The 103,669-nt window shown below is 57.2% G+C and carries 108 protein-coding genes and 2 tRNA genes; 57 read left to right on the top strand and 53 right to left on the bottom strand.

All coding sequences use genetic code 11. The annotated features are described in order from the left end of the window. The first annotated feature begins 48 nt into the window (after window positions 1–48). The 4 genes from KO498_RS04255 (at window position 49) to KO498_RS04240 (ending at window position 2,713) form a co-directional block, all read left to right on the top strand. Window positions 49–705 (top strand): CatB-related O-acetyltransferase, encoded by a 657-nt coding sequence (locus tag KO498_RS04255; RefSeq protein ID WP_215958632.1) that lies wholly within the window; start codon window positions 49–51, stop codon window positions 703–705. A 66-nt stretch (window positions 706–771) separates the two neighbouring features. Continuing rightward, window positions 772–1,845, top strand: a complete 1,074-nt coding sequence (locus KO498_RS04250; RefSeq protein ID WP_215958631.1) for a GSCFA domain-containing protein — start codon at window positions 772–774, stop codon at window positions 1,843–1,845. Window positions 1,846–1,990: 145 nt separating this feature from the next. Next, on the top strand, window positions 1,991–2,566 hold the full coding sequence (locus tag KO498_RS04245) for a hypothetical protein (protein ID WP_215958630.1): 576 nt from the start codon (window positions 1,991–1,993) through the stop codon (window positions 2,564–2,566). A 71-nt stretch (window positions 2,567–2,637) separates the two neighbouring features. After that, a tRNA-Trp gene (locus KO498_RS04240) sits at window positions 2,638–2,713 on the top strand. A 16-nt stretch (window positions 2,714–2,729) separates the two neighbouring features. Here the strand turns inward: KO498_RS04240 and KO498_RS04235 are convergent. From KO498_RS04235 to KO498_RS04215, 5 genes are all read right to left on the bottom strand, one after another. Continuing rightward, entirely contained in the window at window positions 2,730–3,527 is a 798-nt protein-coding gene (locus KO498_RS04235; protein WP_215958629.1) for a dimethylarginine dimethylaminohydrolase family protein, read from the bottom strand. Window positions 3,528–3,535: 8 nt separating this feature from the next. Further along, complete coding sequence (locus KO498_RS04230; protein ID WP_215958628.1) at window positions 3,536–4,231, bottom strand: ABC transporter permease; 696 nt, start codon at window positions 4,229–4,231, stop codon at window positions 3,536–3,538. A gap of 3 nt (window positions 4,232–4,234) precedes the next feature. Further along, on the bottom strand, window positions 4,235–4,948 hold the full coding sequence (locus tag KO498_RS04225) for an ABC transporter permease (protein ID WP_252731271.1): 714 nt from the start codon (window positions 4,946–4,948) through the stop codon (window positions 4,235–4,237). A gap of 167 nt (window positions 4,949–5,115) precedes the next feature. Next, entirely contained in the window at window positions 5,116–5,865 is a 750-nt protein-coding gene (locus KO498_RS04220; protein WP_215958626.1) for a transporter substrate-binding domain-containing protein, read from the bottom strand. A 25-nt stretch (window positions 5,866–5,890) separates the two neighbouring features. Then, the gene (locus KO498_RS04215) at window positions 5,891–6,679 is read right to left on the bottom strand and encodes an ABC transporter ATP-binding protein (protein WP_215958625.1); all 789 of its coding nucleotides are present in this window, start codon (window positions 6,677–6,679) and stop codon (window positions 5,891–5,893) included. A 263-nt stretch (window positions 6,680–6,942) separates the two neighbouring features. Here KO498_RS04215 and KO498_RS04210 point away from each other — a divergent pair, with 263 nt between their 5' ends. The 4 genes from KO498_RS04210 to modC are packed head-to-tail and all read left to right on the top strand — an operon-like array spanning window position 6,943 to window position 10,892. Then, window positions 6,943–8,313: an aspartate aminotransferase family protein gene (locus KO498_RS04210; RefSeq protein WP_215958624.1), complete on the top strand. Its 1,371-nt coding sequence runs from the start codon at window positions 6,943–6,945 to the stop codon at window positions 8,311–8,313. Window positions 8,314–8,368: 55 nt separating this feature from the next. Then, entirely contained in the window at window positions 8,369–9,127 is a 759-nt protein-coding gene (gene modA / locus KO498_RS04205) for a molybdate ABC transporter substrate-binding protein (RefSeq protein ID WP_215958623.1), read from the top strand. Then, a complete protein-coding gene (modB, locus tag KO498_RS04200; protein ID WP_215958622.1) occupies window positions 9,124–9,816 on the top strand; it encodes a molybdate ABC transporter permease subunit in 693 nt (230 codons plus the stop codon). Before modA ends, modB begins: the two co-directional genes overlap by 4 nt. Continuing rightward, on the top strand, window positions 9,813–10,892 hold the full coding sequence (gene modC, locus KO498_RS04195; RefSeq protein WP_215958621.1) for a molybdenum ABC transporter ATP-binding protein: 1,080 nt from the start codon (window positions 9,813–9,815) through the stop codon (window positions 10,890–10,892). Before modB ends, modC begins: the two co-directional genes overlap by 4 nt. 130 nt (window positions 10,893–11,022) lie before the next feature. Here the strand turns inward: modC and KO498_RS04190 are convergent, their stop codons facing one another. Both KO498_RS04190 and KO498_RS04185 read right to left on the bottom strand, forming a co-directional pair. Continuing rightward, window positions 11,023–11,475, bottom strand: coding sequence for a GNAT family N-acetyltransferase (locus KO498_RS04190; protein WP_215958620.1), 453 nt, complete (start codon window positions 11,473–11,475; stop codon window positions 11,023–11,025). 12 nt (window positions 11,476–11,487) lie between these two features. Then, a complete protein-coding gene (locus KO498_RS04185) occupies window positions 11,488–12,660 on the bottom strand; it encodes a hypothetical protein (protein ID WP_215958619.1) in 1,173 nt (390 codons plus the stop codon). A gap of 121 nt (window positions 12,661–12,781) precedes the next feature. Here KO498_RS04185 and argS point away from each other — a divergent pair, with 121 nt between their 5' ends. Further along, on the top strand, window positions 12,782–14,527 hold the full coding sequence (argS, locus tag KO498_RS04180; RefSeq protein ID WP_215958618.1) for an arginine--tRNA ligase: 1,746 nt from the start codon (window positions 12,782–12,784) through the stop codon (window positions 14,525–14,527). 15 nt (window positions 14,528–14,542) lie between these two features. Beyond that, window positions 14,543–15,208, top strand: coding sequence for an HAD-IA family hydrolase (locus tag KO498_RS04175; RefSeq protein ID WP_215958617.1), 666 nt, complete (start codon window positions 14,543–14,545; stop codon window positions 15,206–15,208). Window positions 15,209–15,258: 50 nt separating this feature from the next. On the opposite strand, the gene trxB is transcribed toward KO498_RS04175, so the two are convergent. Beyond that, a complete protein-coding gene (trxB, locus tag KO498_RS04170) occupies window positions 15,259–16,200 on the bottom strand; it encodes a thioredoxin-disulfide reductase (RefSeq protein ID WP_215958616.1) in 942 nt (313 codons plus the stop codon). Between the two features lie 173 nt (window positions 16,201–16,373). Here trxB and KO498_RS04165 point away from each other — a divergent pair, with 173 nt between their 5' ends. After that, window positions 16,374–16,874, top strand: a complete 501-nt coding sequence (locus KO498_RS04165) for an Lrp/AsnC family transcriptional regulator (RefSeq protein WP_215958615.1) — start codon at window positions 16,374–16,376, stop codon at window positions 16,872–16,874. 262 nt (window positions 16,875–17,136) lie between these two features. Here the strand turns inward: KO498_RS04165 and truA are convergent, their stop codons facing one another. Next, window positions 17,137–17,904 (bottom strand): tRNA pseudouridine(38-40) synthase TruA, encoded by a 768-nt coding sequence (gene truA, locus KO498_RS04160; protein WP_215958614.1) that lies wholly within the window; start codon window positions 17,902–17,904, stop codon window positions 17,137–17,139. A 126-nt stretch (window positions 17,905–18,030) separates the two neighbouring features. Between truA and KO498_RS04155 the strand changes: the two genes are divergently transcribed. The 4 genes from KO498_RS04155 (at window position 18,031) to KO498_RS04140 (ending at window position 23,730) form a co-directional block, all read left to right on the top strand. Further along, window positions 18,031–19,440, top strand: a complete 1,410-nt coding sequence (locus tag KO498_RS04155) for a YcjX family protein (protein WP_215958613.1) — start codon at window positions 18,031–18,033, stop codon at window positions 19,438–19,440. After that, window positions 19,437–19,874 (top strand): GNAT family N-acetyltransferase, encoded by a 438-nt coding sequence (locus KO498_RS04150; protein ID WP_215958612.1) that lies wholly within the window; start codon window positions 19,437–19,439, stop codon window positions 19,872–19,874. Before KO498_RS04155 ends, KO498_RS04150 begins: the two co-directional genes overlap by 4 nt. A gap of 3 nt (window positions 19,875–19,877) precedes the next feature. Then, window positions 19,878–20,885 carry a YcjF family protein gene (locus KO498_RS04145; protein ID WP_215958611.1) on the top strand — a complete coding sequence of 336 codons (1,008 nt, stop codon included), beginning with the start codon at window positions 19,878–19,880 and terminating at the stop codon, window positions 20,883–20,885. 70 nt (window positions 20,886–20,955) lie between these two features. After that, the gene (locus tag KO498_RS04140; RefSeq protein WP_215958610.1) at window positions 20,956–23,730 is read left to right on the top strand and encodes a DUF2339 domain-containing protein; all 2,775 of its coding nucleotides are present in this window, start codon (window positions 20,956–20,958) and stop codon (window positions 23,728–23,730) included. On the opposite strand, the gene KO498_RS04135 is transcribed toward KO498_RS04140, so the two are convergent. After that, window positions 23,722–24,126 carry a group III truncated hemoglobin gene (locus KO498_RS04135; RefSeq protein ID WP_215958609.1) on the bottom strand — a complete coding sequence of 135 codons (405 nt, stop codon included), beginning with the start codon at window positions 24,124–24,126 and terminating at the stop codon, window positions 23,722–23,724. The two genes, KO498_RS04140 and KO498_RS04135, sit on opposite strands and share 9 nt — an antisense overlap. A gap of 226 nt (window positions 24,127–24,352) precedes the next feature. On the opposite strand from KO498_RS04135, the gene ileS reads away from it, so the two are divergent. The 5 genes from ileS to KO498_RS04110 all read left to right on the top strand — a co-directional run bounded on the left by ileS (window position 24,353) and on the right by KO498_RS04110 (window position 29,694). Further along, window positions 24,353–27,265 carry an isoleucine--tRNA ligase gene (gene ileS, locus KO498_RS04130; protein ID WP_215958608.1) on the top strand — a complete coding sequence of 971 codons (2,913 nt, stop codon included), beginning with the start codon at window positions 24,353–24,355 and terminating at the stop codon, window positions 27,263–27,265. Window positions 27,266–27,290: 25 nt separating this feature from the next. Continuing rightward, complete coding sequence (locus KO498_RS04125; RefSeq protein WP_215958607.1) at window positions 27,291–28,127, top strand: DMT family transporter; 837 nt, start codon at window positions 27,291–27,293, stop codon at window positions 28,125–28,127. A gap of 8 nt (window positions 28,128–28,135) precedes the next feature. Next, window positions 28,136–28,579 (top strand): methylated-DNA--[protein]-cysteine S-methyltransferase, encoded by a 444-nt coding sequence (locus KO498_RS04120; RefSeq protein ID WP_252731253.1) that lies wholly within the window; start codon window positions 28,136–28,138, stop codon window positions 28,577–28,579. A gap of 27 nt (window positions 28,580–28,606) precedes the next feature. After that, window positions 28,607–29,053 carry a DUF2946 family protein gene (locus KO498_RS04115; protein WP_215958605.1) on the top strand — a complete coding sequence of 149 codons (447 nt, stop codon included), beginning with the start codon at window positions 28,607–28,609 and terminating at the stop codon, window positions 29,051–29,053. A 113-nt stretch (window positions 29,054–29,166) separates the two neighbouring features. Then, on the top strand, window positions 29,167–29,694 hold the full coding sequence (locus tag KO498_RS04110) for a YcnI family copper-binding membrane protein (protein WP_215958604.1): 528 nt from the start codon (window positions 29,167–29,169) through the stop codon (window positions 29,692–29,694). A gap of 78 nt (window positions 29,695–29,772) precedes the next feature. Here KO498_RS04110 and KO498_RS04105 read toward each other — a convergent pair whose 3' ends face one another. The 4 genes from KO498_RS04105 to fsa are packed head-to-tail and all read right to left on the bottom strand — an operon-like array spanning window position 29,773 to window position 32,788. Then, window positions 29,773–30,468: a CDP-alcohol phosphatidyltransferase family protein gene (locus tag KO498_RS04105; RefSeq protein ID WP_215958603.1), complete on the bottom strand. Its 696-nt coding sequence runs from the start codon at window positions 30,466–30,468 to the stop codon at window positions 29,773–29,775. Further along, complete coding sequence (locus tag KO498_RS04100; protein ID WP_215958602.1) at window positions 30,468–31,397, bottom strand: tyrosine recombinase XerC; 930 nt, start codon at window positions 31,395–31,397, stop codon at window positions 30,468–30,470. Before KO498_RS04100 ends, KO498_RS04105 begins: the two co-directional genes overlap by 1 nt. Further along, window positions 31,394–32,098, bottom strand: coding sequence for a DUF484 family protein (locus KO498_RS04095; RefSeq protein WP_215958601.1), 705 nt, complete (start codon window positions 32,096–32,098; stop codon window positions 31,394–31,396). The genes KO498_RS04100 and KO498_RS04095 overlap by 4 nt, the downstream gene beginning before the upstream one ends. Before the next feature lie 36 nt (window positions 32,099–32,134). Beyond that, the gene (gene fsa / locus KO498_RS04090; RefSeq protein WP_215958600.1) at window positions 32,135–32,788 is read right to left on the bottom strand and encodes a fructose-6-phosphate aldolase; all 654 of its coding nucleotides are present in this window, start codon (window positions 32,786–32,788) and stop codon (window positions 32,135–32,137) included. Between the two features lie 86 nt (window positions 32,789–32,874). On the opposite strand from fsa, the gene KO498_RS04085 reads away from it, so the two are divergent. Next, complete coding sequence (locus KO498_RS04085) at window positions 32,875–35,070, top strand: primosomal protein N' (RefSeq protein ID WP_215958599.1); 2,196 nt, start codon at window positions 32,875–32,877, stop codon at window positions 35,068–35,070. Between the two features lies 1 nt (window position 35,071). On the opposite strand, the gene KO498_RS04080 is transcribed toward KO498_RS04085, so the two are convergent. Continuing rightward, on the bottom strand, window positions 35,072–36,142 hold the full coding sequence (locus KO498_RS04080; RefSeq protein WP_215958598.1) for a YeeE/YedE family protein: 1,071 nt from the start codon (window positions 36,140–36,142) through the stop codon (window positions 35,072–35,074). Window positions 36,143–36,255: 113 nt separating this feature from the next. On the opposite strand from KO498_RS04080, the gene KO498_RS04075 reads away from it, so the two are divergent. From KO498_RS04075 to KO498_RS04065, 3 genes are all read left to right on the top strand, one after another. After that, entirely contained in the window at window positions 36,256–37,488 is a 1,233-nt protein-coding gene (locus KO498_RS04075; RefSeq protein WP_215958597.1) for an MFS transporter, read from the top strand. Window positions 37,489–37,515: 27 nt separating this feature from the next. Continuing rightward, entirely contained in the window at window positions 37,516–38,382 is an 867-nt protein-coding gene (locus tag KO498_RS04070) for a 50S ribosomal protein L11 methyltransferase (protein WP_215958596.1), read from the top strand. A gap of 108 nt (window positions 38,383–38,490) precedes the next feature. Next, complete coding sequence (locus tag KO498_RS04065) at window positions 38,491–38,835, top strand: hypothetical protein (protein WP_215958595.1); 345 nt, start codon at window positions 38,491–38,493, stop codon at window positions 38,833–38,835. Window positions 38,836–38,915: 80 nt separating this feature from the next. Here KO498_RS04065 and KO498_RS04060 read toward each other — a convergent pair whose 3' ends face one another. Continuing rightward, window positions 38,916–39,125 carry a DUF1127 domain-containing protein gene (locus KO498_RS04060; protein ID WP_215958594.1) on the bottom strand — a complete coding sequence of 70 codons (210 nt, stop codon included), beginning with the start codon at window positions 39,123–39,125 and terminating at the stop codon, window positions 38,916–38,918. 319 nt (window positions 39,126–39,444) lie between these two features. Here KO498_RS04060 and ruvC point away from each other — a divergent pair, with 319 nt between their 5' ends. From ruvC to KO498_RS03990, 14 genes are all read left to right on the top strand, one after another. Continuing rightward, window positions 39,445–39,942, top strand: a complete 498-nt coding sequence (gene ruvC, locus KO498_RS04055) for a crossover junction endodeoxyribonuclease RuvC (RefSeq protein ID WP_215958593.1) — start codon at window positions 39,445–39,447, stop codon at window positions 39,940–39,942. 3 nt (window positions 39,943–39,945) lie between these two features. After that, window positions 39,946–40,599: a Holliday junction branch migration protein RuvA gene (gene ruvA, locus KO498_RS04050; protein ID WP_215958592.1), complete on the top strand. Its 654-nt coding sequence runs from the start codon at window positions 39,946–39,948 to the stop codon at window positions 40,597–40,599. A gap of 4 nt (window positions 40,600–40,603) precedes the next feature. Further along, entirely contained in the window at window positions 40,604–41,623 is a 1,020-nt protein-coding gene (gene ruvB, locus KO498_RS04045) for a Holliday junction branch migration DNA helicase RuvB (protein WP_215958591.1), read from the top strand. Between the two features lie 25 nt (window positions 41,624–41,648). Then, window positions 41,649–42,299: a DUF2927 domain-containing protein gene (locus tag KO498_RS04040; RefSeq protein ID WP_215958590.1), complete on the top strand. Its 651-nt coding sequence runs from the start codon at window positions 41,649–41,651 to the stop codon at window positions 42,297–42,299. Window positions 42,300–42,310: 11 nt separating this feature from the next. After that, window positions 42,311–42,700, top strand: coding sequence for a tol-pal system-associated acyl-CoA thioesterase (ybgC, locus tag KO498_RS04035; RefSeq protein ID WP_215958589.1), 390 nt, complete (start codon window positions 42,311–42,313; stop codon window positions 42,698–42,700). Between the two features lie 96 nt (window positions 42,701–42,796). Continuing rightward, entirely contained in the window at window positions 42,797–43,492 is a 696-nt protein-coding gene (tolQ, locus tag KO498_RS04030) for a protein TolQ (protein WP_215958588.1), read from the top strand. A 1-nt stretch (window position 43,493) separates the two neighbouring features. Further along, window positions 43,494–43,967 (top strand): protein TolR, encoded by a 474-nt coding sequence (tolR, locus tag KO498_RS04025; RefSeq protein WP_215958587.1) that lies wholly within the window; start codon window positions 43,494–43,496, stop codon window positions 43,965–43,967. Window positions 43,968–43,979: 12 nt separating this feature from the next. Beyond that, entirely contained in the window at window positions 43,980–45,065 is a 1,086-nt protein-coding gene (locus KO498_RS04020; RefSeq protein WP_215958586.1) for an energy transducer TonB, read from the top strand. Window positions 45,066–45,068: 3 nt separating this feature from the next. Further along, window positions 45,069–46,391, top strand: a complete 1,323-nt coding sequence (gene tolB, locus KO498_RS04015) for a Tol-Pal system beta propeller repeat protein TolB (protein ID WP_436835922.1) — start codon at window positions 45,069–45,071, stop codon at window positions 46,389–46,391. Between the two features lie 86 nt (window positions 46,392–46,477). Further along, window positions 46,478–46,993: a peptidoglycan-associated lipoprotein Pal gene (pal, locus tag KO498_RS04010; protein WP_215958585.1), complete on the top strand. Its 516-nt coding sequence runs from the start codon at window positions 46,478–46,480 to the stop codon at window positions 46,991–46,993. A 13-nt stretch (window positions 46,994–47,006) separates the two neighbouring features. After that, a complete protein-coding gene (ybgF, locus tag KO498_RS04005) occupies window positions 47,007–47,840 on the top strand; it encodes a tol-pal system protein YbgF (RefSeq protein ID WP_215958584.1) in 834 nt (277 codons plus the stop codon). A gap of 26 nt (window positions 47,841–47,866) precedes the next feature. Beyond that, complete coding sequence (gene tilS, locus KO498_RS04000) at window positions 47,867–49,045, top strand: tRNA lysidine(34) synthetase TilS (protein WP_215958583.1); 1,179 nt, start codon at window positions 47,867–47,869, stop codon at window positions 49,043–49,045. Window positions 49,046–49,173: 128 nt separating this feature from the next. Then, window positions 49,174–51,102 (top strand): ATP-dependent zinc metalloprotease FtsH, encoded by a 1,929-nt coding sequence (gene ftsH, locus KO498_RS03995; RefSeq protein ID WP_215958582.1) that lies wholly within the window; start codon window positions 49,174–49,176, stop codon window positions 51,100–51,102. Then, the gene (locus KO498_RS03990; protein ID WP_215958581.1) at window positions 51,099–51,881 is read left to right on the top strand and encodes a methyltransferase domain-containing protein; all 783 of its coding nucleotides are present in this window, start codon (window positions 51,099–51,101) and stop codon (window positions 51,879–51,881) included. The genes ftsH and KO498_RS03990 overlap by 4 nt, the downstream gene beginning before the upstream one ends. On the opposite strand, the gene KO498_RS03985 is transcribed toward KO498_RS03990, so the two are convergent. From KO498_RS03985 to gloB, 3 genes are all read right to left on the bottom strand, one after another. Continuing rightward, window positions 51,878–52,837 carry a M23 family metallopeptidase gene (locus KO498_RS03985; protein WP_215958580.1) on the bottom strand — a complete coding sequence of 320 codons (960 nt, stop codon included), beginning with the start codon at window positions 52,835–52,837 and terminating at the stop codon, window positions 51,878–51,880. The two genes, KO498_RS03990 and KO498_RS03985, sit on opposite strands and share 4 nt — an antisense overlap. Next, window positions 52,837–55,164: an ATP-dependent Clp protease ATP-binding subunit ClpA gene (gene clpA / locus KO498_RS03980; RefSeq protein WP_215958579.1), complete on the bottom strand. Its 2,328-nt coding sequence runs from the start codon at window positions 55,162–55,164 to the stop codon at window positions 52,837–52,839. Before clpA ends, KO498_RS03985 begins: the two co-directional genes overlap by 1 nt. A gap of 155 nt (window positions 55,165–55,319) precedes the next feature. Beyond that, window positions 55,320–56,084: a hydroxyacylglutathione hydrolase gene (gene gloB / locus KO498_RS03975; protein ID WP_215958578.1), complete on the bottom strand. Its 765-nt coding sequence runs from the start codon at window positions 56,082–56,084 to the stop codon at window positions 55,320–55,322. A gap of 62 nt (window positions 56,085–56,146) precedes the next feature. On the opposite strand from gloB, the gene KO498_RS03970 reads away from it, so the two are divergent. The 7 genes from KO498_RS03970 to KO498_RS03940 all read left to right on the top strand — a co-directional run bounded on the left by KO498_RS03970 (window position 56,147) and on the right by KO498_RS03940 (window position 62,511). After that, window positions 56,147–56,887, top strand: a complete 741-nt coding sequence (locus KO498_RS03970; protein ID WP_215958577.1) for a class I SAM-dependent methyltransferase — start codon at window positions 56,147–56,149, stop codon at window positions 56,885–56,887. A 304-nt stretch (window positions 56,888–57,191) separates the two neighbouring features. After that, entirely contained in the window at window positions 57,192–57,752 is a 561-nt protein-coding gene (locus tag KO498_RS03965; RefSeq protein WP_215958576.1) for a F0F1 ATP synthase subunit delta, read from the top strand. Then, complete coding sequence (atpA, locus tag KO498_RS03960) at window positions 57,753–59,291, top strand: F0F1 ATP synthase subunit alpha (RefSeq protein ID WP_215958575.1); 1,539 nt, start codon at window positions 57,753–57,755, stop codon at window positions 59,289–59,291. It abuts the gene before it with no gap. 13 nt (window positions 59,292–59,304) lie between these two features. Then, window positions 59,305–60,183 (top strand): F0F1 ATP synthase subunit gamma, encoded by an 879-nt coding sequence (locus KO498_RS03955; RefSeq protein WP_215958574.1) that lies wholly within the window; start codon window positions 59,305–59,307, stop codon window positions 60,181–60,183. Window positions 60,184–60,205: 22 nt separating this feature from the next. After that, window positions 60,206–61,630 carry a F0F1 ATP synthase subunit beta gene (atpD, locus tag KO498_RS03950; RefSeq protein ID WP_215958573.1) on the top strand — a complete coding sequence of 475 codons (1,425 nt, stop codon included), beginning with the start codon at window positions 60,206–60,208 and terminating at the stop codon, window positions 61,628–61,630. Between the two features lie 13 nt (window positions 61,631–61,643). Next, window positions 61,644–62,039, top strand: coding sequence for a F0F1 ATP synthase subunit epsilon (locus KO498_RS03945; protein ID WP_215958572.1), 396 nt, complete (start codon window positions 61,644–61,646; stop codon window positions 62,037–62,039). Between the two features lie 124 nt (window positions 62,040–62,163). Continuing rightward, window positions 62,164–62,511 (top strand): H-type lectin domain-containing protein, encoded by a 348-nt coding sequence (locus tag KO498_RS03940; protein WP_215958571.1) that lies wholly within the window; start codon window positions 62,164–62,166, stop codon window positions 62,509–62,511. A 5-nt stretch (window positions 62,512–62,516) separates the two neighbouring features. Here KO498_RS03940 and KO498_RS03935 read toward each other — a convergent pair whose 3' ends face one another. Then, a complete protein-coding gene (locus KO498_RS03935; protein ID WP_215958570.1) occupies window positions 62,517–63,530 on the bottom strand; it encodes a ribose-phosphate pyrophosphokinase in 1,014 nt (337 codons plus the stop codon). A gap of 116 nt (window positions 63,531–63,646) precedes the next feature. Between KO498_RS03935 and KO498_RS03930 the strand changes: the two genes are divergently transcribed. Further along, the gene (locus KO498_RS03930) at window positions 63,647–64,246 is read left to right on the top strand and encodes a 2-hydroxychromene-2-carboxylate isomerase (protein WP_215958569.1); all 600 of its coding nucleotides are present in this window, start codon (window positions 63,647–63,649) and stop codon (window positions 64,244–64,246) included. Window position 64,247: 1 nt separating this feature from the next. Next, a complete protein-coding gene (locus KO498_RS03925) occupies window positions 64,248–65,060 on the top strand; it encodes an alpha/beta fold hydrolase (protein ID WP_215958568.1) in 813 nt (270 codons plus the stop codon). Window positions 65,061–65,181: 121 nt separating this feature from the next. Here the strand turns inward: KO498_RS03925 and KO498_RS03920 are convergent, their stop codons facing one another. The 8 genes from KO498_RS03920 to KO498_RS03885 form a co-directional block, all read right to left on the bottom strand. Continuing rightward, a complete protein-coding gene (locus tag KO498_RS03920) occupies window positions 65,182–66,228 on the bottom strand; it encodes a threonine aldolase family protein (RefSeq protein ID WP_215958567.1) in 1,047 nt (348 codons plus the stop codon). Continuing rightward, a complete protein-coding gene (locus tag KO498_RS03915) occupies window positions 66,228–66,698 on the bottom strand; it encodes a YcgN family cysteine cluster protein (protein ID WP_215958566.1) in 471 nt (156 codons plus the stop codon). Before KO498_RS03915 ends, KO498_RS03920 begins: the two co-directional genes overlap by 1 nt. Beyond that, the gene (locus tag KO498_RS03910; RefSeq protein WP_215958565.1) at window positions 66,695–67,633 is read right to left on the bottom strand and encodes a bifunctional riboflavin kinase/FAD synthetase; all 939 of its coding nucleotides are present in this window, start codon (window positions 67,631–67,633) and stop codon (window positions 66,695–66,697) included. Before KO498_RS03910 ends, KO498_RS03915 begins: the two co-directional genes overlap by 4 nt. A 45-nt stretch (window positions 67,634–67,678) precedes the next feature. Further along, entirely contained in the window at window positions 67,679–68,122 is a 444-nt protein-coding gene (locus KO498_RS03905) for a MaoC family dehydratase (protein ID WP_215958564.1), read from the bottom strand. A 101-nt stretch (window positions 68,123–68,223) separates the two neighbouring features. Then, window positions 68,224–69,099 (bottom strand): HAD family hydrolase, encoded by an 876-nt coding sequence (locus KO498_RS03900; RefSeq protein WP_215958563.1) that lies wholly within the window; start codon window positions 69,097–69,099, stop codon window positions 68,224–68,226. Between the two features lie 110 nt (window positions 69,100–69,209). After that, a complete protein-coding gene (locus KO498_RS03895) occupies window positions 69,210–69,905 on the bottom strand; it encodes an SGNH/GDSL hydrolase family protein (protein WP_215958562.1) in 696 nt (231 codons plus the stop codon). Between the two features lie 74 nt (window positions 69,906–69,979). Beyond that, window positions 69,980–70,654 carry a hypothetical protein gene (locus KO498_RS03890; protein ID WP_215958561.1) on the bottom strand — a complete coding sequence of 225 codons (675 nt, stop codon included), beginning with the start codon at window positions 70,652–70,654 and terminating at the stop codon, window positions 69,980–69,982. Between the two features lie 92 nt (window positions 70,655–70,746). Then, the gene (locus KO498_RS03885; protein ID WP_215958560.1) at window positions 70,747–71,667 is read right to left on the bottom strand and encodes a manganese-dependent inorganic pyrophosphatase; all 921 of its coding nucleotides are present in this window, start codon (window positions 71,665–71,667) and stop codon (window positions 70,747–70,749) included. A gap of 93 nt (window positions 71,668–71,760) precedes the next feature. On the opposite strand from KO498_RS03885, the gene KO498_RS03880 reads away from it, so the two are divergent. Continuing rightward, window positions 71,761–72,417, top strand: coding sequence for a DUF2161 domain-containing phosphodiesterase (locus KO498_RS03880; RefSeq protein ID WP_215958559.1), 657 nt, complete (start codon window positions 71,761–71,763; stop codon window positions 72,415–72,417). 64 nt (window positions 72,418–72,481) lie between these two features. Further along, the gene (locus tag KO498_RS03875; RefSeq protein ID WP_215958558.1) at window positions 72,482–72,670 is read left to right on the top strand and encodes a hypothetical protein; all 189 of its coding nucleotides are present in this window, start codon (window positions 72,482–72,484) and stop codon (window positions 72,668–72,670) included. A 120-nt stretch (window positions 72,671–72,790) separates the two neighbouring features. Here KO498_RS03875 and KO498_RS03870 read toward each other — a convergent pair whose 3' ends face one another. From KO498_RS03870 to KO498_RS03860, 3 genes are all read right to left on the bottom strand, one after another. Further along, window positions 72,791–73,369 (bottom strand): DUF2585 family protein, encoded by a 579-nt coding sequence (locus KO498_RS03870; protein WP_215958557.1) that lies wholly within the window; start codon window positions 73,367–73,369, stop codon window positions 72,791–72,793. A gap of 111 nt (window positions 73,370–73,480) precedes the next feature. Continuing rightward, window positions 73,481–74,374, bottom strand: a complete 894-nt coding sequence (locus KO498_RS03865) for an alpha/beta fold hydrolase (protein ID WP_215958556.1) — start codon at window positions 74,372–74,374, stop codon at window positions 73,481–73,483. A gap of 9 nt (window positions 74,375–74,383) precedes the next feature. Beyond that, window positions 74,384–75,379, bottom strand: coding sequence for a TraB/GumN family protein (locus KO498_RS03860; RefSeq protein WP_215958555.1), 996 nt, complete (start codon window positions 75,377–75,379; stop codon window positions 74,384–74,386). 200 nt (window positions 75,380–75,579) lie between these two features. Between KO498_RS03860 and KO498_RS03855 the strand changes: the two genes are divergently transcribed. The 4 genes from KO498_RS03855 to KO498_RS03840 all read left to right on the top strand — a co-directional run bounded on the left by KO498_RS03855 (window position 75,580) and on the right by KO498_RS03840 (window position 79,075). Then, entirely contained in the window at window positions 75,580–75,867 is a 288-nt protein-coding gene (locus KO498_RS03855) for a co-chaperone GroES (protein WP_215958554.1), read from the top strand. 37 nt (window positions 75,868–75,904) lie between these two features. Further along, a complete protein-coding gene (gene groL / locus KO498_RS03850) occupies window positions 75,905–77,557 on the top strand; it encodes a chaperonin GroEL (protein ID WP_215958553.1) in 1,653 nt (550 codons plus the stop codon). A gap of 193 nt (window positions 77,558–77,750) precedes the next feature. Beyond that, window positions 77,751–78,230, top strand: a complete 480-nt coding sequence (locus KO498_RS03845) for a GNAT family N-acetyltransferase (protein WP_215958552.1) — start codon at window positions 77,751–77,753, stop codon at window positions 78,228–78,230. 2 nt (window positions 78,231–78,232) lie between these two features. Then, window positions 78,233–79,075 (top strand): DMT family transporter, encoded by an 843-nt coding sequence (locus KO498_RS03840; RefSeq protein WP_354667615.1) that lies wholly within the window; start codon window positions 78,233–78,235, stop codon window positions 79,073–79,075. Here the strand turns inward: KO498_RS03840 and KO498_RS03835 are convergent. After that, the gene (locus tag KO498_RS03835; protein WP_215958551.1) at window positions 79,045–79,503 is read right to left on the bottom strand and encodes an NUDIX domain-containing protein; all 459 of its coding nucleotides are present in this window, start codon (window positions 79,501–79,503) and stop codon (window positions 79,045–79,047) included. The genes KO498_RS03840 and KO498_RS03835 overlap by 31 nt on opposite strands. A gap of 59 nt (window positions 79,504–79,562) precedes the next feature. Here KO498_RS03835 and KO498_RS03830 point away from each other — a divergent pair, with 59 nt between their 5' ends. Further along, window positions 79,563–80,318, top strand: coding sequence for an esterase/lipase family protein (locus KO498_RS03830; RefSeq protein ID WP_252731252.1), 756 nt, complete (start codon window positions 79,563–79,565; stop codon window positions 80,316–80,318). After that, window positions 80,311–81,465, top strand: a complete 1,155-nt coding sequence (locus tag KO498_RS03825; RefSeq protein ID WP_215958550.1) for an alpha-D-ribose 1-methylphosphonate 5-triphosphate diphosphatase — start codon at window positions 80,311–80,313, stop codon at window positions 81,463–81,465. The genes KO498_RS03830 and KO498_RS03825 overlap by 8 nt, the downstream gene beginning before the upstream one ends. Here KO498_RS03825 and hpaH read toward each other — a convergent pair. The 9 genes from hpaH to KO498_RS03780 form a co-directional block, all read right to left on the bottom strand. Continuing rightward, the gene (gene hpaH, locus KO498_RS03820) at window positions 81,446–82,240 is read right to left on the bottom strand and encodes a 2-oxo-hept-4-ene-1,7-dioate hydratase (protein WP_215958549.1); all 795 of its coding nucleotides are present in this window, start codon (window positions 82,238–82,240) and stop codon (window positions 81,446–81,448) included. The genes KO498_RS03825 and hpaH overlap by 20 nt on opposite strands. Next, a complete protein-coding gene (locus KO498_RS03815) occupies window positions 82,237–83,091 on the bottom strand; it encodes a fumarylacetoacetate hydrolase family protein (protein WP_215958548.1) in 855 nt (284 codons plus the stop codon). The genes hpaH and KO498_RS03815 overlap by 4 nt, the downstream gene beginning before the upstream one ends. Before the next feature lie 3 nt (window positions 83,092–83,094). After that, entirely contained in the window at window positions 83,095–83,409 is a 315-nt protein-coding gene (locus KO498_RS03810) for a cupin domain-containing protein (protein WP_215958547.1), read from the bottom strand. Window positions 83,410–83,457: 48 nt separating this feature from the next. Next, window positions 83,458–84,438, bottom strand: a complete 981-nt coding sequence (hpaD, locus tag KO498_RS03805; protein ID WP_215958546.1) for a 3,4-dihydroxyphenylacetate 2,3-dioxygenase — start codon at window positions 84,436–84,438, stop codon at window positions 83,458–83,460. An 18-nt stretch (window positions 84,439–84,456) separates the two neighbouring features. Continuing rightward, window positions 84,457–85,968, bottom strand: coding sequence for a 5-carboxymethyl-2-hydroxymuconate semialdehyde dehydrogenase (gene hpaE / locus KO498_RS03800; RefSeq protein ID WP_215958545.1), 1,512 nt, complete (start codon window positions 85,966–85,968; stop codon window positions 84,457–84,459). Between the two features lies 1 nt (window position 85,969). Further along, the gene (locus KO498_RS03795) at window positions 85,970–86,359 is read right to left on the bottom strand and encodes a 5-carboxymethyl-2-hydroxymuconate Delta-isomerase (RefSeq protein WP_215958544.1); all 390 of its coding nucleotides are present in this window, start codon (window positions 86,357–86,359) and stop codon (window positions 85,970–85,972) included. Window positions 86,360–86,424: 65 nt separating this feature from the next. Beyond that, a complete protein-coding gene (metG, locus tag KO498_RS03790; RefSeq protein ID WP_215958543.1) occupies window positions 86,425–88,128 on the bottom strand; it encodes a methionine--tRNA ligase in 1,704 nt (567 codons plus the stop codon). A gap of 195 nt (window positions 88,129–88,323) precedes the next feature. Then, on the bottom strand, window positions 88,324–89,547 hold the full coding sequence (locus KO498_RS03785; RefSeq protein ID WP_215958542.1) for an MFS transporter: 1,224 nt from the start codon (window positions 89,545–89,547) through the stop codon (window positions 88,324–88,326). Between the two features lie 64 nt (window positions 89,548–89,611). Continuing rightward, a complete protein-coding gene (locus KO498_RS03780; protein ID WP_215958541.1) occupies window positions 89,612–90,217 on the bottom strand; it encodes a flavin reductase family protein in 606 nt (201 codons plus the stop codon). Between the two features lie 77 nt (window positions 90,218–90,294). On the opposite strand from KO498_RS03780, the gene KO498_RS03775 reads away from it, so the two are divergent. Both KO498_RS03775 and KO498_RS03770 read left to right on the top strand, forming a co-directional pair. Further along, window positions 90,295–90,780 (top strand): GNAT family N-acetyltransferase, encoded by a 486-nt coding sequence (locus KO498_RS03775; RefSeq protein ID WP_215958540.1) that lies wholly within the window; start codon window positions 90,295–90,297, stop codon window positions 90,778–90,780. Window positions 90,781–90,811: 31 nt separating this feature from the next. Continuing rightward, a complete protein-coding gene (locus tag KO498_RS03770) occupies window positions 90,812–91,600 on the top strand; it encodes an EcsC family protein (protein ID WP_215958539.1) in 789 nt (262 codons plus the stop codon). Here KO498_RS03770 and ptsP read toward each other — a convergent pair. The 12 genes from ptsP to KO498_RS03710 all read right to left on the bottom strand — a co-directional run bounded on the left by ptsP (window position 91,597) and on the right by KO498_RS03710 (window position 103,515). Next, window positions 91,597–93,852: a phosphoenolpyruvate--protein phosphotransferase gene (ptsP, locus tag KO498_RS03765; RefSeq protein ID WP_215958538.1), complete on the bottom strand. Its 2,256-nt coding sequence runs from the start codon at window positions 93,850–93,852 to the stop codon at window positions 91,597–91,599. The two genes, KO498_RS03770 and ptsP, sit on opposite strands and share 4 nt — an antisense overlap. Before the next feature lie 165 nt (window positions 93,853–94,017). Then, the gene (locus tag KO498_RS03760) at window positions 94,018–95,256 is read right to left on the bottom strand and encodes an aspartate kinase (RefSeq protein WP_215958537.1); all 1,239 of its coding nucleotides are present in this window, start codon (window positions 95,254–95,256) and stop codon (window positions 94,018–94,020) included. A gap of 66 nt (window positions 95,257–95,322) precedes the next feature. Further along, window positions 95,323–95,964 (bottom strand): SDR family NAD(P)-dependent oxidoreductase, encoded by a 642-nt coding sequence (locus tag KO498_RS03755; RefSeq protein WP_215958536.1) that lies wholly within the window; start codon window positions 95,962–95,964, stop codon window positions 95,323–95,325. Beyond that, window positions 95,964–96,386, bottom strand: a complete 423-nt coding sequence (locus KO498_RS03750) for a DUF1178 family protein (protein ID WP_215958535.1) — start codon at window positions 96,384–96,386, stop codon at window positions 95,964–95,966. The genes KO498_RS03755 and KO498_RS03750 overlap by 1 nt, the downstream gene beginning before the upstream one ends. Continuing rightward, entirely contained in the window at window positions 96,383–96,859 is a 477-nt protein-coding gene (locus KO498_RS03745; protein WP_215958534.1) for an NUDIX hydrolase, read from the bottom strand. The genes KO498_RS03750 and KO498_RS03745 overlap by 4 nt, the downstream gene beginning before the upstream one ends. 56 nt (window positions 96,860–96,915) lie before the next feature. Beyond that, on the bottom strand, window positions 96,916–97,713 hold the full coding sequence (locus tag KO498_RS03740; RefSeq protein ID WP_215958533.1) for a phytanoyl-CoA dioxygenase family protein: 798 nt from the start codon (window positions 97,711–97,713) through the stop codon (window positions 96,916–96,918). A 37-nt stretch (window positions 97,714–97,750) separates the two neighbouring features. Further along, window positions 97,751–99,199 carry a protein adenylyltransferase SelO gene (locus KO498_RS03735; protein WP_215958532.1) on the bottom strand — a complete coding sequence of 483 codons (1,449 nt, stop codon included), beginning with the start codon at window positions 99,197–99,199 and terminating at the stop codon, window positions 97,751–97,753. Further along, complete coding sequence (gene msrA / locus KO498_RS03730) at window positions 99,199–99,705, bottom strand: peptide-methionine (S)-S-oxide reductase MsrA (RefSeq protein WP_215958531.1); 507 nt, start codon at window positions 99,703–99,705, stop codon at window positions 99,199–99,201. The genes KO498_RS03735 and msrA overlap by 1 nt, the downstream gene beginning before the upstream one ends. Further along, entirely contained in the window at window positions 99,702–100,148 is a 447-nt protein-coding gene (gene msrB, locus KO498_RS03725) for a peptide-methionine (R)-S-oxide reductase MsrB (protein ID WP_215958530.1), read from the bottom strand. The genes msrA and msrB overlap by 4 nt, the downstream gene beginning before the upstream one ends. A gap of 117 nt (window positions 100,149–100,265) precedes the next feature. Then, window positions 100,266–100,340: transfer RNA gene (locus tag KO498_RS03720), tRNA-Glu, on the bottom strand. A gap of 83 nt (window positions 100,341–100,423) precedes the next feature. After that, on the bottom strand, window positions 100,424–102,169 hold the full coding sequence (gene recJ, locus KO498_RS03715) for a single-stranded-DNA-specific exonuclease RecJ (protein ID WP_215958529.1): 1,746 nt from the start codon (window positions 102,167–102,169) through the stop codon (window positions 100,424–100,426). Between the two features lie 59 nt (window positions 102,170–102,228). Continuing rightward, window positions 102,229–103,515, bottom strand: coding sequence for a homoserine dehydrogenase (locus KO498_RS03710; protein ID WP_215958528.1), 1,287 nt, complete (start codon window positions 103,513–103,515; stop codon window positions 102,229–102,231). Window positions 103,516–103,669 lie beyond the last annotated feature (154 nt).

Here is a 103,669-nt window from a genome sequence, read left to right as displayed (position 1 = left end):
GCTTTGCGGTGGTGTAAGTTGGCGTGACGCTGGTGAAAGGCCAACAGTATGAGTTTTCCAAGCCCGAGAGAAAGACACCCCATTCGGCTGCCTGATGGATCACCGCACGAGGGCAGCGTGTTTTTGAGTGCTGCAATAGATCACCCACGCATTGACGTTGGCGAATATACTTACGCCAGCGCGCACAACCCTCCAAGCGATTGGGCCGCATCGCTTGCGCCATATCTCTACGACTTTTCGCCAGAACGACTGATCATCGGCAGATATTGCCAAATCGCCAGTGGAGTGCAGTTTATCACTGCAAGCGCAAACCATCGGTTCGACGGATTTTCGAGCTTTCCCTTTGCAGTGTTTGACGGGCCGCTTGAGGGCCGCGCGTCGATGCCCGAGGCCGGTGCCGACACGGTTATAGGCAATGACGTTTGGATCGGAACGGGGGCCATGATCATGCCAGGCGCGCAACTCGGTGACGGGGTGATCGTTGCTGCGGGTGCTGTCGTTGCAGGAAATGTACCAGCTTATACGATTGTCGCTGGGAACCCTGCGCGCCACATTCGCCAACGGTTTCAAGATGAGATCGTCAGTGCGCTTCTGAAGACCAAATGGTGGAACTGGCCAATCGAGCATGTGCTTGCGAATGAAGCGGCCATTTGCGGAGCTGATTTAAGTGCACTTGAGGCCGCGGCGGCCAGTTTGACACCATAGCTATTGTTGCTAGTTGACAGCTTTGTTACGGTTTTGGAAACAATGTTCTGAAAAGATACCTGTGGCATGAGCAACCCTTATGAAAACCTAGCCGAAAAAGCCTTTTGGCGCAGTGCGGTCGCTGACAAGGGCGCGCATGGGCTTGAACGACTTTGGTCTCCACGCTTCGAGGTTAAACCCGAGCATCGTATCGTGACATCGGGCAGCTGTTTTGCCCAACATTTTGGCAAAGCTTTGTCTGCGAGGGGGTATTGTTGGTTTGACGCCGAACCCGCACCGCCTTGGCTACGCGGCGAAGATGCCAGCGCGTTCAACTACGGTGTTTTCAGTGTGCGAACCGGTAATATCTATACGCCACGTATGTTGCTGCAATGGCTTAAGCAGGCCTTTGGTGATGCAAAAGCAGGTGAGCTCTGGGAACTAGACGGGCGTTGGTATGACCCTTTGCGGCCCGTGATCGAGCCTGAGGGGTTTACAAGCCGCGACGAACTGCTCGAAGCACGCCACGCGACACTCGTCGCGATGCGAAAAGCTGTTCGTGAAGGCGATGTCTATGTGTTCACGCTCGGGCTGACAGAATGTTGGCGAAACACCGAAAGCGGGTTGGAGTATGCTCTTTGTCCGGGCACTACGGCTGGCACGCAGTTTGACGCCAAGCTGCACCGTTTTCACAATACGCCTGTATCCGAGGCTGCGAGTGATCTTGAAGCCGCTATCGCTTTGTTGCGCCGCGAAAATCCGAGTTTGAAAGTGCTGCTCACAGTGTCGCCGGTTCCGCTTATCGCCAGCGCCTCGGGCGAACATGTTTTAACCGCAACCAGCTATTCCAAGTCAGTGTTGCGCGCGATTGCAGGCGAAGCCGCAGCGCGCCATGATAACGTCGACTATTTCCCTTCCTATGAAATCATCACGCATCCGGTGTTTCGGGGCATGTTCTATGCCAGCAATATGCGCAGTGTTGAGCCACAGGGTGTGCAGACGGTGATGTCACACTTTTTTGCCGAACAAGAGCGGGTTTTCGGGCCTCCAAGTTCGGTTCCGACGAAAAAGAAGAAGGCCAAAGGAAAGAAGCGAAAGTCTTCAGTGCGTTCAAGTGATGTTAAATGTGAGGAGGAACTTTTGAGTGCCTTTGAGAAGTAAGAGCCTGCTCATTTTCGGGGATAGCAACCTCGCGTCCGTGCAACATGCAACACGTCAGGGGTTACTCAACTTTAAGGCCGGTCAAATCGAGTTTTGGGGGGGTGCAGGGTCCGAGTTCCGCCACATCCATTTTGGCAAAGGAGGCATGCAACCGATCAAACCCTCGGCAGAGGAAATGGTGCTGCGTGTCAACGGAAACGGGCGCAAACGGATCGCGCCAAACGATTTTGATGTGTTTGTTTTTTATGGCGTCAGGCTTCGGCTGGCCGAGTTCTTTGCACCCTATCTAAGCCTGCTCGCGGATGAAGACTGCGCCGTGAGCGATGCTGTGTTACGTTGTGCTGCAGATACGTTCCTGAACGACAGACGCAGTGTGCGTATGGCTGTAAAATTCAAGAAGGCAGGGGCGGCGCGGATCGTGTTTGCCTATGCCGGATTTCCGGTTTGGGGCATCGTTGACCAAACCGAAGAGGGCCGCATTTTAAGCAACTACCCCATTGTCACGCAGGCAACCGAGAAAATGCGGCAGCGTATATGGAATGCGCTTATCGCGGCGTTTGAATCCCGAGGCTTGGAGTTGCTACACCAACCTGAAGACATGATAACCCAAGGCATGTTCACGAAAGGTGAATACGCGGTAGAGGGCGCTGTTGAGAAGCAAGACGCCAGCCACAAAGCGCCATCCTATGCGGCGAAGCTTCTAAACGGTTTGTCGCTCTGAGGGAATTCTCGCAATAAGATCAAAAACGCCTTGATTTCCGCCAGCACACATTCTATCCGGAAGCTCTCTGCAGGGGTGTAGCTCAGTTGGTAGAGCGACGGTCTCCAAAACCGTAGGTCTGGGGTTCGAGCCCCCACGCCCCTGCCATTTTCTCAAAATTGCGTTACGCCACTGGCGGTGAAAACCGCAGGCTCAGGCAAGACATGCCGCCATCAAGCTTGGCAGCCTCGGTGTTGCCCACGAGGCGCAGGTTATACCCAGCTTTGTCAAGCATCTCGGCGGTTTTCGGGAAGCCCGCAGGCATGATCACCAGCTCGTTAAAGCGGATCGCATTGGCGCAGGCCTCTTCTCCTTCGGCGGTGTGCAGGACTTTGTAGCCCTCGAAGCAGCCCGATACGCTCAAGCGCTCGGTCGAGAGGATGGTCTCTTCATCCAGCAAAGAACAGTCGGTTTTGAAATGCAGCACGCCTTCGGGCGTGTGGACTTCGCGGACAGTGTAGCCCCAGTCAGCCGTGGCACGGCGTAGGGCTTCGATGCCGCCTGTTGTTGTGCGCGCCGAGGTGCCGACCAGTATTTCACGCTCGGTTGTCAGAATGTCGCCTCCTTCGATAAAATCAGGCGCATCAATTGTGCGGATGTCGCTGTAGTAACTGGCAAGCGTCGGGGCCAGAACGGCAGCTTCTCCGAGTCTGGAGGGTGCTCCGGGCCGCATTACGACGGCGCCTTTGGGAAGACACAAGGCTGCGTCTTCAATGAATACACTGTCGGGGTAGGCTTCGTCTGCTTCGAGCAGCTCAACCTTAGCGCCTGTCGAGCGCAGAGCGGCCACATAGTCGGCATGGTGGGCCTCAAACAATGCAAGGTCGGGCGTTCCGATGTCGATCGCGCGCAGACCGTCGATGATGCTTTTGGAAGGGCGACGCGAGATCGCGTGGGTGAAAGTGTATGAGCGCGCTGACATAGATACCTCTAGCTGCGGGTTTGTTTTGGTATGCGGTTTTCAAGATAGCGGAAGCCGAGCACAAGGACGCCCGTGAGGCAGAGATAGATTGCTGCGACAAACAACAGCGGCTCGTAGATCTTGTAGGTTTCTTGCCGCACGATGGAGCCGATGCCGTAAACTTCAAACACTGTGATCGTTGCAGCCAAAGGTGTGGCTTTGAGTGTCAGGATGAACTCGCCTGTAAGTGTCGGAAAGGTGTTTTGCAAAGCTCTCGGCAGCCAGACGCGGCGCAACACTTGAAAGGGTGTCATGCCGACAGCGCGGGCGGCCTCAAGCTCGCCTTTGGGCACACCACGAAAGGCTCCGCGCATGATCTCGCCCTCGTAGCCCGCTACGCTGAGCGAGAAGGCCAGCACGGCATAGGGGAAGGCCTCGCGGAGGTAAGGCCAGAGGAAACTGTCACGGATGCCGGGCATCGACGGGAAGAGCGAGCCGACGCCGTAGTAGATCAGCCAGAGCTGGATGAGCAGGGGCGTGCCACGAATGACGGTGGTAAAGCCGCGGGCCAGCCATGCCAGTGGGCGTGGGCCAGTGACTTGGACAAGCCCGATAGGGATCGCGAGGGACATGCCGATCAGGATCGACCAGAATAGCAGCTGAATGGTCAGCCAAAGCCCTTCGCCAAAGCGCGGCAGATATTCGGGGAGCCAGGACCAATCCATGCGCTAACTCTGCTGCGGTTGGCCACGACGGAAGTGTCGCTCGACCAGTGAGAAAACGCCCGTCGAAACAAGCGAGAGCAATAGGTAAAGCGCACCGGCGGCACAGTAGAACAGGAAGTAGGACTTGGTTGCACCGGCCGCCTGCTTGGTTTCAAGCGCCAGTTCAGAAAAGCCGACAACAGCAAGCAGGGCTGTTTCCTTGGTGGCTATGAGCCAGAGGTTGGCAAGGCCGGGGATAGCGAAAGGCACCATTGCTGGCAGGATGATCCGCCAGTGAGCCTTGAAAGCACTCATACCGATGGCGCGAGCAGCTTCGATCTGCCCGAAAGGAACAGCCTGAAACGCGCCGCGCAGAACCTCGGTTGAATAGGCACCTTGCACAAAGCCGATGACATAGATGCCCGCCCAAAGCCCGCTGATGTCTATGCGCTCGAACCCCATCGAAGTGAGCGCAATGTTGAGCAGATCAGTGCCGAGATAGTAGAGCAACAGTATCAGCACCAGCTCGGGAACGGCGCGAATAACTGTGGTGTAAACCGCCAGTGTGCCCCGCAAAACAGGGCCGCCATAAATTTTACCAAATGCGCCGAACAGCCCGAGCGTTAGGCCCAAAGCGTATGCGCCAGCGGCGATTTGGAAGGTGCTCCAGAGCCCACGCAACAAGTTGCCGCCCCAGCCGGGGGGCGAAAGTGCGAGAGGTTCGAGCGCGTTTTCCATGGAATGCAGAGTAGTCTGGAATGTGCTCCAAAGCCCACGCAGCAAGTTGCCGCCCCAGCCGGGGGGCGATAGTGCGAGAAGGTCGAGCGCGTTTTCCATGAAACTAGGTGAAGTCCTATGAAGTCAAAGTTGCGCGCCGAAGAACACTCTCCGGCGCGCGAGAGGCCTTAGCCGCCGTAGATGTCGAAGTCGAAGTATTTCTTACCGATTTCGTCATAGGTGCCGTTCTCGCGGATCATTTTGATCGCTGCGTTGAACTTGGCTGTCAATTCGGCGTCGTCTTTGCGAAGACCTACACCAACGCCCGGGCCGAAGACTTCTTCGTCTGACAGCTCGGCTTTAACTTCAACACTGTCGTTTGACGCAAGATAGTCAGCGAAAGCGATTGAATCGCCAACAACGGCGTCAACGCGGCCTGCTGTCAGGTCGGCGTTGTGCTCGTCAAAGGTGCCGTAGGTTTTGACAGTTGCGTTAGGAAAATGCTTCTCTGCATAGTTCTGGTGGATGGTTGAGACCTGCACGCCGATGATCTTGCCATCGGTTTTCGTACCGTCGATCATCATGTCTTTCGGCGCTACGAGAACGGCTGGTGTGTTGTAGTATTTGTCGGAAAAGTTGATAGTCTTCATGCGCTCTTCTGTGATCGACATAGAGGCCACGATTGCGTCGATTTTGCCGCCCAAGAGTGCAGGAATGATGCCGTCCCACGCAACGTCAACAACAACGCATTCTTCTTCCATTGCGGCGCAAAGCGCGTTCTTGAGATCAACTTCGAAGCCTTCCCATTCGCCAGCTGCGTTCTTGGCTGTGAAGGGTGGGTAAGCTTCGGCTGCAAAGCCGATTTTGATTTCGGCTGTAGCGGCTGTAGCAGTGATTGCCAGAGCGGCAACTGTGCCAAGGATGTTTGTAAGTTTCATGGTATTCTCCCGGTTTAACAATTGTTTAGTGGTCTGTTTGAATGAACGCAGCGAAGCGTTCACTCGATGGGTTGTTGAAGACATCACCTGGCGCGCCACGCTCTTCGACGCGGCCTTCGTGCAGATAGACAACTTCAGACGACACGTCCCGCGCGAATTTCATTTCATGCGTGACGAGGATCATGGTGCGGCCTTCTTCGGCGAGGCCTCGAATAACTTTAAGCACTTCTCCGACAAGCTCGGGGTCAAGCGCTGATGTGGGTTCATCAAAAAGCATTACTTTGGGTTCCATCGCAACAGCGCGTGCGATAGCGGCGCGTTGCTGCTGCCCACCCGACAGGAACGCGGGATACTGGTCGCGTTTCTCATAGAGGCCGACACGTTGCAAAATGCTCTCGGCGCGTTCGCGGGCCTCGGCTTTGGGCACTCCAAGCACTTGTACCTGGCCCTCCATAACATTTTGTAAAACACTCATGTGCTGCCAGAGATTAAAGCTCTGAAACACCATGCCGAGTTGCGATCGCAGGCGGGTAACTTGCTTTTTGTCAGCGGCCATACGCTTGGCGCCACTGCCCTTAAACTTAAGTTCTTCACCGCTTAGACGGATGCTACCCGAGGTTGGCATTTCAAGCAGGTTGATGCAGCGCAAAAACGTGCTTTTGCCTGAGCCGGATGAGCCGATGATCGAGACTACGTCACCTTCGCGAGCGGTCATCGACACGCCTTTGAGGACTTCCAGTTCACCGAACGACTTGTGCAAATCCTGCACTTCTAGCGTTGCTGACGGGCCGTTTGAATGAGGTTTTTCAGTCATATTTCCGTATGCGGTTAGGGATGCAAGGGCCTCTGAATGCAAGAGAATCCTTACGGGGCAACAGTAGGAGCTTAGTGCGTAACCCTTGCTGCGCAACTGTTTTCCTAGAATTTTCGGATGACTATGGCGATACGGAGTTATGCGAGACGAGAAAAAACACTGGATTTATCAAGCGAATTTTGGGATGCAGTAACGACGAAATGCTAACCATCTGCACGCTGAGCTCCGGCATAAAGGTGAGATATAACCCATAGGAGCACTCCATGCTAAAGAATGATAAACTCGAAGAGTGGGACCGCGACAACTTTTTCCACTCGTCAACACACCTTGCCGATTTTGCCCGAGGAGACTTGCCGCAGCGTGTTATCACCGGCGCAAAAGGCTGCCATATTGAAGACCGCGACGGCAACCGACTGCTGGACGCCTTTGCCGGGCTATACTGTGTAAACGTTGGCTACGGTCGCAGCGAAATCGCCGAAGCGATTGCTGAACAGGCGCACGAACTGGCTTACTATCACTCCTATGTCGGGCACGGAACCGAGGCGAGCATTACGCTTGCCAAGATGATCCTTGATCGCGCGCCAGAGAACATGAGCAAGGTTTACTTTGGCCTTGGTGGCTCTGACGCAAACGAGACCAATGTCAAGTTACTCTGGTATTACAACAACATACTTGGCCGCCCTGAGAAGAAGAAGATTATCTCTCGCTGGCGCGGTTACCACGGCTCGGGGCTGATGACAGGCTCGCTGACGGGGCTTGAATTGTTTCACAAAAAGTTTGACTTGCCATTGACGCAAGTGCTGCACACCGACGCGCCGTATTATTTCCGCCGCGATGACCTGAACCAGTCAGAGGCCGAGTTTACGGCGCATTGCGTCGCAGAGCTTGAGGCGATGATCGCCCGTGAAGGCGCAGATACAATCGCGGCGTTCATTGGTGAACCCGTGCTTGGGACTGGCGGGATCGTGCCGCCCCCGGAGGGCTACTGGCCTGCAATTCAAGCGGTGTTGGACAAGCATGATATCCTGCTTGTTGCTGATGAGGTTGTTACTGGTTTTGGACGATTGGGCAGCATGTTCGGCTCAGATCACTATGGTATGAAGCCCGATTTGATCACCATCGCTAAGGGGCTTACATCGGCCTATGCACCGCTTTCTGGCTCGATTGTGAGCGAGAAAATGTGGAAGGTTCTGGAGCAAGGCACCGACGAGAACGGGCCCATTGGCCATGGTTGGACCTACTCTGCACATCCTATCGGAGCCGCTGCTGGTGTTGCCAACCTCAAGCTGCTTGATGAGTTGAAACTGATCAATAACGCTGGTGAAACAGGTGCTTACCTCAATGCAGCTATGCGCGATGCCCTAGGCGAACATGCCAATGTCGGTGATATTCGCGGAACGGGAATGCTCTGTGCCGTCGAGTTTGTGCAAGAGCGTGAGGGCCGCAAGTTCTTTGATGCAAGCGAGAAAACCGGCCCGACGATTGCTGCTGCTTTGCTTGAGCAGGGGGTGATAGGACGTGCGATGCCACAGGGGGATATCCTGGGCTTTGCTCCGCCGTTCTGCCTGACAAAAGCCGAGGCTGACGAGGTCGTTGGTAAGACGGCCAAAGCTGTAAAATCCGTTCTGGGCTAGAGCCTAGAACTCTGGCACATTGTGGCGAGTGATCTTGCGTCAGGGGGCGAGAGTAATGCGCCGAATTGGCCATGTGATAATAACGATGCTCTTGGCCTGCGCCCTGTTTTGGGGGGCAGGCTTGCGGGCTGAGCAGGTGACGGTTTTTGCTGCTGCGAGCCTTAAGACCGTGCTGGATACCTTGCGCGATGAGTTTGAAACTGGCACCGGACACAAGCTGCGTTTAGTCTATGCCGGATCGTCGGTTCTGGCCCGTCAGATCGGACAGGGTGCGCCGGCAGATGTGTTCATTTCGGCGAACACTGACTGGATGGATGTGCTTGAAAAGCAAGGCAACATTCGACTGAACAGCCGTGTTAACTTGCTCAGCAACAGGCTTGTTTTGATCGCGGCCGAAGACGGGCCTTTACTGCCGCCTGCCGCTTTGGTTGGCACGCAAGGTCGCATTGCGATGGGCTTGGTTGAGGCCGTGCCTGCGGGGATCTACGGCAAACAAACATTGCAGACTTTGGGCATTTGGAACGCTTTGAAGCCACGCGTTGTGCAGAGTGATAACGTCCGCGCGGCCCTTGCTTTGGTCGCTCGCAGGGAGGCTGATTTTGGCATCGTTTATCAGAGTGATGCGCGAGCAGAACCACGGGTATTTCAGCGATGGGAGTTTGCTCGAAGAGGTGAGCCTGCGATCATCTATCCGGCAAGCCTTATGCCTGACGCAAGCGCGGCGGCGGCTGAATATTTGGAGTTCTTGCAGAGCAGTGAAGCGAGAAAAACCTTTTCTGAACAGGGCTTTGAGACATTGGGGCTAGTGAAGTGAGCTGGCTTGGTCCTCAAGAGTGGCAGGCGGTTTTGCTGTCTCTCAAAGTCGCCTTCTGGGCCACCGCGCTAAGCTTGCCTGTCGCAATTTTTACGGCTTACGCATTGGCGCGTTGGGTGTTTTACGGGCGGCAAGCGCTTAACATTCTGGTCCATTTACCTTTGGTTATGCCGCCGGTTGTGACGGGGTATTTGTTGCTGGTTTTGTTTGGCACACAAGGGCCTTTGGGCGTTGCCTTGGAGGCCATCGGCCTGTCGATAGCGTTTCGCTGGACGGGGGCGGTTTTGGCTGCGGCGATCATGGCGTTTCCACTTATGGTTCGGGCAATCAGATTGTCGATCGAGGCGGTTGATCCGGCATTGGAGGAGGCGGCTGCGACGCTTGGTGCATCGAGAGTCTGGGCCTTTGCGACAGTCACTTTGCCACTCGCCTTGCCCGGAATTCTGGCCGGAGCGGTGCTTGGTTTTGCAAAGGCGATGGGGGAGTTCGGGGCGACGATTACATTTGTTTCCAACATCCCCGGTGAGACGCAGACTTTACCCTCGGCTGTCTATGCATTCCTGCAGGTTCCGGGCGGGGAAAGTTCGGCGTTAAGCCTGGTGTTAATCGCGGTTGTCGTCGCTACTGGTGCGCTTGTTGCATCGGAAATTTTGGCGCAAAGGATGAACCGAAAGGCCTCGGGAGAATGAACCTTTCAGTTAGTATAACTAAGCAATTTCAGGGGTTTACTCTGAACTCGACACTGGAACTTCCTGACGGGATTACTGTGCTGTTTGGCGCGTCCGGTTCGGGGAAATCAACGCTTTTGGGCGCGATTGCCGGGCTGGTGACACCAGATGCGGGGCGTATTCAGCTTGGCGAGCGAGTGGTTTTTGACAGCCAAGCCAAAGTTAATGTGCCAACACACAAGCGCGGGCTTGGGTATATGTTTCAAGATGCGCGTTTGTTTCCTCACTTGAGCGTTGAGAAGAACTTGAACTACGGATCTTACTTTGCGGTTAACAAGCCGAGCGAGGCCGAGAAACGGCAAGTGATCGAAATGCTGGGCATCGGGCATTTGCTGAAAAGGCGCCCTGTGAAGCTGTCAGGCGGAGAAAAGCAGCGCGTGGCGCTTGGGAGGGCGTTGTTGAGCAAGCCGGACATGCTGCTGGCGGACGAGCCTTTGGCGGCTTTGGACGCGGCACGCAAAGCGGAGTTGCTGCCGTATTTCGAACGGTTGCGTGACGAGAAAAGCCTTCCGGTTGTCTATGTGACGCATTCGGTTTCCGAGGCCGCGCGCCTTGCGAATACCGTTGTTTCTATGGGCGACGGGCGAATTTTGGGGCAGGGAAGCGCGGCGGAAGTGCTGGCGGATCCGGCATTGGTGCCTGACGGGGTGCGCGGGGTTGCGAGCCTGTTGCAAGCGGTTGTGAGCAAACATTCTGACGACGGGCTGAGCGAGCTGGATGCGGGTGGGCAAGTCTTGATCTTGCCGCAGGTGAACCAGCCAGTTGGCAGTCAGCTCAGGGTGCGGGTCGCGGCGCAGGATGTGATTCTTTCCAAGACGCGCCCTGAGGGGCTATCGGCGTTGAATATTGTTGAAAGTCAAGTTGTTAGCTTGCGTCAAGGTGGAGGCCCTGGCGCGATTGTGACGCTGGAAACCGCCGCCGGAGAGCTGCATGCGCGAATTACACGGCGGTCGCTGGAAAGGCTTGATTTGCAAGTCGGGCAGAGCTGTTTTGCCGTGATCAAAACCGTGTCGATCGCCCGCGAAGATATTGGTTAACAGGGCGATTTAGGCTTAACAGGGCGAGTCACAACCCGTGCATACCGCAGTGCATAATGCGTGCTGACAGTTTTGCGCGGCGGGTTAACAGAAATTAACTTAATGCGGCGTACGGTGCGGGCCCTGGCGCTCAGCCGATGGGCTTATTGTATTTGATGAAGGGTGTCAGGGTTGCGACGCGGTCGTAAAGTTTGCGAGCCGTTTCGTTAAAGTCCTGTGTCATCCAATAGACTGTTGTGATCTCGTCGGCGGCCGCTTGGGCATGCACGGCCTCAATGAGAGCGCGGCCTGCGCCTGTGCCGCGGGTTTCGGGCGCGACGTAGAGGTCTTGCAGGTAGCAGGTGTTTGCGGCTGTCCACATGTGACGATGATACAGAAAATGCGTGAGGCCAACGGGCACGCCGTCAAGCTCGGCGATGAGGCCTTGGAATTCGTTGTCTTCACCCGAGAGCAGGCGCGCGAAGCTGATGTCGTAGACCTCATCAGCGACGCTGGTTTCATAATAGTCGAGATAGGCGGTCCAGAGGTCGGCCCATGCCGCACGGTCAGAGGCTTTGACGGGGCGGATTGTGAGGTTGGTCATGTAGTAAGGTCCTTACGCGGTGTGCAGGCCCAAGAGCGCACGGCATTGGGTGAGTTGTGCACAGGCCAGATCAGAGGCGGCTCCGGCCGCGATGAGAGCAGCAGCGAGGCTGTCGGTATAGAGCAAGAGCGGCACGGCTGACTTGCTTGTGAGGCTGGCCTCAACGGCTGCGGAGTATCCTGCGAGCAGCGCCTCGGGCGCGGGGGCTTGCGGCAAGGCGAGTGCAGCAAGGTGATTGGCTTCGGCGGCTTGCAACTGCTCCAGCGCATTGGCGTCGCAAGAGATTTCAAGCGGGGTGCCGGAGGGATGCTGCAAGAACAGGCGGCGCAGGTTATGCGCGCCGTAGTAGGCGAGCAGCTCGGTTAGGGGCGGGGCGATGACGTGATCAAGCAAGCAGCTTTGCAGGGCAGACTTGTGCTCGCTCAGCAGAGATACACCAGCCGCGAGGCCGGGGCCGTAACTTCCGTAGTCTTTGCGAAAGACCACGAAGAGCAGTTCATAGTCACGCTCGATCTTGTGCTGATGATAGGCGAGGTCATAGGCGAAGTAGGTATAACGGCCCTCGGCTCCGGTGAGAGGGCGGTTGCGCAAGTCAGCCAAGGGCAGCGTGTTGAGGAACAAGCGTGCTTCGGGCCTTGCCGGAGCTTGAGCGAGCGGAGCCTCGTTGGCGTCAAGCAAAGCACCTGTTGCGGCGAAACTTTTCAGCAGCGTAGGCAGGCGGGCCTCTGCGGCGACTTCGGCATCGGTTATGAACGTGTCATGGCGGATGTTGAGCGCGGCGAGATCGGATATGATCGTGGCGAGGGCTGTGTCTGTGGCGGCTTTGCGGATGGCGGGGAGCCATGTGTTTTCATCGGCTTGCAGGAGGTGCCTATCAAGCGTCGGGCGCAGGGCCTCGGCGATGGCGGCGGTTTCGCTTTCCTCATGGCCCGAGAGAAAACCGGCCGGCTCGGTGAGGCAAGCAAAGACACCGCGCGCCAGTGCGTCGGCCTGTGGGCCTGCGTCGTTGACGTAGTATTCACGGGTCACGCTCCAGCCGCTGTGAGCCAGCAGGTTTGACAGCACATCGCCGGTGAAGGCGGCATAAGCATCTTCGGCACGCAACCGGCGGTTGGGGTAGGCCGAGACGAACTCGACGTTCGCAGAACGGCCTGCGCCATTGGTGATGTTGAGATCATCTGTCATGCTCTTGGCGATAGCAGATTATCGCGGCGCAAGGAAAGGCTTTGCTGTTTTCATTGCTGGCATTTCGGCCTATGAAAGCGCGACTTTTATACCAGATTTTAGGCCAAAGCGGGATGCACCCATGACAAGCACAGAAACGAACCCTGTGACCCAGACGTTGATTGACACATTGCAGGACAAGGTTTTGGCCGCGTTCGAAGCCGTGGGCTATGAGGCCAAGTTTGGCGGCGTGCGGGTGTCTGACCGCCCTGACATTGCGGATTTTCAGTGCAACGGTTTGATGGGTGTTGCCAAGTCGCGCAAGATGAACCCGATGGAAGCTGGCGGCGCGGTGCTTGAGGCGCTTGAGCTTGACGGGTTGTTTGAGGCCGAGGTTGTGAAACCGGGTTTCTTGAACTTTCGGGCGACTGATGCGGCGCTGGTTGGCTTGGTTGCGGCAAGTGTTGCTGACGCGCGTTCGCTGGCTGGCAAGGTTGATGCGCGCAAGATCATGGTTGATTACGGCGGGCCGAACCTTGCGAAAGAAATGCACGTGGGACACTTGCGTTCGGCGATTGTCGGGCATGGTTTGATCAACATGTTGAAGTTTGCAGGGCACGATGTTGTCAGCGATGTGCACCTTGGTGACTGGGGTTTGCAGCTTGGGCAACTCATCACCCAGATTGAAGAAATGCGGCCTGACCTGCTTGATGGTGGCGACGGCGACGAGCTGACAATGGAGAACCTGCAAGAGTGGTATCCGATTGCCTCGGGCCGCTCGAAAGAGGACGATGATTTCCGCGATCGTGCGCGAAATGCGACGCAGGCTTTGCAGGCCGGTGATGCGCGGTATTTGGCCCTTTGGGAGCGGATTGTTGCGGTGAGCAAGGCCAGCCTGCGCCGCGACTATGGGCGGCTTGGCTGTGAGTTCACGTATTTTTACGGCGAGAGTCGCTATCAGGATATGCTCGGGCCGATTGTCAGCAAGCTGGAAGACAGCGGCGAGGCGGAGCTTTCGGAAGGCGCGATTGTTGTGCACCTCAAGGAGGGCAAGAAACTGCCGCCTTTGATGCTGCGCAATTCCAAGGGCGGCTATGGCTACGGCGCGACAGATCTGGCGACGATCGTAGACCGTGTAGAAACCGATGATCCCGAGTTTATTCTCTATGTGGTGGATGCGCGCCAGAAGATGCACTTTCAGCAGGTGTTTTTAGCGGCTAAGCAGACGGGGCTGAACGGGCGCGCTGTGCTTGAGCATACAGCCTTTGGCACGGTGAACGGCACGGACGGCAAGCCATTCAAGACCCGCGAAGGCGGCGTGATGCGCCTGCATGATTTGATGGAAGAGATGCACGCGGCGGCGCGTATGCGGCTTGACGAGATGGACAAGATTGACGCTTCACTGCGTGAAGAAACTGCTGAGCAAATCGCCATTGCGGCGATCAAGTTCGGGGAGTTGTCACATGACCGAGAGAGCAACTATATCTTTGATATGGATCAGTTTTTGCAGTTTGAAGGCAAAACTGGGCCGTATATCCAGTACACTTGCGTGCGGATTGCGTCCTTGATGGACAACGCGAAGGCGGCTGGGCTTGAGGCGGGAGCATTTGATCAGGTGAGTGACAATGCGCGGGCGTTGGTGCTGGTGATGGATGAGTTTCCAGCCAAGCTTGAACGCTCTGTAGAGACGCGCAAGCCAAGCAATATGGCTCTACATGTCTACAACCTCGCCAATGCGACAAATTCGTTTTACCAGTCAAACCGCGTGTTGGCCGAGGGTATTGATCCGGCTGTCGCGGCCTCGCATTTGGGGCTTTTAGCGGCGGCTAAGGCGCAGCTTGAGTTGGGCTTGGGGCTGCTCGGGATTGAGGTTCCGGCGAAGATGTAGGCTGGAGGCTTGGCAATGCGACCGGAGCGACCGGTGCGACCGGTGATTTTTGATCTGGACGGCACACTTTTGGACACGGCACCCGAAATTGCAGCCGCGGTGAATGACGTGTTTGCTGCCGAGGGCCATGCGGTTTTTTCACTGGCCGAGGTCACGGGGTTTGTTGGGCTGGGGCTGGCACATTTGGTGCATCTGGCGTGTCAGGCGCGCGGTGTTGAGGCGGCAGGTGAGGCGGCGTTGGCTGAGCGGGTTTTGGCAGGTTACACGGCGTCAGGCGGCACATACTCTGTGATTTATCCGAATGTTATGAGTGCTTTGGACGTCTTGAAAGCAAAGGGACACCCCTTAGGTGTATGCACCAACAAGCCGTTAGGAGCAGCGCGCGAAAACCTGAAGCACTTTGGTTTGACGGGCTTTTTTGACCTTGTGATTGGCGGCGACAGTTTTGAGGAACGCAAGCCGCACCCGAAGATGCTGCTTGAGGCGGCAAAGCTTGGCGAGGGAGCGGTGTTTGTTGGTGACAGCGAGGTTGATGAAGAGACAGCGCGGCGGGCTGCTCTGCCGTTTTTGTTCTTCACCGAGGGCTATTGCAAACTGCCTGAGGGAGAGTTGACGTTTGCTGGCAAGTTTAGTGATTTTGCAGAGCTTCCGGCTTTGGTTGCGGCACTGGGCCAGCGATAAGCACGGCTCCTTTGGCGAGGTGTCCACGCCAAAGGAAAGCAGGTTTTTGGTTAGTCTTGCTCGGCCAGGAAGCGCTCGGCCTCCAACGCGGCCATGCAGCCCATGCCAGCCGATGTCACGGCTTGGCGGTATTTATGATCGGTCAGATCGCCTGCTGCGAAGACACCGGGGATGGATGTTTCGGTGCTGTCTGGCTTGGTGACAACATAGCCGCCCATGTGCGTTTCAAGCGTGTCTTTGACCAGCTCGTTTGCCGGAGCGTGGCCGATGGCGATGAAGATGCCCTTGGCGGGGATATCGGTAATCTCGCCGGTTTTGGTGTGTTTCACCTTAACGCCTTCAACGCCGAGGGGCATGTCAGTGCCGTAGATTTCATCAACTTCATGGAACCAGAGCGGCGTGATCTTGGGGTTCTTCTCAAGGCGGTCAATAAGGATTTTCTCGGCGCGCAGCTCGTCACGGCGGTGAACCAGCGTGACTTTGCTGGCGAAATTGGTGAGGAAGAGCGCTTCCTCGACGGCTGTGTTGCCTCCGCCAACAACAACGATCTCTTGGCCACGGTAAAAGAAGCCGTCGCATGTGGCGCATGCCGAGACACCGAAGCCTTTGAACTTCTCTTCGGTTTCAAGGCCAAGCCACTTGGCCCGCGCGCCTGTGGCGAGGATAACCGCGTCGCAAGTGTAGACTGTGCCACTGTCGCCTTGGGCTTTGAAGGGCCGCTCTGAAACGTCAAGACTGGTGATGATATCGCCAATGATCTCGGTGCCCATCGCTTTAGCGTGCTCTTCCATCTTGATCATCAGATCAGGGCCTTGCACCTCGGTAAAACCGGGGTAGTTCTCGACATCGGTCGTGGTTGTAAGCTGGCCACCTGGCTCAAGGCCTTGCACAAGCAGCGGCTCAAGCATGGCTCGGCTGGCGTAAACGGCAGCGGTATAGCCCGCAGGGCCGGAGCCGATGATCAGAACTTTTGTGTGACGTGTCTCAGCCATATTGGCCCCCATTATGCAGCAATGTTACTTCGTTTTGCGATATATCCTCGCGCGGGTAAGGATAAAACCCCAACACGACGATTTGATGAATGTTTAAATATGTTGCGCGCTCTTGTAATAATCTTGCGTCTGTTCCATAGCTCAGAGGAACTTATGCACTCTAGGAGCAGCAAATGCCCATCAACCGCCTCGATGAGATTGACCGCAAAATTCTGGCTGAACTTCAGGCAGACGGGCGGATGACCAATGTTGAGCTGGCAAAACGTGTTGGCATTTCAGCGCCGCCTTGCCTGCGTCGCGTGCGCACACTGGAAGAATCCGGTTTTATACGTGGCTATCATGCGGAAGTTGATCCGCGCGAACTTGGCTTTGAGGTGCAAGTCTTTGCGATGGTCGGCTTGGTTAGTCAGGCCGAAGTTGATTTGTCAGCCTTTGAAGCGCGGTGCAATGCGTGGCCATTGGTGCGTGAATGTCATATGCTCAATGGAGAAGTCGACTTTGTGCTCAAATGTGTGGCACCTGATTTGTCGACATTTCAAAGCTTTCTGACCGAACACCTGACATCAGCCGACAACGTGGCCAGTGTCAAAACGTCGTTGGTTATCCGCGGTGCCAAGGATGAGCCGGGTGTGCCTTTCGAAGTGCTTGAGGAGCGCCTTGCGCGCGATTCCTGAAAGGTAGCAACAGGGGCGCTCGCGCCCCTCTGCCTTCGGCATTCACCCCGAGGATATTTGGACCAAGAAAAGAGTTTCTTAACCACTTCATGCAAATCTACAGGAGCGGTACAGGCGGGGACGCCGATGACCGCCCAAGGAAAAGAATGTATTTCTTTTAGGGGTGTCTTTAAGGCGCCCCTTTTTCTTGGGGAAAGTATCCTGGGGGTTTGGGGGCTAGCCCCCAATTGGTCGGATTTGCGCAGCAAATTCGATTTTCGTTCTACGCAAACGGATCCTCAGGATATTCAACGCCAGCCAGATAGAGCCCGTCCGGAGAGCAAACAGGCCCACAAGCTGCGCGGCTTTGGGCTTCCAAGGCGGCCTTTACCTGCGCGGGCTCCCACGAGCGAGCTCCGACTCGCTCTAATGTTCCGACAATTGAACGCACTTGGTTATGCAGGAACGAACGAGCGCTGAGGTTGAAGTGATACTCGTGTCCGGCAGCGACTTCATGTTCACTGATCGTCAGTTCATCTAACGTTTTCATCGGGCTTTTGGCTTGGCAGATGGTTGAGCGGAAAGTTGTGAAATCATGGTGGCCAAGCAAATATTCAGCCCCCGCGCGCATTGCTTCGATGTCTATCGGGCTTTTCACGTGCCAAACCAGACCGACATCATGCGTAGGCGGTGCACGTCGTGCGAGCATACGAAAATGGTAGCGCCGGGAAAGCGCCGAAAAGCGCGCGTGCCAGTCGTCATCGACCCGCGCCGCGCCGACAATTGCTACCGGCAGTGGTTTGAGGTGAAAGTTGAGTGCTTCAGATAGGCGAAAGGGCGTCCATTCTGCATCCATGTCGCAATGACAGACTTGCGCCATGGCGTGCACGCCGGCATCTGTGCGGCCAGCGGCGGCAATATTGTGTTCACGTTTCTCAAGTTTGCCCAAGGCAGCTTCGATCGCGCCTTGCACAGAGGCGAGCCCTTGTTGCTTTTGCCAGCCAACAAAAGGCGCGCCGTGGTATTCAACTTTGAGAGCATATCTGGGCATGGGCGCTGCATAGCCTGCGCTCAGGGTTCAGGCAAGCGGGGAAACGGCCGAGAAGGTTCCCCACTGGCGGGCGCTGGCTTTGGTGACTATCTTAGGCACAACAATGCAAACATCGGGGGCAGCGGCTTGGTTATATCCGCCATCGCAGACAGTATCACACGGCAAGTCGAGAACGTCACAGACACGGTGTCAGAGGTGTTCTTTGAGCCCGTTATCAGACTTGGTGTCACCGGCCTTGCGCGGGCGGGCAAGACGGTGTTCATCACCTCGCTTGTCGCCAATCTGATGGACCGTGGCCGTATGCAGGGCCTTGCGGCGTCACCGCGCATCGAGGCGGCGTTTTTGCAGCCGCAGCCTGACGACACCGTGCCGCGCTTTGCCTTTGAGGAGCACCTTGCCGCGCTCACTGGCCCAACGCCGCACTGGCCCAATTCTACTCGTGCGATCAGCGAGTTGCGCTTGTCTTTGCGGGTGAAGCCGTCTGGCTTGCTCGCCGGTTTCCAAGGCGCGCGCACTGTGCATATCGACATTGTCGACTACCCCGGCGAGTGGCTGCTTGATTTGGGTCTGATGGACAAAAGCTATGCCGAGTGGTCGGCCGAGGTCTTCGAGCGCATCGCAGAGCGCGAAGAGGCCGCGGCATACCTTGAGCGCGCGGCAAACACCCAAGGTGCTGACAAGCTGAGTGAGCCGGTGGCGAAGGCCTTGGCGGACGCGTTTACCAACTACCTCACAAAGGCCCGTGATGCGGGCTATTACGACTGCTCACCCGGGCGTTTTTTGTTGCCTGGTGAGTTGGCCGGCTCGCCTGTGCTGACGTTTGCGCCGTTGCAGCCCGCCGAAGCTGCGGGCCGCCGTTCGCTTATTCGCGAGATGGAGCGCCGTTATGAGGCGTACAAATCACGGGTCGTGACGCCGTTCTTTCGGGATCACTTTTCCAAGATCGACAGGCAGGTTGTGTTGCTTGACGCGCTTGGCGCAATTCACAAAGGCCCTGCTGCGGTCGAGGATATGAGAAACGCGATGGGTGACATCCTGAGTGCTTTCAAGCCCGGCCAGAATGCGTTTTTGAGCAAACTGTTCCTCGGTAAACGCGTTGAAAAGATACTCTTTGCCGCAACCAAGGCAGACCATTTGCACCACACCGAGCACGCCAAACTCACAGCCATTGTCGAGGCTATGGTGCGAGGTGCGTCTGATAAGGCCGGATTCGCAGGGGCCGACACGCGAGCGCTGGCGCTGGCCAGTTTGCGCGCCACCGTCGAAGACACGTTGAGCCACGAAGGCAGTAAGTTGCCTTGCGTTAAGGGCAGCTTGCTGAGCACAGGAAAGCAGGCGGCGTTTTATGCGGGCGAGTTGCCGAGTGACCCTGCAAAGCTCTTGGTGCCAGCTCGTGAGCGCGCGCAGGTCTGGCTTGATGCCGACTATCAGACAATGGAGTTCGCGCCTGCGGTGCTTGATCTTAAGCCCGGTGACGGGCCGCCGCACATCAGGCTTGATCGTGCCGCCGAGTTCTTGCTGGGTGACAAGCTATGATGTTGCGTCAGGCCACGCCGCTTGATGCGGGCACTGTCGGGGGCATCTTGTCAGAGTTCACCGAAGCCACAGACTGGTTGCCCAAGCTGCACAGTCGGGCCGAAGACATTAGCCATGCAGACACAATGATCACTCGCGGTTGGGTGCAGGTCGCCGAGCTTCAGGGGGCTGTCTGCGGCTTCATCGCTCGCAACGGCCCCGAGATAAATGCGCTCTATGTTAACCAGAGCGCGCGGGGCAAGGGTGTCGGATATAGCTTGATCCGAAACGCGCAGGCCATGTGTGGGCGGCTTGAGCTCTGGACGTTTCAAGCGAACACAGCTGCTTTGGCGTTTTATCGGCGGCAAGGGTTTGTTTGCACCGAAAAATCGGACGGCACAACAACAGACGAAAAGCTGCCCGACGTGCGGCTTGTTTGGCAAAAGGAAGGCTAAAGCATGAGCAAGAAACCAGTTAGCAGAAAGCCTGTGCTGATCGAACTCGATGAAACCCCGCAACTGACTCCTGCGGAGGCTGCTCCTGTGCCCGAGCTTGCTGCCCCTCAAGGTGCGGCGATGCAGGCTGCGATCACGCTCGGTGCGCGCAAGCCTTCAAGGCTGATGCGCTGGTTCTTTTCACTGCTTGGCGCGCTGCTTGTGGCGGCTGTCTCTGTGGCTGCGTGGGACTTTGCCTTTGGCCTTATCGCCCGTGCGCCTGTGCTTGGTTACTTCGTTACGGCACTGATTGTGGCCTTGCTGTTGGTGCTCTTGTTTATGGCCCTGCGCGAGCTGGCGGCGTTTGCCCGTTTACGGCGGCTGGACGGAGTGAAGCTGGCGGCGGAACAAGCGCTGGCGACTGGCGAGTTACCGCAGGCTCTTGCCGCGATGCGGCAATTGACCAAGCTCTATGCCAGCCGCGACGAGATGACATGGGCGCTGGCGCGGTATGAAGAGCGCGCAGGAGAGGCTGTTGACGCAGATACTTTGCTGTCGCTGGGTGAGCGCGAGCTTATGGCGCCGCTAGACGCCTTGGCTGTGCAAAAGGTTGAAGCCGCCGCGCGGCAAGTTGCGACTGTTACGGCGATTGTGCCATTGGCCTTTGCCGATGTGATTGCCGCTCTGACGGCCAACACCCGAATGATCCGCGCCATCGCAGAGGTTTATGGCGGGCGGGCCGGTGCACTGGGAAACTGGCGGTTGGTCAAGGCGGTGATGACGCATCTTGTCGCCACGGGAGCCGTTGCTGTTGGTGACGACATGCTCGGAAGCCTTGCGGGCGGCGGCGTGCTTGGCAAACTTTCGCGCCGTTTTGGGGAAGGCGTTATCAACGGGGCGTTGACTGCGCGCGTCGGCGTTGCGGCTATCGAAGTGTGCCGCCCTATGGCGTTTTCCACCGAACCACGCCCGGCGGTCACGTCACTGGTTGGTCGCGCGCTCAAAGGCTTGTTCGGCTCCAAAAGCGGGTAAGGTATTGCTGACTTGTAGAGCGAAGCCACAAGCCATACGCTATCCCAAACGTATTTGAACGGATGATTTTATGGACGAGCTTGTTTTGATTGCAGTGCTTTTCGGGCTGCTGATTGTGATCGGCGTTCCTTACGCGCTGATTGCCATTGCCGGGTTGAAAGCCCGCCTCTCGAGGCTTGAAAAAGAACACTATGCGTTGAGTAAGCGCGTGAGGGAGGCCGCAACCGAACAGGCGCCGAAAGCCAAGGCTGCTAAGGCCAAACCGCCAACTGCCAAAGCCGCCTCCAAGCCGGAAATCCCGGCAGTTACTCCGCCGCCAAAGGCCCAAAAGGCCCCTAAAGCGCAGCCTATTGCCGCGAGCGCGCAAGATGCTGCTCCAAAGGCGAGCCGTGCGCCCGAACCCCCGGAAGCCTTTGTTTTGGGGGCCAGTCAGTTTGAACGTTTCGGCAAGTGGATGCGAGAAAACTGGGTGCTGGCGGTTGCAGCCGCATCACTGGCTTTGGCCGGTGTTTTCATGGTGCAATACGGCATCGAGCACGGTGTGCTCAGCCCGTTTTGGCGGGTCATGGCGGCGCTCGGGTTTGGTGCGGCTCTCATTGCCGCGGGCGAAGTGTTGCGCCGCCGTTTTGGTGACGAAACTGAAGGCTCAACGCGCTACCTACCGTCAACACTTTCTGGTGCGGGCATTGTCGTGCTGTTTGCGGGCGTGCTTTCGGCCAAGCTTCTTTATGGCCTTGTCGGCACCAATACGGCGCTTTTCGGGCTGGTGGTCGTTTCGGTTTTTGCCATGGTTCTGGGCTGGTTTTACGGGCCGCTTTTGGCTGCGATCGGCGTCATCGGAGCGATGGTTGCGCCCTTCACACTGAGCACGGGAGCGGGGGCTCCGAATGTGCTTTATTACTACTTCGCGCTGATCGCTGTCATGGCGCTTGGCATCGACACCATAAAGCGCTGGGCTTGGGTTTCGGTGTTGGGGCTTGTGCTTGGCTTTGCGGCAATTTGTCTGCTGTTCAGCGACGGGACGGGCACGTTGCATTTTCTTGGCTCGACTTTAGCTGTGGCGCTTGCTGCCGTGATCATTCCGCAACGTAGCTTGGTGCCAACTCAGGGCGGCGCGGCCGTCAGCGACTTTTTTCGCGGCACCTTCCCCGAGTTCCCAACCCGGCTTTCAGCGGGGGCTATGCTCTTTGCCAGTCTGGCCGCTTTGGCCGTCACGTTGGGGGCCAGTTCGACGGCGGAAGAGTGGCTCGGGTATGGCACATTGGTCTTTCTCTCTGCGGGAGCGATGCTGTGGATGGCACGGGCTCCGGCCCTGTTTGATCATGCCTTTCCGCCGCTTGTAGGCTTTGTTGTCGCGCTGCTGGTCTTGGGCCCGAAAGGCTGGCTTTCTGTAGAGCAGTTGAGGGTGCTGAGCGAGGCGCAGGTCGAAGCGGGGATGTCTCCGAGCGGCTTTGCTTACTGGGTGCTGCTTGGTTTCGCGGCATTGCTGTCACTGGTCGCGTTCTGGCGGATGCGCGCCGCGACATTTGAGGGCAACGCGCGCCCCTATGAGCCTCAGATTTGGGCCTTGGTAAGTGCGGTGACCGCACCACTGGCGTTTTTTATTCTTGAATTCACATGGCCGGCGCGTGACGTGATCGGCAACTACCCTTGGGCGCTCACGGCGATCGCTTTGGCGGCGTTTATGACCTTTTTAACAGAGCGCACTGTCGCCGCAGGCGGTGACAAAGCCAAGCAAAATGCGGGGCTGTTTGCCTTGGCTGCGATGACGCTGGTAGCGCTGGCGCTATTCATCATTCTGAGCAAAACCGCGCTCTCGCTGGCCTTGGCAGCTATGGTGCTGGGCATTGTTGTGCTGGGGCGACGCATCGAGCTTCCGGCGCTTGCATGGTTTGCGCAGTTGGGCCTTGCCGTGATCACGTATCGCCTGATCGCCGACCCCGGTATTTACTGGGCCATCGAACGGGCCTCTGTGCCGGAAGTTCTGCTCGCCTACGGTGGTGTGCTCCTCATTTTGGGTGCGGCTTATGCGTTGCTCAGCGGCGGCGAAAAGCTCTCGCTCAAGCTCGGTATCGAGGCGGCGGGTATGCTTGTTGCTCTGGCGGGTATCATCGCGTTGCTGTCGCATTGGCTTGATGACGATTTGTTCAGTCACTGGGGCATGGGCCTGCTGGCGACACTTTGGGGCGCGGCTTTGCTGGCGCAGTTGCACCGGATGCGTGGCACGACGTTGCGCTTGCACCGCATACTCAGGCTCGTCTTGATGGCATTGTTTGCCTTCATGGCAGGCCTTGCACTGATCGCACAGGCGACGATATTGAACCCGCTTTTCGGCTTTTTCAACGACAAGGTTATTGGCCCGCCTGTCCTTGACAGCCTATTGCTGGCCTATCTTCCGGTTGCGGCTATGTTTGCCTTTGCGGCATGGAAGTTTGCCAAGCCTGACGGTGTTATCAGCAAGGTGCTGGCCTCGCTGGCCTCGGTTTACGGGGCTGTCTATGTCGCGCTGGAAATCCGCCGGCTCTTTCGGGGCAACGACCTGAGCGTTGCAGGTGTGACCAACGGCGAGCTTTATGCTTACACCGTGGCGATGCTTGTCGGCGCAGGGCTTATGCTGATGCTGGCCTTCTCGCGCCGCTCGGTGATGCTACGCAAGATTGCTATGGGGCTTGTCGCGTTGACGATTGCCAAGGTGTTTCTGATCGACATGTCTGGGCTGACAGGCCTCACACGGGTGTTCTCGTTTATGGGGCTTGGGCTGGCTTTGCTTGGGCTTACCTGGGTGAACCGTTTGATGACGGAACAATGGGAGCGCGGCGCGCCTAAGGAGCTGCCTTCAGAATAGAGGGACAGCACCAGCGGGCCTGTCGCGGTCTGCGATCCCAAGGCGCAAGCCGCGCCCGATACGGTGTGCGAGGGCCGAAAAGCTCGCCGCCGCCGCTTCGGGCAACTCGCGGTTGAGCACCTCGTCAAACAGGGCGAGCCAGTGGTCAAAATGCTCGGCGTGCATCTCGGAGACTCCCATGTGAACCATCATCGGGTTTCCGTCATAGCCTTGTTCGTGCAAGATCGCTTTCTTCCAGAAGCTACCGATCTTGGCCTCATGACGCGGCCAGTCGCCAATGCGAGCCATGAAGATCGGGCCGAGCACAGGGTGCTTGCGGATGCGCATGTAAAACTGCGTCATCACCGCGTCGATCTGCTCGGAGGTGATGTCAAAGCGGGGTGGAATGTTTGTCATAATCCGCACATTGCGCCTTATGAGCGCCCTTAACAATAGTCAGATTGTCGCTATGGACGGCGGCGCGCGAGAGGCATATAACGCCCATATGACACGCATATTCGCGATCATTATTCGAATTATATGCCCGGCACTCTGAACAGACGAGCTGCCGGGAAAAAGCGCATGCGAACCTGCGCTGCACCGCTTCACCACATTCTAGAACCTGATCCGAAGGACGCCTCACATGTGCGCCGATACGCCTGAATACAAAGACACGTTGAACCTGCCAGTCACAGACTTCCCTATGCGGGCGGGGCTGCCCAAACGCGAGCCAGAGTGGCTTGAGCGCTGGGCGAAGCTTGATATCTACCACAGCCTGCGCAAGCAGGAGGGTCGCGAGCCGTTTATCCTGCATGACGGGCCGCCCTATGCGAACGGGCATTTGCACATTGGTCACGCGCTGAACAAGACGATCAAGGACATGATTGTGCGCTCGCACCAGATGATGGGCTATGATGCGCGCTATGTGCCGGGTTGGGACTGTCACGGGCTGCCGATCGAGTGGAAGATCGAGGAGCAATACCGCGAGAAGGGCCGCGACAAGGACGATGTTGATATCGTTGATTTCCGTCAGGAATGCCGCAAGTTTGCCGAGGGCTGGGTTGACGTGCAGCGCGACGAGTTCAAGCGGCTGGGCATCACGGGCAACTGGGAAGACCCCTACCTGACAATGAATTTTCATGCCGAGCGGGTGATCGCCGAAGAGTTCATGAAGTTCCTGATGAACGGCACTTTGTATCAGGGCAGCAAGCCTGTGATGTGGTCGCCTGTCGAGGAGACCGCTTTGGCTGAGGCCGAGGTTGAGTATCACGACAAGGAGAGCCACACCGTCTGGGTGAAGTTTGAAGTCGCTGAGGGTGATCTGTCCGGTGCAAAGGTTGTGATCTGGACAACAACACCTTGGACGTTGCCGTCAAACAAAGCCGTGGTTTATGGCGAGAGCATTGCCTACGGCTTGTATGAAGTCACTGCGACACCAGACGAGTGCTGGGCCGATGTGGGCGACAGGTATTTGCTGGCCGACAACTTGGCCGCTGACGTGTTCGCAAAGGCGCGCTTGGAAGAGGATCAGTGGAGCCGTGTGCGTGATGTAACCGCTGACGAGCTTGCCGGCATCAGCCTCAAGCACCCGCTGCACGGTGCTGAGGGCGGCAATGGCGAGTGGGATGATATCCGCGATTTCCGCGCTGCCGACTTTGTCACGGACACCGAGGGCACGGGCTTTGTGCACTGTGCGCCGAGCCACGGGATGGAAGAGTTCGAACTCTACCGCGACTTGGGCATGCTGGAGCAAGTGCTCACCTATAACGTCATGGATGACGGCACCTTCCGCGCTGATCTGCCGTTCTTTGGCGGCAAACGTATCCTGCGCGCCAAGGCCAAGAAGGGCGACTGGGAAGGTGATGCGAACGCGGCGATCATGGCCAAGCTGGTTGAGGTTGGCGGGCTGCTTGCGCGTGGGCGTATCAAGCACAGCTATCCGCATTCGTGGCGCTCTAAGGCTCCGATCATCTACCGCAACACGCCGCAGTGGTTTGCGAGTGTTGATCGCAAGGTTGGCGACGGGCAGGACGAGATGGGCGAGAGCATCCGCGAACGCGCGCTCAACTCTATCGACAAGCTGGTGAAGTGGACGCCGCAGACCGGGCGCAACCGCCTTTACAGCATGATCGAAGCGCGGCCCGACTGGGTGCTGTCGCGACAACGCGCTTGGGGCGTGCCGCTGACCTGCTTTACCCGCAAGGGCGTGTTGCCGACAGACGAGGGTTTCTTGCTGCGCGATGACGCGGTGAACGCCCGTATTGCGGCGGCCTTTGAAGAGGAAGGCGCTGACTGCTGGTATGCTAAGGGTGCCAAAGAGCGCTTCTTGGGCGACGATTACAAAGCCGACGAATGGGAGCAGGTGTTTGACGTTCTGGATGTGTGGTTTGACTCTGGCTCAACCCACGCTTTTGTTCTACGCGACCGTGAAGATGGCGCGCCAGACGGCATTGCCGATGTCTACATGGAAGGCACCGACCAGCACCGCGGTTGGTTCCATTCGTCGCTTTTGCAGGCCTGCGGAACTTTGGGCCGCGCGCCTTACAGAAACGTGGTTACGCACGGCTTTACGCTTGATGAGAAGGGCATGAAGATGTCCAAATCTATCGGTAACACCATCGTTCCCGAGACGGTTGTGAAGCAATACGGCGCTGACATTCTGCGGCTTTGGGTGGCGCAGACGGACTATACCGCTGATCAACGCATTGGGCCGGAAATTTTGAAAGGTGTGGCTGACAGCTACCGCCGTTTGCGCAACACCATGCGCTATATGCTTGGGGCGCTGTCGCACTTCAAGGAAGAGGAGCGGGTTGAGCCTGCTGATATGCCCGAGCTTGAGCGTTATGTGCTGCACCGGCTGGCAGAGCTTGATCACCAAGTGCGCAAGGGCTACCGCGCGTTTGACTTTCAGAGCGTCTTCTCGGCTGTGTTCAACTTCTGCACTGTCGAGCTTTCGGCGTTTTACTTCGATATCCGCAAAGATGCATTGTATTGCGACGGCGACAGCCTGCGCGCCCGTTCGGCCCGCACGGTGATGGACTTGTTGTTTGAGCGCATCACAACGTGGCTCGCGCCCGTGCTTGTCTTCACGATGGAAGATGTCTGGCTCTCGCGCTACCCGGGTGAGGACAACTCGGTGCACTTGCAAGACATGCCTGACACGCCTGCCGACTGGCTTGATGAGCCGCTAGCGGCGAAGTGGGCACATGTGCGCCGTGCGCGTCGTGTTGTGAACGCAGCACTTGAGGTGCAGCGCGCTGACAAGGTGATCGGGGCGAGTCTGGAGGCGGCGCCGATTGTTTATGTGCGCGATGCGGAGATGCTTGAGGCGCTCAAGACGGTGCCGTTTGAGGACATCTGCATCACCTCGGGGCTTGTGCTGACAGACAACCCGATCTCTGATCAGGCTTTCCGCATGCCGGAAGTCGAGAACGTCGGTGTCGAGTTCGAGATGGCCGTGGGCGAGAAGTGCATGCGCTGCTGGAAAATCCTGCCTGACGTTGGGACGCATAAGCACGCGGGAACATGTGCACGTTGTAACGAGGCGTTGGGGTGATCGCCAGCGCCAGGGGCGGCTCGGTATGAGCTTTACGGTCTTTCTGGCCGTCCTTGGCGCCGCGCTTTTGCATGCGAGTTGGAATGCGCTGATCAAGACTGGCGCTTCCAAGGTTGCGTCGATGTTTATCCTGACGCTTGTGCAAGGCTGCGCGGGGTTTTGCATTGCGATGATGCACCCGTGGCCCGAGACGCATGTCTGGCTATGGCTGGCGGCCTCTGGTGTGTTTCATGCGGGGTATAAGCTGTTCCTTGCCTTTGCCTATGAGCAAGGCGACTTGAGCCGCGTTTACCCGATTGCCCGCGGTGCCGCGCCGATGATGGTGACGCTTATCTCGGCGCTGTTGCTGGTTGATGTGATCAAGCCGGTCGAATATGCGGCGATTGCGCTGCTTGGCCTTGGTATTGCTCTCATGGCGCGCGGAGCCTTTGCCAGTGGTGAAAGCCGCAAGCTGGTGCCGTTTGCGCTTGGCTCGGCTTGCATGACGGCGGGATACTCGCTGGTTGACGGGCTTGGCGCACGCGAAGCGGGCAATGCGGCAATGTATGTCGGCTGGCTGTTTACGCTTGATGCACTGCTATTTTCGCCGCTGATTTTCGCGTTGCGGGGCAAGGCGGGTGTGGCGGCGAGCAAGCGCGACTGGGCGTTAGGCGCTGTGGCGGCTGCGGCGAGTTACGGCGCTTATGCGATCGCGGTTTGGGCGATGACAGTCGCGCCGATTGCGCTGGTCACAGCGTTGCGCGAAACCTCGATCTTGTTTGCAGTGCTGCTTGGCTGGCTGGTTTTCGGCGACCGGATGGACCGCTCCAAGGCACTGGCGGCTGTTTTGATTGTCGGCGGTGTGATACTCACACGGCTATGACGCTTGAGATGACACTCGACACGCCAACAGGGCGCTTTGCTATACGCGAAGAGGACGGCGCGATTGTGCGGGCGGAGTGGCGTGAGGGCGGCGTTGATACGAGCGACTTGCTTGAGGAAGCCGCGCAGCAGATCGCGGCTTACTACGCTGGCGAGCTGACGGAGTTTGACCTGCCCTTGCATGTGCGTGGCTCTGATTTCCAACGGGCTGTCTGCGATGTGATGTCAGCGATCCCGTTAGGCGAGACGCTGACTTACGGCGACATTTCCAAGAAGCTTGGCGTGCCTGCGCAGGCCGTAGGGCAGGCCTGCGGCGGCAACCCGATCCCTTTGATTATCCCTTGTCACAGAGTGCTCGGTGCGCAAGGGCTTGGCGGCTTTTCCGGCACAGGCGGCGTTGAAACCAAAGTCTGGCTGCTCAAACACGAAGGCGCTGGCGGGCTGTTGATTTAAGGCCGTCTGCGTCAATTTGACCATTGAATGAAAACATCGGATTTGCTTCTTTCCGGCTGGGGAGAGGGGAGTATGCAGCTTTTGGAAACGCTAAAACAGAACGCTCCTGTGAGATTGCTAAAGTGCGTTCTGCTTCTCGCTCTTATCATGGCTGGAGCCATTCCGGTTGGCTTTATGCGCATTGCTACCACTGATGGCATGAAGCTCGTGCTGTGCACCAGCGATGGCCCAACAGAAGTATGGATGACCGATGAAGGGGATGTGATTGATAGCCAGCCTGTCAAACACCAACCCGAAGACCAAAACGGCTGTGCCACTGTAGTGCTTTCGCTGGTGATGGTGCAGGCGTGGATTACTGCGGTTTCAAGCCCTGTCGAGTTTTCGGTGTTTCGCCTGGAACACAGTGACCAACGCGCAGCTTTAGTTGCTCTCAAATCGCCGCAGCAGCCGCGCGCGCCTCCAATAACGATCTAAGATCTTTCGGCAGTAAGGAAGCCTGAGCTTGGGGCGCCAGCGCTCAAAGCAGGCCTTGTGCTGCCATTTCACCGAATTCTGAACAAACAATCTTAGTCTATTGGAGACTTACCATGAAGATCATTCTGACCACAGTTGCAGCGCTGGCTGTGACGACATCATCCGCCTTTGCGCATGTGAACTTTGAAACCAGAGAAGCGAAACAAGGCTCAACTTACCTTGGCACGCTGGGTATAGGCCACGGATGCGAGGGCCAAGCCACCTTGAAAGTGCGGTTGCAGATACCTGAGGGGGTTATCGCGGTGAAGCCTGTGCCAAAAGCGGGTTGGAGCATCGAGATCATCAAAGGTGCGTATGAGAAGACCTACGATTACTACGGCACACCAATGAGTGAGGGGCCTAAAGAGCTGATCTGGACTGGCGCGTTAAGCGATGCGCATTTTGACCAGTTCTCGTTTCGCGGCAAGCTGACGGACACGCTGGAGGCGGGCAAAACTGTTTACTTCCCTGTGGTGCAAGAGTGTGCCGATGGTGCGCACAAATGGGTCGAGATTCCTGCTGAGGGGCAGGATCCGCACGATCTTGATGAGCCAGCTCCTGGTCTCATGATCACCGAGCCAAGCCATAGCCACGACCACTAGGACTTAAACTTTTTGCTCGCGCTTTCGTTGCAGAGCAGATTGGAGCCGCCCTATATCAGGGGCGGCTCTTTTTTTCTGTTACCCGTCAGCCCCGTAAAGCACCTGTTGGGCGGCACCGGCGATGAGCAGGTAGATCGAGGTGATCATCAACCCGAAAAAGACCAGCGGGGCAGGGACGAAGTTTTCCCATGCGGCGAAACCTGCGAAGACTGTCCAGACCAGTGCCATTGGCAGCGACACTGCGCGCCAGCGGTCGGTGCGGACCGGGTGAATGAACTTGATAGGCACGAACATCGTGACTGTGAGGATCGTGACCAGCAAAAGGCAAACATGCTTTGGCGGCGTAAGAGCGAACAACACAAGCACGACCATGTTCCAGCATCCGGGGAATCCGGAAAAGGAATTATCATTTGTTTTCATGCGTGTATCGGCGAAATACATGGCGGAACCAAAGGTGATTACAATGATCGCAACCCAGCCTGGCCAGCCGTCCATCAGCCCTGACGCATAGAGCGCATAGGCGGGGATGAAGACGTAAGTGAGGTAGTCGATGATCAGGTCAAGCAGCACACCGTCAAACTGCGGTGCGTTTTCCTTCACGTCGTAGTGCCGCGCGAGGGGGCCGTCGATGCCGTCAACTGCGAAGGCGACGATCAGCCAGACGAACATCATCGCCCAGTCTTTCTGGATCGCTTCTAACATGGCTAACATGGCGAAAACGGCGCCTGTTGCTGTTAGCAAATGGACGCCGAGGGCTTTGGATTGGGCTGTCATCAGGAATTGCTCGCAGATTTGGGGTGTGACTTTTCGTATACATCCAAAAGGTGCTGGGCATCAACGGCTGTGTAGGCTTGGGTTGTGGAGAGCGACGCATGCCCGAGTAGCTCTTGGATGGCGCGTAAGTCGCCCCCGGCTGTGAGCAGGTGCGTGGCAAAGGAGTGGCGCATGGCGTGGGGCGTGGCAGAGGCGGGCAGGCCAAGCTGCATGCGAGTGTTTTGCATGACTTTTTGCACAATGCGCGGGCTCAGAGCACCGCCGCGCACACCGCGAAACAGCGGGCCGCTTTCTCCAGTGAAGGGGCAAAGTTTGAGATAGGTCGTGACAGCATCGCGGGCGGCGTCGATCACGGGCACAATACGCTCTTTGCCGCCTTTACCTGTGATGCGCAGCACGTTTGGCAGAGGGGCCTGATCCATCGTCAGGCCTAGCGCTTCCGAAATCCGCAAGCCGCAACCATAGAGCAGGGTGATGACAGCCGTGTCGCGTGCGCCAACCCAAGGCGTGGCTGACTGCAACTCTACGGTTTGCAGCACATCGCGGGCCGCATCGGGCGCGAGGGGCCGCGGCAGCTTGGCTTGGAATTTCGGTGCTCGGGCATTGAGAATAGCGGTGGCTTCAAAACCTTCTCGCTCACCAAGCCAGCGAAAGAAGCTCTTTGTCGAGGAGAGTTTGCGCGCGATTGAACGCGAAGTGAGGTTGTCACTTCTCAGGCTGGCCATCCACGCGCGGATGTCTGATATTCTCAGCGCTTTCAGGGCATTAAGCCCCGCGTCGCCGCCAGTGTGATGGGCTATGAAGTTGAGAAAATCATGCACATCGCGGCTATAAGCCTCGATGGTATTGTCAGACGCACCTTTTAAGGCGCGATGCGTCTCAAGCCAGGTTTGAACAGCGTCCCGAAGGGCAGGAGAGACTGCACTCATGACAACCAGCGGCGCATCGCTCTTTCAAAAACGCCAGCAAAGAATGACAGCAAGTCTGTGCCCTGTTGCGGTGTGAACTGGTGCGGGTCTTCACCGCCCATGAGCAACATTCCGGGCAGACGGCCCTCGCCCAAGTCGAGTTTCAGGCAGGCTTCCGAGCGGATAAACCCAGCCGCGTCGCCGTATATTGGCGCCCCTTCTTCAAGTTGGCGCAGGGTGACTTGCCGCGCATCAAGCGTGGCGCCGGCATTGAGGTATTTCTCGATGAAGCCGGGCTCAACAACTGTCAGCACATCTCCTAGGCGCTGCACAGTGGCGTCGCTATTTCCTTGATCGGATTCGAGCACCAACTTTACGCAATCAACGCGCAGGATGTCGGCAACAGGGCCGTCGAGGTCTTTCAGGAAAGCCTCGAATTCAACCGGATCAAGCATGCGCAAGATAGCGCGGTGCACTTGGTTGGTGCCTGCCAGGTTTTCGTAAGCGGCGGCGATGACACTGCGATGCGTGTCCTCAAGCCGGTCAAGACGGGCCTCAAGACGCTCCATGGCGATGCCGCGCAGATCAACGATATTGCCGCCCATCGAGCGCTCGTTGGCGGCGATGAGGGCGTGCATAAGGTCTTGATCGTCAAGGATAACGTCAGGCTGCGTGATGATTTTTTCGCGCAGGTTGTCTTCGATACGTGGCTTGCTGCTCATGCGTGCCTCTTGTTCTTTTTGCTGCTTATAACATGCTTACAGAATTTTTTGACCAGTTTTTTCCCAGTCGGCCATAAACGCCGCTAGGCCGTTGTCAGTCAGCGGGTGGTTGGCCATCGCTTTGATCACTTTTGGCGGCGCTGTCATCACATCGGCCCCGATGCGTGCGCATTCGAGCACATGGTTTACGGTGCGGATCGACGCGGCCAGAATTTCGGTTTGGTAGCCGTAATTATCATAGACGGTGCGGATATCTTCAATGAGTTCCATGCCGTCGATGTTGATGTCATCAAGCCGTCCAATGAAGGGGCTGATAAATGTCGCACCCGCTTTGGCGGCGAGCAGGGCCTGGTTTGCCGAGAAACAAAGCGTCACGTTAACCATACGGCCTTCGTTTGTCAGCGTGTTACAGGCCTTGAGCCCATCCCATGTTAGGGGCACTTTGACAGCGATGTTTGGCGCGATCTCGGCGAGCTTGCGGCCTTCTGCAATCATCTCGTCGGCTTTAAGGGCCACAACCTCGGCGCTTACGGGGCCCTCTACCAGTTCAGCGATCTCCTTGGTGACTTCCAAGATGTCGCGCCCTGACTTCATGATCAGCGAGGGGTTTGTTGTGACGCCATCAACCATGCCCAAGTCATTGAGCTCGGCGATTTCGTCGATTTCGGCGGTGTCCACAAAAAATTTCATTTGTCTCGGCCTTCTTGGCTTGGGAATTGTTGCTGGAAGCTTTACCCCATAGAAAGACCTGCGCAAACCCCAAACCGGAGCAGCTAGTGCCGAGCGACGACTATTTCCATGAAGGCGAGCTTGTCAGCGTGCTTACAACCGAGCCGCTTGACCGGAGGCTTGACTATAAGGCACCCGAGGGCGGTGTGCATTTGGGCGCATATGTGCAGGTGCCGCTTGGGCCAAGGCAGGTTGTGGGTGTTGTCTGGGGCAGGGGGCGCGGCGGCTTTGACTTGAAGAAGGCGCGGGGGGTGCACCGTGTGCTCGATGTTGCACCGATGCGCGCTGAGATGCGGTCATTTTTGGAGAAATGTGCCGGATACACACTAACGCCCCTGTCGCAAATGCTGCGCTTGGCAACGCGAGCGCCGGGGCTGGCAAACCCGCCGTCGATGCAGAAAGTCTACCGTAGGGGGAGCAAAGAGCCGGAGCGGATGACCGACGCGCGCCGCCGTGTGCTGCAGGTGTTTGACGACTACGGCGGTTTGGCATTTACACAGCGTGAGTTGGCTGATCATGCGGGTGTAACGCCCTCGGTGATCAAAGGCATGGTCAAGCTCGGCGCGGTGTTTGAGGAAGACACCCCGCGCGACTTGCCCTTTCCGGCCTTGCAGCCAGACTATGGCCGCAAGGAGCTTACGGAGGCGCAGGAGGCGGCGAGTGCCGAGCTTTGCGAGCGGGTGAGGGCGGAAGTCTATTCAAGCACATTGCTTTGGGGCGTCACCGGTTCTGGCAAGACCGAGGTTTACCTTGAGGCCATCGCCGAGACCCTGCGCAAGGGGCGGCAGGCTTTGGTGCTTTTGCCGGAAATCGCGCTCAGTGCCGAGTTCATGAACCGCGTTGAGGCCCGCTTTGGAGCGCGTGCGGCCGAGTGGCACTCGGGCGTTACCATGACCGAGCGCCGCCGCACCTGGAAGATGGTCGGCGAGGGCGCAGCACAGCTGGTGATCGGCGCGCGCTCGGCGCTGTTTTTGCCGTTCCGCGACTTGGGGCTTGTCGTCGTCGATGAGGAACACGACAATTCTTACAAGCAGGAAGACGGGGTGCTTTACAACGCCCGCGACATGTCGGTTTTGCGCGCGTCGCTGTGCTCGGCGCAGGTTGTTCTGGCTTCGGCAACACCGAGCCTGGAGAGCTGGACGAACGCGCAGTCGGGCAAATATGATCTCGTCGAACTTGGCGCGCGCTACGGCGAGGCCGTGCTGCCGGAGTTGCGCGCTATTGATATGCGACAGGTAACCTTGCCCTCGAACCGTTGGATATCGCCGGTGCTGGAAACTGCAGTCAAAACCCGCATGGCGCGGGGCGAGCAGTCGCTCTTGTTTCTGAACCGCCGCGGCTATGCACCGGTCACGCTTTGCCGCAAATGTGGTGAGCAGATCGGTTGTGACCATTGTGATGCGCGGATGGTTGAACACCGGTTTCAAAAGCGTCTGATGTGTCACCAGTGCGGCGAAAGCAAACCTATCCCCGAGGTCTGCCCCTCTTGTGATGCAGAGGATAGCCTCGCTGTTGTCGGCCCCGGTGTCGAGCGCCTTGCAGAGGAAGCCGCCGAGCGCTTTGAGGGCGCGCGCATTGCCGTGCTTTCGTCTGATCTGTTTGGCTCGGCGAGGGCACTTAAACAACAGATCACCGACATTGCCGAAGGCAGCGCGGATATCATCATTGGCACGCAGCTCGTGGCCAAGGGGCACAACTTTCCCTTGCTCACACTGGTCGGGGTGATCGACGCTGACTTGGGCTTGCAAGGCTCGGACATGCGCGCCGCCGAGCGCAGCTTTCAGCAGATGCGGCAAGTTTCCGGCCGAGCCGGACGGGCAGAAAAGCGCGGCGTTGCCATGTTGCAGACCTATCAGCCCGAGCACCCAGTTCTGCGCGCGATCATGTCGGGTGAAGAGCGCCAGTTTTGGCGCGCGGAAGCTGACGAGCGCCGCCTGTCGGGCATGCCGCCTTTTGGCCGTCTCGCAGGCATTATCATCAGCGCCCCCGAAGCGCAGGACGCTTATGAGCTTGGTGAACACCTCGCCCGCAACGCACAAGCGCTTGAGGCCGTGGGCGCGCAAGTTTTCGGGCCCGCACCAGCACCCATCGCGCGTGTGCGTGGCCGGCACCGTGTGCGCTTGCTTGTCAAAGCTTCAAAGGACACGCCGTTGCAAGCTGCGCTGGGTCAATGGACCAAGGGCCTGAAATTGCCCAACCAACTGCGCCTTAGCATCGACATTGATCCACAGAATTTCTTCTAATCTATATGGCTTGTGCACTCGCTCCAGCATTGCGCTGATCGACCATATAGTCGGTCACAACCGCGCCGATCCACATGCAAAACAGCGCCAGCCACGCCGTGCCAGCAAAGATAGAGCCGCCGGTAACGCCTGCACCAATTGCACAGCCACCGGCCAGCATCGCGCCAAAGCCCATGAGCACTGCGCCTGTCATCGAGCGGCGCATGTTGCTTTCGTCGGTGAACCCCTGGAGCTTGAATTCGCCCGTCAAAATCGACGCACCGAACGCGCCGATAACGACGCCGGGCACGAGCCCGACATCAAATTCCAGCACGGCGTTTCTATCGAGGAAAAACATAAGTGTATGCGCCGACGGGCCAGAAAACGTCGCGCTTTCAATCTGGATCGGGTCAAACACGACCTGGCTCAGGCTAAACGTCAGAACCCAGCCTAGTGCCACAGAGAAGCCGACGCCGGATGCAAAGACGAGCCGCATAACCCCGATCTTTTCTTTGAAGGAAAAGTAGAGCGCCAGTGCGGCTATGGCGAGCCCGAGCAGCAACCCTGCGTAGTCCGGCAGGCCACTTGCGGCCAGCAAATCAAGGTTGCGGCCGCCCGATGTTACCCAAAGCATAGCTAAGTTGTCGCGCACAGGCGAAAGAACGCCCGAAAGTGACATTTGTGCGACCACGGCAAACACCAATCCGGACACGACCGACCTCAGGTTCCCCGTTGCCGCCAGCACCAGAAGCCGGCCCGAGCAGCCACGCGCCAACACCATACCGGCACCGAATATCAGCCCACCAATAACTGCACCGGACCAGCTTCCGGGCACTGCCATCATTCGGGCATCAGCGCTTTGAAACCAACCTAAAAGCTGAGCGCCTTGCACCCAGACAAGAGCTGTTGAGAATGTCAGAAGCCAAACGGCGACTTTGTCTTTCAGCATGCCGCGCGCAAACTCAACCGCAGCAGCGCGCAAGCAAAACCTGCTGCGTTGGGCCGCAACCCCGAAGACACATCCGGTTATGAGCCCGAACAGCGCGACAGTGGGCGCTTCGCCAATCCGTTCAATCAGTGCAACAATGTCCATGGTGTCCCTCGCTTTGGAACCTAGTATGCATGAAGTCGAATGTGTATGCTTTGACTTACATCAGATTGTAGAAACTTCTGGGCCTTGCCCCAAAAACGGAATATGCGATTTGCATGTCCCGAATTGTCCCCCTTTCCGATAGCGCAACGCTGCCTCTTTGGCGGCGTCCTGAAACGCTGTTGTTTGTCATGGCTTTCACAATGCCGATAGCCTTTGCCACTTGGAGCGCCCTGCTCAACAACTTTGTTATCGAGGTTGGAAAGTTTGACGGTTCTGACAACGGCTGGCTGCACACTGTGCGCGAGATTCCGGGGTTTCTGGCGGTGGGTGTGATCGCCTTGATCATCTTCATTCGCGAGCAAGTCTTGGGCCTTGTGGCTTTGGTTATGCTTGGGGTCGCGACGGCTGTGACGGCGTGGTTTCCTTCTTTCGCAGGTATTCTGACACTGACGATGCTGTCGTCGATCGGCTTTCACTATTACGAGACAGTCAACCAATCGCTACAGTTGCAGTGGTTGCCCAAAGAACGGGCGCCGAAAGTGCTGGGGTATCTTCTCGCTGTGGGCTCCGGTGCGACGCTGATTTGCTACCTTTTCATCGTTCTGCTCTGGGAGCCGCTGAACCTGACTTACAACATTGTTTATATGGTCGCCGGCGGCGTGACAGTTGCGCTCGCGCTGTTCTGTCTGTTTGCTTACCCGCAGTTTGAAGCGCCGCATCCGCAGGTCAAGAAGATGATCCTGCGCAAGCGCTACTGGCTCTATTATGCATTGCAATTCATGGCGGGTGCACGCCGGCAGATATTCATGGTGTTTGCCGGTTTTATGATGGTCGAGAAGTTCGGGTTTGATGTGCATGAGATCACTGCGCTTTACCTGATTAATCTGGTGATCAACATCGTCATTGCGCCTGTGTTCGGCCATGTTGTTCACCGCTTTGGTGAACGCAACACCCTGCTATTTGAATACTGCGGATTGGCATTTGTGTTTCTCGCTTACGGCGGCATTTACTGGTTCGGATGGGGGGTGATGCTGGCCGGGTTTCTCTATGTTGTCGACCATGTGTTTTTCGCTTTGGCTTTGGCGCTTAAGACCTATTTCCAAAAGATCGCCGACCCACAAGACATTGCACCGACAGCCGCTGTGGCCTTCACGATCAATCACATCGCGGCGGTATTTTTGCCGGCGGGTCTTGGCTACTTGTGGCTCATTTCGCCAGCGGCGGTTTTCGGCCTTGCGTCGATGATGGCGGTGGGTTCGTTTGCTTTGGCGTTGATGATCCCCCGGCACCCCATGCGCGGCAACGAAACAATCTTCAGTCAAGGCACCAGCCCGAGCACTGCCTAGTTACTTCTTCATAATCGGAAAACCCCAATGACGAGCTACTCAGCCTTCACAACTCTCACCACAAAAGCCAGCGCCGAGGCGCTTGGCGAAGCGCTCGAAAACATGTTGCCTGCGCCAACCGGCGTTGGCGTGTTCGAGATGGAAGACGGCTCGGGAATTTGGGAGGTTGCCGGATACTTCACAGAGGCACCTGATTTGGGCGGGCTGGCGTTGCTTGAAGCGATGCACGGCGCGAAGGCCTTCGTTGTTTCCGACATTCCGGAAACCGACTGGGTTGCGAAAGTTAAGCGGGATTTGGCCCCAGTCGAGGCGGGGCGGTTTTTTGTTTATGGCAGCCACGATGCCGACAAGCTGCCCACGGGCTCCGAGCCATTGCTGATTGAAGCGGCGATGGCCTTTGGCACAGGGCACCACGGCACCACGCTTGGGTGCTTGCGAGCACTTGATCACCTTGCCAATGAAGGGTTTGCAGCCAAAACAGTTGCAGACATCGGCTGTGGCACGGCGGTTCTGGCGATGGGGGCAGCGCGGCTTTGGGATGCGCGCATTCTGGCAAGTGACATTGACGAAGTGGCGGTTGATGTCGCGCTCGCCAATGCGAAAGCCAACGGGCTTGCGGGGCGCATCGAGTGTATTGAGGCGGCGGGATTTGATCACCCTGATCTGGCCTCGGCTGCACCGTTCGAGCTGATCTTTGCCAATATCCTCAAAGGGCCATTGCTGGCGCTGGCACCCGAAATTGCGGCGAATCTCACCAAGGGCGGCTATGCGATTCTGTCCGGAATTCTGAACGAACAGGCCGAGGAAGTTCTGGCTGTTTATGCACGAAATGGGATCAATGAAGTGCGGTCAGATGTGATTGGTGACTGGACGACGCTTCTACTGACAAATTAAGATCAGATTTATGCGATTTCTCGTCTAATTTAAGGCAGTTGCCCTAGTTTTGCCACATTTCAGCGGGAAACTCATTTGCAATCCGGTGGGGGCTCACTGGAGACTGCCATGTCCGGTAAAGTTGAAAAATTTGATAAACGTCTTGGGCGCGTATCCAAGAAACACCGCGCAATGAGTCGCGGGTATTCTTTCCGCGTCGAAAAAACAGGGCTTATTTCGGTTCGCCCGCGGCGCTCGGGGGTAGGGTTCCCCTTGGGAGCAATCGCGCTCATCCTTGGTGTCGGAATCCTGTTCAAGGGCGTGGTGTTTGCCAACTACGGCCCAGAAAAATACCACTCCAAAGTTGAACTGCTGCAATCCGGAACGGTTGTTGAAAAGGCTGGAGCCTGGCTTTTGCAACCCGGAAAACCAACCTATGTAGTTGCGTCAATGGTCGGCGGGTTTATCCGCTAGTTCTTTCTAGTTCCTTCAAAAAAAAGCCGCGCTCCTGACCGGATGCGCGGCTTTCGTCCGTTTGGACCTAAGCAGAAGCTTTAGATGTGCTGCTCTGCGATGCGTTCGATGTCACCACGGCAGAGGCCGATGTCTTCAAGCTCGCGATCAGAGAGCGTTGAAAGCGCATTGCGTGTAATACGTGCGTCGTTCCAAGCCGAAACCATAGCGATGATGGGTGCGAAGAACTGGCCGATACGGCCATTTGAAGCAATGACTTGCTCGGTGCGTGTGAATTCGATTGAGGCCATATCCGTATTCCTTTTTTGTTGCGTTATGGTCAGTGTTGTCTGAGCCGCATCTAGGCCTGAAGTTTGCATCTCACAAGACTGAAAACTGCATATGAGCCATGCAATTTTTACATGGGTCGGATAGGCGGGAAACCGCCTTAATTTTATGGCCTAAATGCGGCTTTTTGGGTGTCGCAAACAGACGATTTGCGCCGTTTGCAGAGCCCCCGTGCCGCAACCCAGCGACATTGTGGCGTTTTTGTGCTTTGACTGTTAATGCTTGGCAGATGTTCTTGTTTCGTGCTAGTGCTTCAAAAAAGCAACAGGGCAGTGAGTAGCAATGCGCATTTTAGGGATAGATCCCGGTTTGCGAAACATGGGTTGGGGTGTGATTCAGGCATCCGGCAGCAAGTTGAGCTTTGTTTCCAACGGAGTCGTGCATTCGGAAGGCACCGATCTGGCTGACAGGCTGTGTTCGCTGCATCGCCAGTTGACTGATATCTGCCGCGAGTTTGCGCCCGAGACTGCCGCTGTTGAGCAGACCTTTGTCAACAAGGACGGTGCGGGCACTCTGAAGCTCGGACAAGCCAGAGGCATTGCACTGCTGGTTCCCGCGCAGTTCGGGTTGCGTGTTGGCGAGTACGCACCCAACAAGGTTAAGAAAACGGTTGTTGGAGTGGGTCATGCAAGCAAAGAGCAAATAAAGCACATGGTGAAGATGCAACTGCCCGGCGCGGATGTCACGAGTGCCGATGCGGCCGACGCTTTGGCGATTGCGATTTGCCACGCGCACCACCACAAGTATAACCAGTTATTGCTGCAAAAGACAGGAAGCTAGCGAATGATCGGAAAGATAGCCGGGCGGATTGATTACCGATCTGATGACCATGTGCTGATTGATGTCAAAGGCGTGGGTTACCTTGTCTATTGTTCGGAGCGCACAATGCAAGCTTTGCCTCGTGCGGGCGAGGCTGTGGCGCTCTATACCGATTTGCTGGTGCGCGAAGACAATTTGCAGCTGTTTGGCTTTACCTCGCTGGTCGAGAAGGAATGGCACAGATTGCTGATGTCTGTGCAAGGCGTTGGCGCGAAGGCGTCACTGGCGATTTTGGGCACATTAGGAGCCGAGAACGTGAGCCGCGCGATTGCGCTGGGCGACTGGAACGCTGTGAAGGCTGCCAAGGGTATCGGCCCCAAAACGGCGCAACGGGTGGTGCTTGATCTGAAGGATAAAGCTCCTACGGTGATGGCGTTGGTTGGTGGCGAAGCTGCGGCGCCCGATGACGATAGCGTTTTGGAAGATATTACGCCTGTGCCGAGCAAGCCTGTTGCTGGCGGAGCTGCGCAATCTGAGGCACTCTCGGCGCTGACCAACCTTGGTTATGCCCCAGGCGAGGCGGCTGCGGCTGTGGCGCAGGCCCAGAACGAAGGCGCGGGCGATGACACTTCGGCCTTGATCAGGGCTGCGTTGAAGCTGATGGCGCCGAAAGGGTAACAGCATGAATGAACGTGAGCCGATGCTAAGCCCCGAGAGCCAACCAACTGATCTTGAGCGCGCTTTGCGGCCTCAGAGCCTAAATGAGTTTGTTGGCCAAGCCGAGGCGCGGGCAAACCTCAAGGTGTTCATCGAAAGCGCCAAGATGCGTAAAGACGCGATGGACCACACTTTGTTTCACGGGCCGCCCGGTTTGGGTAAAACCACACTGGCGCAGATTATCGCGAAAGAGCTTGGTGTCGGCTTTCGGATGACCAGCGGGCCGGTTCTGGCCAAGGCAGGCGACTTGGCGGCTATTCTGACCAACCTTGAAGCCCATGATGTGTTGTTTATTGATGAAATTCATCGGTTGAACCCTGTGGTCGAAGAAGTGCTTTACCCTGCATTGGAAGATTTCGAGCTTGATTTGGTGATCGGCGAGGGGCCAGCCGCGCGCACAGTGCGCATTGAGTTGCAGCCTTTTACACTTGTCGGTGCGACCACGCGGCTGGGCTTACTGACAACGCCGCTGCGCGACCGCTTTGGCATTCCGACACGCTTGCAGTTTTATTCGGTGGAAGAGCTTGAGACGATTGTCAGCGGCAATGCGCAAAAACTTGAGATCAAGGCTGACAAGGCCGGCGCGCAAGAGATTGCCAAGCGCTCGCGAGGGACGCCGCGGATTGCGGGGCGTTTGCTGCGACGGGTCGTTGATTTTGCGCTTGTGGAGGGCGACGGCGTTATCACACAGGAGCTTGCCGATAAGGCGTTGTTGCGCCTCGGCGTTGATGCGCTCGGCCTTGACGGGGCTGACAGGCGCTATCTTAACCTGATCGCTGAAAACTATGCCGGTGGGCCTGTCGGCATTGAAACCATCGCCGCTGCGCTGAGCGAAAGCCGCGACGCGCTGGAAGAAGTGATCGAGCCGTTTTTGCTGCAACGGGGCTTGCTGCAACGCACCCCGCGCGGGCGGATGCTGGCACATAAGGGCTGGGAGCACTTGGGGCTGACACCGCCGAAGTCGAGAAATGATCTTTTCGAGTAGGCGCTGAGCGGCTAGAAGCGCGGGCATGACAGATTTACTCAGACCTGACGATATCGAAACGCTGTTCACACGCGCTGAGGGTAACTTTTTGTTTGCCCGTTGGGGCAGGCCGATCGCTCCGATCGTGTTTGGTGTTGATGATGCGACGGTGAGCGTTGTCAAAGGCGCGCTTGAGGCGATGTCGGTGCTCACGCAGCATCCATTGGCCGAAACTGATGCCGAACTCGGCTCCAATCTCATGGTCTTCTTCTTTCGCGAGTGGGACGAACTGCTTGAGGTATCAGACCTTGATAAGTTGGTGCCAGACCTAAACGAGCTTGTCGGACGGCTCAAGGCGCAGGACGCGCAGCAATATCGTTTCTTTAGGTTTGACGAGGCCGGGGCAATCAAAGCTGCGTTCAGCTTTATCAGGGTGACAAAGGTTTTGGCAGAAATGCCTGCTGAAAGCCTTGCGCTGAGTGAGGTGGTGCAGACTTCGCTGCTGTGGTCACAGTCTGCCTTCGCGACGCGCTCCCCGCTGGCACGGCTGCCCAACGGAGCACATGTGTTGCGGCCTGACATCGCGGCAGTATTGAAAGCAGCATATGACAAAACGCTGCCAGACATCGACCAAGACAAAAGCTTTGCCTTGCGGCTTTGCGCGCGGGCTAGCATAGTTTTGGCTGACAACACTTAGAGGCCAAGCTGATGATCTACGAACTCCCGGTGCGTGTTTACTATGAAGACACTGACATGGCGGGCATCGTCTATTACGCCAACTATCTGCGCTACATCGAACGCGGGCGCTCGGAGTGGGTGCGCGAGATCGGACTTGACCAGAATGTGATGAAGGACCGTGATGGCATTGTTTTTGCCGTGCGCCGCGTTGAGGCGGATTATCTCGGATCAGGAAAGCTCGACGATGAATTGCTGGTGCAGACTGCTGTAAAATCGGTAACCGGTGTAAGAATGGTTATGGAGCAATGGGTTAAGCGCGGTGAAGACGTGTTGTTTCATGCGCTTGTCACCGTTGTTTGCATGAGTCTCGATGGCCAACCCACGCGACTTCCGGCGAATATTCGCCAGATGGTGCATTGAAACAGGCTTAACTGCGACTTGGGATAGCTTTCTGTAAAGGAATAGGCTAATTTGCTCTCAATAATGGCGAAAAGCCGTAACTTGAGAGCAGGCATAATGGAAGCAGAGACTCTGGCGATTGCGCAGGAGATTGATTTCTCCTTGTGGGCACTTTTTGCACGCGCAACCCTTACCGTAAAAATCGTAATGATCATGTTGATCGTGGCCTCCGGCTGGTCGTGGTCGATTATCATTCAGAAAATCATCAATTACCGCAAGGCGCAGTCTGAAGCTGAGACTTTTGATCACGCGTTCTGGTCAGGTGAGCCGCTTGATGCGCTTTATGACCAGATCGGGCCTGACCCAAGCGGCCAAAGCCAACGGATATTTGCCAGCGGTATGACAGAATGGCGACGCTCGCACCGGCAAGATGGCGGACTTATTGCAGGCGCGCATTCGCGGATTGATCGAACGATGGATGTCGCTATCGCTAAAGAGGCTGAGGGGCTGCAAAGAGGTTTGCAAGTGCTCGCGACTGTTGGTTCAACCGCGCCGTTTATCGGGCTGTTTGGAACCGTGATCGGCATCATGAATGCTTTCATCGAGATCGCAGAGCAGCAAAACACCAACCTCGCGGTTGTTGCTCCGGGCATTGCCGAAGCTTTGCTGGCAACGGGGCTTGGCCTTTTGGCGGCGATTCCCGCGGTTATCTTTTACAACAAACTCAGCGCTGATAGCGACCGGATCGTGGCAGGCTACGAAGCCTTTGCTGACGAATTTTCGACGATCCTGAGCCGCCAGCTGGACAGTTGATATGGGAGCTGGAGTTGTTCAAAAAGACACCGGCTCTGGCAGCCGTCGTCGCCGCGCTCGCGGGCGTTCACGGCCTATGGCCGAGATCAACGTCACACCTTTTGTCGACGTGATGTTGGTGCTCCTGATCATCTTTATGGTGGCGGCGCCTTTGCTGACTGTTGGCGTGCCTGTCGAGTTGCCCAAGACTGCGGCCAATGCGTTACCTGCCGAGGCTGAAGAGCCGCTGACGGTGACAGTCACGGCCGAAGGCATCGTTATGGTGCAGGAGAGCGAAGTTGCGCGTGATGACCTGATCGGCAAGTTGCGGGCAATCGCGGCCGAGCGGGCGGATGATCGCATTTTTCTGCGGGCTGACGGGGCGGTGCCCTATGCCGAAGTCGTGCAAGTCATGGGTGCGCTCAACCGCGCAGGGTTTTCAAACATCGGGCTGGTGACAGAATCCGGCGGCCCAAGCCTTGACGGCGAGAACTAACAGGGCGCGGCGGTGAACACCGGTCAATACATATCACTTGCAGGCCACGCGGGCCTGATTTGTATTCTGTTGCTTGGCGGCAGGTGGAACTCAGAGCCGCTGCCTTTTGATGTAACTTCGGTGTCTGTTGTCAGCACTGAGGCATACGAGGCCGCGATGAATGCAGCCTCTACCGCGGCACCCAGTGTCGAGACGGATGTTGAAACACCGCAAACTCCGACGGAAACACCTGCCGAGACAACCACACCCGCCGAAGACACAACACCCACGGCAGAAGTGCCTGATGTACCGCAACCTGAACCTGATGACGCACCGCAGATTGATACTTCGGAGCCTGCGCCAACGGAAGTTGAGCCAGCTCCTTCCGAGATCGTGCCGCCGAGTGAAAACCTCGCACTTCTGGTGCCTGAGCGATCAGTGCGCCCACGCATTAAGCCTGTTGAGCGTATCGCTCCGGAGCCTGTCGCCACACCTGCGGAACCAGATGTGCAGCCTGCGGACACGCCTGAAGTTGACCGTGTAGAAGATGCGCCGAGTGAAACACCTGCCGAGCCGACCGACGCAGCACAGCCTGAAGAGGCGACTACCGAGATTGACCCCGAAGCCAAAGATGACAGCTTTGCTGCTCCGGCGACATCTGTGCGCCCGAAAACGCGGCCAAGGCGTGCTGCAGCCACAGAGCCCGCTGAAACGCCAAGCACTGAAGATGCTGTCGCTGGCGCTCTTGCCGAAGCTTTGGGCGAAAGCTCTGAAGAGCCGACACCAGCTGCCCCCTCGGGCCCACCGTTGACAGGCGGCGAGCGCGAAGGGCTGAAACTGGCGGTTTCCCGCTGTTGGAACCTCGGCGCTCTTTCTTCTGAAGCGATGGCCGTTACCATCATCGTTGCTATGGATATGACACGAGACGGAAAGCCTGTGGTTCCTTCGATCAAACTGCTCAGCAGTTCCGGCGGCTCGGATGCGGCCGCCAACAAAGCCTATAGTGCCGCGCGCCGGGCGATCATCCGATGTGGCGCCAGCGGGTATGACCTGCCGGATGAGAAGTTCGAGCAATGGCGTTCGATTGAAATGAAGTTCAACCCCGAGAGTATGAGGTAAGGTATGACCATGAGAATTTGGGCAATACTAGTTTTTACAGTTATGGGCGTGTTGCCAGCAGTCGTGCAGGCGCAAGAGCCGTTGCGCATCGAGATCACAGACGGTGTGATCGAGCCGATGCCATTTGCGGCGCCTGCCTTCGTGCCCGAGGGCGGCGGATCGGGGCAACTTGCTGCTGACATTGCCTCTGTGGTCGCAGCTGATCTGGCTGGCACGGGGCTGTTCCGCGAAATCGACAAGGCAGCGTTTATCAGCACGGTTTCGAGCTTTTCGGCACCGGTGCAATATGCGGACTGGAAGGCCATCAACGCGCAGGCTTTGATCACTGGTGCGGTTTCGGTGCAGGGCGAGAAAGTCACGGTGAAATTCCGCGTTTACGACGTGTTTGCCGGGCAAGAGCTTGGCGAAGGATTGCAACTTGCCGGCACGCGCGCTGGATGGCGACGCATGGCCCATAAGGTTGCTGACACGGTTTACAGCCGCATCACAGGCGAAGGCGGCTACTTTGACAGCCGCGTGGTCTTTGTCAGCGAGCAGGGGCCAAAGAACGCCCGCAAAAAGCGCCTCGCGATCATGGATTATGACGGGGCCAATGTGCAGTTTTTGACTGACAGCAGCGCGATTGTTCTGGCGCCTCGCTTCTCGCCGACAGGTGATCGGGTGCTGTATACCTCTTATGAAACGGGCTTTCCGCGGATTTATGTGCTTGATGTTGCCAGCGTGGGCCGCCGTGTGCTGCAAAGCCGCGACAACACCACCAGCTTTGCACCGCGGTTTTCGCCGGACGGGCAAAAAGTTGTTTATTCACAAGAAAGCGGCGGCAACACTGATATTTTCCTGATGGATATCAACTCGGGAAGTGAGCAGCGGTTGACCTCTGCACCTTCGATCGAGACATCTCCGAGTTTCTCACCGGATGGCAGCCGGATCGTGTTTGAAAGCGACAGAAGCGGCAGCCCGCAGCTTTACGTCATGTCTGCGGGTGGCGGCGAGCCGCAGCGCATCAGCTCGGGTTCGGGGAGTTACGGAACACCGGTTTGGTCGCCACGTGGCGACATGGTGGCGTTTACCAAGCAATCAAAAGGGCGTTTTCATATCGGCGTCATGCGCACAGATGGTTCGGGTGAGAAACTGCTGACAGCCTCCTTCCTTGAAGAGGGGCCGACGTGGTCGCCCAACGGGCGTGTCATTATGTTTACCCGCGAAACCCAAGGCGCGAGCGGACAATCGAGCCTTTACTCGGTTGATATAAGCGGACGGAACCTCAAAAGAGTGAAAACCGAGGGCGGGGCATCTGATCCGTCTTGGTCACCATTACAAAACTAAGCGAGCGATTGCTTGCAGTAATCTTACAGGATTCACAAAATGCACCGCTTGTGTTAAGCAGGGGCAAAACACAAAAGGCAAAGAGCATGAAACTCAAACTTATCACCATCGTCGTACCGGCCCTAGCGCTGCTTACGGCTTGCACGACACCTGACCGCTTTGACAATGAGGCGGGCGCAAATGCCTCGACTGCTCCGGCGACATCCGTCACCCCGGGCTCGGCGCAAGACCCGAAATCACCTTTGTATTTTCAGCAGACAATCGGCGATCGGGTGTTGTTTCTGATCGATCAGTCAACATTGAACGACGATGCCAAGCGGGTGCTTGACGGGCAGGCCGCATGGCTAACCACCAACGCCAGCTTTGATGTGGTGATCGAAGGCCACGCCGACGAACAGGGCACGCGCGATTACAACCTTGCGCTCGGCGCACGTCGGGCCAACTCGGTGCGGGAATACCTGCTTTCAAAAGGCCTGCCGGCCTCACGGCTCAAAACTCGCAGCTATGGCAAAGAACGCCCGCTTGCGATTTGCAGCGAAGAATCCTGTTACGCCAAGAACCGCCGCGCTGTGACCATCCTTTCAACTGGTCTTAGCAGCTAACGGAGGCCTGCTCATGCGCGCTTTATTCACGACCATCTTGATCATCTTGAGCGCGACAGTTTTGCGCGCCCAGGACAGCGAAACGCTTGCCGACATACGCCAAGAGCTAACGGTGCTTCATGTCGAGGTGCAAAAGCTCAAGCGTGAACTGTCGACGACCGGCACAGCTGGAACGGCAACTGGCGGCGGCTCGATGCTCGAGCGCGTTGATGCGATCGAGGCGGAGTTGCGCCGGATCACGGCACAGTCGGAAAGCTTGCAGTTTCGCATAGAGAAGGTTGTGAAAGACGGCACGAACCGCATCGGCGATCTGGAGTTCAGGCTTGTAGAGCTTGAAGGCGGCGATGTGAGCACACTGGGCGAAACCACAACATTGGGAGGTGACACGGGGGCTGAGACCGCCAGCGAGCAGACCGTTGTCGTGACGCCAACCGAAACGCCAACAGAAGATGCGCCGCAATTGGCAATCGGAGAAGAGTCCGACTTTGCAGCCGCACGGGCAGCGCTTGAAGCGGGCGAGTTTGAAACTGCCGCTGCCAAGTTCCAAACCTTTAACGAGACCTACCCGGGGTCACCACTGGGTGGCAAAGCCCAGCTGGCCTATGGTGCTGCCCTTGAAGGGCAGGAGGACTTGAAAGGTGCCGCGCGTGCCTACCTTGCCGCCTTCAGCCAGAACCCTACAGGGGCCGACGCACCGGAAGCCCTGTTTCGGTTGGGGCGAGGCTTGGGTCGGATCGGGCAGACCAGCGAAGCTTGCGTGACGCTCTCGGAAGTGAGCCTGCGGTTTCCGGGTGGCGAGCCTGCGCAAAAGGCCGTTGCCGAGCATAGCCGTCTCGGCTGCCAGTGACGCTAGAGCAGCTATTTGACAGCGAAATGACAGGCGAAGCAGGCCCGCTTGGCCTTGCCGTTTCAGGCGGTAGCGACTCGCTTGCATTGCTTTTTCTGGCGCAGGGCTGGGCCACAGGTGCCGGTGTCCAATTGTATGTGGCGACCGTTGATCACGGCTTGCGGGAAGAAGCCGCTCAAGAGTGCGCCGTGGTTGCGGCGCATTGCAAAGCACTCGGACTTGAGCATAGCATTCTGGATTGGCGCTGGAGCGGTGAAGGGAACCTGCAAGCCCATGCCCGGGCCGGACGTTACCAAGCACTTGCTGGTTGGGCGCACGCCAAAGGGCTAAGTGCCGTTGCCCTAGGGCACACGCGTGACGATGTCGCGGAGACATTTCTTATGCGCCTGGAACGTGGCTCGGGCGTCGCAGGACTTGCGCGGATGAAGAGCCGTTGGAGCGCGCATGATATGAGTTGGCGGCGGCCGTTACTCGGCACTGCGCGCTCTGAACTACGCCATTATCTTGAGGCTCGCGGTGTTCAATGGTGCGAGGACAAATCAAACAGCGACACACGGTTCGGGCGTGTCAAAACCCGCGCGGCACTTGATGTGCTCGAAGGGCTTGGCATCAGCCGACAAACGCTTGCTGACACAGCCGAGCGGCTGAGTGGAGCGCGCGCGGCTTTGGACTTTTTGTGCGATGACATCGGTAGAAAGGCCGCAAAACTTGACGGGCCCGACGTGGTTTTTAACACAAAGGACCTAAGCGCCGCTCCTGAAGAAACCTGCCAACAGTTGCTTAGCCAAGTGCTTGCATGGGTCGGACAAACGCAATATCCGCCGCGGCGCCAAGCTACGGTGACCGCTTTGAGCGAAGCCAAAGCCGCAACATTGAACGGCTGTTTGCTGACGAGGACAGCTGACAAGTTGCGCATTACGCGCGAACTTTCTGCTGTTTCTGACCAACGCGTCCCGAGCCATGGGCTGTGGGACGGGCGTTTTAAGTTCCACGGTGAGCACTCCAAAGAGCTCACGCTCGGTGCCCTTGGAAGTGCCGGGCTTGCCGCTTGCGATGACTGGCGGGCGACCGGACTTCCGCGAAGCTCGCTTCTGGCATCACCGGCTCTCTGGCGCGGAAGCGATCTTGTCGCCGCACCTTTTGCGAATTTCGGCAGTGGATGGCGCACCGAGATCATTGCCCCGCCTGCATTTTTACGCCGATAACGCGCCTGCTTCAAATATTCGCAGGGTTTTTGTGTTAAGCGCGTTGAAGATATCGTGTTGATGTCTATTTTAACCTGCAAGACTGCGTGCTATCTGCGCAGGAACAACTGTTTTTTAGGAGAGCTCCCTTGGGCAACGCCAGAAACCTCGCATTTTGGGCCATCATTGTGGTCTTGGTCCTTATGCTCTTCAGCCTATTCTCAGATGCCAACTCTTCTGGGCAAAGCTCGGCGCGGAGCTACTCGGAGTTTGTTGAAGCTGTTGAAGGCAAATCTGTTCAGGAAGTGACGCTTGATGGTGAGCAAGTGCGTTATGTCACCACCGACGGCCAAACCCATGTTGCTATCAAACCGTCTGACGCGGAAGTGACCGACCTTCTGATCGCAAACGACATTGCTGTAACTGCGCGGCCTCAGGAGCAATCCGGGTTTCAAGCATTCTTGCTGACGCTCTTCCCGTTTGTGTTGCTGATTGGTGTCTGGATTTACTTCATGAACCGCATGCAAGGCGGCGGCAAAGGTGGAGCGATGGGCTTTGGCAAGTCAAAAGCCAAGATGCTGACAGAGCAATCGGGCCGTGTCACGTTTGACGATGTCGCCGGAATTGATGAGGCCAAGGAAGAGCTGGAAGAGATTGTCGAGTTTCTGCGCAATCCGCAGAAGTTCTCGCGTCTTGGCGGCAAAATCCCCAAAGGGGCGCTGCTTGTCGGCCCTCCTGGCACGGGTAAAACCTTGCTGGCACGCGCGATTGCGGGCGAGGCAGGTGTGCCGTTCTTCACCATCTCTGGTTCAGATTTTGTTGAGATGTTTGTCGGCGTCGGCGCGAGCCGTGTGCGCGACATGTTTGAACAGGCCAAAAAGAATGCACCCTGCATTGTGTTTATTGACGAAATCGACGCCGTTGGCCGCCACCGTGGCGCAGGCTATGGCGGCGGCAACGACGAGCGCGAGCAAACGCTCAACCAGCTGCTTGTTGAAATGGACGGTTTTGAAGCCAATGAAGGCGTGATCATCATCGCCGCGACCAACCGTAAAGATGTGCTCGACCCTGCTCTGCTGCGTCCGGGCCGCTTTGACCGTCAGGTAGATGTGACAAACCCAGATATCAAAGGCCGCGAGAAGATTTTGGCTGTGCACGCGCGCAAAACGCCGCTTGGCCCTGATGTTGACCTGCGCATTATCGCGCGTGGCACGCCGGGCTTTTCGGGTGCTGACTTGGCGAACCTTGTGAACGAAGCTGCCTTGACGGCGGCACGCATCGGGCGCCGTTTTGTGGCGATGACCGATTTTGAATTTGCCAAAGACAAGATCATGATGGGTGCCGAGCGCCGGAGCATGGTTTTGACCAAAGACCAGAAAGAAAAAACGGCCTATCATGAAGCCGGCCATGCGATTGTTGGCATTATGCTGCCGAAATGTGATCCGGTTTATAAGGCAACAATCATCCCGCGCGGTGGTGCTTTGGGCATGGTGATGAGCCTGCCTGAAATGGACAAGTTGCAAATGTTCAAAGACGAGGCTGAAGAGCGTATCGCCATGACCATGGCTGGCAAGGCAGCGGAGATATTCAAATACGGCGCCGAGAGTGTGTCGTCGGGCCCTGTTGGTGACATCATGCAAGCCAGCGCCTTGGCGCGTTCGATGGTCATGCGCTATGGCATGTCCGACAAGGTTGGCAACATCGATTACCAAGAGGCGGCTTCGGGCTATCAGCCCAATGGCGGCGCCGGCGGTTTCTCGATCTCTGCGAGCACCAAAGAGCTGATCGAGGAAGAAGTGAAACGCTTTATCGACGAAGGCTATGAGCGCGCTTACAAGCTGATCTCGGAAAACGAGGAAGAGTTTGAACGCCTCGCGCAGGGCCTGCTGGAATACGAAACCCTGACCGGTGACGAGATCAAGCGTGTGATGAACGGCGAACCGCCACACAAGGAAGATGACGAGGATACCTCGGATGATGATGCATCTTCTGTCACGGCAATTCCAAAAACCAAACCACGCAGCAAGGCTGGTAAAGACAGCAAAGACGGTGGCTTGGAGCCTGAGCCCTCGGCATGAGCAAATCAGCCAGAAACGACTGGAACCCAAACGCATACAGTAAGTTCCGCTCGCTCAGAGTGCGTCCGGCGCTTGACCTGTTACAATCGGTTCCTTCGGTGGGCGGCGGCAAGCTGGTTGACTTGGGCTGCGGCAACGGCGTCATCGGACCAGCCCTCAAGGAGCGATTTGTCGGGCATGATTTGATCGGCGTTGATGCGAGCCCTGCGATGCTAGACGCAGCCCGCAGTAGCGGATGCTATAGTGACTTGGTCGAAGCGGATATCTCTAGCTGGTCAGGAGATGCGCCTCTCGGCCTGATCTTTTCCAACGCTGCGTTGCACTGGCTACCAGATCATGAAGTTTTGCTGCCCAAACTCGTTAAGCAACTTGGTAAAGGCGGCACTTTGGCGGTGCAGTTGCCACATCAGAACAATGCTCCGTCACACCGTGTTTGGCGCTCGCTGATGGACGAATTGTTTGCGGATCGCTTTGATGAAAATGATGTGCCGAGTGCGTTGAAGCCTGCGCAGTATCATGGGCTTCTGGCAGGTATGGGGCAGCTTAGCCTGTGGGAAACCGAGTATTACCAAGTGCTTGAAGGTGAGGCCGGTTCGCACCCGGTGCGCCGCTTTACAGAAGCGACATATGCGCGCCCGTTCTTGCAGGCCTTGGATGCTGACGAGAAGGCCGAGATCATTGCGCGCTATGAGGCGGTGATGGAAAAGGCCTATCCGCGCGACACAAACGGGCGGGTGTTGTTCCCGTTCCGGCGGCTGTTTTTCACGCTGACGGCTTAAGGCGCGACTGTCATGGTGACGCTTTGTTCACCGATGCTTTTGCCTTGCCGGATAAACCGCACCTGCCCTTTGTAGACACCGGCGGGCCAAGTTTCTGCGTTTAGCTTTTTTCCAGCGGCGCGGTAGGCGAGGGCCTGTTCCTTTTTGAACAGAGCCTTGTGAGTAAAGTTAAGCCCCTCCGGGCCATTGATTGTCAGTTCAAGCACATCTCCGTGTCGCGTTCCGAACACATATCCCCAGATCACCACGGCGCTTGCAGTGCTGTCCATTTCGGGCTCGTGGGCAGTGCCTGATTTGACGGCCTCAAAGCTGGGCAGGTGTGACGAAAACCCGAGTTGAATAAGCCCTCCGGCTTGATAGCCAATGTCGGTTGTCCAGAGGGGAATACTTTGGGAGCCGCATTCTGCGCTGGCCTTTGGCTCGAATGGATCAACCACCTCTCCATTGTGGCGCAGGCTCAGGTGAACATGGGGAAACTCGGTTTTACCCGAGTAACCGACTTGGCCCAAAACCCCACCGGCTTTCACTCTGTCGCCTTTGTGCACGGTTACGCTTCCAAGTTTCATGTGGCAGTATTGCGTTTGCCAGCCGTCACCGTGATCAAGCAAAACGCCATTGCCGCATTCACGGCCGTCGACGTCACTTGAAAGGCCGGTGTCTGGCATTTCATCGCGGGTGCCGCGCACGACGCCGCTCGCCGAGGCAAGCACGTCAACGCCTTTTTGCATGTCTGCGAGCGAGGGCAGTGCGAAGTCGGTTCCCTTGTGGCCGTCATAGGTAAGGTCTTGGCACATGAAGTCGGCGTCGGTTTCTGCGGCGCTGTCCCGGTCGACGTAGTTTTGGATGTAGCAGGTGTCCCCAAGAGTGCAGTCGATGGGGAGTGCGAGGCGGGGCGCCTCAGCAAAAACAGGCGCGGCCAGAGCCGCGCCTGTTAAAAATGCGAGACAGCGAAGCATCACTCAGCCGTTAAGAGCGGCGGCTTTTTCTTGCTGGAAATACGCGGCTTGTCAGGCCCCTCAAGGCGCAGATCAAGAGCGCCGTCTTTGATGCCGACTTTGACGAGGCCACCCTTGGCAAGCTTGCCAAACAACAGCTCTTCGGCGAGCGGCTTTTTGATGTGCTCCTGAATGACGCGGCCAAGCGGGCGGGCGCCCATCTTGTCGTCATAGCCCTTTTCGGCCAACCATTCGGCGGCGGCGCGGGTGAGCTCGAAGGTTACGTTGCGATCCATCAACTGAGCTTCAAGTTGCAGCACAAACTTCTCGACCACTTGCAAGATCACTTCCTTGCCGAGCGGAGCAAAGCTGATCACCGCATCAAGACGGTTGCGGAACTCGGGTGTAAAGGTGCGTTCGATCGCTGCGGTGTCCTCGCCTTCACGACGGTCACGGCCAAAGCCGATCGCCTCTTTGGCCTGGTCGGCCGCGCCGGCATTGGTTGTCATGATCAACACCACATTGCGGAAGCTGACGGTGCGGCCGTTGTGATCGGTCAACTCGCCATTATCCATAACTTGCAGCAGGATGTTATAAACGTCGGGGTGGGCTTTCTCGATCTCGTCGAGCAGCAACACGCAATGCGGGTGCTGATCGACACCGTCAGTAAGCAAACCGCCCTGATCGAAGCCGACATAGCCGGGAGGCGCACCAATGAGGCGTGAAACGGCGTGCTTCTCCATGTATTCGGACATGTCAAAACGCAGCAGTTCAACGCCCAGAGTGGAGGCGAGTTGCTTGGCGACTTCGGTTTTGCCAACGCCGGTCGGGCCGGAGAAAAGGTAGTTGCCAATCGGCTTTTCAGGCTCACGCAGGCCGGCGCGCGATAGTTTGATCGCCGACGACAGCGCGTCAATGGCGTTGTCTTGGCCGAAGACAACCCGCTTGAGCGAGTTCTCGAGGTCTTTGAGCACGATGCCGTCGTCTTTAGAAACCGACTTCGGCGGAATGCGCGCGATCTTGGCAACAACCGCCTCGACATCTTTGACGCCAATAACCTTGCGGCGCTTGGCGGACTTGAGCAGATGCTGCGCCGCACCGGCCTCGTCGATTACGTCAATCGCGGAGTCAGGCAGCTTGCGGTCATTAATGTAGCGCGAAGCCAGTTCAACCGAGGTTTTGATCGCATCATTGGTGTATTTGACGGCGTGGTGGTCTTCAAAATGGGTTTTGATGCCACGCAGGATTTTGACAGCATCCTCGACAGTTGGCTCGTTGACATCGATCTTCTGGAACCGGCGGGAAAGTGCACGGTCTTTCTCGAAATGCTGGCGGAACTCTTTGTATGTGGTTGAGCCCATAGTGCGCAGCTTGCCACCCGCGAGGGCAGGTTTGAGCAGGTTCGAGGCGTCCATCGCGCCGCCGGAAGTTGCACCAGCGCCTATCACAGTGTGAATTTCGTCGATAAACAGCACGGCATCGTCATGGTCTTCAAGTTCGGTGACAACGGCCTTGAGGCGTTCTTCAAAGTCACCACGATAGCGAGTGCCAGCCAGCAACGCGCCCATATCGAGTGAGTAGATCGTAGTTTTCGAAAGAATTTCGGGGATGTCGCCCGTAACGATCTTGTTGGCGAGGCCTTCAGCGATGGCGGTTTTGCCAACTCCGGGATCACCGACAAGTAAGGGGTTGTTCTTGCGACGGCGACAGAGCACTTGAATGCAGCGTTCAACTTCACTGTCACGGCCTATCAGCGGGTCAATATCGCCCTGCTGGGCCTTGGCGTTGAGATCAACACAGTATTTTGACAGAGCCGTCTCCTCAGCGGGGGTGGCTTCTGCTGTGTGCATCTCGTGGTCTTGTTCGTGATCCGCGCCCGTAAGCGGACGATTCTCGCCAAAGGCAGGGTCTTTGGCAACACCATGAGCGATAAAGTTGACGGCGTCATAGCGCGTCATTTCCTGTTCTTGCAAAAAGAAGGCGGCGTTGCTTTCGCGTTCGGCAAAAATAGCAACAAGCACGTTTGCGCCTGTTACTTCCGAGCGGCCCGAGCTTTGAACGTGAATCGCTGCGCGCTGGATGACCCTTTGGAAGGCGGCAGTGGGCACAGCCTCAGAGCCTTCAATGTCTGTCACCAGATTGAGCAGTTCTTCGTCGATGAACTCGGCCACAGACTGCCGCAGGTCTTCAAGATCAACAGCGCAGGCGCGCAACACGCGTGTTGCATCAGGCTCATCCAGCAAGGAGAGCAAGAGGTGTTCAAGTGTCGCAAACTCGTGGCGTTTCGAGTTGGCGAGGGCCAGCGCTGAGTGAATGGCTTGTTCTAACGTTGTTGAAAATGACGGCACTGCTCTGGTGCTCCTTCTGACTTGGGCGGCTGAAGCTTGGTTGCTTCTGGCTCATTGATCTTCGCCTATCGTTAAAGTGTGGCCGATACTGCCCAGTCTTCAAGAGGTTTCTTTAAATAAAGTATCACAATTGGCGTGATTGCCGAAAAAAACCCCTAGAAAGCGTCTTTCATAGCGCGAAGTTTCGTAAAACTCTCCTTATCGGTGGCATTTGGCAGGCCGATCGCGCTTTTGATACTCGGCTCGTTGGCGCGCAAGAAAGGGTTTGTTGCCCGCTCAAGCGCCAGTGTCGAGGGCACGGTGAAGCCGCCTTGGGCCCTGATTTTGGCAGTTTCTATGTTGCGCAAGGCGAGCGCTTTGTTGTCAGGATCGACCGTTGCGGCGAAGCGACCGTTCGAGGCGGTGTATTCATGGCCTGAACAAACGAGGGTCGTTTCTGGTAAAGTTGCGAACTTGTTCATGCTGTCATGCATGAGTTCGGGCGAGCCTTCAAACAACCTTCCGCATCCAAGTGCCATCAGGCTGTCACCGGAGAATACGAGGCCAGAAGCAGGTAGGTAAAACGCAATGTGCCCGAGTGTGTGGCCAGAGACATCAAACACCTGCACCTCTTCGCCAAGCAAAGTGAAGCTGTCTCCGTCGCTATAGGCGTGATCAAGGGTGGGAAGGCGGTGCTCATCGGCTTTCGCTCCGATCACAGTCAGGTCGTCGCGGCCAGTGAGGCTGTCCAGGCCTTCAACATGATCCCAGTGATGATGGGTGAGCAGCACGGTTTTGAGCGACCAGCCGCGCTTTTCCAGTTCTGCATTTATCGGCGCAGCCTCTGGCGCATCGACAAGCGCCGCTTCTCCGGCATCATTGGCGATCAGGAAAGCGTAGTTGTCTTCCAAGCAGGGAACGGTGGCGAGTGTGAGGGGCATAGCATTTCCTTACCGGTTTGATATGGTTTATCAAAGAGTGACGGATCAGGGCAGGGGCTGCAATGCATCTTGACGTGAAAGACCTGCGGAACTTTTATTATCGCAGCACGCTCGGGCGGGCCGCGCAAAAGGTGATCCGTGACCAGATGTTGGAAATCTGGCCCAGTGCGAACGGCCAGTCTGTGCTCGGCTTCGGCTTTGCTGCGCCTTTGCTGCGGCCATACCTCAAGGATGCGCGGCGAGTGACCTGCCTTATGCCGGGCCCACAGGGTGTGATGCCCTGGCCCGCCAAAATGCCGAACGTCAGTGTGCTTTGTGAAGAGACGCACTGGCCCGTCGAAACAGGGCATGTCGACAAACTGGTGCTGATGCACGGGCTGGAAACCAGCGAATGGCCGGCTGCAGTGTTTGAGGAAGCCTACCGCGTGCTTGGCCCTGGTGGTCGGGCACTGTTCATAGTGCCCAACCGTGCGGGACTTTGGAGCCGCAACGACAGAACGCCCTTTGGCTACGGGCGGCCCTATACGCTTGGGCAGCTAGACGAGCAACTAAAACTCTGGGGGTTTCGCCCCGAACACAGCCGCACAGCACTTTACCAACCCCCGAGCGAGCGCCGATTCTGGCGCAAGACGGCGTCGTTTTGGGAAAAGCTCGGTCGTAGTGTTCCGTTTATCGCTGGTGGTGGGGTGTTGATGGTGGAAGTGACAAAGCAAATACCTGCCCCGACACGCCCCGGCCTTGGGCAAAGAGTGAAGACACCGATTTCGATTTTGAAAGCACCGCCTGATGCGGTTCCGGTATAAGTAATACGACAGTTTAAGGTGAAGAAACGGCTGCAATGGAGCCCTGATTCACCCCAAGCGCCGGAAAAACCTGCACTTTTTGCAGGCCAAAGCGTCGCACTTTGGCTAAGGTGTTGAAAGTAAGTAACATTCACTTGCAGCAAAAAACACTGTAGCAGCTTGCCGCAACAAGTTTGCTCTGTTACACCCGCCTCGATTTAGCTGCTTTGAGAAAACTCAGGGTGAAACGCCCCCGGGGGATGTGCGGACTGTAAGCTTGGCTTACGACCTGCTAATCTGGGGCCAGACAATCGGAAGGGTGGACGTGTCCGAACCAGCTTCGATCTCAACAGGTATTGCGGCCCGCTATGCGACAGCCGTTTTTGACCTTGCCAAAGAAACAAAAAAACTTGCGCCGCTTGAAGGTGACTTGGACAGTTTGGAAAGCGCACTGAAGGACAGTGCCGACTTCACCAACCTGCTCTCAAGCCCTATTTACAGTCGCGAAGAGCAAGGCGCTGCAGTTGCAGCGCTTGCCAAGAAGATGAAACTCTCACCAATCATGACGAAGACGCTTAGCCTTATGGCTGCAAAGCGTCGCTTGTTCGTTGTGCCACAACTTGTCAAAGGCCTGCGCGCGCGTATCGCTGAAGACAAAGGTGAAGTATCAGCCGAAGTCGTGAGCGCCAAAGCTCTGACCAAAGCACAAGCAGACAAGCTCGCCAAAACCTTGAAAACGCGTTTCGGCAAGACTGTGACCATCAAAGCGTCCGTTGATGAAAGCCTCATCGGCGGCCTTGTCGTTAAAGTGGGCTCGAAAATGATCGACACGTCGATCCGCTCGAAGCTCGGCTCCCTCCAGAATGCAATGAAAGAGGTCGGATAAATGGGTATCCAAGCTGCAGAAATTTCTGCGATCCTAAAGGATCAGATTAAGAACTTCGGTAAAGAAGCCGAAGTTGCTGAAGTTGGTCAAGTTCTTAGCGTCGGCGACGGTATCGCCCGCGTTTATGGCCTGGATAACATCCAGGCTGGTGAGATGGTTGAATTCCCAGGTGGAATTATGGGCATGGCCCTCAACCTCGAAACTGACAACGTTGGTGTTGTTATTTTCGGTTCTGACCGTGACATCAAAGAAGGTGACACAGTCAAGCGCACAAACGCGATCGTTGACGTGCCATCAGGCCCCGAGCTTCTCGGGCGCGTGGTTGACGGCCTCGGTAACCCGATCGACGGCAAAGGCCCGATCAAAACCAAGAACCGTGCGATTGCAGACAGCAAGGCGCCGGGCATCATCCCGCGTAAGTCGGTTCACGAGCCGATGGCGACTGGCCTTAAGTCGGTTGACGCTATGATCCCGATTGGTCGTGGTCAGCGCGAGCTGATCATTGGTGACCGCCAAACAGGTAAAACTGCCGTGGCGCTTGACGCGATCCTCAACCAGAAGAGCTACAACGAAGCTGCTGGCGATGACGACAGCAAGAAGCTTTACTGCGTTTATGTAGCCATCGGCCAGAAGCGCTCGACGGTTGCCCAGCTTGTGAAGCGCCTCGAAGAAAGCGGCGCGATCGAGTATTCAATCGTTGTGGCGGCAACGGCGTCTGATCCTGCTCCGATGCAGTTTCTCGCACCTTACGCGGCAACAGCGATGGCGGAATACTTCCGCGACAATGGCAAGCACGCTCTGATCATCTACGATGACCTTTCAAAGCAGGCCGTTTCATACCGCCAGATGTCACTTCTTCTGCGTCGCCCACCGGGCCGTGAAGCTTACCCAGGTGACGTTTTCTACCTTCACTCACGTCTGCTTGAGCGCTCTTCAAAGCTCAACGAAGATCACGGCTCGGGTTCACTGACGGCTCTGCCGATCATTGAAACCCAAGGCGGCGATGTTTCGGCGTTTATTCCGACAAACGTGATTTCGATCACCGATGGTCAGATTTTCCTTGAAACCGAACTGTTTTACCAAGGCATCCGCCCTGCTGTGAACACAGGCCTTTCGGTTTCTCGTGTTGGTTCATCGGCGCAAACCAAAGCGATGTCTTCGGTTGCTGGCCCTGTGAAACTGTCACTGGCCCAGTATCGTGAGATGGCGGCTTTTGCCCAGTTCGGCTCAGACCTTGACGCTGCAACACAGCAACTTCTGGCTCGCGGTGCGCGTCTGACAGAGCTGATGAAGCAAGCGCAATACTCGCCGCTGACAAACGCCGAAATCGTTTGCGTCATCTTTGCGGGCACCAACGGTTACCTCGACAAAGTCGAAGTGAACCAGGTTGGACGCTACGAAGCTGGCCTGCTTAACCACCTGCGCAGCAAGCACGCTGACCTTTTGACTTGGATCACAGACGAAGATCCGAAGATCAAAGGCGATGCTGCCGACCGCGTCAAAGCAGCGCTGGACGAATTCGCCGCTGACTTCGCTTAAGGAGAGATAGGCAATGCCAAATCTCAAGGACCTTAAAAATCGGATTGAGTCGGTCAAATCGACCCGCAAGATCACGAAAGCCATGCAAATGGTGGCTGCCGCAAAACTGCGGCGGGCACAGGAAGCTGCTGAACAGTCACGCCCTTACACAGAGCGCTTTAACGCGGTTCTGGGTGGGCTGGCCTCGGCTGTGGGCACTTCAGACGGAGCACCGCTCCTGCTGCGCGGCTCGGGAGATGACAAGGTGCATATGCTCGTTGTTATGACTGCCGAACGCGGCCTTTGTGGCGGCTTTAACAGCACGATCGTGAAGCTGGCGAAAGCCCGCATCGCTCGTTTGAAAGCAGAAGGCAAAACTGTCAAAATTCTGACCGTGGGCAAAAAAGGCCGCGAGCAGTTGAAGGGCGAATTTGAGAGCCTGTTCGTGCATCATGTTGATCTGAGTGAAGTCAAAAAGCTTGGTTACGACCATGCCAAAGACATTGCTGTTGATCTGCTCAACCGCTTTGAAGCGCAAGAGTTTGATGTCGCGACAATCTTCTACAACCGCTTCCAGTCGGTGATCAGCCAGATCCCGACCGAGCAACAAGTTATTCCTGCCAGTTATGACGCGCCGGAAGGCAAAGAGGCTGGCGCCGCTGACTATGACTACGAGCCTGATCAAGACCAGGTACTTGCAGACTTGTTGCCACGCGGTGTGGCAACACAAATCTTTGCAGCGCTCCTCGAAAACGGGGCAAGCGAGCAAGGGGCACGTATGTCAGCTATGGATAACGCGACGCGCAATGCGGGCGACATGATCGACAATCTGACAATCGAGTATAACCGCTCACGTCAGGCTGTGATTACCAACGAGCTGATCGAGATTATTTCGGGCGCTGAAGCGCTCTAAAAGACAACCGGAGACGAGATACATGGCTAATGCAAAAGGCAAAATCACCCAGGTGATCGGCGCCGTTGTGGACGTACAATTTGGCGCCCACCTGCCCGAAATTCTGAACGCACTTGAAACAGACAACAACGGCAAACGCCTGATCCTCGAGGTTGCTCAGCACCTCGGCGAGAGCACAGTTCGCTGCATCGCGATGGACGCTACTGAAGGGCTCGTTCGCGGCCAGGAAGTTAGCGACCTTGGCGAGCCGATTTCGGTTCCTGTGGGTAACGGCACATTGGGCCGTATCCTCAACGTGACAGGCGACCCTGTTGATGAAAAGGGCCCGGTTGACGCGACTGGCAAGCGCTCTATTCACGGCGACGCGCCGACGTTTGAAGAGCAGTCAACCGCGACTGAAATTCTGACAACAGGCATCAAGGTTATCGACCTTCTCGCGCCTTACACGAAGGGCGGCAAAATCGGTCTCTTCGGCGGTGCGGGTGTTGGCAAAACGGTTTTGATCATGGAACTGATCAACAACATCGCGAAAGTGCACTCAGGTGTGTCTGTGTTCGCGGGTGTTGGTGAGCGCACACGTGAAGGCAACGACCTTTACCACGAGATGATCGAATCTGGTGTTATCGTTCCTGACAATCTTCCGGATTCAAAGATTGCTCTGGTCTACGGCCAGATGAACGAGCCTCCCGGAGCGCGTATGCGTGTTGCTCTGACAGGTCTGTCACTCGCGGAACAGTTCCGTGATGACACGGGTTCAGACGTTCTGTTCTTCGTTGATAACATCTTCCGCTTTACACAAGCTGGTTCGGAAGTTTCGGCTCTCTTGGGTCGTATTCCATCAGCGGTTGGCTACCAGCCAACACTGGCGACAGACATGGGCCAGATGCAAGAGCGCATCTCGTCAACCAAAAATGGTTCGATCACATCGGTTCAAGCCGTATACGTTCCTGCGGATGACTTGACTGACCCTGCACCTGCAACATCATTTGCGCACCTTGACGCGACAACGGTTCTTGACCGTTCGATCTCGGAGAAAGGTATCTACCCGGCGGTTGATCCTCTTGGTTCGACGTCACGCCTGCTTGACCCGCAGATCATCGGCGAAGAGCACTACACGGTTGCAACCGAAGTTCAGCAGATTTTGCAGCGCTACAAATCACTGCAAGACATCATTGCGATCCTCGGCATGGACGAGTTGTCAGAAGAAGACAAAATGACAGTTTCTCGCGCCCGTAAGATCGAGCGTTTCCTGTCGCAACCATTTGACGTTGCGAAAGTGTTTACCGGCTCTGACGGTATTCAGGTGCAGCTCGAAGACACGATTGCATCGTTCAAAGCGGTTGTCGCTGGCGAGTATGATCACCTCCCAGAAGGCGCCTTTTACATGGTTGGCGGCATCGAAGACGTGATCGCCAAAGCCGAAAAAATGGCAGCTGACGCTGCTTAAGGGAGGCTGACACATGGCCGATACGATGCAATTTGATCTGGTAAGCCCTGAGCAGAAGCTTGCTTCTCTTCAGGTCGCTTCAGTGCAGATCCCTGGTGCTGACGGGCAGATGACGGCGATGCCGAACCACGCGCCTGTGATCACCACGCTGCGCCCTGGTGTGCTGCATATTGCAGGGCCTGAGGGTGAGGCAAAATATGCTGTCACTGGCGGTTTTGCGGAAGTCAGCCCCGAGGGCTGCTCGGTGCTGGCCGAAAAGGCTATCGCCATGGCGGATGCTTCGCAGGCTGATCTAGAACCAGTTGTCGCTGCCGCTCGTGAAGCTGCTGCAAATGCTGCCAGCGAAAACCGCGATATGGCTGAACTTTTGCTGGCCGATCTTGAAGAGCTTCTGCAAAATATGGTCTGACACCTTGCTCTGTCTCTGGGCAGAAGCGATAGAAAATGATATGCCTCAACCTATAAGGGTTGGGGCATTTTTTGTGCCGGTTACGAGTGCGGGAAGGGAAAGCTTGGGAACGGAACAAATTGCGATGAAGAAACTTGGGGTCGGTGTCGGCGTTGCGCAGGGCAATGATGTAATTTTTGAGCATTATCAAGAGGGTGGCGAAATGTGGACTGGCACGGGAAACCGTGAAGCACGCAAGTGGATCGCCTTTCAAGAACCGTTCAAATCGGCGCCGAGCGTGCAGTGCTCACTGACGCTTTGGGACGTCGATAGCGCCACAAATCTGCGTGCTGATATTGAAGCCGAGAACATCGGCGAGACGGGTTTTCATCTGGTTTTTCGCACTTGGGGAGACAGCAAAATCGCCCGCATTCGTGCATCGTGGTTGGCGATTGGGTCAGTGCCTGATGATGACGCCTGGGAGGTTTACTGAGAGGCTTACGTAAACAGCCCTTCGTAGATCGGCTCAAGCATGTCGGTGTCAAACAACGAACTGACAGAGGTGCCGTTCCAGATATTGAGTGTTGCCTGTGCGAACATCGGCGCAGTGGGAACCACACGAATGTTGGGCGTTGCTTTGGCTTCGTCGGTTGCAGCGATCGTATCCGTTATCACCAGCGATTTCATCACTGACTTGCTGATACGGTCGCAGGCCGGGCCGGAAAGCACACCGTGCGTGATGTAAGCGTGCACTTCAGACGCCCCATTCTCTATGAGCACCTCAGCAGCTTTGCAGAGCGTGCCTGCGGTATCGACCATGTCATCGACGATAAAGCATTTTTTACCTGTCACATCGCCGATGATTGTCATCTCGGCGACTTCGCCAGCCTTTTCACGGCGTTTGTCAACAATCGACAGCGGTGCGTCGATTCGCTTGGCAAGTTCACGCGCCCGAGCAACACCGCCGACATCAGGAGAGACGACCATGATATCATCCATCTCATTCTTGAATTTATGCTTAATGTCGAGTGCGAAGATCGGTGAGGCGTAGAGGTTATCAACCGGAATGTCGAAAAAGCCCTGAATTTGAGCTGCATGCAGGTCCATCGTCAGGATGCGCTCAATACCCGCGCCAACCAGCATATTGGCGACCAATTTAGCCGAGATCGGTGTGCGCGCCTTTGAGCGGCGGTCTTGGCGGGCATAGCCAAAGTAGGGGATGACAGCGGTAATCCTCTGCGCAGACGAGCGGCGCAACGCGTCGGCCATGATCAGCAGCTCCATCAAGTTGTCATTCGCCGGATTGGAGGTTGACTGGATGATGAACATGTCCTCGCCGCGAACGTTATCAAACACTTCGACGAATATCTCACCATCGTTGAAGCGCTCGACGCGGGCCTCGACCAACCCCTGACTTACCCCGCGATGTAGCGACATGCGCCGCGTGATCGCTTTGGCCAGTGGCATGTTGGCGTTGCCGGCAATGAGCTTTGGTTCTTTGGTGAGTGACATAGGCTGAGCCCCCCCGAGGCTTTGATGATTCTGTCGCAGACTGATGACGTTGACACGGCTTAGCATCTCTCTAGGGTCGGGCAAAGAGAGCGAATAGCGCAAAGGGAAATTACAGCATGCCAACAATTGATTATTACTTCTCTGTACTCAGTCCTTGGGCATATCTCGCAGGCAACAGGCTTGAAGAGATCGCAGCGAAGCATGGGCAGGACATTAATTACAAGCCCTTGGATATTATGGCGCTTTTTCCGCGCACTGGCGGTGCGGCACCTGCTGACAGACACCCTTCACGCATGGACTACCGCAACCAGGAGCTGAAGCGTCAGGTGAAAAAGACCGGCATGGAGATGACCTTCCCCAAGCCTGCCTTCTGGCCGACCAATCCTGTGCCTGCGTCTTATGCTGTCATTGCGGCGCAGGAAGCTGGAGGGAATGTCGGTGCTTTGGCGCAGGCATTAATGCGTGCGACGTGGGTTGAAGAGCGCGATATCGGCGATGAGGCTGTGGTTCAGGCCTGCCTTGAGGCGACAGGCTTTGACGCTTCATTGACCAATTCCGGTATGCTTGTTGGTGCGGAAACCTACGGGCGCAACCTAGAGCAGGCCGTTGCGGCTGGTGTTTTTGGCGCACCCTTCTATGTGCTTGAAAATGGTGAAAAATTCTGGGGTCAAGACCGCTTGGCTGACCTGGAGTTGCACCTTGAAGGCAAGCTCTGAGATGACTGTTGAGAACCGCGCCGGGTATGATGTCTACCATACTGTGCTCGGCGAAGGGCCGCGTAAGGCTTTGATGTTGCACTGTTCTCTGGCGCATTCCGGCGCTTGGCGGGGTGTCGCCAAGCTGTTGGGCGATGAGGCGACGATGACGGCATTTGACCACCTCAGTCACGGCAAAACCGCGGTTTGGGACGGTGTCGGTGACTACCACGATGTGAGCACTGAAGTTGCGAAGACTTTCCTGAAAACGGGTGAGAAGATCGACTTGGTCGGGCACTCTTTTGGTGCGACCGTGGCTTTGCGCTTGGCGCTTGAGTGCCCAGATATGGTGCGCTCTGCGGTGCTGATTGAGCCGGTTTTGTTTGCCATCGCGCGGCTCGATGACCCCGAGTATGCCGAGATACATCTATCTGAAATGAAACGCATTTCCGACTTCATTGACGCGGGAGATACCGCGGCTGCGGCGCAGTCCTTCCTCGGAATTTGGGGCGGCGGGCCGCCTTGGGAGGCGATGCCGGAATCGATGCAAAAGATGATGGAAATGCAGATACCGCTTATCCCTGAGAGCGAACCTGCGATCTACCGTGATCTTGCAAATATGACCGATGAAACGCGGCTTGCGGCGCTGGACATGCCGGTGATGTTGCTGCGTGGGAGCACCTCTCCGAAGGGCATTAAAACCGTTAATGACGGGCTCGCACGGCGGATGGGAGGGGCCGAAAACCTTGTTGTTGAGGGGGCCGGGCACATGGTGCCGATCACGCACCCGAAAGAGACCGCAGAGCTCATCCGCGCGTTTTGGTTAACGGCTTAGGGCCTGTTCAAAAGCGCTGTGACTCGGGTGCATACCACAGTGCATATAGCAGTGCATAATGCGTATGCACGGATTTGGCGGCGCTAAAGTGGTTAACGCGGCGCACGGTGGCGGCGCTGTATCAGCCTTTCGCGAGGGCGAGAAACTCCGAGATCTGGGCCTCGGTGATTGACCAACTGCTCACCAAGCGGCAGGGGAGGGGCTCATCCGGATCGCCTTTTTCGACGTCACCATCGAGCACATAGTATTGCGCTCCAGCTTTGGCGAGGCGCTGGTGTGCTGCGCGGGGCAAGGTGGCGAAAAACAGGTTGGCGTCGGCATCGCTTGTTAGGCTGAAGCCTTCTATTTTTTGCAAGCCCGCAAGTAGTGCTGCGGCATTGGCGTTGGCTTGCTTGGCGCTGTCGAGCCAGAGGCCATCGGCGAGGTAGCCTTGCATTTGCGCCGAGAGGTAGCGGTGTTTTGAGAACAGGTGCCCGCCACGTTTGCGGCGCAGCTCAAACTCCCAAGCTTTGGCAGGGTCAAAGAACACCACCGCCTCAACGCCCATGCAGCCGTTTTTGGTGCCGCCGAAGGAGACCGCATCAAAGCCGGCTTTCCATGACATCTCGGCGGCTGTGCAGCCAAGGGCCACCTGAGCATTGGCGAAGCGCGCGCCGTCGAGGTGACACGCAAGGCCGTAGCCTTTGGCGGTTTTGGTGAGGGCTTGCAGCTCGGCGAGCGAATAGACACCGCCGCGCTCTGTGACTTGCGTGACAGAGACCGGGCCGCGCTGCGGGCCGTGCACGCCGCGGGTTTCTTCCGCTGCGATGGCGGCATCAAGTGCTTCAGGCGTCATTTTGTCGTCAGTTCCGACGATGGTAAGCTTGGCACCGCCTGAATAGAACTCGGGTGCGTTACATTCGTCTTCGTGGATATGCGCGGTGGGCGAGCAGAACACGGTCTCAAACGGTTGGCACATGGTTGCGAGGGCGAGGGCGTTGGCGGCGGTGCCTGTAGACACAAGGTAAACTACGGCTTCGGGCGCTTCGAATATCTCGCGGATGGTGTCACGCACTTCGTCCATGATCGTGTCGGCACCGTAGGGCATGGCGTAGCCGTCATTGGCGCGGGCAAGGGCGTCCATGATGGCGGGGTGCACGGCGCTTGAGTTGTCGGAGGCGTAAAACATCAGATCGGTTCCTCGATGATATGTTCTTCCCAGTCTTCTTCGGGAATTTCAAACTCTGGCACGGTTTTTTGCTGCATGGAAACCCCTGCGTCATGCACAGAGTCCGGCGTGCCGGAAATTAGCGGGTGCCATGCAAAAAGCGGCTTGCCCTCCCAGAGGAGTTTGTAGGCGCAGGTGCTGGGCATCCAATACATATGCTCATCAAGGTTTTCGGGCTTGAGCGAGATGCACTCGGGCACGAACTGATGGCGAATGTCGTATTGTGCGCAGCGGCAGGTGGTGTCATCAAACATCCGGCAGGCCACACGTGTCAGCGCGACATGGCCTGTGTCTTCATCCTCAAGCTTGTTGAGGCAGCATTTGCCGCAGCCGTCACAGAGCGCTTCCCACTCTTGTGGGGACATTTTGTTCAATGGGGTCTTTTCCCAGAACTTCGGCGCGAGGCCTTTGCGCATGATCGGGTCGTTCATAGCTGGCTCATTATTGTGCGGGCTTTGGCGCAGTCGGCGTTCATTTGGGTGATGAGCGCCTCCAAGCTGTCAAAGTTTTCCTCGGGGCGCAGGTAATCAACGAGCGCGATTGAGATTGTCTCGCCGTAGATATCGCCTTTGAAATCGAAGATGAACGTTTCAAGGTTGGGCTTGTTCTCGCCGAACATCGGGCGGGTTCCCAGCGAAGCTGCGCCGATGTAGCTGCCCTTGTGCGGGCCTGTGAGGATGTCGGCCTCGACAGCGTAAACGCCGAGTTTGGGCAGGTGCAGCCCGTCGATGCTCATGTTGGCGGTCGGAAAGCCCAAGTCGCGGCCGCGTTGCTCGCCAGTGATGACTGGCCCCTCAAAGCGGTGCCAGTGGCCGAGCATGCTGGCGGCGTCGCGGGGGCGGCCTTCTGTTAAGGCGTTGCGGATCGCCGTTGAGGAGACTTGGCCAGTGGTGCTTGTGAGAAGTTCGGCGATGGTGACGCCAAAGCCCATTTGCTGTCCGAACTCGATGAGGCTTTCGGCGGTGCCTGCGCGGTCTTTGCCAAAGCAGAAGTCAGCGCCGATGACGACATGTTTGAGGCCAAGGCCATCTTTGATCACATTGCGAGCGAACTCTTCTGGTGTGAGTGCCGAGAGCGTGGCGTTGAAGGCCAGCTCATACAGCCGTTTCACGCCGAGTTTCTCAAGGCGGTGGGCGCGTGCTTCGGGGCTCATCAGGCGGAACGCCGGAGCTTTGGGCGCGAAGTATTGCCGCGGATGGGGCTCGAAGGTGAGGATGCCGAGAGGGGCATTCGCCGCTGCGCCAGCCTTGCGGGCAAGCTCGATCACCGACTGGTGGCCAAGGTGCACACCGTCGAAGTTTCCGATCGCCACGGAAGCCCCTTTGTCGGCGTCATTTACATAGGTGTAGTCACGGATAATACGCATGCTGCTTGGGTAGCCTTAGCGGCGATTGGGTGCAAGCGGTGAGTGCTAGTCAAACTTGGCCGAAGGGGCGAGGACTGTGGCTTCGCCTACGAGCACTTTTTTACCGTCTACCAAGCAGCGGCAGTCGAGGGTGACGCGGCGTTTGGTGTGGTCGATGGCGGTGACCTCGACCTCGGCTGTGACCATGTCGCCGGGGCGCACGGGGGCGAGGAACTTGAGCGACTGGCCCATATAGATCGTGCCGTGACCGGGGAGTTGCTCGCCGATGACGGCAGATATCAGGCCTGCTGTCAGCATACCGTGGGCGATGCGGCCTTCAAAGATGGTGTCGTTGGCGTAGGCGTCGTCAAGGTGAACAGGGTTGTGATCGGTCGAAACCTTGGCGAACATCTCGATGTCTTCATCGGTCACGACTTTGCGTATGTAGCGCATCATGCCCATTTCGATCTCTTCGATGGTGATGGTTCCGCGAGGAAGGTTGTCCAACATTCCGGCCTCTTTGCTAATTGATGGCGTAATTATCAGGCGCGTGTGCGCCCTGAGTTGGAATATAATTACTTCGCAGATGCAGAAAGATCAAGCCGAAAACGCTAGCGCAATTGGCCGATAGCATAGGTTGGAGTGACCATCTCGGCGGCGATGTAGGCATTGAGGGCGGCTTCTTGGGGTTGATCGGTCGTCTTGGTTTCCGCCGCGGCGAGGCCACCGGTAATGAACAGCGAATCGATGTCATCCCCCAAAGCACCTTTGATGTCGGTGTGGATACCGTCGCCGATTGCGAGGATGCGGTTCGGGGTGATCGACGCATCAAGCGCAGCAAGGCGGCGGCGGGCGAGGTCGTAGATCGGCGGATGCGGCTTGCCGAAATACAGGCTTTCGCCGCCCATTTCGGTGTAGAGCCGGGCGAGCGCGCCTGCGCACCATTCACGCACATCGCCCCGGTCAACCACGATATCGGGGTTGGCGCAAAGCAGCTTCATGCCTTTGGTCTTGGCGTAGAGAAAGTCGGAACGGTTGTCGGAGGGGTCGGCCATCGGGTCAAACGGGCCGCAGCAGACGATGCCCGTTGCTTCGGTGAGGGGAACGCGTGTGATCGGTGTCGGGTTGTCGAGAATTTCGAGCGGCTCAAAAAAGCCCTCGTCGCGCTGCCATTCGCCCATGAAATAGACCTTCTCGCCGACCACACCTTGAAACATCGCCGAGCGCGCGGAATCGCCGGAGGAGGCGATGTCATCATAGGCGTCTTGCGGCACGCCGAACTGCACCAGCTGTTCGGTAACGCCAGCGCGGGGCTTGGGAGAGTTGGTGACAAGCACCACTTTACCACCTTTGGCGCGGTAGGCTTGCAGCGCTGCAACCGCGGCTGGCATGGCCTTGACGCCATCATGCACACAGCCCCAGAGATCAACAAACAGGGCGTCATATTGTGCGGAGATATCTGCGAGGGCGGGGATGATACGTGTCATGGGGAAGCTCCTTTTAAGGCGTTATGGCAGGGCTTGCACGCCTTTACCAGCAGCGCGCGGCGGCGAGGGCTGGATTTGAGTATTTGTGCGAAAAGAAAAGCTGAAGGGGTTCAGGGGCGCAGGTGTTGTGCGATGATTTGAGCCCATTTGGCATAGGCGGCTTCTGAGGGGTGGTAGCCGTCGGCGGCAACATAGCGAGGCTCGAAGGGTAGGTTTAGCGGTATGTGTATGAGCGCGCTGTCGGCGGCGCAGAGTTTGGCGAGCAAGGTGTCGAGGCGCTTGGCGTCGCGGCCGAGGACGTAGCGCAGAGGCTGCGGCAGGAGGGGGAAGCGGTGCATGGGCGGCAGGCCAGAGCGCAGGATGCGTTTGACACCGAACTTGCCGTGCAAGAGCGCGTGCAAGGCATGTTGCTGTTTGAGCCATGTGGACGGGCTTGTGAGGCGGGTGACGTCATTCACGCCGAGGCCGACGAAGGCCGTGTCAAAGCGTTGTTCGGGGAGGTTTTCGAGCGTTCGCAGCGTGCTTTTTGACGTGGCGCCAGTGCGGGCGATGAGCTGCCATTCAAGAGCGAGGTGCGGGACGAGCAAGGGTGGAAGCTGACCTGACAGGGCTTGGCTTTGATGCGACGCTCCGACACCCGCGACGGAGCTGTCGCCGAGGATGAGCAGGCGGTGTTTTGGGCCGCTCCCAGCCGTGCCGGAGCGGGGGCCTTCTGGCTCGGGGAGCAGTTGGGCGGTGCGCATCACGTAGAGGGCCTGCGCGGCGAGGAGGGGGGAGAGGGCGAGTTTGGCGGCGAGGCTGAGCATGTTTCCTTATGGCGTGCGGCTACGCAAGATGGAAGGCTGTATTGGCGCTGTCGTGCGGCCAGCTGATAAACCCATCAGGGCCAGTTTTGGCAGGGTGCAGTCCAGATCAAAAGATCCTTTTCTTTATCCGAGATTTTGCCCCACGCTCGGGTCAGTGCCTGGATAATTTCGCCCTGCTCGTGTTCGATCGGGGGGAGGGGCGCGCGATCCACGACGACCTTTTGCTCAACACGATTGAAAAAGAAACGTCCGCGATAGGAAATACAAAAGGAAAACCTGTCTACATCCTTTGTTGTCGCGGTCACAGGGATATCCCCTGTGATTATGCCTTGTCTCGCCTCTAGATCATGCTGTCCGTTGAAGTGATCTTGGTGGACAACAGTCTCTCCATTCAGGAAGGCAATGTTGAACTCAACATCATTAGCCTGATATTTTGAAAGGTTTTGGAGCGTGAACTGGAACGATTTGAGAGAATATGGAAACTTGCCGCTTCGTGCGAACTCTAACAGCTTCTGACGCAGCTCACTTGGCGTTGAAAGTTCGGATTTCGCACCGAGGTATTTTTCCGGTTCTCGGAGGACCTGTTTGAAAAACGTATCCACCTGTGCCGGGGTCGGAGATTCCAGAACTACGACACTCAGATCTGCTGACCCGAAGTCGTAATTTGCAGTTACAATTCCGACGCAAGCGGATGCGAAAGTGACCGCAACAATTATAGGGCGAAGAAGAGTTCGAAAAGCATCAGACATAAGAGAGTTTTTCTATCGCCGCCGTTAGGCTCGTCTAACGAGCAGTCGGCGGGTGGCATATAGAGAACGCCGCCCGCCGACTTTACTTGTATTCAGAGCTTGAGGCTCGGGATGATTTGTTTTTTGCGGCTCATAACGCCGGGGAGCACAACAGAGTCGCCAGTAACGCTTGCGCCAAAGCTTTTCTCGGCGACGGTTTTGACGAGGTCGTTTGGCACCAGCAGGGTTGCTTCCTCGTTGAGGATGTCGATCACGAACAAGAGCACCTGCTCGACGCCGTCTTCCTTTGCCACGTCGGTCATGGAGGCCATCAGGCTGGCTTTGCGGCTGAGCACGGTGTCGGGCGCGGTTGTTTCAAGCACTGAGACGCGAAACTTTGTGCCCTCGACAGCGTATTCCTTGCTGTCCATGCGCAGGAGTTCGGCGTCGGAGAAGGCGGAGACATCTGACTTGGCGGTGAACATCTCTGTCGCGTAGTCAGCGACGTTGAGGCCCAGATCGGCGGCGAGCTTTTCGGCAACCGCTTTGTCATGCGCTGTTGTTGTCGGTGAGCGGTATTCAAGCGTGTCTGACAGGATGCAGGTAAGCGCTGCGCCTTTGATGGCGTCGGGCATTTTGCTTGCGGCGTCTCCGATCAGGTCAAGCATGATCGTGGCGGTGCAGGCCAGCGGACGGATGGTGATGTCGATCGGGCCTTTTGTCTCAAGGCCACCAACAAGTTTATGGTGGTCGATGATGGCTTGCACATCGGCGTTGTTCACATTGGCTGGCAGTTCGGCGGGGTTGTTGGTGTCAACGATCACGCAGGCTTGGTCATCATCGAGATCAGCAATTATACGCGGCTTTGGCAGCGACCATTTTTCAAGCATGAAGGCGGCTTCGGTGTTGGGCTCGCCTGTGAGGACGGCTTCGGCCTTCTGGCCGAGAACCTCGTTGAGATACCATGCCCAGAGGATCGGTGAGCCTGTGCTGTCGGTGTCGGGTGATTTGTGGCCAAGAACGAGGGTTGTCATCAAAGCTGCTCCATAAAGTGCTAGGGTTTTGGGGCCTTATAGGGCGCTCTTGCGGGCTTGTCACGCGGGCTTGAGCAGGGCAGGTTGTCGCGCATGGCGCAAGTGAAAGAAACAGAGCTATATGCCCCCGTCAAAGCCTATCTGGAGGGGCAGGGTTATGACGTGAAGGGCGAAGTTGGTGCGGCTGATGTCGTGGCGCGGCGCGGTGTTGACGAGCTGCTGATTGTTGAGCTCAAGCTCGGGTTTTCGTTGCAATTGTTGCAGCAGGCTGTGGCGCGGCAGCGCATGAGCGAGCATGTTTATGTCGCAGTGCCGCGTTGGAAGGGCAAGGCGGGCTGGCGCAGCTTTAAGGGCAATGTTGGCCTGTGCAAGCGGCTAGGTGTTGGCGTGCTGAGTGTGCGGCTTAGTGACGGTGTGGTGCAGGCCCATGCAGACCCTGTAGAGTATCAGCCGCGGCGCTCGAAAGTTAAGCGCGGTGTGTTGCTGCGGGAGTTTGATGCGCGGGAGGGTGACCCCAACAAAGGCGGCATGACACGCGAGACAATTGTAACGGCCTACAGGCAGGGCGTGGTGCGCTGTGCGGAGTATTTGCAAGCCAATGGCCCGAGCCGCGGGCGGGACGTGAAGGATGCGACAGGGGTGATCAAAGCGACAACAATGATGCGTGACAACCACTATGGCTGGTTTGAAAGCCACGAAAAGGGCGTCTATGGCCTTACAAATGCAGGGAAAGAAGCTTTGAAAGCATGAACATGCTTGTGAATCGCCGCAATCTCGGACAATCTATTGAAAATCAATATTTGGAGCTGCCCCAATGACACGTAAAACTCTTTGCCTCACTGCCGCGATTGCCCTTGTTGCCAGCCTATCGGCTTGTGGCGCACGCAAAGCTGACACAAGTGTTCAGGTTCAGATGAGCGAAGCCTCATACCAGAACCTTTACGGCGCATATGCTGACACCTGTGACGATGTTGCTGGCGACGCCTGCGCAGCGTCAAACTAACATCAGGTTCTGATCATTCAGTCTTGTGTGCGGCTATGGCCGTCACGGCCTAGCTGACCAGAACAACCACATCTGTGTGGACAGGAGCCTCCTTTCGGAGGCTTTTGTGATTCTGGCTGGTTAGAGCTGCTCGCGAGCGGGGTTTAGTTCTTGCTGCCAGTTTTCAACGCTTTCAAGCGGATAGACCAGCATAAGCGTGCTCAAAGCCAAGCTGTCGCGCGCGATAAAGGCTGCCGACAATTCCAACGCGGCGATCATACCGACGACCAGTGTTTTGCGCAGGTGGTATGCGGTGAAAAAGCCCATGAGCATCCAGATATAGTCGCTGACGGCGTTCAACACGCTGTCGCCGTGGTAGCCGGCGTTGATTGTGGTGGCCCGAAATTTGCCTAGAACCCAATTGGTGTGTTCGATGATTTCCCAGCCGACACCTGTGACGATCGCCACTCCGAGGAGCGTTTCGTAGCTGAGCCTTGGAAAAAGCAGGCGGCCAAGAAAGGCGATGAGAACACCGTGCAGGATGTGACCTAGGGTATACCAATCAGCGATATGCTGTGAGTTTCCTGAGTCGAAAACGGAACCGACCCAGAGCTTGATCTCGCCGCATGTGCAGATCGGGGGTTGGCCCCAGAGCGACAAGACGCCAGCGACGAGAAAAGCGCCCGCGACGGCTGTAAGGTTAACAAAGTTACGTGCCAAAATGTGAACTCCAGATAAATCTTTTGAAGATTCAATAGGTTCAAAGTGTCAGAACTTTGGCTGCCACGGGTCTTGGGGCTCGCATTCGGTAAAAGTGCAACAGCGCCTTTGTTAGCCTTCGGTATGTTTGCGCACAAAGGCCGACACGATACGCACGATTTCGGGCGACAGAAGTGGTGTGATGATATGGCCCATGCCTTTGATGGGGTGATACTCGCTGTCTTTGATGTGCGCCGCAATTTCGGCACCTAGCTCATGCGGGATGAGAGCGTCATCAAGCCCGTGGATGACGCAACAGGGCAGATCAAGCTCTTTGAGGGCGGGGCGTCTGTCGGGGGCGTTCATTGTCGCCAGAAGCTGGCGGTTGATGCCTGCGGCCTTTGGCCCGCCGCGCAGGTAGGCGGCTTTGGCCTGGGCTCGGATGAAGGTTTCATCGGCGGCGTAGCCCGGGCTGCCCCAGATGCCGTATTCAGCAATGAGAGCGTCTGCGCTAGCGGCCTCGGAGGCATCTTCACGTGCCAGAAGTTGTGGCAACAAGCCAGCCACTGCGCCGCGTTCGACAAGAGGGCGGCACGCCGTCATGACGATGGTGTCGGTGAGCAAGCGTTCAGGGTGATTGAGCGCCAAAAGCTGCGCGATGACCCCGCCCATCGAGATGCCGAAAATATGGGCCTTGTCGATGTTAAGTGCATCGAGGATGCCAACAACGTCTTGTGCCATATCCGCGAGCGCATAGGCGGGGCTGATATCTTCACCGGCAGCCGCTGCTGCGGTGATCTCGTCGGCGTCTGAGAGCACGCCGCTGTCGTCAAAGCGCTGGGAGAGGCCGACATCGCGGTTGTCAAACACCACGGTGCGAAACCCCGCCGCAACGAAGCCGCTGATCAGGTTGTCAGGCCAGTGGACAAGCTGCGTGCCAAGCCCGCGGATAAGCACGAGCGCGGGGTTGGCTTTGTCGCCGTGGTCTTCAACTTCGAGGGTGATTCCGTTGGCTTTGAGTTGCATGGGTGGCTCCTAAGGGTTGAACGGCAGGGGGGTGACGGTGTAGCCGCGCTCGGCCAGAAGGTTGAGCAAGCCTTGCTCGCCAATGAGATGCGCAGCGCCAACCGCAATGAACACGGTGTCGTGCTTTTCGCTAGAAAGCCGGTCAATCCATGCGTGATTGCGGCGATTGAGCAGCGCATCTTCAAAGCGGGCAAAATCAGCCTCGGCAGTAGGCCCGCCTTCGTCTAGCGACATCTGTTTCGTAAACTGCCAGAACTGAGCGATTTCACCCTCCAGATATGTCTCCAGCAGGGTTTGGATCATGTCTTGCGGCGCAATTTCCGACAACAGGGACAGCTTGAGCATTGCGACTTGTTCATCGCGCGTGAAGGTATCAAGTGCTTCAAGTGCGGCGGTGTAATGCTCGATGGACTGCGTCTCGCGGTTGGCGGCGCTCAGGGCGCTGGCTAGGAGCGTATCAATGCCTTTGCTGCCATCGCCTCCGGACTGCATGAGCTCAAGCGTGCAAGGCGTCATGCCCATCATCGACATCACAAAGATCGGTTTCATCTTGGCGGCCATAAAAGAGGGGAAGTTGCGCTTGCCCATTTCACTTGCGACATGCTTCCAGTCGCCGTCCGAGAGGAGCTCGGGCAGCGTTGGGCCGGTGTTGTAAAACATCAGGTCGGAGTTTGAGAGCATTTCTGTTTGGGCAAGTTCGCTGTCAGCGGCGGTCATCTCGAAGTAGCTGACATCGGCGGACAGGGCGGTTGGCCAAAGGGCTGTCACATGGGCCTCGGTTTGCGCATGCGGGAGGTGATAGGTGCCGAACACTGTGAAGGTTTGCGCACCCTTTTGAGCCTGCCAGAGAAGGCCTTGCCCGTAAGGGAGCTTGGCTGCGTCGGATTCGAGCTTGGAAAGCTCGGCGGCGGGCATACTGTCAAACAGGTTGCTGCCTGCGCATTCGTCGGCTTGGGCGGTGAAGGGGAGGGCCACAAGCGTGGCAAAAAGCAGGTGACGAAACATGAGAACCTCAAAGCATTGCCCCGCCAAGTTAGGCGCTATGAACGGTGAGCTCAAGTTTTGTGCAAGCTTTCTTACGAGCTTCCTTGACTCGCTTCAAAACCGAACCTAACTATGCGTCGTTAGCACTCGCATGTGGTGAGTGCTAAACCTGCTCAAGCAGCGGGTAACAATTGAAACTCAAGCGTAAGGAGCCTCATCTGATGGCATTTACACCGCTTCACGACCGCGTAGTCGTTCGCCGCGTAGAAGGCGACGAAAAAACTGCTGGCGGACTTATCATCCCTGAAAGCGCCAAAGAAAAGCCTGCTGAAGGCGAAGTTATCTCTGTTGGTGCCGGCGCACGTGACGAAGACGGCAAGCGCATTGACATGGACGTAAAAGCGGGCGACCGCGTTTTGTTCGGCAAATGGTCAGGCACCGAAGTCACGATCGACGGCGAAGAGCTGCTGATCATGAAAGAATCCGACATCATGGGCCTTATCGCCTAATCGTCCTTCCCCGAAATTTAGAATTTAGGAGCAAACTATGTCAGCTAAAGACGTAAAGTTTGGAACCGACGCCCGCAACCGGATGCTCAAAGGTGTGAACATCCTTGCCGACGCGGTTAAAGTTACACTCGGCCCGAAAGGCCGCAATGTTGTGCTGGACAAGTCGTTCGGCGCGCCACGTATCACAAAAGACGGTGTGTCTGTTGCCAAAGAGATCGAGCTTGAAGACAAGTTCGAAAACATGGGCGCGCAGATGGTTAAAGAAGTGGCCTCACGCACCAACGACGAAGCCGGCGACGGCACGACAACAGCAACAGTTCTGGCACAAGCGATTGTGAAAGAAGGCATGAAGTCGGTTGCAGCGGGCATGAACCCGATGGACCTCAAGCGCGGTGTGGACATGGCGACAGCGAAAGTTGTCGAAGCCATCAAAGCCATGGCACGTGAAGTTAAAGACAGCGACGAAGTTGCGCAGGTTGGCACCATTTCAGCCAACGGCGAAGCCGAGATCGGCCGTCAGATCGCGGATGCGATGCAAAAAGTCGGCAACGAAGGCGTGATCACTGTTGAGGAAAACAAAGGCCTCGAAACAGAGACAACCGTTGTTGAAGGCATGCAGTTTGACCGCGGCTACCTGTCACCTTACTTCGTGACAAACCCTGACAAAATGATCGCAGATCTCGAAGACTGCATGGTTCTGTTGCACGAGAAGAAGCTTTCTTCACTGCAAGCTATGGTTCCGCTGCTTGAGCAAGTGATCCAGTCACAAAAGCCACTCCTGATCATCGCAGAAGATGTTGAAGGCGAAGCTTTGGCGACACTCGTGGTTAACAAACTGCGCGGCGGTCTGAAAATCGCAGCTGTTAAAGCCCCTGGCTTTGGCGATCGTCGTAAGGCGATGCTGCAGGATATCGCTATCCTGACAGGCGGCCAAGTGATCAGCGAAGAGCTTGGTATGAAGCTTGAGTCAGTCACAATGGACATGCTTGGCACGGCCAAGAAGATCACCATCACCAAAGATGAGACAACCATCATCGACGGCGCTGGTTCAAAAGCCGAGATCGAAGCACGGGTTACACAGATCCGCGCGCAGATTGAAGAAACCACGTCTGATTACGACCGTGAAAAGCTTCAGGAGCGTGTTGCGAAACTCGCAGGCGGTGTGGCTGTGATCCGCGTTGGCGGCATGACAGAAGTTGAAGTCAAAGAGCGCAAAGACCGCGTTGACGATGCTCTGAACGCCACACGCGCAGCCGTGCAAGAAGGCGTGATCGTAGGCGGCGGTGTTGCTCTCGTTCAAGCTGCTAAGGCTCTTGACGGGCTTGAAGGCGAGAACAACGACCAGAGCGTTGGCATCAACATCGTTCGCAAGGCACTTGAAGCGCCCCTGCGTCAGATCGCTGAGAACGCTGGTGTTGACGGTGCGGTTGTTGCGGGCAAAGTGCGCGAGTCTTCAGACACGTCATTTGGCTTTAACGCTCAGACAGAAGAGTATGGCGACATGTTCTCTTACGGTGTTATCGACCCTGCAAAAGTTGCGCGCACAGCGCTGCAAGATGCGGCTTCAATCGCTGGCCTGTTGATCACAACAGAAGCTATGGTTGCTGATCTACCGTCAAAAGACGGCGGCGCAGCCGGCGGCGGCATGCCTGACATGGGCGGCATGGGCGGCATGGGCGGCATGATGTAAGCTGCATTCCTTTAGGAATGTCAGCAGCCCGACAGGCTCTTCACCCTTCGTGAAGATGCCGAGAGGGAACGCTCAAAAGTAAAGAAAGGGGCTGCTGCAAGGCGGCCCCTTTTCATTTGGCCGCGGCTCCTTATGGTGAGCTCGGAAGCTCCGCAGGGAGTATTTTGCAAAGGAAAAGCCGAAAGGGCGCGGGATGTTGGACTTTGTGAGGCCGATGAAGGCCGGGGAAGAGGCCGAGGTGAGTGCCTTGCTTGAGGTGGCTTTTGGCGGCACCGATGAAGTGCGGCTTGTTGAACGGCTGCGCAAGGCGGGTGCGATTGCGGGCGAGATGGTTTTGCCCGCGGGCGGCGTTTTGGCTGGTTATTACGCGCTGTCCTACATGGTTGCACCTAAGGGCTGGCTTTGCCTCGCGCCTGTGGCTGTCGCACCAGACTGGCAAGGCAAGGGGCTTGGCCGCCGCATGATGGGCCAGCTTGTGGCTTGGGCCGAGGCGACGCGTGCCGAGATCGTGGTGCTCGGACGCTCCGATCTGTATGAGGGTGTCGGGTTTTCACGCGCCAAAGCAGAGCTTTTTGAGACACCCTATCCCGTTGAGCATACGATGTATTATGGCCCGAAGTCAGAAGCGAAGGCGCTAAAACTGGGCTATCACAAAGCCTTTGAGGGGGTTTGAGAGTGCGGTTGTTCTGGCTAGTCACTTTGACGATGGCGGCATTTGCAGCAAACTCGGTGATCACCCGTCTGGCCCTTGCCACGGGTGCTACGGAGCCAGCGGCATTTGCGGCGATCCGGTTGTTTTCCGGCGCATTGGTGCTGGGGGGGCTGGCATCGGTTCGCAGCGGGCAGGTGCCTTGGAAGGGCGGCTCGACCGTTGGTGTTGCATCGTTGTTGGCCTATGTGCTGGGCTTTTCCTTTGCTTACGTCAGCTTGGATGCAGGAGCCGGAGCGCTCTTGCTGTTTGGCGGCGTGCAAGTGACAATGTTTGCCGCCGCGCTGGCCGGTCGGGAGCGCATATCGGCCGCAAAATGGGCCGGAACGGTGCTGGCCTTTGCCGGATTGTGCTTGCTGATGTGGCCGAGTGGCGAGGGAGCCGTGACGGGGCTGAGTGTGGCGATGATGCTGCTCGCAGCGGTTGGCTGGGGCGTTTACTCTTTGGTCGGGCGGGGTGCGCAAGACGCCATGAGCGCCACAGCCGGAAACTTCGTGCTGGCGGCGCCTTTTGCCTTGCTGCTTTGGGCTCTGGTGCCAAGTTGGCCCACGTCTGAGGGCGTTGCGCTGGCTTGCCTGTCAGGCGCTGTCACCTCCGGGCTGGGCTACGCGCTTTGGTATCGGGTTTTGCCGCAGTTGAGCGTGAGCACAGCCGCAGTTGCACAGCTGACGGTGCCGGTTATGGCCGTGCTCGGCGGGGCGCTTTTGCTGGACGAAATGCTGAGCGTGAAGCTGCTGGTCTCTGCCGCGATGGTGCTTGGCGGCGTGGCGCTGTCGCTTTATCGAACCAAAGGTTCGAGGGGATCATAGGCGAACCCATCGCCCCAAGCGACATCGGGCAGGCTGTCGGGCTTGAAGCGGATTTGCTTGAGCGCGTCACGGCTGAAAAACTTGCGCCTGGTGACGATATGCTCCGGATCTTGCCAGTCTTCGGAAAGTTGGCCGGAGATAACTGTGCAGCGAAAGTAGATATCAACCTGATGGAATGAGCGCTCGGGCGCGTGAAACTCGTTCACCATACAGGGCGCGCCGACGGTGACAGTTAACCCTGTTTCCTCATGCACCTCACGGGCAAGGTTTTCGGGCAAGCTGTGGTGCGGATCGGCCCCGCCGCCGGGCGCACACCAGAGGTCGTTTTCGCTTTCAGTCCGGTTTTGAGGCCATGCATTTACCATGAGCAACTCGTCGTTAACCAAGATTATGGCGCGGGTTGCGAGGCGGATCGGGCGTCTAGGCAACGTAGCATTCCTCCTATTTCCCTCTTTAATAAGGCAGGCTTTACGCTTATCTCAAGCCCATGAAATTTGTATTTGCTTTTTTGATTGCCATGACACCTGCCGTTGTGCGGGCTGATTGTGTTGTTCTCTTGCACGGGCTTGCACGCACTGAAGGGTCGTTGTTTTTGCTTGAGGAGGTGCTTGAATTGCGCGGCTATACAGTCGTGCGGCCCGGGTATCCTTCCACGAGTGAAACCGTCGGAGCCTTGGCAACTGAAGTTATGCCTGCTGCGATCAAGGCTTGCAGCGAAGATGGTGCGGCACAGGATGAGACCGTGCATTTTGTCACTCATTCGATGGGTGGAATTGTGCTGCGGTATTGGTTTGCAGGCCAGAAACCGGAAAATCTAGGCCGCGTTGTAATGCTTGCACCGCCCAATCAGGGGGCGCAAATTGTTGACGAGCTGGGCGGTTACGAAGCCTTTGGCTGGATCCACGGGCCAGCGGGATTGCAGCTTGGCACCGGGCCTGACTCGATCGCGGCGCATCTGCCTGATGTTGACTTTGATCTTGGCGTGATTGCAGGCGATCGCTCGATTAATCCTGCGCTTTCAAGCCTTGTTGAAGGGCCGGACGACGGCAAAGTAGCTGTTGCTGAAACGCGCGTGAACGGGATGAAGGACCACATTGTCTTGCCGGTGACACATACGTTTTTGATGAACAACCCGCTGGTCGTTGGAGAGGTTGTCGAGTTTCTTGAAAACGGGGCTTTTGACCATGAGCTGACTCTACAGGATTTGATCTGGGACTGGCGCTGGAACCGCATTGATGACTGAACTGGCGTTGCGCTTGACGGGCGCAGATGTGCTGCGGGCTGACGGTGTTAACCAAGAGCCGCTGGCCTTTTCTGACGGGGTGATTTGCGAGCGTGCCGAGCGCGACGTAAACCTTGAGGGCTACCTCGTTTTGCCGGGGCTTGTAGACATTCACGGTGACGGTTTTGAACGCCATGTTGCGGTGCGACGGGGGGCGATGAAGGACATGAGCGATGGGCTGCGCGCGGCGGAAGCCGAGCTCGCGGCCAATGGCATCACCACGGCGACGATGGCGCAGTTTTTCAGCTGGGAAGGCGGGTTGCGCGGGGCCGAGTTTGCCGACAAGTTCCTTGGCACTTTGCGGCTGGTTCAGGAGCAAGTGATCACTGATCTTCAGGCGCAATTACGTTTTGAAACACATATGCTGGATGACTACGATGAGTTTGAAAAGCTTGTTGAAAAACATGCTGTTAAATATGTTGTCTTCAATGATCACATCCAGCATGAGCGGCTCGAAAAGGGGCTTGTGCCCCGGCGCTTGAACGGCATGGCCCTGAAGAGCCGGCGCAGCCCCGAAACGCTGCACAAGCAGTTGCAAAAGATGCATGATGACCGCGCTAAAGTTCCGGCGGCGGTGACCGCACTTGCAGAGCGTCTGGCGGCCAAAAATGTGCGCCTTGGGAGCCACGATGACCGCACTCGTGAAGACCGCGTTTTTTGGGCAAATGCGGGCGTTGCGCTGGCCGAATTTCCCGAAACGATGGAAGCCGGTGAAGCGGCTGGCGAGAGTGGCGCAGGTGTGATTTTGGGCGCGCCGAACGTCGTGCGTGGCGGCTCTCATAATGGCAACGTCAGTGCGGTTGATCTGATCGCCATGGGTCATTGCCACGCGCTTGCATCCGACTATCACTACCCTTCGATGCGCCGGGCGGCTTTCTTTGTTGAAGCCGCCGGTTTGCTCGATTTGGCGGGCGCTTGGGCGCTGGTCTCAAGCGGGCCTGCGCGGCTTTTGGGGCTGACTGACAGGGGCACCCTAGAGACGGGCAAGCGCGCCGATATGATGATCGTTGATGCTGGAACCAAGCGCCTCGCAGCGACCATCGCTGGCGGGCGCATTAGCCACATGTCAGGTGACATCGCCGCGCGGTTTATTCAAAGCGGCAACTGACGGTGCCCCATGCGCCAAAGTCGGCCACGATGTGCGTATCGGCTGGGCACTCAAGCGGGCGGATGAACGACCCTGACAAGATGACTTGCCCGGCTTTGATGCTTTGCCCGTAAAGCTCCATGCGAGCAGCGAGCCAAACGATGCCTTCTACCGGATCATTGAGCACGCCTGCGCCAAGGCCGGTTTCTTCGACTTGTCCGTTGGCCGAGACGATTGCGCCGATCCAACGTAAGTCTGAGGCCGGATCAAAACGCGCTTCGCCAAGCACGATGCCAGCATTGGCGGCGTTATCGGCGATGGTGTCAAAAATTTTGCGCGTCTGTCCGCTAGAAGGATCAACCCGCTGCACTCGGGTATCAAGGATCTCAAGGCTGGGCGCGACATAGTCAGTCGCGGCGATCACTTGCTCACGTGTGACGCGGCCTTTGAGGGGGGCTTTCATCACGAAAGCGATTTCAGCCTCGACGCGCGGCTGGATAAATCGACCCTGTGGAATGCTCGCTCCACTTTCAAAGCGCATGCTTTCCAGCAACACGCCACTGTCAGGGATGTCGATGTTAAGCGCCATCTGCATCGCGCGGCTGGTGAGGCCGATCTTCCAGCCTATCACCTCGTCACCCTTGGCCTGTTTCAGGGCGACCAAGCCTGCCTGAATGGCATATGCGTCGTCCATTGTGATGCCGGGGTACTGCTGTGACAATACGCCGATTTGCTCGCTTGTTTGCTCAGCCTCATATAGGGCTTGCGCGGCGGCTTTGATCTGCGCTGGTGTCATTCGTCACGCACCGTATTTCGGAGCTCACCGATGCCTTCAGCGGCGACAATGATCTCGTCACCGGGCACCAGATAGCGCGGCGGATCAAAGCGTGCGCCTGCGCCCGTGGGCGTGCCGGTGATGATGATATCGCCAGCAACAAGCGTGGTGAATGTCGAGATATATTCGATCTGCCGCCGGATCGGGAAGAGCATCCGCGAGGTGCGATCGTCCTGACGCAACTCACCGTTCACATGTGTCGTCAGGCGGATGTCGTCAAGCTGCTTGGCGTCTTTAAACGGCACAAGCCAAGGGCCGATAGCGCCAGAGCTGTCCCAGTTTTTTCCTTGAGTGACGTTGAACTTGGCGTGGCGCACCCAGTCGCGTAAAGTACCTTCATTACAGAGACTTAGGGCGGCGATGTGATCAAAGGCATTCGCTTGTGAAATGCGACGGCCGCCTTTGCCTATGACAACTGCGATCTCGCCTTCATAGTCGAGCTGCGGTGTCTCCGGCGGCCTTACAAGCGCCTCGCCGTGGCCGGTAAAGCTGCGGGCAAATCGCGGAAACAGCGACATATTTGGCGGGGCGTCTTGCCCGTCTTTATACTCGGCGTTGCGGTCGGGGAAGTTCACACCAACACAGATGATCTTCTCGGGGTTTGGCACCGGAATGGCGTATTGAAAGCTGCCATCTTGATGTGTCACTGCACGGCCTTGCGCCGCAGCTTCAAGCTCGGGCAAGCCACCAGCCGCGATCACATCACGCATCGTTGTCCACTGCGGAAACTCATCAGAAAGCGCCAAGAAGCCGCCCTCAACAACCGCGCCAAAAAGTTGGCCTTCGTTGGTATTTACAGTCGCAAATCGCATGGCTTATCCCTTCTTGTCGAGCAACTCGACTTCTATAAATGCACAGGCAAAATCATTGCCGTTGATCACGTCATGCTCGGTGCCGATCTCGCGATAATATGGCACGCCGTTTTGCAACTCGGCTGTCATTTTTTCACCATCCGGCAAGTCAATTTCCAGCACTCCGTCAAACAGTGGCACGACCACGTAGTCATACTCGTGGCGGTGCCAGCCGGTGTTGTCACCGCGCGCAGCAAACGACCAGCGCGTCACCCGCACCCGCCCGTTGTCGATCAGCACTTCGCCTTTGGCTGTGCCTTCGGAAGCTGTGTTACACATCTAAGTCCCTCCGGCTTTTCCTTTTGCAAAAATACTCAAAAACCGCCCTCACGGCGCAATGATCGGTTGCGCCTTGAGCGCGCTTTCGCGTGTTTCGGCTCCATCAAAGACGCTGCCGTGTTCAAACCAAGAGCGCGGGGCGGCGGCGCCCCAAAGCGTTTGGCGTTGCGGGTCGGTCAGATCCCATTTGATGGCTTCCAGGTCAGGGTCAACTGTCTGATAGTCCGAGCAATAGATCTCAATTCTATGGCCGTCAGGGTCAAGCACATAGAGGAAGAATGCATTGGAAATGCCGTGCCGCCCGGGGCCGCGCTCAATGTTTTCGACCCAGCCTGTCGTGCTCATCAGATCAAGCAGGTCAATGATCGCCAGCGGTGTGGGAACCCAGAAGGCCGAATGGTGCAGGCGAGGGCCGGTGCCGTTGGTAAAGGCCACGTCATGCACGCCGCCTTTGCGGTGCATCCAAGCCGCCCAGACTTTGCCGCTCTCGGCGTCTTCGGTGTATTCTGTCGTGCGAAATCCGATCTCGTTGTAAAACGCCACGCTCGCGTCAACATCGCTTGAAAACATGTTGAAATGATCAATCCGCAGGGGCCTCACGCCCATATAGCGTTTGTATTCCTGATGGATTGGCGCGAGGCGGTCCATTTTGACATAAAACTCAAGCGGGATGCCCCAAGGGTCGCGCGTGCGTAGGGTCTTTCCCATGTGCGGGCGGGTAACCCATTCAGTTGGCAAGCCTTTGTCCGAAAACCACTTTTCGGCTTTTTCCAGGTCTGGTTCGTCATAGAGCTTGAAGCCCAGCACGCCGACGTCGGCAGTATCGGCTTTAACCAGCACAATGCAGTGGTGGCCGCGTTCTTCCAAGGCACGGAGGTAGATGCGCTCGCCGTCTTCAAACGAGACTTGCAGGCCAAGCGTGTCGACGTAAAAGGCGCGGCTTTTGGCAAGGTCTTTGACGCGGTATTCAACATGAGAAAGCCGCACGATGTTGAACGGAGGATAGAGGACTGGGGATGGGACTGGCATTGTTTTCTCCGATCTGTTTCAAGCGCCGAGACGCGGGATTTTGTGCTCGCCAATGGCGAAGCCGATATGTTTTTGCTCCATATAGAAGTCAAAGCTCCACTCGCCGCCGTCGCGTCCGATGCCTGAGGCTTTGACGCCGCCGAAGGGCGTAGGCAGGTGGCGCACGTTCTCGGAGTTAACCCAGATCATCCCCGCTTCGAGCTTGTCGGTGAAGCGCATGGCTCGGGTGATGTCTTGCGTCCAGACATAGCCAGTGAGGCCGTAGTCGGTGCCATTGGCGATCTCGAGGGCTTCTTCCTCAGTTTCAAACGTGAGCGTGGTCAGCACGGGGCCGAAGATCTCCTCTTGAGCGATGCGCATGTCAGGCGTGGCCTCGGTAAACAGTGTCGGGCGCACGTAGTGGCCTTTGCCTTGCGGTGCCTTGCCGCCAGCTGCGATCGTGGCGCCGTCTTGCTTGGCGATGTCAAAGTAGGAACAGACTTTGTCGTAGTGCACTTTATGAATGAGCGGGCCGACTTCTGTTTCCGGGTCAAGCGGGTGTCCGACTTTGATGTTCTCGACACGTTTGACAAGCTTGTCAGTGAACTGCCCTGCGATGCTTTTTTGCACGAGCAAGCGCGACGACGATGTGCAGCGCTCGCCGTTCAATGAGTAGATCATGAAGATCGCGGCATCGAGCGCGCGCTCCTGATCGGCGTCGTCAAACACGATGACGGGGTTCTTGCCGCCAAGCTCAAAGTGCACACGCTTGAGCGTTTCCGAGCCTTGGCGCATGATCATGCTGCCGGTGCTGCTTTCGCCGACAAAGGCGATAGCTTTGATCAGTTTGTGCTCTGTGAGCGCCTTTCCGGCATCTTCTCCAAAGCCGTTGACGAGGTTCCAGACGCCTGCCGGTAGGCCCGCCTCATGGGCGATCTCGGCGAGGATATGCGCTGTGATCGGGCTGAACTCGGCTGGCTTATGCACCACGGTGCAACCCGCGGCCAAGGCTGGCGCGATCTTCCATGTCGAGAGCATGAAAGGCGTGTTCCAGGGCGTGATGACGCCTACAGGGCCGATCGGTGTGCGGGTTGTGACGTTCATCAACGTGGGTGAGGGCAGTGCTTGGCCGTCGCGGGCGGCAGGGGCCTTGTCTGCGAAGAAGCGAAAGTTCTCAGCGCCGCGCAGAGCGGCTTTTGACATGAAGCGGATGGCTTGACCGGTGTCGAGACACTCGGCAAAGGCGATCTCTTCAGCGCGGGCCACAATGCCGTCGGCGATTTTGTGGAGGATCTTCTTGCGCTCGACCAGTGGCATGTCACGCCAAGCGGGGAAGGCTGCGTGGGCGGCTTTCGCGGCGGCATCAATGTCGGCTGCGCCGGATTTGGCCACTTTACAGAGGAAGGCTTCATCTACCGGTGAGGCGTTGTCAAATGTCTGGCCCGTGAGGGCGGGAACAGTCTTGCCGTCGATGATGTTCATCACGCCGTTGTCGGCAAACCGCGCGAGATAGGCGGTGGCTTTTTCAATATTTGCAGTGAGGTCACTCATGTCAGGCGTCTTTCTTCAAATGGTCACGGATACTGCCCGTTTTGGGGCTTAAGGAGGCGTCGATGTCGCGCATTTCGATAGAGAGCGCGATGGAATGCTTGGCCATTGCCGGAGCCAGGAGGGCCTTGAGCGCCTCGAAGATGTGCTGTGTTGCGGCTTCTTTAGCTTGCTGTTCACGGCCTTCGCGCAGGCGAATGGAGAGGTCGAGAAAGGCGTGCTCGGGGTTGCCATCAGCGATGCTGACATGTTCGGCTTTGAAGGCGCGAACACGGATGCCAGCCATCGGGAACAGGCCGGTTTCTATCGCCGCGAGGCGTAAGTGGTCGCAAAGCGCTGCCATATCGACACGCGCCTCAAGATTGGCTGAATACTCGATGCTGAAATGCGGCATGCGCGATTCTCACTCCCTTAGTCATTAACATGTTAATGATAATGGGAGGGGCGAGTCAAGCCAGCTTAGTCGCGTTTGCCAGAAAACCGCGTGGCCCAGCCTTCACGCTCATCGTCGGTGATCTTGGCGAAGAGGTTGTCGGGCACGGTGAACTCATGGCCTGCGGGGAGCGCTGTGAGGGCGGCTTCAACGTCATCGGGCCAGCTGGTGTCGAGCGTGTTCATGGCCACGAACAGTTTGGCTGAAGTCGTGGGCATGAAGGGCGCCGACAGCACCGCGTAAAAGCGGATCAGGTTCAAAGCGAGGCGGATTTGCGCGGCGGCTTGATCGGGGTCTGTTTTGAACAACGTCCACGGGGCGGCTTCCTGCAAATACTCGTTGCCTGCGGCCCAGATCGCGCGCAGCTCTTGTGCTGATTTGCGCACATCCATGGCTTGCATGTGGGTTTCATAGGCGCGGGTGCGTGTGGTGAGTGTCTCGATCAGCGCGGCCTCGGCGGGGCCGAATGCGCCGGCTTCAGGGACGGTTTCGCCGAACTTCGAGCGGCAGAACTTAGTGACCCGCGACACGAAGTTGCCGAGCACATCAGACAGGTCTTTGTTGACGCCACTCTGGAAGCCTTCCCATGTGAACTCGGCGTCTGATGTTTCCGGGCAGTTGCTCAGGAGCCACCAACGCCACACGTCCGCGGGGAGGATCTCGAGCGCTTGATCCATGAAGACGCCGCGTCCACGCGAAGTTGAGAACTGGCCACCTTCATAGTTTAGGTAGTTGAAGGACTTGATGTAGTCGACCAGCTTCCAAGGCTCTTGCGAGCCGAGGATTGTCGCGGGGAAACTGAGCGTGTGAAAGGGGACGTTATCTTTGCCCATGAACTGGGTGTAGGTCACGTCATCGGCGCCCTTGTCGGTGCGCCACCAGCGTTGCCATTCATCGCCTTTCGCCCATTCCTGCGAGCAGGCGATGTATTCGATCGGGGCGTCAAACCAGACGTAAAAGACTTTGCCCTCCATGCCCGGCCAAGGCTCGGTTCCGTTCTTGACGGGCACGCCCCAGTTGAGATCACGGGTGATGCCACGGTCTTGCAGCCCTTCGCCGTCATTGAGCCATTTGTTGGCGATAGATGTGGTCAGAACGGGCCAGTCAGTCTTGGAGTTGATCCAGTCTTGCAGCGTGTCGCGGAGCTGGCTTTGCTTGAGGTAGAGGTGTTTTGTGGCGCGCTCTTCGAGGTCGGTTGAGCCGGAAATCGTCGAGTGCGGGTTGATCAAATCAGTCGGGTCAAGCTGCTTGGTGCAGTTGTCGCACTGGTCGCCGCGGGCGTCTTCAAAGCCGCAGTTCGGGCAGGTACCTTCAATGTAGCGATCCGGCAGGAAGCGGCCATCGGTCTTGGAATAAATCTGGGTTTCGGCGACTTCCTCGATCAAGCCGGCCTTGGAGAGCGCCCCTGCGAAGTGCTGGGTGAGCGCGTGATTTTCGGGAGAGGACGAGCGACCGAAGTGATCAAAGCTGAGGCCGAAGCCCTCGGCGATGCGCGCTTGAACCTCGTGCATCTCGGCGCAGTATTCAGCAACTGGTTTGTTGGCTTTTGCAGCGGCGAGTTCGGCTGGCGTGCCGTGTTCGTCTGTGGCGCAGAGGAACAGAACCTCATTCCCACGGGCGCGCTGGTAGCGGGCGAAAAGATCAGCGGGAAGCTGGCTTCCGACCAGATTTCCGAGGTGCTTAATCCCGTTGATGTAAGGGATTGCCGAAGTGATGAGGTGGCGTGCCATGCTGCTGTCCGTCGTTGCTGTTTGGCTGTGCTTAACGGATCGTGCGCGCAGGTTCTACAGGTTTCGAATTTTGCTGTGCAAAATCCGACCAATGTGGGGGCCAGCCCCCACACGCAGGTTTAAGTGGGGGCCAGCCCCCACATCCCCGGGATACTTGACCCAAGAAAATGAGTTGGCTGATACTTGATGCGGGTTTTAGGGCTTGTCGCGGCTACGACCCAAGAGGCGGCCGATGGTGAAGGAGGTGCGCGGAGCGTAGACGTAGGGGGTGCGCGTCTCCGGTGTGGCGCGGCTGCGCATGCGGGCGAGGCCGAAGACGGCGAGGGCGGCGTGGCCGATGGCGATCATGATAAAGAGAGCGGGCGGGCCGAAGGTTTCCATCAGTTGCGAGGCGAGGAGCGGGGCAGCGATAGCCCCTGTGGCGAACCAGAACATCAGGGCTGCGGAGAGTTCGACGCGCTCTTCGTTGGTGGCAAAGTCGTGGGCGTGCGCGGCAGCAACTGAATAGATCGGGAAAGTTGTGAGCCCGAACAGCGCAGCGTTGAGCAGGATGCCGGTTGTAGAGAGGCCTTGTAGCAGCGCAGTTGAGGCGCAGCTGAGAATGGCGGCGACAGAAAGCCAGATCAGCACCCAGCGTCTGTCATATTTGTCGGCAAGCCAACCAACGGGATATTGTGCCAGCGCGCCACCGAGGATAAAGGCAGCGAGGAAGGTCGCGATCTGGGTGATTTGCAGGCCAACTTCCTGACCATAGACAGGCCCGACCATGCGAAATGAAGCCGAGCTAAGCGCTGCGACAACCACACCGGCGGCAGCCAGAGGAGAGCGTGACAGCGCGAGCATCGGGCGCAGGCGCGGGGCGGCAGGCGTTTCGGGCTGACTTGCCGTTGTCAGTGTGATTGGTAGCAAGGCGGCGCAACAGAGCAGCGCCAGAAGGCTGTAAGAAACGTAGCTTGCGGGTTCGAGAAAGCCGATAACCAGCTGGCTGGCGAGAGAACCGCCCATGTCAACGACACGGTATGTGCCCATCGCGCGACCGCGGGACTCGTTGGTGACTTTGGCTTGCAGCCAAGCTTCGACAACAGTGTAGCAGCCCGCCACACAGAGGCCGGACGCCACCCGCATGAGTGCCCATGCGTAAGCGTCGACAACGAGATAGTGACTGAGCAGAGAGATCGCTCCGAGAGATGTGAAGGCGGCAAAAGCGCGGCTGTGACCGATAGAACCCAAGAGGCGCGGGGCCCACCAGCAGCCTATGAAGAAGCCAAGGAAGTGTGCCGAGCCGAGCAAACCGATTTGCGCACGAGAAAAGTTGAGTGCGATGCCGGAGAGGGCATCAAGCGGGCCAACACCACCGGAGGAGAGCTGCAACAAAGCCACAGAGAGAAAGAGGGCGGCGAAGGAAACAAGTAGGCGCATAAGACCCTAGAATTGCAGTGTCAGAAACATGTGCTTGTATGTTTTCGACTTATTTGTGTCGCGATCAGTCATCCGGGCGAGCGAGCTCGAAAACTTCGCGCACCAACGCGTAGTCGCGATAGCCCATGCGCGCCAGCGGGATGAAGCGGGTAGAGTCGAACTTGCCATCGACGATGCAGTCGTCGCGAAGGTGTATACCGGTGACTTCACCGATCACGACGTAATTTGCCGCACCTTTGCTTTGCTGAATATGCACGAGTTTGCATTCGAGTGATGCAGGTGCCGAGGCGACGCGCGCACAGGCGATGGTTTCGCAGTTTGCGCGGGTGAGTTTGGCATGGTCGAATTCGGAAGCGTCCGCAGGCAAGCCGCGTGAGCTGGTATTCATGGCATCGGTGCTCGCTTCATCAACAAGGTTCACGCAGAACTCCTGACTGGCTCGGATGTTGCCAACGGTGTCTTTGGTGTTGTCGCGGTCGGGCTTTGTGCCGGTGCTTGCAAACATCACTTGCGGCGGCTCGTAGGCGGTCCCCGAAAAGAACGAATAGGGCGCGAGGTTATCGATGCCCTCGGAGTTGCGAGTGGAAATCCACGCAATCGGGCGCGGAACAATGAGCGCATTGAACGGGTTGTGCGGCAGGCCGTGGCCGTCCTGAGGGCGATAAAACAACTTGCATGATCCTTTGTTTGCACCATTGCATAACCCCGTGCTAGGCCCGTTTCCAGCCGAAAGGGAAAATCTGCCAAGTGATCACGTTAACCACAGAGCAAGCCAGCGAAAGCTGGGAGGTCGAGAGCCTCTATGACCTCTGCTTTGCGCCCGGACGTGAGGGGCTGTCTTCTTACCGTTTGCGCGAGGGCGTTCTGCCGGTTGCCGAGCTGTCTGTTCTGGCGCGTGACGAAGCCGGCATTCTGGCCGCGGCGATACGCTATTGGCCTGTTTTGGTCGGCACCGAGCCCGCGCTTTTGCTAGGGCCAATCGCGGTTCACCCGACGCGGCAAGGCGAGGGGATCGGCGGTAAGTTGATGCGCCAAAGCCTCGCAACAGCAAGCGAAATGCACTGGAAACGCGTGTTGCTGGTTGGGGATGCGCCTTATTACAAACGCTTTGGATTTACGCGACTGGAGGGTGTGGAAATGCCCCCGCCGACAAACCCCGAGCGGGTTCTGGGCCGTGCATTACAAGCGGGTGCATGGGATGGCTTGCGTGGAAAAGTCTGCCGCTATGCTTGATTTTCAACCCGCGTGCACCAATATTTAAGCTATGAAAACTGCGATCATTGAGGTGCTCGAGGCGCCTATCACTGAGGCCGAAGTCGAGGCCAGACTTGAAGAGCTTGCCAAGCGATACCGTTCAGCTGGCAGTCTTGTTATCGACGTGATGAACCACGTTGGCGGGCAAGCTGACAGCGTTATTGAGCGTCTGCCGCCAGCCATTCAGGACGGGCTTGCGACCCAGACGGAGCGTGCTTTGAACTTTGCGCTCGAAGGAGCATCTAAAGCGGGGAAGGGTTTGCCGCAGGGCAGCAGCTGGATGAGTGTTGCTCTGACAACGACAATGGGTGCTGCTGGCGGTTTTGGTGGCTTGCCAACGGCTTTGGCCGAGTTGCCTGTGACAACCACGGTGCTGTTGCGTGTGATCCAGTCAATAGCAGAAGAACACGGCTTTGACGCTAGCGAAGACTCGGTCAGATATGATTGCATTCAGGTTTTTGCGGCCGCCGGGCCGTTGGAGAGCGACGACGGAGCAGACCTTGCGTTTCTTTCGACAAGGGTGCTGGTCAACGGCGCAGCGATCAAGGCATTGATCACACGGGTCGCACCGCGTTTTGGTGTGGTGCTCGGGCAGAAACTCGCAGCTCAAACCGTGCCGATACTTGGCGCAGCGGCGGGGGCTGCGACGAACTATGCCTACACAAGCTACTATCAGGATATGGCGCATGTGCAGTTCGGGCTACGGAGATTGGCGGTTCGCTCGGATGTCGGGCTTGCCGAGTTAACGAAGCGATTTCGCTCCAAGCTGGAAAAGCCGAAGCTTAACCGCGCAGGCTAGCGCGTCGGGCTGGTGCTTTTGATGTATTCCATAACCCGCGGCCGCACAGACTGCTCGCCTGCATCGCGCGCGGCGTTGATGACGGCGCGAAGCTCGCCCAGATCAACCCGTCGCAGCATGTTTTTGACAGGCCCGATAGAGGCCGGACGCATGGACAATGTGCGCAGACCTATGGCGGCGAGGCAGGCTGCTTCGACGGGGCGGCCAGCGTCTTCTCCACAAAAACTAAGCGACGTATACGAGCCATTGCAGCGGGTGACGATCTGCTCAAGGAAGGTGAGGAAGCTCACATTCAAAGTGTCATAGCGACGGCGCACGCGCTCGTTCTCGCGGTCAGCGGCGAAGAAAAACTGCTTGAGATCATTGCCGCCGATCGAGAGGAAATCAACTTCGTTAAAGAATTGGTCGGGCGCGAAGGCCAGCGAGGGTGTCTCTAGCATGGCGCCGATCTCTAGGCTCTCGGGAGGGATGTGTCCTAAGGTATGTTCACGGGCAAGTGCCTTTTCCATCTCGGCACGGGCGGCGCGGAATTCTTCGAACTGGGCCACAAACGGGAACATGACCGACAGCGGACGCCCAGCAGCGGCGCGCAGCAAAGCCTGCAGTTGCATGCGCAGGATTCCGGGCTTGTCGAGACCAACGCGGATCGCGCGCCAGCCGAGCGCCGGGTTTGGTTCGTCGTTTGGCTTCATGTAGGGCAGCACTTTGTCGGAGCCTATATCAAGTGTGCGAAACACCACGCGTTTGCCCTGAGCCGCATCAAGCACGCGTGCATAGAGCGCCGAAAGCTCGCTGCGTTTGGGCATCTGGTTGCGCACGAGAAACTGAAGCTCGGTGCGAAACAGCCCGACGCCCTCGGCCCCAGAACCTTCAAGTGAAGGCAAATCTGCCATGAGGCCGGCGTTCATTTTCAAGGAAATTGTCACACCATCGCGGGTTTCTGCGGGCTTGTCCCTGATCGAGGCGTAGCGCTCTTGGGCCTCGGCCTGCATGGCGATCTTGTCTTTGAAGGCGGTAACAACTGTATCGTCGGGCCGCAGGTGCACAACGCCTTGGTCACCATCGACCATAATGTGATCGCCGTTCAGCGCCTCGGTCGTGATGCGCTCGGCATGAATGACCAACGGGATCGCCAATGCTCGTGCAACGATGGCTGCATGTGAGCCAACGGAGCCTTCCTCAAGCACGATTGCTTTGAGCGAGCGGCCATAGTCCAGTAGTTCGGCGGGGCCGATGTTGCGGGCGATAAGCACAGGGTCGCTCGGCATTTCGGCGCCGGTTTCGCTGCCTTGGCCTGTCAAGGTGCGCAGAAGGCGATTTGAGAGATCGTCAAGATCATGCAAGCGGTCACGCAGGTAGGCGTCTTTTACCTGTTGCATACGCGCGCGCGCGTTTGACTGCTCTTTTTCAACAGCAGCCTCGGCAGAAAGCCCGCGGCTGATGTCTTCCTCCATGCGCCGCATCCAGCCTTTGGAGTTGGCGAACATGCGGTAGGCCTCAAGCACTTCCATCTGCTCTTTGCCGCCGCCGCGTGCGCCGGCGAGCATTTTGTCGACACCTACGCGCACGTCTTCAACGGCTTCTTGTAGGCGTTCAAGCTCGCGGTGTGGGTCGTCAGAGATCGGGTTTGTCACCACAACACGTGGTTCGTGCAGCCAGACATGGCCTTGTGCCGCGCCTTCCTGACCTGTTGCGCCACGCAGCAAGACGGGCAGGGTGTGCCGCGCCGTCAGCGCTGCTCCTTCGCCGACAAAAGCACCAAGCTCGGCCATTTCGGCCAGCACCATGGCGACAACTTCAAGTGCATCAACTTCGATGTCTACAAACTCGCGGCTGACTTTGGTTTGCACCACAAGCACGCCGAGCTTCTCTCCGAGGCGTTGAATAGGCACGCCGAGGAAACTTGAAAACATCTCTTCGCCAGTCTCGGCCATATACCGAAATCCGCGCTCGGAGGGGGCGTCAGGCGTGTTGATCCGTTGGCCCTTTCGCGCGACAAGACCAACCAAACCTTCGCCCAGTTTCAAGCGGGTTTGGTGCACGGACTCAGGTTTGAGGCCTTCGGTGGCGCAAAGCTCGAGAGTGTCTTCATCGCGAAACAGGTAAACCGAGCAAACATCGCAGTGCATTTCCTCGGCAATCAGTTTGGTGATTGTGTCAAGTCGCGCTTGGCCAGCACTGTCTTCTGCCATCACTTCCCGTAGGCGTGCAAGCATCTGCCGGCTATTGGTTTTTTTCTCTGCATCAGCCATCGGCGTGTTGCTTCGCTCCCCTTGCGGCCCGTTGCCCTGAACACTCAGGCCGAACCGTTACACAGCATACACCACAGGGATGTGACAAGGGAAACGGGAAATTGCCTTCGGAGGCGGCTTGATCGCCTCTTTAGCGCTAACTGCCGGAAAAACAGGCAAGTTGGGCTAGGTGAGTTTGTCTAGCTCAAACGCGTCGTGAAGCGCCTGCACGGCGAGCTCCATGTATTTTCTGTCAATCAGCACCGAAACTTTGATCTCTGACGTCGCGATAACTTTGATATTGATGCCTTCGTCAGACAGGGTTTTGAACATCGTTGCCGCAACGCCTGACTGGCTGCGCATACCGATACCAACGGCTGAAACCTTGGCAACTTCAGTGTCAGCGATCAAGTCGCGATAGTTGATCTCGCCCGATGCTTTAGCGTCTTCCATAGCTTTCTGGGCACGACCAACCTGATCAACAGGGCAGGAAAAAGTCATATCAGTGCGCCCGTCTTCGGCGATGTTTTGAATGATCATGTCGACATTCACGCCCGCTTCAGAGAGCGGGCCAAAGATGGCGGCGGCGATGCCGGGCCTGTCGGCGATGCTGATCAAAGTCATTTTGGCTTCATCGCGTGAATAAGCGACACCGGATACTGGGCGGTTTTCCATGATTTCCTCCTCATCGACAACGAGCGTGCCTGCGTCGTCGGATTGTTCTTCAAACGAGCTCAGAACCCTGAGCTTGACTTTGTAGCGCATCGCCAGCTCGACCGAGCGGGTTTGCAGCACTTTAGCCCCGAGTGACGCCAGTTCCAGCATCTCTTCAAAGGCGATCTTGTCGAGCTTGCGGGCCTTGTCGGATATGCGAGGATCAGTGGTGTAAACACCGTCAACGTCGGTGTAAATGTCGCAGCGCTCGCCTTCAAAGGCAGCGGCAAAAGCTACAGCGGTGGTGTCAGAGCCGCCTCGGCCCAGCGTGGTGATGCGCCCTTCGGGGCTGACGCCTTGAAAGCCCGCGACTACGGCGACTTTCATGCCTTCCGCAAACTTTGCGAGGATGTTCTCGGATGGAATCTCTTCAATACGAGCTGAAGCATGCGCAGACGTGGTTTTGACCGGAACTTGCCAACCCTGCCAGCTGCGCGCGGGCACGTCCATTTCTTGTAAGGTGAGTGCCATAAGGCCGGCTGTCACGTTTTCGCCCGAGCTGACGATGGCGTCATATTCACGCGCGTCATAAAGCGGTGACGTTTCGTTGACCCATCCAACAAGCTCGTTTGTCTTGCCCGACATGGCCGAGACAATGACGATCACATCATAACCCTTGGCCACCTCAACACCAACGCGCTTTGCGGCACGGCGGATGCGGTCAAGGTTGGCGACAGAGGTGCCACCGAATTTCATCACCAATGTGGGCATGGTTGGCCTCTTACTTGCGTTTGGCGCGGTTTAGAGCGGATTGAACGCGAGGGCAAGGGAGCGGCATCAGTATGCGTGGTCACGTCCGTCCCATGTACGAAAGCAGCCTGTTGTGGCCAGCGAGAGTGCGTCAAACTCCGCCATCAGACCTGCCGCGCTTTGGTCAACCTCGATATCGCCTTCTGCGCCGCCCATATCGGTGCGCACCCATCCCGGGTGATAGGCACCGACAGCGATGCCTTTTGGCGCAAAATCGGCTGCAAAGTTTCGCGAGAGATTGAGCACAGCGGCCTTAGAGCTGCGGTAGATGTAGCTGCCGCCCGGTGCGCGGGTGTGGCTGGCCATTTGGCTTGAGATGATCGCGATCTTCGGGGTTTTGGCTTGCTCAAGCCGGGGCAAGAGCGCTTGCACAGTTAAAAACACTCCTGTGACATTGGTAGCATATGCCTCTGCCCACATTTCAGGCGGGTAGCCGCCTTCAAGCTGTTCGTGTTTGTCCGGGTAAACGCCGGCATTGCAAACCAGCAGATCAACCGGCGTTGTGATACTTGCAGCAAAAGCCTCATGGCTGGCTTTGTTTGTCACATCAAGTGTGGCCAGCCCCGGGGTGTTGCGCGCTGTGCCGGTGACGGTGTGGCCAGCAGCGGTATAGTCGGCAGCGAGCTTTGCGCCGATACCGCGGTTGGCACCTGTAATCACGATATGCATCAGTTGGTCTTCCTTTTCGGGATGAAGGGCAGGGGCAAAACGGGCACGCCATCGTCGATCAGCTTTTTGGCGTCTTCGGGCTTGGCCTGCCCATAGATCGAACGCTCGGGTGCGTCGCCGTCATGCATGGCGCGGGCCTCGGAGGCGAATCTCATTCCGACATCTTCTGAGGTTTCCTCAACTTTGCGGCGCATGTCAGCGAGGGCTTGCTCATTTGGGCTTTGCGGCGTTGAAAGCGGGCTTTCAGGCTTGCTATGGGAGGTGCTCACATTTGGAGCCATGATCTGCTTGCTGATGTCAGACGAGCCACAGATAGCGCAGACAACCAGCCCGGATCGGTGCAGCTTGTCAAACGCGGAAGACGACTGAAACCAGCTGTCAAAGCTATGACCGGCAGCACATTTGAGCGAGAAGCTGATCATCGCTTGAGCGCCTTCGGATCAAAGGTTTTGAGGATCTGTTTTAACTCGCGCTCGCTCACTTTGGCCGCGGCTTTCTTGAGCGAAAACCACTTGCGGCGGCGCTGGCCTTTCTCAGGGAAACTCTCGGCGAGGGCCTTCACGCGAACGGGATAGACCATTGCCACGCAGGGGATGCCTTTTTCGGGGCCGATGAACTTGTTGTAGGAATAGATCCCGAGGCAGCGCTCGATGGCTTTGCCCTTCACACCGGCTTCTTCCCAGGCTTCCTGCAATGCACATTCACCGGGTGTTTTGCCGTGCATTGGCCAGCCTTTGGGGATGATCCAGCGTTGTGAGCCGCGTGACGTGATTAGCAATACTTCGGGTTTGTCGTTGCGAATGCGATAGCACAACGCAGCAAACTGGCCGCGCACGTCGGTTTTGCCCGCGCCTTTTAGTGAAATTGGCAGTTGTTTGATGTTTTGCAGGGTCATCCGCAGGGCCGTTCCCTATGTGCTCGCGTGGTGTTTCGAGTGTATAGCGAAGCGCTTTAACGTTGCAACAAAATCGGGAACCAGTCTTCGCGAAGGCGTTGTCCGGCTTGCATTTCGTGGCCCGGATAGGGCGGTGAAGTTGGCCCCGGGCGGGTGACATAGCGTGCATCATCACCGACCAATCGCAGGCTAAAGGCGCGGCGGCGGGTGTCTGATGTGTTGCCGCGTGCGCCGTGCAGGATGCTATAGTTGAAGGCAACAGCATCGCCCGGTTCCATTTCCCACTCACAAATGGTCATGCCCTCGGCGTCAGGATCAGGAATCGGCATATAGTCGTCCTTGTTGGCGAAGAAACTTTCCTCGCTGGTCCAGCGCGTCGGCAACACCGGCTTCTCCCATCTGTGCGAGCCAGCAACGCAGCGCAGGCTGGCATCGGTGACGTGATCAAGCGGCGACCAGAAGCTCACTGTTTGCTGGCCTTCTACAAAGTAGTAGGGCCCGTCAGTGTGCCACGGCGTTGCCATCGACGTTCCTGGCTCTTTGACAAGAACATGATCATGAAACATCTGCACACTTTTCGAGCGCATGAGGTCAGCGGCGACCTCGGCCGCAGGCGAAGTTTTGATCACCTCAGCAAACTCCGGGATACGCTCCCAGTTGCAATAGTCATCAAAGAAGCGGCCTGTCTGCCCTTCCTTTTTGTTCTCGGAAGCATAGGGGCCGGGTGCTTGCATATTGGCCTCGATGCCGCGGCGAAGGGTCTCGACGTGATCCGCAAACAGCCCCCGAATGACAGTAACCCCATCTCGTTGAAAGGCGTTGATCTGATCTTCAGTCAATAGTGGATGTGTCATCATATTACCTTTATTTCAAAGGCTTGCGCCTCTTACTTCATGTTCCACAAAAAGTTCTGTATGGCCCGAATTCGGCAGGAGCAGGCTCGGCGTAACTTTCAAAACCGGCCTGTGGATGAAAGGGAGTTTGCAACAGTTTGAGCAGGGCTTCAAACGGCAAGATGTCACCTTCGGATGCGGCGCTAAGAGCCTCCTCGACCTTGTGATTTCGAGGGATATACACAGGGTTAACCCCATCCATCAACGCCTTGCGCCTTGGGGCTTCAGGCTCGGTTTGTAAGCGAGCTGCATAGAGCGGCAACCAAGCTTCAAACGCCTCGGGTGCGGTCTCAAACAGTGGTGCGGCTGTCGCTGGGTCAGGCAAGGCTCGAAAGACCTGAGTGAAGTCGGCGCGGGCTTCATGCATTGCAGAAAAGAGATGATCTACCAGCCGCTTATCACCCTCTTGTGATGTGAATAACCCGAGCTTGGAACGCATCAGATCAAGCCATTCAGCCTCATAGGCCGGCAGATACTCTGCTAATATTTCAGTGGCAATGCGCACGGCTTCGTCGCTGTCAGGGTTGATCAGATCAAGTAGGCTTTCGGCCAAACGCGCAAGGTTCCAACCGCCGATTGCAGGCTGGCTGGAGTAAGCGTAGCGGCCGAACTGGTCGATAGAGGAAAACACCGCTTTGGGGTTGTAAGCGTCGAGAAAGGCGCAGGGGCCATAGTCGATGGTTTCGCCTGAAATTGTCATGTTGTCAGTGTTCATCACCCCATGCACAAAGCCTAGGCTCATCCACTTTGCGATCAGGCTGGCTTGCCGATTCATCACGGCGCGCAGCAGCTCTTCATAGGGAGCGTCGGCCTCGGCGAGATCTGGATAGTGCCTCACGATCGCGTAGTCAGCCAGCTGCTTTACGCGGTCGGCCTCGCCTCTTGCCGCGAAAAACTGAAAGGTGCCAACGCGCAAGTGAGAAGATGCCACACGCGCCAGAACTGCGCCGGGCTGCGGGCCTTCGCGCATCACTTGTGCGCCTGTGGTGACAGCCGCAAGGGCGCGGGTTGTTGGCACGCCGAGCGCATGCATGGCCTCGCCGATCAGGTATTCGCGCAGCACAGGGCCGATCACGGCTTTTCCGTCGCCACCGCGTGAAAACGGTGTGCGGCCCGAGCCTTTGAGGTGAATGTCGCGGCGCTTGCCGTTGGTGTCTATGACCTCGCCCAAGAGCAGTGCACGTCCGTCTCCAAGCTGTGCCGAGAAATTGCCGAACTGATGCCCGGCATAAGCCATCGAAAGGGGGGAAGCCCCTTCGGGCATTTCGCTACCGGCAAAGATGCGCGCGCCTTGCTCGTTGTTGAGCGCAGTGGCATCCAAACCCAGTTCTGCCGCCAACCCGGAATTGAAAGCGAGCATCTTAGGTGCAGGGGCGGGCGCGCCGATTTGCGAGACATAGAAGCCCTCAAGCTCGCGCGCGTAGGTGTTGTCAAAGTTAAACAACACTATTCGGCTGCGTCGCGCTTGGGCAAAGTCCAACCAGGCCGCACAAAATGACAGGTGTAGCCGTTTGGCAGGCGCTCTAGATAATCTTGGTGCTCTGGCTCGGCCTCCCAAAAGGCACCGACAGGCTCAAGCTCGGTGACAACGCGTGCAGGCCAAAGGCCGGAGGCGTTGACATCGGCGATGGTGTCTTCGGCCACAGCCTTTTGTGCCTCATCGACATAGTAGATCGCCGAGCGATACGACATGCCGCGATCATTGCCTTGCTGGTTCACGGTGCTCGGATCGTGGATCTGAAAGAAGAACTCAAGCAGCTTGCGATAGCTCACCTGCGCCGGATCAAAGATGATCTCGATGCCTTCAGCGTGGGTGCCATGATCGCGGTAGGTCGCGTTTTCAACATCGCCGCCAGTGTAGCCAACGCGTGTGGCCTTGACGCCCGGCAGCTTGCGGATCAGGTCTTGCATGCCCCAAAAGCAGCCGCCAGCCAATACTGCACGTTCTGTCATCTCGCGTCCTCCACTTGGTTCAAATAGTCGCCATAGCCCTCGGCTTCCATGTCGGCTTTGGCAATAAAGCGCAGGCTTGCGGAGTTGATGCAATAGCGCAAGCCGCCGCTTTCCTTCGGCCCGTCAGGGAAAACATGCCCCAAGTGACTGTCGCCATGCGTCGAGCGCACTTCGGTACGGACCATGCCGTGTGTTTCGTCAGTTAGCTCGGCTACATGCGCTGGGACAACTGGCTTTGAAAAGCTCGGCCAACCGCAACCTGATTCGAACTTGTCTGCCGAAGCAAACAGCGGCTCTCCTGAGACGATATCAACATAGAGCCCGGCTTCGAAGTTGCTGTTATACTCGCCTGTAAAGGGCCGCTCTGTGCCGCTCTCTTGGGTAACAAAGCGTTGCTCAGGTGTCAGGCGGGCAAGGGCTGCGTCTGATTTTTCGTATGTCATGGGTGACCTCCGCGCATTTGTGTCTGATGCATAATGTGGGCGCAGACGCGTCGTTTGCCAAGGGGCAAGCTGTATATGCTCATGCAAACGTGACAACGGGAAAGTGGGGAAATACGGTGGCATCCCGTAGGGGAATCGAACCCCTCTTTTCAGGTTGAAAACCTGACGTCCTAACCGATAGACGAACGGGACATACCACCGTGAGGCGCTATTTAGGCAATGCGGGGGCGGCGCGCAATAGCAAATGTGCGGCTGTTTTCAACTTTTTTCACAGGCTAGGTGTTCGCAGGGGCTGCGTCATCAAGACGAAGCTGAACGGAGGTGCGCCCTTGCCAGGTATTGAGTTCGAGGCGGCCTGTGAGGTGAAAGCGTGCGCCGCCGTGATTCTCCAGGGCCGGGCCTAGGGCCGTGTCGTATGCACCAAAGGCGATAGCGTTCAGTCGGGGGCCTGTGCCGTCGGAAAACGTGAGGCGCAAGTGGCTTTCTCCGACTTTCTTGGCAAAGTGTATGGCGCAATCGGGGAAGGCAAAGCGCGGGCCGGGGGCTGCAGCTCCGTAAGGGCCAGCGGCTTCGAGCTGGTTCACCAGTTCTTCTGTCGCGGCACCGGGCATGAGCGCACCGTCGAGGCGCAAATCAGACGGGCCAAGCGCGCCAGCGCCTTGCTTGTCGAGCAGCTCGGACAGACGCGCCATAGCGGGCTCAAGTTGTGCGCGTGACAGAGACAGGCCAGCAGCCATCTTATGTCCGCCACCTTTCTCGATCAGCTCTTCATGCATGAGCTTTTGCACCGAGGCTCCGAGGTCAATTCCGCTCACAGACCGGCCCGAGCCTTTGCCCTCATCGCCATCAAATCCGATGACCACGGCAGGGCGGCCAGTGGCCTCTTTCAGGCGCGAGGCAACGATGCCAACGACACCGGCATGCCAGCCTTCGCCAGCGGCCCAAACCAGCGGCAGATCGAGCCCGCGTTCTTCGGCCTGAGCAAGTGCGGCTGCACGCACTTCATCCTCGATCGCGCGGCGCTCGGAGTTGAGCTGATCAAGTCGCTCGGCCATGCTCTTGGCCTCATGCATATCGGTGCAGGCAAGCAGCCTTGCGCCAAGATCGGCTTTGCCGATGCGCCCGCCTGCGTTGATGCGCGGCCCGAGCACAAACCCGAGGTGATAGGCCTTGGGCGCGGTATCAAGCCTGCCGACGTCACTGAGCGCCACGAGCCCTGCACGCGCGCGCCGTGACATGACTTTGAGCCCCTGCACAACAAAGGCGCGGTTGACCCCGACAAGCGGTGCAACATCGGCTACAGTTCCGAGAGCGACCAAGTCAAGCATGGCAATAAGATCAGGGCCTTGGCGGGATTTCTCACGCAGAATACGTCCCGCATCAACAAGGGTCAGAAAGACCACGGCAGCCGCACATAAGTGCGCCAGATCGCCACTCTCGTCTTGCCGGTTGGGGTTCACTACGGCCAGCACGTCTGGCAGCGTTTCACCACCCAAATGGTGATCAAGCACGATGACATCAGTGCCTTTTGCCGCGGCCAAGGCCTCGTGACTGACGGTGCCGCAGTCAACGCAGATGATCAGATCATGCGCGCTGGCAAGCATCTCGATCGCTGGTGCATTGGGGCCGTAGCCCTCGTCGATCCGGTCAGGGATATAGAGCGTGGCGTCGTGATTTTGTTGGCGCAACCAGTCGAGCAAGAGTGCCGCCGAAGTGCCGCCGTCAACGTCGTAATCGGCAAAAACAGCAATGCGCTCTCGGGCGTCCAAGGCCTGCACCAAACGGCTTGATGCAAGCTCCATGTCCTTGAGCGAGCGTGGGTCTGGGAGAAGGTCACGTAACTGCGGGGCGAGGAACGCCTCGGCTTCGCTCGCGGCCACACCACGACGGGCTAGAACTTGTGACAAAGCGCGCGGCAAGCCTGTCGCCTGAGCGATAGCTTCGGCGGCGCGGTCAAGCTCGACAGACGGGCCGAGCCATGCACGGCCAGTGAGGGATTTTGTGATGCCAAGAAAAGACATATCAGCCTGCTTTTACCGGTTCTGCATCGCAGTTTGGCTCAGTTCGGCCTCGCGTGCAATCAGAGGTCTTCAATACGCAACGCGACGGGCTCGCCAGTGAGGACATCAAGCTTTCTCATTGCCTCAATTGCGCTCATTAAGTCGGCCTTCGAGGCCTTATGCGTTACGATCAAAACAGGCGCGTCGGTGTCGCTATGGCCATACTGGCGCATGCGGTCGATCGAGATGCCAGCCTCGCCCAGAACGGAGGCGATTTTGGCCAGAGCGCCGGGTTTGTCTTGCAGGGCAAAGCGCAGGTAATACGGCGCCGGAGCGGCACTGCTGGCAGGCTTTGATTTGCTTAGCCCAGCGGCGGGTTGACCGAAGCTGTAGGGGCGAATTCCGCGTGCAATATCAACCACATCGCCCATAACTGCAGAAGCAGTCGGCCCCTCGCCAGCACCGGGCCCGCGCAGCACGACTTGCTCGACGGCGTCGCCTTCGAGAACGACCATATTGGTGCCGCCTTCGAGTTGGCCTAGGGGGCTGGTTTCGGGCACCAGACATGGTGTCATGCGCTGCTCGAGGCCTCGGCCTGTCATTTGGGCCACGCCGAGCAGCTTGATACGGTAACCCATGTCGGCGGCGGAGTGGATGTCCTCGATGGTAATTGCGCCGATGCCTTGCAGCTCGACACCGTCAAAATCAACCTGCGTGCCGTAAGCGATTGCTGACAATAGCGCCAGCTTGTGGCCCGCGTCGATGCCGCCCACGTCGAGGTTGGGATCGGCCTCAAGGTAGCCAAGCTGGTTCGCTTCTTCAAAGACCTCTTCATAGCTCAGACCGGCGGATTGCATGCGCGTCAGGATGTAATTGCATGTGCCGTTCATCACGCCCAAAATACGGGTGATGTCATTGCCTGCAAGGCCCTCGGTGAGGGTTTTGACGACTGGAATGCCGCCAGCGACTGCGGCTTCAAAGCGAATGATTTTACCAGCCTTTTCAGCGGTTTGGGCAAGGCTCTGGCCATGAATGGCGAGCAGCGCTTTGTTGGCCGTGACCACATCTTTGCCAGCGGCTATCGCGGCTTCTGTGGCGGCTTTTGCGGGGCCGTCAGACCCGCCCATAAGCTCGACGAACACGTCGATATCGTCGCGCTGAGCGAGTTTTACGGGATCATCCTCCCATGCGTATCCGGCCAAAGAAACACCGCGATCCTTGTCTTTTGAACGGGCGGAAACGGCAATGATTTCAATAGGTCTGCCTGCACGTGTGGCGAGCAGATTGGCCTTCTGGCGGATGATTTTGACGACGCCGACACCGACGGTGCCAAGGCCTGCGATTCCGATGCGCAAAGGGGTTGTCATCCGCTGTCTCCTGCTGGTTCTTAGCTGTTTGAATGGGGTTTAGCAGCGAGGGCAAGTGCGCGCAACGTGCGTTGTGGTTAACGCTGTTTTGAGGGGTGAAAACCGGCTGCACACTGCGTGCATACCGCAGTGCATACCACAGTGCATAATGCGT

This window comes from Lentibacter algarum (genome assembly GCF_018860975.1).
In the GTDB taxonomy this organism is placed as follows: Bacteria; Pseudomonadota; Alphaproteobacteria; order Rhodobacterales; family Rhodobacteraceae; genus Lentibacter; species Lentibacter algarum_A.
This window is presented reverse-complemented; position numbering and strand designations above follow the sequence as displayed.

Coding starts and splice junctions, on each gene's coding strand:
- KO498_RS04255 (WP_215958632.1), top strand. CDS start 49: ATGAGTTTTCCAAGCCCGAGAGAAAGACACCCCATTCGGCTGCCTGAT.
- KO498_RS04250 (WP_215958631.1), top strand. CDS start 772: ATGAGCAACCCTTATGAAAACCTAGCCGAAAAAGCCTTTTGGCGCAGT.
- KO498_RS04245 (WP_215958630.1), top strand. CDS start 1,991: ATGCAACCGATCAAACCCTCGGCAGAGGAAATGGTGCTGCGTGTCAAC.
- KO498_RS04235 (WP_215958629.1), bottom strand. CDS start 3,527: ATGTCAGCGCGCTCATACACTTTCACCCACGCGATCTCGCGTCGCCCT.
- KO498_RS04230 (WP_215958628.1), bottom strand. CDS start 4,231: ATGGATTGGTCCTGGCTCCCCGAATATCTGCCGCGCTTTGGCGAAGGG.
- KO498_RS04225 (WP_252731271.1), bottom strand. CDS start 4,948: ATGGAAAACGCGCTCGAACCTCTCGCACTTTCGCCCCCCGGCTGGGGC.
- KO498_RS04220 (WP_215958626.1), bottom strand. CDS start 5,865: ATGAAACTTACAAACATCCTTGGCACAGTTGCCGCTCTGGCAATCACT.
- KO498_RS04215 (WP_215958625.1), bottom strand. CDS start 6,679: ATGACTGAAAAACCTCATTCAAACGGCCCGTCAGCAACGCTAGAAGTG.
- KO498_RS04210 (WP_215958624.1), top strand. CDS start 6,943: ATGCTAAAGAATGATAAACTCGAAGAGTGGGACCGCGACAACTTTTTC.
- modA (WP_215958623.1), top strand. CDS start 8,369: ATGCGCCGAATTGGCCATGTGATAATAACGATGCTCTTGGCCTGCGCC.
- modC (WP_215958621.1), top strand. CDS start 9,813: ATGAACCTTTCAGTTAGTATAACTAAGCAATTTCAGGGGTTTACTCTG.
- KO498_RS04190 (WP_215958620.1), bottom strand. CDS start 11,475: ATGACCAACCTCACAATCCGCCCCGTCAAAGCCTCTGACCGTGCGGCA.
- KO498_RS04185 (WP_215958619.1), bottom strand. CDS start 12,660: ATGACAGATGATCTCAACATCACCAATGGCGCAGGCCGTTCTGCGAAC.
- argS (WP_215958618.1), top strand. CDS start 12,782: ATGACAAGCACAGAAACGAACCCTGTGACCCAGACGTTGATTGACACA.
- KO498_RS04175 (WP_215958617.1), top strand. CDS start 14,543: ATGCGACCGGAGCGACCGGTGCGACCGGTGATTTTTGATCTGGACGGC.
- trxB (WP_215958616.1), bottom strand. CDS start 16,200: ATGGCTGAGACACGTCACACAAAAGTTCTGATCATCGGCTCCGGCCCT.
- KO498_RS04165 (WP_215958615.1), top strand. CDS start 16,374: ATGCCCATCAACCGCCTCGATGAGATTGACCGCAAAATTCTGGCTGAA.
- truA (WP_215958614.1), bottom strand. CDS start 17,904: ATGCCCAGATATGCTCTCAAAGTTGAATACCACGGCGCGCCTTTTGTT.
- KO498_RS04150 (WP_215958612.1), top strand. CDS start 19,437: ATGATGTTGCGTCAGGCCACGCCGCTTGATGCGGGCACTGTCGGGGGC.
- KO498_RS04145 (WP_215958611.1), top strand. CDS start 19,878: ATGAGCAAGAAACCAGTTAGCAGAAAGCCTGTGCTGATCGAACTCGAT.
- KO498_RS04140 (WP_215958610.1), top strand. CDS start 20,956: ATGGACGAGCTTGTTTTGATTGCAGTGCTTTTCGGGCTGCTGATTGTG.
- KO498_RS04135 (WP_215958609.1), bottom strand. CDS start 24,126: ATGACAAACATTCCACCCCGCTTTGACATCACCTCCGAGCAGATCGAC.
- ileS (WP_215958608.1), top strand. CDS start 24,353: ATGTGCGCCGATACGCCTGAATACAAAGACACGTTGAACCTGCCAGTC.
- KO498_RS04125 (WP_215958607.1), top strand. CDS start 27,291: ATGAGCTTTACGGTCTTTCTGGCCGTCCTTGGCGCCGCGCTTTTGCAT.
- KO498_RS04120 (WP_252731253.1), top strand. CDS start 28,136: ATGACACTCGACACGCCAACAGGGCGCTTTGCTATACGCGAAGAGGAC.
- KO498_RS04115 (WP_215958605.1), top strand. CDS start 28,607: ATGAAAACATCGGATTTGCTTCTTTCCGGCTGGGGAGAGGGGAGTATG.
- KO498_RS04110 (WP_215958604.1), top strand. CDS start 29,167: ATGAAGATCATTCTGACCACAGTTGCAGCGCTGGCTGTGACGACATCA.
- KO498_RS04105 (WP_215958603.1), bottom strand. CDS start 30,468: ATGACAGCCCAATCCAAAGCCCTCGGCGTCCATTTGCTAACAGCAACA.
- KO498_RS04100 (WP_215958602.1), bottom strand. CDS start 31,397: ATGAGTGCAGTCTCTCCTGCCCTTCGGGACGCTGTTCAAACCTGGCTT.
- KO498_RS04095 (WP_215958601.1), bottom strand. CDS start 32,098: ATGAGCAGCAAGCCACGTATCGAAGACAACCTGCGCGAAAAAATCATC.
- fsa (WP_215958600.1), bottom strand. CDS start 32,788: ATGAAATTTTTTGTGGACACCGCCGAAATCGACGAAATCGCCGAGCTC.
- KO498_RS04080 (WP_215958598.1), bottom strand. CDS start 36,142: ATGGACATTGTTGCACTGATTGAACGGATTGGCGAAGCGCCCACTGTC.
- KO498_RS04075 (WP_215958597.1), top strand. CDS start 36,256: ATGTCCCGAATTGTCCCCCTTTCCGATAGCGCAACGCTGCCTCTTTGG.
- KO498_RS04070 (WP_215958596.1), top strand. CDS start 37,516: ATGACGAGCTACTCAGCCTTCACAACTCTCACCACAAAAGCCAGCGCC.
- KO498_RS04065 (WP_215958595.1), top strand. CDS start 38,491: ATGTCCGGTAAAGTTGAAAAATTTGATAAACGTCTTGGGCGCGTATCC.
- KO498_RS04060 (WP_215958594.1), bottom strand. CDS start 39,125: ATGGCCTCAATCGAATTCACACGCACCGAGCAAGTCATTGCTTCAAAT.
- ruvC (WP_215958593.1), top strand. CDS start 39,445: ATGCGCATTTTAGGGATAGATCCCGGTTTGCGAAACATGGGTTGGGGT.
- ruvA (WP_215958592.1), top strand. CDS start 39,946: ATGATCGGAAAGATAGCCGGGCGGATTGATTACCGATCTGATGACCAT.
- ruvB (WP_215958591.1), top strand. CDS start 40,604: ATGAATGAACGTGAGCCGATGCTAAGCCCCGAGAGCCAACCAACTGAT.
- KO498_RS04040 (WP_215958590.1), top strand. CDS start 41,649: ATGACAGATTTACTCAGACCTGACGATATCGAAACGCTGTTCACACGC.
- ybgC (WP_215958589.1), top strand. CDS start 42,311: ATGATCTACGAACTCCCGGTGCGTGTTTACTATGAAGACACTGACATG.
- tolQ (WP_215958588.1), top strand. CDS start 42,797: ATGGAAGCAGAGACTCTGGCGATTGCGCAGGAGATTGATTTCTCCTTG.
- tolR (WP_215958587.1), top strand. CDS start 43,494: ATGGGAGCTGGAGTTGTTCAAAAAGACACCGGCTCTGGCAGCCGTCGT.
- tolB (WP_436835922.1), top strand. CDS start 45,069: ATGACCATGAGAATTTGGGCAATACTAGTTTTTACAGTTATGGGCGTG.
- pal (WP_215958585.1), top strand. CDS start 46,478: ATGAAACTCAAACTTATCACCATCGTCGTACCGGCCCTAGCGCTGCTT.
- ybgF (WP_215958584.1), top strand. CDS start 47,007: ATGCGCGCTTTATTCACGACCATCTTGATCATCTTGAGCGCGACAGTT.
- tilS (WP_215958583.1), top strand. CDS start 47,867: ATGACAGGCGAAGCAGGCCCGCTTGGCCTTGCCGTTTCAGGCGGTAGC.
- KO498_RS03990 (WP_215958581.1), top strand. CDS start 51,099: ATGAGCAAATCAGCCAGAAACGACTGGAACCCAAACGCATACAGTAAG.
- KO498_RS03985 (WP_215958580.1), bottom strand. CDS start 52,837: ATGCTTCGCTGTCTCGCATTTTTAACAGGCGCGGCTCTGGCCGCGCCT.
- gloB (WP_215958578.1), bottom strand. CDS start 56,084: ATGCCCCTCACACTCGCCACCGTTCCCTGCTTGGAAGACAACTACGCT.
- KO498_RS03970 (WP_215958577.1), top strand. CDS start 56,147: ATGCATCTTGACGTGAAAGACCTGCGGAACTTTTATTATCGCAGCACG.
- atpA (WP_215958575.1), top strand. CDS start 57,753: ATGGGTATCCAAGCTGCAGAAATTTCTGCGATCCTAAAGGATCAGATT.
- KO498_RS03955 (WP_215958574.1), top strand. CDS start 59,305: ATGCCAAATCTCAAGGACCTTAAAAATCGGATTGAGTCGGTCAAATCG.
- atpD (WP_215958573.1), top strand. CDS start 60,206: ATGGCTAATGCAAAAGGCAAAATCACCCAGGTGATCGGCGCCGTTGTG.
- KO498_RS03945 (WP_215958572.1), top strand. CDS start 61,644: ATGGCCGATACGATGCAATTTGATCTGGTAAGCCCTGAGCAGAAGCTT.
- KO498_RS03940 (WP_215958571.1), top strand. CDS start 62,164: ATGAAGAAACTTGGGGTCGGTGTCGGCGTTGCGCAGGGCAATGATGTA.
- KO498_RS03935 (WP_215958570.1), bottom strand. CDS start 63,530: ATGTCACTCACCAAAGAACCAAAGCTCATTGCCGGCAACGCCAACATG.
- KO498_RS03930 (WP_215958569.1), top strand. CDS start 63,647: ATGCCAACAATTGATTATTACTTCTCTGTACTCAGTCCTTGGGCATAT.
- KO498_RS03925 (WP_215958568.1), top strand. CDS start 64,248: ATGACTGTTGAGAACCGCGCCGGGTATGATGTCTACCATACTGTGCTC.
- KO498_RS03920 (WP_215958567.1), bottom strand. CDS start 66,228: ATGTTTTACGCCTCCGACAACTCAAGCGCCGTGCACCCCGCCATCATG.
- KO498_RS03915 (WP_215958566.1), bottom strand. CDS start 66,698: ATGAACGACCCGATCATGCGCAAAGGCCTCGCGCCGAAGTTCTGGGAA.
- KO498_RS03910 (WP_215958565.1), bottom strand. CDS start 67,633: ATGCGTATTATCCGTGACTACACCTATGTAAATGACGCCGACAAAGGG.
- KO498_RS03905 (WP_215958564.1), bottom strand. CDS start 68,122: ATGTTGGACAACCTTCCTCGCGGAACCATCACCATCGAAGAGATCGAA.
- KO498_RS03900 (WP_215958563.1), bottom strand. CDS start 69,099: ATGACACGTATCATCCCCGCCCTCGCAGATATCTCCGCACAATATGAC.
- KO498_RS03895 (WP_215958562.1), bottom strand. CDS start 69,905: ATGCTCAGCCTCGCCGCCAAACTCGCCCTCTCCCCCCTCCTCGCCGCG.
- KO498_RS03890 (WP_215958561.1), bottom strand. CDS start 70,654: ATGTCTGATGCTTTTCGAACTCTTCTTCGCCCTATAATTGTTGCGGTC.
- KO498_RS03885 (WP_215958560.1), bottom strand. CDS start 71,667: ATGACAACCCTCGTTCTTGGCCACAAATCACCCGACACCGACAGCACA.
- KO498_RS03880 (WP_215958559.1), top strand. CDS start 71,761: ATGGCGCAAGTGAAAGAAACAGAGCTATATGCCCCCGTCAAAGCCTAT.
- KO498_RS03875 (WP_215958558.1), top strand. CDS start 72,482: ATGACACGTAAAACTCTTTGCCTCACTGCCGCGATTGCCCTTGTTGCC.
- KO498_RS03865 (WP_215958556.1), bottom strand. CDS start 74,374: ATGCAACTCAAAGCCAACGGAATCACCCTCGAAGTTGAAGACCACGGC.
- KO498_RS03860 (WP_215958555.1), bottom strand. CDS start 75,379: ATGTTTCGTCACCTGCTTTTTGCCACGCTTGTGGCCCTCCCCTTCACC.
- KO498_RS03855 (WP_215958554.1), top strand. CDS start 75,580: ATGGCATTTACACCGCTTCACGACCGCGTAGTCGTTCGCCGCGTAGAA.
- groL (WP_215958553.1), top strand. CDS start 75,905: ATGTCAGCTAAAGACGTAAAGTTTGGAACCGACGCCCGCAACCGGATG.
- KO498_RS03845 (WP_215958552.1), top strand. CDS start 77,751: ATGTTGGACTTTGTGAGGCCGATGAAGGCCGGGGAAGAGGCCGAGGTG.
- KO498_RS03830 (WP_252731252.1), top strand. CDS start 79,563: ATGAAATTTGTATTTGCTTTTTTGATTGCCATGACACCTGCCGTTGTG.
- KO498_RS03825 (WP_215958550.1), top strand. CDS start 80,311: ATGACTGAACTGGCGTTGCGCTTGACGGGCGCAGATGTGCTGCGGGCT.
- hpaH (WP_215958549.1), bottom strand. CDS start 82,240: ATGACACCAGCGCAGATCAAAGCCGCCGCGCAAGCCCTATATGAGGCT.
- KO498_RS03815 (WP_215958548.1), bottom strand. CDS start 83,091: ATGCGATTTGCGACTGTAAATACCAACGAAGGCCAACTTTTTGGCGCG.
- KO498_RS03810 (WP_215958547.1), bottom strand. CDS start 83,409: ATGTGTAACACAGCTTCCGAAGGCACAGCCAAAGGCGAAGTGCTGATC.
- hpaD (WP_215958546.1), bottom strand. CDS start 84,438: ATGCCAGTCCCATCCCCAGTCCTCTATCCTCCGTTCAACATCGTGCGG.
- hpaE (WP_215958545.1), bottom strand. CDS start 85,968: ATGAGTGACCTCACTGCAAATATTGAAAAAGCCACCGCCTATCTCGCG.
- KO498_RS03795 (WP_215958544.1), bottom strand. CDS start 86,359: ATGCCGCATTTCAGCATCGAGTATTCAGCCAATCTTGAGGCGCGTGTC.
- metG (WP_215958543.1), bottom strand. CDS start 88,128: ATGGCACGCCACCTCATCACTTCGGCAATCCCTTACATCAACGGGATT.
- KO498_RS03785 (WP_215958542.1), bottom strand. CDS start 89,547: ATGCGCCTACTTGTTTCCTTCGCCGCCCTCTTTCTCTCTGTGGCTTTG.
- KO498_RS03770 (WP_215958539.1), top strand. CDS start 90,812: ATGAAAACTGCGATCATTGAGGTGCTCGAGGCGCCTATCACTGAGGCC.
- ptsP (WP_215958538.1), bottom strand. CDS start 93,852: ATGGCTGATGCAGAGAAAAAAACCAATAGCCGGCAGATGCTTGCACGC.
- KO498_RS03760 (WP_215958537.1), bottom strand. CDS start 95,256: ATGCCCACATTGGTGATGAAATTCGGTGGCACCTCTGTCGCCAACCTT.
- KO498_RS03755 (WP_215958536.1), bottom strand. CDS start 95,964: ATGCATATCGTGATTACAGGTGCCAACCGCGGTATCGGCGCAAAGCTC.
- KO498_RS03750 (WP_215958535.1), bottom strand. CDS start 96,386: ATGATCAGCTTCTCGCTCAAATGTGCTGCCGGTCATAGCTTTGACAGC.
- KO498_RS03745 (WP_215958534.1), bottom strand. CDS start 96,859: ATGACCCTGCAAAACATCAAACAACTGCCAATTTCACTAAAAGGCGCG.
- KO498_RS03740 (WP_215958533.1), bottom strand. CDS start 97,713: ATGACACATCCACTATTGACTGAAGATCAGATCAACGCCTTTCAACGA.
- msrA (WP_215958531.1), bottom strand. CDS start 99,705: ATGACAGAACGTGCAGTATTGGCTGGCGGCTGCTTTTGGGGCATGCAA.
- msrB (WP_215958530.1), bottom strand. CDS start 100,148: ATGACATACGAAAAATCAGACGCAGCCCTTGCCCGCCTGACACCTGAG.
- recJ (WP_215958529.1), bottom strand. CDS start 102,169: ATGTCTTTTCTTGGCATCACAAAATCCCTCACTGGCCGTGCATGGCTC.
- KO498_RS03710 (WP_215958528.1), bottom strand. CDS start 103,515: ATGACAACCCCTTTGCGCATCGGAATCGCAGGCCTTGGCACCGTCGGT.